The organism is Cognatiyoonia sp. IB215182 (genome assembly GCF_033963905.1).
Lineage (GTDB): Bacteria > Pseudomonadota > Alphaproteobacteria > Rhodobacterales > Rhodobacteraceae > Yoonia.
The window spans coordinates 286,103-399,626 of record NZ_JAXBMB010000005.1 but is presented as its reverse complement, the minus strand read 5'-3'; the positions used below and the strand labels follow the sequence as shown (position 1 = coordinate 399,626).

Here is a 113,524-nt window from a genome sequence, read left to right as displayed (position 1 = left end):
GTTCTTTCGCTTCTGGCAGGACCGGTTGTTTGAAGGCCGTGCAGGGCGGGTGACGCGGGATGGTTTTGTCTATGTGCCCCTGCAGGGGCGGCTGACGACGCAGCGGTCTTTTCAAACCTGCAGCCCAATTGAGATGCTCCGCGCGGTGTTGCAACATGATCGCCAGAGGGAAGTGGTGGCCACCTTGCATCCTTCAGAGGCATATTCCGGCGCCGAGCGACAGGCGTTGGATCGCCTGATGACTGAGCATCCTCGTTTGCGGATCGGGACGGAACAATCAGAGGTCTATCTGCAAGGCTGCGACTACGTGGTGACCCAGAATTCCAGCGTGGGCTTCATGGGGTACTTCTTTGAGAAGCCATTGATCCTATTTGCAAAAATCGACTTTCACCATATCGCGTTGAATGTGGAGCAGATCGGCGAAGAAGCCGCCTTTGCGCGGGTTGACTTACATGCGCCAGACTATGCGGCTTACATGCATTGGTTCCTGCAGCTACGGTCCATCAACGCAGGCCGCCCGGAAGTTCGGATGCGTATCCGCGAAGTCTTGCGTGGACATGACTGGCCGGTCTGAGCCAGCACCAATCCTGTTTTTACCGTGAGAGCGGCTCATCATTCGAACGCAAAAGGGCGCCCTAGAGGACGCCCCTAAAACGCGGATGTTCGTGAGTTTAGATCGACTCTTCAATCCAGCCCTGTATCGCAGCTTTTGGCGCAGCACCGGCCTTGTTCGACACGACCTCGCCGTCCTTGAAAACGAAAAGCGCGGGGATGCCGCGCACGCCCATTTGCGCGGGCGAGTTCGGGTTTTCGTCCACGTTCACTTTGACGATCTTCACTTTGCCTTCCATCTCGGATGACAGTTCTTCCAACGCGGGGCCGATCTGTTTGCAGGGGCCGCACCATTCTGCCCAGAAGTCCACGACAACGGGGATGTCGGATTGGCGCACTTCGGCGTCAAAGGTTGCGTCGGTTACGGCTACGGTGGCCATCAGGTTACTCCTTGGCGAAAATCAATGGACTGCGAAACTAGGTACCCCCGCCCCTTTGGTCAAGGCAGCGTAAGATTGTTCAGCGCTTCGTGAAGCTGATTCTCGGGGATGACCATAAGTTCGGCAGTTTCGGTCCAAAGGATCGCCGTTTCGATGGGCTGATCTGGGTAGATCTGGGCAAGTGCCGCGGCATAAACCGCAAGCTGGTTCACGATGCCCAACGGCACCCGCTGCGGCGCGTCCGGCACATGGCGGTTCGATTTGTAGTCTATTGCTGTCACTTTGTCCGGTGTGATCAGAAGCCGGTCTATGGTGCCGTGTATCCGGCCCAGATTTTCGATTTCTGCAGTGATGCTGACTTCGGTCAGGGTATCCCCGCCCCAAAGCTGTGCGAAGTCCGGGTTGTCCAACAGCCCAAGAACCTGCGTAACCAGCGCATCGTCATCGGTGATCTGCCGACCCAACGCATGCCGGTCAGCGGGGCCGACATTGGGCAGATGCTCCAGAAGGCTGTGAATAATGGTTCCTCGGCTGAGCGCATCGTCAGTCTCATCAATATCTTGCGCACCCGGCAGCGCCTTTGGCCCCGGCAGGTCAGACGGGGCGATGGTGCTTTGTCGCGCGACCTCTGGCAGCGGGGCGAAATCTGGCGGGCTGACCAGTTTGGGCGCTGGTTTCTCAGGCGTGATCTGCGCCAGCCCGTCCCAATCCAGATCAGCCACGCGCTTGACCGGCAGATCACCCGACATCGCGTCGAAGGGGCCGCGCTGCTCCATGCCGTTTGCGATGATGTTGTACCAGCTTTCGTTGCTCTGCCCTACATCGCCCGCCGCCCCCACGATCAGCCACTTCTCGGCACGGGTCATTGCGACATAAAGCAGACGCGCACGTTCGCGGGCCTGCGCTGCCACAACCTCATCGCGTAAGGTCGTTACGGCGGCGGCTGACGCCTTGGCCGGCGTTTTCCAGATCAGATGCTCGCCCGACTCCAAGAGCTCTGCATTCACCTTGATCTCGCGCTTGGCGGTGTCAGGAAGGATCACAATCGGCGCTTCCAGTCCCTTGGCCCCATGCACCGTCATCACCCGGATCCTGTCGCCCTGATTGTCCATCTGGCGCTTGATCTCCAGATCATCGGTTTCCATCCAGGTCAGGAACCCGGTCAGGCTCGGCACACCGGCGCTTTCATAGGCCAGCGCCTGCGAGAGAAGCGCATCAATCCCATCCTCCGCCTCTGGCCCCAGCCGCGCGAGCAGCCTGCGCCGCCCATCATGGCGGATCAGGATACGTTCGATCAGATCATAGGGCCGCAGGAAATCAGCCTGACGGCGTAGATCGTTGAGAATGGCGAGTGTCTGTGGATGATCCGCATCACGCAACGCCGCCCAAAGATAGCTTTTGGCGGGCCGGTGATGGGCCAGTGTGAACAGGTCCTGCTCTGACCAGCCGAAGAGGGGCGAGCGTAGGGTGGCGGCGAGTGACAGGTCATCTTCGGGCAGAGCCAGAAAATTCAGAAGTGCGGTGATGTCTTTGACCGCGAGCTCTGCCCCAACGCGCAACCGGTCGGCCCCGGCGATTTCGAGGCCAGCGTTCTTGCAGGCGCGGATGATTTCGGCGAAAAGCTCCGACCGGCGCTGCACGAGGATCAGAAAGTCGCCTTCGGTAATCGGTCGCGATTGGTAGTGATCAGTATTTCCCAATTCAACAGGAAGTCGCTCATGATCAATCATGTGCTTAATTTGCGATGCGACCCGCTTTGCCATCAAAATAGTGTGGTCTGTTGCGCCAGGCTGATCCACAGACTGGTACCAAGGGCGATTATCCTCCTGTCCCGATTTCTCGATGACTGGCCACAGATCGACACGACCGGGCATGTTTTGCTTGAACGCAATGTGGCTTAGCTGATCATCCATCCCCTCCGTCAGTTCGCCGCTGTAGGTGGCGTCAACGACGGACAGGATGGTTTGCGCCGAGCGGAAGGAATGATCAAGCGACGTGGCTTCAAAGGGCTGCCCAATCGCCCGGTAGGCGCTTTGAAAATGATCCTTCATCTGATCAAACGCTGCCGGGTCGGCGCCTTGGAATGAATAGATCGATTGCTTCTTGTCGCCGACCACAAAGATCGTTCGCTCCTGATCAGTGCGCGCACCCTGCCCGGCGGCAAATTCCTGCGCCAGATGACGGATGACGGCCCATTGGGTGGGGCTGGTATCCTGCGCCTCATCCACGAGGATATGGTCAATCCCGCCATCCAGCCGGAACAGTACCCATTGCGCGACATTGGGATCGGTCAGCAAAGCTTTGGCCTTACGGATCAGATCGTCGAAATCGAGCGCGCCCAGCCCCAGCTTTCGCGCCTCATAGGACGGGATGAAGGCATTCGCGAAATCATACATCGCCTTTGATCGGTCAAACGCATCCATGGCCCAAAGGAACTGCCGCGCCTCGGCGACCCGGTCCATCCAGTCATGAACCTCCTCTGCGATGGGGGCCATCGCAGAGACGGCCTTGCCATGATTGCTTTGCGGAAAGTTAACGGATTTCGAAGCGCCAGTTCCCTTGTAAAGGAAGAGGTCAAACAGCGTATCGAGCACCTCCCAATCGGGGTCCGCCAAATTGAGTTGCGCCAGCCTGGCCGCGAATTTCCGATAGGTCGCGGATTGATCGGCGAAAGCTGCAGTCAGATCCGCAACGATGCCAGGTTCATGTCCCACAATCGCGATTTTGAGCGCATCCTCGCGCTGCGCACCCGTGGGTAGGTCCAAAGCGGCTTTCAGCCCGTCGTCGGTCACGCCCCGCCCAAAATGATCACGCTTTGTCGCAATCTCCACAGTGAGTTTTGACAGATCATCACCCGAAAAATGCGCGAGCATGGCATGCACAACAGAGGCGTCCGGCCCCAAAAGCATCTGATCCACCACATCGGCGCGCAGCAACTCTGCATCGCGATCCTCCATCTCGCGGAATTGCGGGCTGACCTGCGCCTCAAGCGGGAAGCGCCGCAGAATCCCAGCACAGAACGAATGAATGGTCTGGATCTTCAGCCCACCCGGCGTTTCGATGGCCCGCGCGAAAAGCGTGCGCGCCTCACGCAGTTGGGCGGCATCAATCTGGTGATCAATGCCAAGCACCGCGAGATCCTGACGCAGATCCTTATCCGGCATCATCGCCCAGGCACCCAACCGTTTGAACAAGCGGTTCTGCATTTCGGCCGCCGCCGCCTTGGTATAGGTCAGACACAGAATGTTCTGCGGTGAGACATTGTTCAGCAGCAGGCGTGCCACCCGGTCGGTCAGCACCCGTGTCTTGCCTGAACCAGCATTGGCCGATAGCCAAGTTGACACTTGCGGGTCGGCAGCATCGATCTGCCGTTGAGAAGCGGCATCGCGGATCACGTCAATTGTTCCGCTTTTGCTCTGTCGCTCGTATCCCATTCGCCAAAACGCGACAGGTGATCATAGGGGCTGCTGTCTGTTTTTGAGAACAGAGCCATCCGCGCGGTATAGCCGCGGTCGGCGCGCAGCCAGTTCTGAAACAGCGTCTCCAAATCCGCCCAGACCTGATCAACAGGGTTTTTGTCCAGCGGCGCTTGCACAACCTTCATCGCGGCATTCACACCGATAAACGCCGCCGAATGTACGGGCCGCACACCCAGATCACGAAAGGCCCCTTTTTCAACCATCGCCGCCTCAAGCAGCAATTGCTTGTCGAATTGCTCTTGCTGCGGCCCGGTCGGCACCGCCCCGGTTTTATAATCGTAGATGATGACCCCGTCATCCGGCATCACATCAATCCGGTCGGCCTTGCAGGTCAGGGTCATATCCGGCCCCGGCAGCACAGCGCGGCCCTGTTGTTCGACAAGATGTCGGGCAACATCCACTTGCCGCTGCGCCTCATCTTCCAGAAACGTGTCAATCGTGCGATCCAGACGCGCCAGCCATTGCGCACGGATCGTGGGCCAAGGGCAATCTTGCAAGAATTGCGCCCGCGCCATCTGCATGAAGCCTTCGCGATCCGTAGGGTCACTTTTCGCGGCGATGAACCGTTCCAGAATAGCGTGAATAATCGTGCCGCGCAGCGGTGCATCGGGGTTGGCAACAAGCGGGTTGAGAGGTTGAAGCTGCAGCACCTTGCGCGCATAGATCGCGAACGGATCGCGGATCAACGTCTTAATCTGTGTCACCGACAATTGCCGTGGACGCGCCGCAATCGGGGGACAGGGTGATGGGCGTGGTGCGGGATCAACACGATGCATGGGCGCAGATAGCACCGCCGCCTGATGAAGCCATGTTTGTCCGTGCGCCCGCATCTGCGCCAGCGCCTCTGGCCCGTTCTGCGCGAGCAAGCCGCTCAACAGGTTCGTCAGGCGGTTCACCCATCGCGCGGGCACCGTCTCGGCATCCGCAGACCGTTTTGCGCGCGTGATCCACACCTCCTTACCGCAAACCGCCTGTTGATAATCGTGCGCTGAAAGCCCGATCTTGCGTTCCGGCAGCAAAAGCCCCGCCTGCATGCGCATCGCGCGGTTCAGCCAAGGGTCAGGCGGCGGCGCCTCGGGCCATGACCCTTCGTTGAGCCCCCCCAGAATGGTCAGATCCGCGCTTTGCACGCGCGCCTCAAGCGTGCCCCAGATCAGGATCTGCGGGTGCCCTTTGTCACGATCGCGGACTGTCCCGGTCGAAAGGACACCGCCGAAAAGCGTCACATAATCGAATGCGGTGATAGGCCCCGCCGCATCCGCCGCATCACGCAACGTGGTACAAATGCGCTGCGCCTCGCGCCCCGCCGCCTCTTTCCAGAGCCCGCCGGAGCCGGTGGCGCCAGGTCCCGCGCAAACCCGCTCTGCCAGATTGAGATGATGCTCCAGATGGTCGGTCAGGGGAGTTTCACCTTCAAAGGGCGTCGCAAGCGCAATTTCCTGCACCCAGCGCACCCAATTCATCTGCCGCTCTGTTTGCGCCCAATCCTGCAGGTCCTTCGCACTTGGAAATCGGGGGCCGATCTTACGCAGATGCAACTCCAACTCTCGTGTGTTGCGCAGGTGATCACCACGATCCTCACGCTCCGAATGGCAGAGCGGATGTTTGAGCAATGTCAGCAAAGTGGCCACATCTGGCGGTTTTGCCATCATCTCCCCCACATGGCGCAACAGCCTGCCGGGTGGCGAAAGCGGCAGCGGTGTACCCGCACTGTCATCCGGTTGAATGTCCCAACGGTCCAGCGCTGCCGTCACCTGCCGGGTCAGCATCCGATCAGGTGAGATCAACGCGGCGGTCTTCCCGTCCTGTGCCGCCTTGCGTAGCACCAGCGCGATCGCATCCGCCTCCTCTCGCGGTGACGGCGCCTCGACCAACGTCAGCCCTTCGGTGGCTTCGCGCAGATCGCCCAAATCTGGACCATCCTCTAACCATTGGTCCGTCACGGGCGCAGGTCGCAATGAAAGCGAAATCATCGCGTTACGCGCAGGCGATGAAGGCCGATGCGCTGACCAGCGGTTCACATCACCGGCGCTGATTTCCAGCCTATCCATCAGACGCCGAAACCGGAACTGCGGGTGATCTTCGCCTTGCATTGCGTCACCCATACTGCCCCAAACAGCATCCGGTAGATCAAAGTCAAAACCGGGGAGAATGATCGCCCCCTGCGGCAATCGCGCCACCGCATCCATGAACAGCGCCGTGGCACCGCGAGAACCGGTCGAACCAGCGACAATGACCGGATGCTGAACGGGCTGCTGCGCCCACTTTTCGGCCAGCGCAGTGATGGCCCGCCTTTGCCGTGCCCCTTGATCGGGCGGTGCGGCGCCATCTTCAAAAAACGGGGCGATGATGTTGAGAAATTTCAGTGACCGCTCCCAATGGCCAGACTGATCGGCAACATCGAGCGCGCGGATTGCGGCAGGGCTGACCCCCTCGCCCTGCATTTCGTCCATGAGGTTCGCCAGGCTGTCGGACAAATCATAAAGCGCGGCAGGCGGGGCCAGATCGGGTTCGCGCGCTAGAAGCAGGCTGACAAAGCGCGACAGCTCCAACCTGCGTCGTAGCGGTGATATGGCAGCCGGCTGCGGGATGGCTGTGGGATCGTTGGCAAGGTCGGTGATCAACCGGATGCGCGGCAAAAGCCGTGGCGGTCCATGGTCAAAAACCTCCCGAACCCGGCGCTGCATCCGTGTCGTGTTGACGTAGATTTCCATGCACGCCCAGTCTGTCGGCGACAGATGTGCGGCGCGATCCTCTAAACCGGCAACCAGTGCATCTGCAAAATCGACGCCCGGTGGCGTAGCAAAGACGCGCGGTTTGCTGGTGCTCTCAAACATGAAGCATGCTTTCGGCAATCGGGATGCTGGAGGGCTGGCCGACATCACACCATTGGCCGGTGTAGTTGACGCCGTAAAGACCACCGCGCCGCGCGATCTGATCCCAAAGCACATTCATTGAAAATGCCTTGTTCTGTATCGCGTCCAGCCCATTGGTGCGAAGCATCTGAAGGCCGGGATAAACCGCATCGGGCGCACGGACCAACCGGCCATTATCGTCCATCGTGAAGTCCCCGGCACCGCGATGGCCATGAACCTGCGGCTTTGGAACAAGGAGCAAGAGCGCCTCCATCTCAGGCCGCCAAGCGCTCAGGATGGTCTCAATCGGGTTCGGGCCATGCCATACGGCATCCGTGTTCAAGGTCAAAACCGGACCTTCGCCCAAGAGTGGCAACGCCTTCTTCAGACCGCCGCCTGTTTCCAGAAGCTCTTCGGTCTCGTCTGAAATCAGGACCGGGCGCCGCGCCAGATGGCTACGCAGCATGTCGGCCTTGTAATGCACATTGACAACCCGCTGTCCAACCTCGGGGATCATCGTCAGGTCTAGCGCATGATCGATCAGCGCCTTGCCAGCAACCGATATCATCGGTTTTGGCCTGTCTTTCACCAAATCGCCCATCCGGGTGCCGAGGCCCGCGGCGAATAACAGGATCGGCGTGGTCATTGCTTCAGGCTTTCCAAGACGGCGTCGGTAGGAGTGGGAAGCATGTTATCAACCGCGCGGCGCAGATCGGCAAGCGCCGGGTGAGCAAGGTCGATCTGTAGATTGGCCCAGACCCGGGGGATCAGCGCCAGATATCTCGTCTTGCGCATCTGCTTGGCCAAACGCGCAAAAACGCCAAGAATGCGTAGATTGCGCTGTACGCCAAGGCAGGCCAGCTGCGCATGAAAATCCTTATCAAGGCCGGCCTTACGCATATAGTAATCAATCATTTCAGCACTAAAATCTGCAGGCACGTCGCGCCGCGCATCGCGCAAGAGCGAGATGAGGTCATATCCTTCGGGCGCTATGAATGCGTCTTGGAAATCAAGAAGACCGACACGCGCAAGCCCGCATAAGCCGGATCGCCAGATCAGGTTTTCGGCGTGGAAATCACGCAAGGCCAGCGTGTCAGGCACCGGGGCAAGGCGGTCAAGGGCACGCCCCATCTCTGTAATGACATCGTCTGCCGGTCGGCCAGCATAATACTCGCCAGCAAGGCTCACCATCTCTGCTCCCATCGCGGGTGTCATAACCGGCAAGTTCTTGGGGATTGGTTGGCTTCGCAGATGGAGCAGCACGTCAACTGAAGCCGTGTAAAGCCTTCGGGCATCGCCGGGCTGTTTTGCCAGCCACCGCGCAAAGTCGTCGGGGCCCAGATCGCTGATCACCATGATGCCTTGCGCAGGTGCGTGCGCCAGGATCGCTGGCGGGCAAAGACCCCGCTCTCGCAGCCACAAGGCCAGATCGGCGAATTTTGAGGTCGTGCCTCCCTTTTCGGGTGGATCATCCATCAGGATGACAGATTGCGCGCCAGACGTCAGTCGCGCGTAGCGGCGCGCGGATGCGTCACCGGCCAACGCTGTCCGTTCCCAGCCGCGCCACTCAGAATCCTGCAAGAAAGCGTCAATCTGTTCCTCACGCTCGGACATCAAGCGCCTTTATCCGTTCCGCCCAGACATCCGGCATGGTCAGTGTCACCGCATGATCTGTCGCGCGCGCTTCAAATGCCAGGTTCAGCGCATCGCTGGGACTATCGGCGCCCAGACGGTCGGGCCATTCGATCAGGCAGATTGCTTCGGCCAGTGCTTGATCGAGACCAAGTTCAAGAACCTCGTCAGGATGTGTGAGCCGATAAAGGTCAAAATGCCAGACCGGCCCTTGAGGCGTATCATAGGTCTGAACAAGCGTGAATGTGGGCGAGGGCACATCCTCTGCCCGGCCAAGCATGGCGCGGATTGCGGCGCGTGCAAAGGCGGTCTTCCCCGCACCAATCTCGCCTTCCAGCAGCAATGTATCGCCAGGTCGCAGTATCGCTGCGATGCGCGCGGCGAGTGCAGCAGTGGCTGCTTCGTCAGTAAGTGTAATTTGCAGCTCGGTTTGCGCCATGCCCGCAGATTATGGCGTGTCACTTCTCCTGCAACCCAAATCAGCGTCCCGTACTGCGGATCGCCGCATCGGGCATTGTCAGCTTTTGGATAATCGCCGGCTTTGTCGCGTCAAAGGTAAAGCGGATCATTGTCATTCCACCTGAGATCGGGTTCGCATGGCAGGTGATGTTGCGCCCATCGTCAAGGATCGCGCTATCTGTCCACGGTTTTCGCTCGGACGTCATATGGGTAAAGGCCTGCAGCTCAGACCACATCCGCGTCGGCGTTGTGCGATTGCGCCAAGTTTGCATTTCCATCTGCAAATCACGCTGGTCAAATCCGAACGAAGGATCGCGGTCCCATAATTGTGCATAGGCCGCATTTGACATCACAAGCGTGCCAGCGCTTGAGAAGACCGCAATCGCATCCGGCAATGTGTCAAGGACGGCCTGCCCGGTTTCGATGTCAGACCGGAAACGGCGCGTCAACGACACTTCTGCCGTGATATCCTCGATCAGGAAGGCGAATGCGCCGTCCGGATGCGGGCGGCCGGTCACGCGATAGGCTTGTCCATCGGGCAGGTTCCAGACCTCGCAATAGGTACCGTCCTTGGCGCCCGCTTCGACGGCGCTGAATTGCTCACGCCAGGACTTGTAGTTCTTGGGCTCCGGCAGGACCCGTGTTTCGCGCAAACGGTCAAGTACCGTATCCACGCTCGGCCTGCCGCTCAGAAACGACGCCGATAGACCCGTCAGGTCAAGCAGCGCAGGATTGAACATCGCCAATTCGCGACGCTTGTTGAAGATCGCCAGCCCAATATTGAGATGCGCGAACGTCTTACCAAGTGTTTGAACAAAATTCCGACGTTCCTGATCCGCGCGAACCGCCGCATTCGCATCCGTCGCAAAATGCAGGAATCCATCCGCGCGCGGGATACTGTCAACGTCGAACCAGTGCTCGGGACCAGACTTTTCCGTTGGCACCGAGAGGCGTCGCCGCGATGACCCAGCATTGCCAAGACACTGGTGCAGATCGGGGAAGATAGACGTATTGGGCCATCTTGCCTTTTGGGCGCTGTCCTCGTGATCGGCCAACCGGTCTGCGAATGACAGGTAGGTAGAATTGGCCCAGATCAGCCGACCGTCCCTGTCTTCCTGCCAGATAAGTTGCGGCGTCTGATCGGTCATGTCGCGCAACAGGGCAAGCTCCGACATCAGGACATCGTTTTCGATGACGCGACCTATGGAGGAGCTGTCATCTTCACGTGCGGATTGAAGCGTCAGCCTGATTTTCCCTGCATCTCGCGTGATGCAAAGATGCAGGGGCTGGCCCCTCCCATGCGGGATGATCGTTTGTGCCTGATCGCCATCCTCAATCGTCTGACGCAAGTCCGGAAAATGTGGTCCCAGCGCGTGAAGCATAGCCTCGAATTCCGACACGTGTTTTCCCCGGTTGGTAAGTAAGTCCATCGCATCGGGTGTGGCGTCGACAAGCGACTTGTCGCGAAAAAGAAACGTCGGCCCCGCGCCAAGCTGCGTACCTTCCCAAGGGTCTGATCGTCTTTGCAGCCGGTAGAACGTAAGCGCCCTGAACAGGATGATCGCGCCGACAAGACCCGCAATAGTCACCAATGCCAAATCTGTCAGCCCGATTGCCATATACGTTGCCCTAACCGCGTTCCCGGGCAGACTATTGTGCAGGAAGGTTAATCTCTGGTTAAATCAAGGGGTTGGTCATGGCCAAGCGACGTTGGGCTGGTTCTCACCAATACCTGTATTGGTGTTCGAAAGACCTTCAGCCAAGATCTCACGCGGCCACGTGACATCAATTGTGGCTCCGCCCGTCGCCTGCCCTGTCCAGCTTGCATGGCCATGGCGGCGACTGTTTGAAAATGTGAGCTTTGCCCCCGACCGCTCTAGCAGAGTTTTTGCAATGAACAGGCCCAGTCCCATGCCTTCATATCCTGGCCTCTTGTTGCCATCTTCGGACAAACGGCGGCGCTTAACGTAGGGGTCGCCAATGCGCCCGATGACCGATTGCGGAAAGCCGCGCCCATCATCTGCAATTCGTATCGTGACCGCATCATCAGACCAGTTGATATCGACGTTGACCGTCGTTCGGGAAAAGTCGACCGCATTCTGGATCAGGTTGCGGAGACCATGAATGATCTCTGGCCGACGCGGCACTGTCGGTTGGGTCAATGCACCATCTTTGACCGGAGCAACGTCGAACTTCACTTTCTTACCGCGGTTAAGATGCGGTTCTGCCGCTTCGCGAACGACCGTTTCAAGCGGTGCTTTCTTCAAGTGCAGGTCGTCTTTGCCCGCCCGCCCCATCGAATGCAGGATATCGCGGCAACGATCCGCCTGACTGCGGATCAGCTCCGCATCCTCGAAAAGCGCAGGCTGATCGGACAACTCTTCCATCAATTCGCTACTCACCAGCTTGATCGTTGCAAGCGGCGTGCCAAGTTCGTGCGCCGCAGCGGCGACAACTCCGCCCATATCGGTCAACTTTTGTTCGCGGGCGAGCGCAAGTTGGGTCGCGACGAGCGCCTCGCCCATCGTATGCATCTCGGTTGTCACCTGCCTTGCATAGATCGCCAGAAACACAACGCCGATCATAAGCGCGACCCAAAACCCGAACTGGAACAGAACCGGCAGGTCCAGCACCACGCCTTCGGCTGTCGCAATCGGCAGATGATACCTGCTGATGATGCTCATCATCGCGATGGCAAGAAGACCCAGAAATATTGTGCTGTTCAGCCGCAAAACGGTGGCGGCAATCGTCACGGGCGCCATGACCAGCATCGCAAAGGGGTTGTTCAGACCACCCGTCAGGAACAGGAGTAGGCTGAGCTGCAGGATGTCAAAGACAAGCCACAAGAACGCCTCTCTCTCTGACAGGCGCTTGTTTGTCGGGTACAGGAAACCGGACAGGAAGTTTGCAATGATCGAGACAAAGATGACCACCGCGGCGAGGCCAGCCTCGATCTGCAGGTCGTAGAAACGGACAGCGACAAAAATCGCCGTCGCCTGCCCGGCAATTGCAAACCAGCGCAAAGTGACAAGCGTGCGCAACCGCACCCAATTGCTACGCTGCTGCTCTTGAAAAAGCTGAAACTCAGAAGCCGCCATATCTATCGCGAGGTCCTGTCCTGGCCCGTTTCTCTTGATAAGCGCACCTGAAATGCGGATCAATGCGACTGTTTATCGATTGGCTATGTAGCCTTCACATGCTCACATGCCAGTGATGTTGACGATGCGCGCTCCGGGCCTACCTCTCGGTTGGAGGATCCTGAAGGACACAACAATGAATATGGAAGCATTGGACCTTGGCGAGGACAGAAGTCTTCTTCTGGTCGATGATGATGAGGCATTTCTGCGCCGTCTGGCCAAGGCGATGGAGAAGCGCGGCTTTGACGTTGAGATGGCAGGGTCCGTTGCCGCAGGTCAAGCAATTGCGACTGCGCGACCCCCTGCCTATGCCGTGGTGGATCTGCGGCTGGAAGATGGCAACGGGCTGGATGTTGTCGAGTCGTTGCGCTCCCGCCGCCCCGAAAGCCGGATCGTGGTGCTGACAGGTTATGGCGCCATCGCGACGGCGGTTGCAGCCGTCAAGATCGGGGCCACCGACTATCTTGCCAAACCCGCCGACGCGACGGACGTCACGAATGCGCTGCTGGCCCAGCCGAACACTCTGCCACCACCACCCGAAAACCCGATGAGCGCGGACCGGGTGCGCTGGGAACACATTCAACGTGTTTATGAGCTCTGCGACCGCAATGTCTCTGAAACGGCACGGCGCCTGTCGATGCACCGCAGGACATTGCAGCGTATCCTGGCAAAACGCAGTCCCCGCTAGGGGCTGGTTGGTGAAAGGCCGATAATCTGCTCTTCGCCGTTTGGTGCGACAACGGTGATCGAGGTTTTCGTGATGTCGGTAATACGCCAGTCACCGACATTTTCGCCAACGCGCCGCCGCAACGGTTCGGGGTTGTTCGATAGACGCAAGAGCGCGATCTGCACGTCGCCGCTTTCGATGACACCTGTCAGGGACAATGTGACTTCCACCGGAGCGGGCTCGGGGGCGGATTCAGGTGCTGCAGGTGGACGGCGGCTGATGTGAAACAGCGGGCGCGCAACAAGCTCCTCAGCCCCCGTTTCAAGCTGATCGGGCCCTGCTTCTGCTTGCGACGTTATCGTTGTAGGTTGGATCTGTTGGCGCGATGCGCCGTCATCGTTGTAGGGCAGCCAGATCCAGCCTGCCAGACCGAGGCAGGTGAGTGTCGTGAGCGTGGGCAACACGCCAAGAGTCGCTTTGGTCAGTCCGCTCATCGTGTCGCGAACCCGCTCAGCTTGAGTTGGATGGCAAGCGGCCGTTCGCCCAAGGCGCGGTTCGTCGTGCGCGCCCGGCGCAGGTCGATACTATCAACAACAATCATCGGCTCATGCCGTGCAATACTGACAAGATAGGCACCCAGTTGTTCTTCGGGCACAACACCATTCAGCGTCAGCGCAAGACGGACATTGCCGGGCAAGGGTTCAATCTGGTCAGCGCGGATCACTTCAAGGCTGACGGTATGGGCCTGCGCAAGTTCCTGCATATCGCTCTGCATTTCTGCCTGCGACAATTGCGGTGTCTCACTTTGATAAAGGCTGAACACGGTATTCTCTTGCGCCTCGGACATCGCCAAACGCTCGGCCCGCGCAACAGTTTCGTTCAATTCGGCGATGCGCGCATACCGTTGCGTGACCAAGTTGGCGAGTGTAGCTGCCGCAACAATACACAAGATGCAGGTGAAAATGATCAGTCCAACACCAAACCTGCGCACCGCGTTCGGTTTTTGAAAGACAAACGCACTCATCCCAGCGTTCCCGTCACCGTCGCATCAATACGAAATCGCTCGAGATTCTGGGTGTTATCCCGTGTCACGGGAGAGCCGAACTGGATATCGGAAAGTACATCCAACTCACTCAGAAGACGCGTGACTTCGGCAGCTGACGGTCCAAATCCGGTGATCGTCAAACGATCATCATCAATGGAAATCTGCTCAAGCCACACACCATCCGGCAAGAGTGCCGCAAGCTGACCGACAAGGGCGACCCGCGTATTGCTAACGTTTTGGCTTTCACGCAAGGCCTGGGTCTGCGCAACGGCCGCGGCCCGCTGCGCGAGTTGCTGATTGGCCGCTTCAGCCTCCGTGGCCGCGGCGCTCTGCTTTACTGAAAGCGCTACTGCGAGGGCGATGGCTGACATCACAAAGAATCCGAAAGCCGATGCTGGAAGACGCAAGGACGGCGGGATCAAACGCAGACTTTTGCCCAGAGTGATGGGGCCACGGCTATTCCGCCGCGGTTTCAGCCAACTGGGGTAAACGGCAATCCGTTCGTGGCCGTCAGGCCCAGGTCGCCTTGCTGTATTGATGATTTTTCCATGAGCATCCAAAGCCTCAAGCACCCAATTGACGCTGGAATTCAACACAATCGCCGCCTCGACCTGCCAATCGAGATCGGCAGTCTCTTTTGCGGTCCAAAACCAGATGCATTGCTCACGCTGAAAGGGTGATTTGAATGCGATTTCAGAGTCGATCATTGCTTCAAGGTCGTTAAATGGCCCATTCGGCACCACAAAACTCAGATCAAGCGCTGAACGTCCTTCGAAAACAAGATCGATCCGTTTCTCGGGGATCTCGTTCAACTCCTCCATTAAGCGCGACGGATCATCGAATTCCGCGACATCATCATCAATGCGAATCGCGAAACCGCACTCACGGACGATGATGACCGGTGGAGGCGCCTTGGTCAGAGTCGGCTTTTGCGCATGAAGTTCCGCCAGACCAGCCGAAGCCAGATTTACGTATTTTGTCAAAGTGTTGACTGATTTGCGCGTAGATGACGCGCTTGTCTGCGGCTCTAATGCTTGCGTCATACCCGTGCGGGCCTCAAAAAAATTTGCGCTGAGGAGCATGTAACCCCTCAGCGCAATGGATTTCAACTATTCGGCTGTGTCAGCTTGTGCGGCTGAACAGGTTGTGGTTCGTGAAAGAGTGACCCGGAAAGACCGTGGAGACCAGGTTGGGGTCCATGTTCATGTGCCGGATCATGATTTCACCCACGATGTCCTGATACTCTGTGCGTGTCGGCGTAAAGCGCGAGCTTCGCAGCTGATCACGATCCAGCGTTGTAATATCGTCGGCAACGCCCGGAGACGTTGGACCGCCAAATGCAAACCAGGATGATGAGTGGCCGTGGTCAGTGCCGCGGCTACCATTTTCGAGCACTGTCCGTCCGAATTCCGTGCCGACAATCACGACAACATCATCAAGGATGTTCGCAATGTCACGGTAGAATGTCAGGAAGTCCGTCGCACCTTCGCGCATGCGGCGATGGTAGTTGAAGTTCTGATCGGTAAAGCGGTTCGCGCTGCCGGGGATCTGGTTGGCATGTGTATCCCAACCGATGTTCCAGTCGATCGCTGCAACTTCCAACGGCACGCCTGCTTTCAGCAACTGCGCCGCGAGCCGCAGGCCACGTCCCAAGCGCGAGTTTGAATACTCCAAACCGCCCGCGTTTGTCGTGTAGTTCATGCCCGATGCCTGAACCTGCGCGATTGAATCGAGCATGATCACCTGATTTTCCCGCACCGTCGCTTCGATACTATTGTCCACAACCGGATGAGATGAGATTTCTCGCATCATCTCGGTGAGCTGGTTATCAGCGCATCCACTGCCAGAGCAGAAATTGCTGTTCTCAAGCTCAAAGTTGCTTTGAGTCTGAATTGCAGGTACCGGAATGTTTCCGGAAGCCTCTGCGCTCATGTTGGTTTTGCCAAGAACAGCGCCCCTTAGCGGGTCATTGACCCCGGGAACTTCCTGCATGTAGCGGTTCAGGTAGCCATCAATCAGGTTATTGCGCGCCCCGTTGCCAATCCAGCGCTGGTTATCAAAGTGCGACCGGTTCCCGCTTTCAAGCGCAGTTGATGGTGCAACCATCATGCGACCGGCGTCCCAAATCTCCATTAGCGGTTCGAGATTGGGGTTCATGCCGCGATAATTGTCACCAATGTCGATTGCGGTGTTCACGTCACTGTCCGAGGGTGGCTCGATCGCGATATTGGGCCGGTGCTGGTAGTAAAAGGGATCACCAACCGCCGGGAAGAGGTGCAGACCATCTGCACCGCCCCGCATGAAAACTTTGATCAGTGTCTTACCACCCGCAGATTGGCCAAAGGCGAATTGCGGGGCCCCGGCAACACCCGCCATACTTGCGGCGGTCATGATAGCGGAGGACTTCAGGAATTCTCTACGCGTCGTCAATTTAGATACCTTTCTAAATTCGGTTGAAGCCGAAGTTATTGCAACATGAAGCTGGGCAGCACGATCAGCAGGCCAATCGCCCGCTCGAATGCGTCCCGTTCGTTGCGTGTCATTGGTTCAAAGATGCCATCATTCCCTTTCAAAACATCTACCATCGCTTCGTACTCTTCCAGGGTGTAACGATCAGCGGTGCCGATTGTCAGAATGAACGCGGCAACCTCTTCCGCAGTTCTCAAACCGGCATCTTCGATCAGGTTCTGCATATCGATGCCATATTCACCAGGCCGCACCGTGATTTCGGTCGCCTTGCGGTAAGCGGCAATCATCGTCGCAGAGTTCACCCAAGCCTCGCCTTCTTCCGCCAAACCGGTGGGCAGGGCGAAACGGAAGGGATCAAATCCGGCATCGCGGCTGATCTGACGAACACGACCAAAGAAGTTGTCGTTCACTGGGCTCGCATCAAGCGCACGCAGCATCGAGACTGTATACTCGTAGGGCGTTTTGGCTTTGTTGTTCTGGAACTCAACCGTGTTGATGAATTCAGGTGCCAGCAGGATAGCCCGGAGAATATCACCCGAGTTGCCATCACTCGCAACCCAAGCATCCGTACAGATCTGCACAAAGTTCGCCGGGGGTACATCGGCCACAAAGCGTTGAACGATCTTGCCACAGACATATTCATGCGTCCGTGGATCATCCGCGAGGATGCCGATCAGCTCTTCACCTTCGCGAACACCATCAGCGCCAGAGCGACCTGTGATTGTGGTCGACAAGAACGGAATGACCTTGTCATCCGTATCATGCCGGTTCGCACGAAACTCGAAGTCGAACTCCTGTGCAACATCGGTCGCATTCGGATTGGTGCGGAAATGGTCCCAACCGGTAAAGACACGCGACACTGCGATCACGTCTTCATCGCCATATCCTGCATTCACACCAACAGTGTGCAATTCGAGGATTTCGCGACCATAGTTTTCGTTCAAGTTACCGACACGGTTCTCGTCATTGTCGAGGAACTGCGACATCAGCGGACTACGCGCCGAATAAAGCAGCAGGTCTTCGAAATTGCCAAAGGCGTTTTCGCGGAAGAAATCCCGGTCAATGATGGTCTGCAGGTAAACACGGCTGCTCTTGTTCGAGGCAAAGAAGTGGTTTGCCCAGAACTCGCTCATGACTTCCTGCAGCTGCTTTTCCGAGAACGCAGCATGCGCGATCCGGTGATCCATATCGGCATTTGCAATCCGGAAATCGCTGTCCTGCAAATTTCGAATAAGCTGGTCAAAGTTGCGGCTGTTGAACGCGGCATCACCAATGCCGTCGGGGTTGAGCTGTTCGTTGACGTAAGCCTCGAACCCGATTGTCTGAACCCGCGAATAAAGGTCCGGAGTGGCTCCGTAGGTGATGCGTGAAAGCGCTTGGCTCACACCGTCAGTCACCAGACCTGACTCGAATTGATAAGTCACAGGCGCGGTTGCAACGTTACTGTCAGCGCTCGACATCCCGGTCAGCACGACAGTGGCTTCGCCGGTCGCCAGATCCTCCGGGAAGAGGCGCATGGCAAACTGACCGGTTCCCGGCGCAACATCAACGTTTGTCGTCCGACCCGAAGGCATGATGCTGACTTCGACCATGTCAAAAGTCATTGGATCCATCACACCGCCAAACAGAGTTTGACCGGTCGATGCAACAACGCCCTCGTCAGTGGCACCACCCGTAATTTGAACGGCTTGCGTTACAGCAACGCCAGTGGGCGGACTGATCAAGCTTGCCTGCGCTTCGCCAGAGCCTGTTACCGGCGGTGGAGGCGGCGGCGGCGGTGGAGGCGGCGGCGGCGGCGGTGGAGGCGGCGGTGGAGGCGGCGGCGGTGGAGGAGGCGGCGGCGGTGGTGGAGGCGGTGGTGGAGGCGGCGGTGGTGGAGGCGGCGGCGTCGGATCACCGGACTGTTGCTCGGCAACAGCAACTCTCACCGCTTCACGGATAGCGTCCCGAATAGAACCACGCGTTCTGCTTGTCGACACGTTGTCAGATCCAGCACTTGGTGCAGCCAATGGGACCGAACGCACGGCAGTACGCGCATTTTCAACAATTGACGCAGAAGAAGAAGCGGGCTCAGCCGACTCGGTCTGAACCGGATCAGCAGATGCAGTACGCGCGCTGGCGGTTGAGAAACCGCCCGTATTGGCGGAGGAGCTAAAGGCCGAAAGACTGCCCGAAGGCATCCCGACGACGCCAACAGTAATCGACGCAACTTGTTCGGCGTTCAGATTTTCCCCAGTAACTTCAAGCGTATGTGTCCCAGCGTCAAGCGTCGTGAATGCACGTTGCGGACCTGATGCACTGCCATCAGTGTTCAGGATCTCAGTGTCATCAATGCGGAGCGAAACGGCGATCCCCGCTGGCACCGTGAATGCGTAGGTCGCATTGCTTGGCACAGCCAGATCAACGGTCACACCGGCCTTTTCGGCCGCGATGAGCGTAACGTTTTCACCAGCCTCAATCAGAGAATCTGGCACGGAAGGGCTTTGGATACTTTGGGCAGAAACACTAACCGCCGCTGCTGTCAGGATCAGCGGCGTCACAACCAATAGGCTCGATCGACTAAAGTTCATATTCACGCTCTCATTGATGAGTGTCTGGGTCCCGCCAGACTATTGAGTGGATTTGGACGAAAATGTGTCCACCGAACAACCTGCATCCAGCTTTTGCCTACAATCGGCGGCAAAACGCCCACGTTCGTTATCAAATGGTGAACATTGAACGTGATTATGCCGATTGTGTTTCCTCTTAGACGGGTGTCTGAGGCAGAGGGCGTGGTTTTGTGCCTCAATTGCGATAAAGTCTAAATGCCCGGCCTGTTATTGAGGTGCGGACGAATCACACCGACGGCGGCAGAAAGAGACGGTCCTGGATGTTAGTGGATATGAATGCGCCCGAACGGCTGCCCGGTTTGCTAGTTGAAAATGGCCGACTGTCCAAAGCGGACCTTGCCAAGGTCACCGAAGCCGCGTCGGCGACCGGTCAACCTCTGCGCGCAGTACTCGACCGGCTTGGGTTGATCCCGCAAAAGGAATGGGCCCGCACCTGCGCCGACCACCTTGGGCTGCCCCTCGTCAGTATCGATGATATTCCCGAACGGCTGCCGGAAGACCCGCGCCTTTCGTCAGACTACCTGACCCGCAACGCCATCGCCCCGATCGAGATTGATGCAGATCGGGCGTATTTCGCGGTCGCCGATCCATTTGATGGTGATGCTATCGCAGCGCTGGAGATGATCTTTGGATCCTCTCTTGCCCTTGCGGTTGCGACCGATCGCGATATCGAATTGGCGATGACCCGCAGCCAGGAGGCTGCAGCGGCTGCTGGCAGGGACACCATAGATATAGTGACAGCCCGGCACGGCGGCATCGACCTTGATACCGACAAGCTGACCGAACTTGCCAACAACGCCCCGACAGTCCGCTATCTTGACACCTTGTTTGATCAGGCGGTTGAGATGCGCGCGACGGACATTCACCTTGAGCCCACGGCCAACCTCGCCCGCGTGCGTTTGCGGGTCGATGGCGAACTGGTCGAGGTGCAGGCGCCCGACAAGTCTATATATGAAGGTGTGATCTCACGCCTGAAAATCCTCGCGGGCATGGATATCAGCGAACGCAGACGGCCGCAGGACGGCCGCATCCGCCAGCGTCTTGCCGGTCGCGACATTGATATGCGTGTCGCCAGCGCACCGATGATACATGGTGAGACGATTGTGCTGCGTCTTCTGGATAATCATGAAGGGCTGTCTCAACTTGCCGATCTGGCGCTGCCCGCACATGTCAGCAAACGGATCAAGGCCGCAATCAGTCAACCCAACGGCCTGATCCTCGTCACCGGCCCCACCGGCAGCGGCAAGACGACGACTCTGCACGCCGCGATGAACGCGCTCAACGAAACGCGCCGCAAGATCGTGACCATCGAAAACCCGGTTGAGATCCAGACACCGGGCCTGCAACAGATCGAGGTGAACGCGGAACTCGGCTGGACCTTTGCCGCAGCCTTGCGCACCGTGCTGCGTCACGACCCCGATGTGATCATGGTGGGTGAGATCCGCGATAGCGAAACAGCCGAACTGGCCGTGCGCGCGGCCATGACGGGGCACCTGGTGTTTTCGACCCTGCACACCAACACCGCGCGTGATGCGGCGACACGCCTTGTCGACTTGGGTGTCCCGGAATACCTGATCCGCTCGGTCGTGCGGTTGGTGGCAGCGCAACGATTGGTGCGTCGGGTCTGCCCCGTTTGTGCGCAGCCTGTTGATCTGTCCAAGCGCCCCAAGGTCAAGGACCTGTTCGCAAAGCTGGACAAACGGACCGGCAGCCAGACCGACCCCGCGACTTGGGCACTGAAAAAGTCGGTAGGCTGCGACGCCTGCAACCAGACCGGTTTTCAGGGGCGGATCGCGCTTTTTGAAGCCATGGAGCCGGATGAGGTTTTCGCCACCAAAGAGGCTGCGCAAGCACGCAAGCTGCAGACCATGGGGTCAGAGGCCGTGCGCCTTGTCGCCGAAGGGCAGACCACGATGGAAGAGGTCATGCGCATCCTCGGGGTCAAATATTTCTAGGTAACGCGGGATGGAGCAAGCACAAAAGTCATTTGCCTACGTGGCCCGCGATGCGTCGGGCGCACGGCAATCAGGCGTTGTATCCGCGCTTGATACAAAAGACGCAACGCGCGCGCTGCGGGCGCAGGGGCTGTTTCCGATCAGTCTGGATGCTGATGATGGCAGCGCCTCGCCACGCACGGCAAAGCGCCGGGCACGGGGTAAAGGGCAACTTACGGCAAGGCAAACGGGGGATTTTCTCGTCCGCTTGGCAAAACTGTCCAGCAGACAAATCCAGGCAGAGCGGGCGCTGGCCATCATCGGCGATGGCGGAGAGGATCCGATCTCGCAAGCCGCTATACGCATGCGCGATAATCTTCGCGAAGGCGCCCCGTTGTCACGTGCACTGGAAGAAAAGGCAGGCATTGACGATCCCGTCACATTGTCCCTGATCAAAGGCGCCGAAGTCTCAGGCGACATGGGTAGCGCACTGACAACATCGGCAGACATCATGCGGAACCGTCTGGAAATCCGGCGCCGCATCGTCACAGGCCTGACCTACCCCACTATACTACTTGTCGTGGCACTTCTGTCGCTTGGCCTGATCATGATCGCGATCATTCCACAATTCCGGCCCCTGATCGCAGATCGGATTGATCTGGTCCCCCTGATGGGTCGCGCCGTCTTTGCCGTCTCGGGCGTGCTGGCCGGTCTTTGGCCGATCATCGTCTCAGCACTTCTTGTCCTCATCGGCGGCACGATCATCGCGGCCCGACGTGGTGTGCTCGGCCCGATCATGACAAGCATCGGCAATCGTATCCCCGTGATCCGCCGCATGTTGTTGCGCAATCAGATGATGCTCTTGCTGCATGTGCTGGGCGCGCTCCTCAGCCGCGAAATCACGCTCAGCGGGGCGTTGCGCGTCGTATCCAAATCCACACCGCCCGGTCCCGTGCGGCAAGGCATCACCAAGGTGACGCAAGAGGTGGAAAACGGGGTTGCGCTCTCCACCGCGATGCGCAACGAAAAGCTGCTGCCGCGCGACGCGATTGAGATGATCCGCATCGGGGAAGAGGCGGGCGATCTGGGAACGATGATCAGCCGCACTTCTCTTGATATGCGTGAAGCGGCAGATCGTGATCTTGAACGGTTCCTGCTATTGTTCCAGCCCGCCCTGATTGTCATCGTCGGCCTTTTGATCGGAGTAAGCCTTTATGCCCTATTTTCAGCAATCGTGTCGGTCAATGCCATCACGTTTTAGGCGCAGATCGTCGCGCAGGCGTCCTGCCGCCGCTGGCTTTTCGCTGATCGAAATGCTGGTGGCCGTCGCAATTGTGGGCCTCTTGATCGGCGTGGTCGGTCCTGCGGCGATGCGCCAGCTCCAGTCATCGCGTGTCACAACAGCCGAGGCGCAGATCACGCAATTGCGCAGCGCGCTCGACATCTTCCTGATCGAAGTTGGCCGCTACCCGACCGAGCAAGAAGGGCTGAACGCGCTGATCAATGGTGCCGGCACGATCCCCGGCTGGAACGGACCCTATCTGCGCGATGGCAACCTGCCTGCTGACCCGTGGGGCGGCACCTTCCTCTACAGTCTCGATCAGGGTCAGGTGCGGATCACATCGCTGGGTGCAGATGGGCAACCGGGCGGCACGGGCGTGGATGCAGATGTGGAAGGCTAGGCGAAGGCCCACCCTCCAGACACGCGGCTTTGCCACGGTCGAGGTGTTGGTGGCCGTTGCCATCGTCGTGCTGATCGGCACGATTTCGGTCCTCGCGCTTGGCCGATCTGACCGCGCCAGCCTGCAGAATGATGTGGCCGAGATTGCACTGCTGCTCCAGCAGGCGCGGTTGCGTGCCGCCGAAACCGGGCAGCCCGTATTCGTTGAGTATTCTGAAACTGATCGGGTCGTACGGACCGAATTCACCGCACACGAATTGGACCGCGCCGTCGCCAGCCCCACCGAAAGCACACGGATCTCGATCCGCCCCTCGGGCGAGAATGAGGGGCTGAACCTCGTCCTTGTCGCGGGCGCACATGAACGGTCGGTCGAGCTTGACTGGCTGACCGGCCAGATCCGGCTGTCGCAATGATCCGGCGGCACGGGCAGCGCGGGTTCACGCTGGTAGAATCTCTGGTGGCGCTGGCGATCGCAACTCTCGCGATCAGCGGGTTCTATCAGGCGCTCTCCACCGGCCTGTTTATGGAGCGTCGCTCTGGCGTCCAGGCTGAACAGATGCTCGTCGCCACACAAGTCATGGACCGCATCGGCGCAGATGTGCCACTGCGCGCGGGCGCGCAAGATCGTGGGATCATCCGTGGTCTGGAATGGGAACTGACCATCACCGAGACCGGCACAGCGGATATGCGCATTGGAACGACGCGCCCGAACGAGATGTTCTTTGTCTATGTCACCGTGAACTCCGGGCTGGCTGACGGCACGCCGCTCGTCTTGCGCAGCCTGCGCTATCGCGAGACGCCGCTATGAAGACGCGCTGGGCCCGCAGACGACGTCACGGCCACGGCATCGCCCTGGCCGAGGCGCTGGTATCGCTGACGATTGCGGCCATGACCCTCGCGCTGCTGACAAGTGCGACATGGGGATTGCGCCAGACGGCAGCGGAGCCCCAGGTATTGCAGGAGGATGCCACAGATTGGCTAACCGCCCGCCGCGCCCTGCAATCCTGGGCGGCATCGGCGACGGTGACTTCTCAAGATCAGATCGAAGGTCGGTTTTTCGGCGATCCGCTACGCATGCGGCTCATCCTCGATGATGGCACCAGCCGCGACAGCCGTCCGATGATGGTTGGCCTTGATATAGTTGAGGAAGATGGCCTTTTCCGACTTATGGCGTCGCGGCATTTCGACATTCGCGATATCCGCATGGCCACCCAAGGCGCACGTGAAAGCACCGTGATCGTGAGCGATGATCCCCTGCGCCTTGTCTATCTGGTCCGTCCCGTCAATATCGGCGGTGCACCTGTCTGGACCTATGAGCCCCGCCCTGAACACGGTCTGCCATTGGCGATATCTGTGGAGCAATCAGCAGAGAGGATGATTGTCGCCCGGATGCCTGTGACCCTTAGCGGCTTCTGCGTCTCACGCAGGGGCCAGTTGGGATTGGGAGAGGTCGCATGCGACGTGCGCTAAGTTCTTTCCGTCGCCGCGCCCAGCGCGGCTTTGTCCTGATCACCGTGCTTTGGGTGGCCCTTGGCCTGTTGCTGGCTGCATCGAGTTACCTCGTGACGCAACGCCAGACAGCGCTCGCCACGCGAGCCGAGGTCGAAACGACCCGCGCTGTCGAACTGGCGCGTAGTGCGATCAACGTGGCTATGGCCGATCTGGGCCGCATCGGAGAAGAACAGACCCGCAGTCGTCGCGACGGGACACCAGTGACCATCACGATGGCGGAAGGGCAAGCCACCTATCGGATTTGGGACGAAGGCGGCAAGCTCGACATCAACGCCGCCCCGGTCGAACTATTGGGTCCCGTTCTGCAGCGATTGGGTGAAAGCAGCGGCATTGACGCGTTTGACGCGGTCACAATTGCGCAGGCGCTGGTGACCCAGCGGGCCGATGCCGGATCCCGCAACTTCAGCCGCCCGATCCCGCAGCTTTTGACCGATCTGGGCCTGCCGCAAAATGTCAGTCTGCGCGCGCGCCAGGTTCTGACGACATATAATGGTACACCGCAAGTGAACCCGGTCACCGCCTCACCGGCCTTGCTGGCGGCGATCCCGGGCCTCGGACCCAGCGATGTGGAGTGGATTGTGCAGCGCCGCAATGCGGGCCAATCCCTGCCGAGGCTGGGCACGGCATCCGTTTGGCTCGGCGGAACAGAAGGCCCTGTTTACACGATTGAGGCGCGCAGCACGCTGCAAAGCGGCGTCTCGGTCGACATGATCGCAACCGTCGCCGCGCAGGGGATCAGCTTTCGTGGGGGCATCATGCGGTACGACATTCTGGGCGTGGAAATCCTGCGTTGATCCCGGCTGACAGCATTGTTTTCCTGGCTCTGCTGCCGATCTGCATCCTGATAGGCGCCCTCATTCTTGGACCGCTTCCCATCGTGGCGCGCGGTTTGATCCGCAAGACATTGGGGCCGCAGAGAACGCACCGCTGGTTTCGGCCCGTATCCCTTGGCCTGGGCGCTGGCATGGTGCTGGCAGCCTTTTTGATGATGGCGATTGATCCAGCCCAAACCCGTCATCTCGTGCTGATCAGCCTTCTCGCCTTGCTGGCGGTGATCGATTGGCAATGGCGCTGGCTTCCAATCGAATGGACATTCGCCGTTATTGCGCTCGGCGTTCTGGATGGGCTGATCACCGCGTCGTTCGCCCAAACTGCGTTCCAGATGCTGGTGCCGAGCCTCACGATCCTCATGATCCGGCAGGTCCTCCAACTTCTATTGGGGCGCCCACCGCTGGGCTTGGGCGATATCTGGTTGATTGCCGGTCTCGGCGCGTTCTTGCCCGTCACGCTCAGCTTTCTGATGATCGGGCTTGCAGCGCTTTCGGGGTTGGCCGAACTTGCGGTCAGGCGGCTTCTGTCGGGAAATCGACAAAAATCCGCCGCCGTGTCCTATGGGACACACCTTTGCGTCGTTTTTGTGGTTTTGCGAAGTTTCCCGCAAATCAATTGAACTTAGACTGCTAAGGTGCGGTCAAAGATATAAAAAATGCGTACCCGGACACAAGATTTGGGGCGTGGGTAATGAGGCAGAGCATGAAGAAACTGATTGCAATTGCGGCCAGCGCCGCAGTTCTTAGCGCCTGTGACAACCTCCCACAGGTTGATCGGACCGATGACGGAACAGAACTGAACCGCTGGCAATTGGCCAATATTTTCGGCACCGGTGGGGACGGACAAGGCTTTCAGCGCCAGCAGGGCCGCGTGACTGGCGGCCAGCGTGTCGAAGCCGGACAAGGTACCATCTTCCCAGGACGCCAGCCCCTTTTGATCGACAGCGACTTTGTCGATGAAAATGGTGAGCGGACAGTGTCGCTCAACCTCGTGAATGTGGACATTGAATCCGCCGCTGCAGCGATCCTGGGTGAGCTTTTGCAGATCAATTACGTGATTGATCCCGGCGTGCAGGGCACGGTCAATATCCGCTCTTCCCAACCTGTGACCCGCACAACGGCGATTGAGGTATTCGAGCTTGCGCTGGAACAGAACAACGCCGTTCTTGTGCGCCGTGGCGATATCTTTGCCATCTCGCCGCTCTCGGCAGATCTGTCGATTGCGCCCTCGACTGCCCGTGACGTACTGCCCGGCTATACGCTCCGCGTGATCCCACTGCGCAATATCGGTGCGCAGGAAATGGCGGCAATCCTGCAGCCCTTTGCCGGGGACGGCATCGTAGGCATCGATGCACAGCGCAATATCCTTGTGCTGGCGGGCACATCGGTTGACCAGCAATCCTGGCAGGAGACAATTGATAGCTTCGATGTCGACTGGCTCGCCAACCGCTCAGTTGGGATTTTCCCAATCAACGGACGTTCGGCCCAATCCATCGTGAACGGGTTGGAGCGTGTGGTTGAGACCGATGAAGGGTTCCAGCCACTGGTCGTGTTCGAGGTGATCCCCGAAAACAACTCTATCCTTGCCGTCGCCAAAACGCCGCGCGCGCTTGAAAACGTGGCCGTCTGGATCAATCGCCTGACCCGCGATGGCGCCAATGATGCGCAGGTCTATTCCTATGACATGAAATATGCGCGAGCGACCACCATTGCCCCAACCCTGGCGCAAATCCTTGGCGTTTCGGTTGAGACTTCAACCGAAGAACCTGAGGTCATCGAAGCCAGTGCAGAGATGGCAAGCGGCGGTATTTTCAACAATCAGGGCACGCTCAACGCGACCCGTATCGTGGCGAGCGAGGCGACCAATACCCTGCTGATCCACGCCACACCGGAAGAATACGAACGTGTGCTGGGGATCCTGCACCGCCTGGACGTGCCGCAGCGACAGGTCCTGGTCGAGGCAACGATTGTCGAGGTCTCACTGACCGAGGACCTGCGCTACGGCGTCCAGTACTTCCTCGAAGAAGGCGGAGGAACATTGGGACTGACCAGTGGCGAGAACTTCGATATTTCGCCATCCGCACCCGGCTTTGCGGTGACGCTGGGCGGCAACCCGGCGAATGCCGTGATCGATGCGCTGGACGCGGTGACATCAATCAACGTGATCTCTTCGCCCAACCTGATGATCCTGAACAATGAATCTGCACGCCTTGTCGTGGGTGATCAGGTGCCGACGGCGGTGCGCACCGCTCAAGACGCCTCCAGCGCTGATGATCAGGTCTTTGTTTCCACCGTCGAATATCGCGACACGGGCGTGATCTTTGAAGTCACACCGCGCATCAACTCCTCAGGCTCGGTTCTCCTGAATATCGGGCAAGAGGTCAGCCTTGTGGGCGAAACCGATCCGGCGACGGGTAACCCGGTGATCTCGCAACGTCTGATCAACAGTTCCATCGCCGTAGATAGTGGTGAGACGGTGGTTCTGGGCGGTCTCTTCTCTGACCGGCGGACGCGCGGCAATGGTGGCATCCCGATCCTGAAGGATTTGCCGGTTGCCGGGAACCTCTTTGGCAATTCGTCGCGGAACCGTGCGCAGACCGAGCTTTTGGTTCTGATCACGCCGCGCATCGTCAACAACCGCATGGATGCGCGCCGCGTGACTGCCCAACTGCGTGACCGCTTACAATCCATCCAAACCAGCAGCCCGTCGATGAGCACGCAAGTGAATGTACCTTCGACCCGGACTCGCAATTCCGAGTTGATCAACAACAACGCGATTGTGGAACGCGCCGTTGCCGGTGCCACCCAGCTTGAAACGACAGCACCGCAAGCCAGCGGACGGCATCTGGCCGTGCTTGGGTCCTTCCGGTCTGCCGAGGGGGCGCAAAGCCATTGGAACACGCTTGTGAGCGAAAATGGCGCAGCCCTTGGTCGCTTCACACCCAGCTTCCGGCAATCAGGTGGGCTAACAATGGTCACGGTTGGTCCGATGTCCCGCGATGCGGCCAATCAGATTTGTATCGACGTGAAAACGGACTGCTTTACAGCAACGCAGTAACAAAACTACACCTCAAGGATCACTGTCGCGGCGATACCGCGCAGTGATCTTTGTGCGCGCGGCCGTCATGCTTGCCCGCGCGCGTCCAGGCATGAGGTGATCAATGCGCAAAATCCTGTCGATGCTTTTGATGCTGCAGCCTGCAGCGCTTTTCGCCCATGGCTATGGTTTCGGTGATCTGGTGGTCGCCCATCCAATCGTTTTTGAGACGCCGCAGACAGCACAAACCGGTGCTGGCTATCTGACGATTTTCAACAACGGTGCGACCGATGACGTCCTGATCGCGGTCAAGGCCGACTTTCCCCGCGTGACGCTGCACCAGACAATCATGCAGGGCGATATTGCCTCAATGGCCGATATTGACGGCATTCCCGTCCCGGCTCTGAAGGTGACCACGCTGGAACCCGGCGGTGCGCATGTGATGTTCATGGGACTTGCGGGCGATCCATTCGAAGTGGGTGAGGAGATCAAGGCGACACTGGTCTTTGCCGAGGCAGGCGAAATTGATGTGGTCTTTCGGGTCGAAGCCCGGTCAGATGATAAACCCGTCGATCACAGCAATCACTGATTGTCGTCTTCGCCATCCCGGCTGAGCAGATCGAACTTGCGCAGCTTGACGTAAAGCGACTGCCGCGACAGGCCGAGCATTTCCGCCGCCGCCACTCGGTTGTTCATCGTCAGTTCGACAGCCGTCTGGATGCACATCTTTTCGACGACATTTGTGGTTTCGGCCACAATGTCTTTCAATGTGGCACTTCCGACCAGTTCCACCACGGAACGCATGCTGTCATCACCGGTTGGATGTGCGGTCGAACGGCTCGCGTCGGCATGGTTGACGTCACGCAACACAAAAGCAAAGACCGAATGCGCGCCCGCCTCAACCTTTGTGATTGACACTTCGACCGCGCGCGGGCTGCCATATTCACCCGCGATCTTGGTTGAATAGATCCGCATGCGGCCCGACCGCGATGCGTTTTCGACCATCACTTTCAGATCAATGCTGCCGCGCTGCAGGTAATCTGACAGATTGCGCCCGCGCATATTGATATCATGGGCCACGTCGATCAGATCGAGGAAAGCGTCATTTGCCGCCAAGACCTCGCCACCTGCCGTTGCGAACACCATCGCCTCGGGCCCAACGTTGTAAAACGACTGCAGGTTATGCGCCAGATCATCCGCCGTCGCATGTGCGCTGTCGACCGGCAGAATGCGGCACAACAAGACGCGTTCGCCAGCGGCGCGGAAAAGCGTTGCTGCAATCTCAACCGATTGGCCAGAGGATTGAATCTGCGCCTCAGATTTTGAATTCTGGTCAGAGATCGCTTGCGTGGCCAGCTGATCAACCAGATCGCCGCGCCTGCGACCTTCGAAAAACTGCGAAAACGACGCGCCGATCAACCCCTCACGGCTTTCATCAAGCATCGCGGCAGCCACAGCATTCGCCTCGTTGATCTCACCTGTCTGGGTCGAGACAAAAACCACCGCCTCAGCCGTGTTTTCCATCAATACGCGAAACCGTGTGTCATATTCGCGTTGTGTTTCGTAATCACGCTCAAGCGCCAGTTGCGCTTTGACAAGCTGCTGCTGCATTTCGGCAACCGGTCGCAGATCACGCCCCAAGAGCAAGACAACGCCATCCGGACCAATCCGATGAAAGCTGTAGCGGACCGGAAATTCCCACCGCCCCGTTTCGTCCGTGTGGTTCAGTTCGATCGATGGCGGCGTCCCCGCCCCATCAAGGAATTCGCCCAGCCGTGCATCAAACTTCGACACGCTTTCAATGGTCAGCGCGCTGCGAATATCCTTTTGCTCAAGCTGTTTGAGAACCGCAAAGGCCTTGTTTTCCGGGCTGACAAGCACCGACAGCACGGTGCCATTTTCGGAAATCACAATACCCAGATCAGCGACTTCCGTAATGATGTCGCCCAGCATTTCCGGTGCGATAAGTGGAATGGCTCCGCTATCCCAGTATTTGGTTCCTCGCGATGTCATGTTGGGCGCACCAGATGTGGGCTCGTCACCATCACCTAGCTCCCGCGTATTCTTTGCGGTTCGCTTTGAATTGTCTTTGATAATCCGCAAAGCTCTAGTGCCTCGCTCGGTATTCTGGTGGCATAATCTGCGCCCGTTAGTGCCGTCACATTCTCTTTTGTTTCGACATCTAACAGGGAACCACCAATGACAATAGGCGGGGGTGTTACCGTCGAGTTCTTCACAACATTGACGATCCGTGAGAGCGTTTCAAGCTTTTCACTGGACGAAGCTGATATGAATACTCCCTGGAACTTAGACCGTTGCAAACGGGCGGCAAGTTCTTCGTTTCGCAAGCCCAGCGCGATGCGCACAGATATGCCTAAACGTCTGAGCTGACTGCCCAAAATCATTGCGCCAAGGGTGTGATAGACCTCTTGCGGAACAATCAAAAGGACCATTGGCGCATCAGGTTCACCGGCAATGTCACCCGACCAATCAAGACCAAGTTCACGCAGCAGTGATTGCAACCGCGACACGGCAATTGTGACATTCGCAAAGCCCAGATTATCCGCGCACCACAATTCACCAATGCGGCGCGCAACCTCGGGTATATAATGATCAACAATGTCTTCTGCTGAGAACCCGAGGTTCAGCGCATCTTGAACAACAATCCGGCAAGCCTCTCGTGCCTCGCTGACCGCGGCCTCTTCCAAACTCTCAAGCAAATCGTAATCAAGTGCGCCCGCATCGCTGTCTGCAACAACATGCTCACGACGCGGCGCACGCACCGCATCTTTACGCGTCGATGCCGCGTCAGGCGCCGGGGCGTCTATGCTTGGCTGGTCGGGCATCAGCATGTCCTTTGGCTGTTCTGGCGCAGCGATACGCCCTTCAGCATCGGTGATATTGTCCTTTGCGGGGCATGGAATGTCAAAGCAAATTGACAACTGGCTCTCACGTGTTTCACGACATCTCCTTAAATACCTATAATATCTGCATTTTATCTGTGATCGGGCGATGACGTTCTTAACAATACATGTACAGTGTTAAGTGTAAGTTAAAGTTGACACCTCTGCAGTTTGGGCCATAGTCTTGACACATATGGCCGTCAGGGAAACTTTACATGTCTGCGACAACGACCGACACAGAAGGTGCCGCTGCGCTTCCTGAACCGGGTGGCAGACGCCTGTATTCCGATGCCGAACGGGCCCGGCGGGACGCCACGAAATGGACCCTCGTGCAGGGAATTCTGGCTCCGCTCCAATTCGTCGTTTTCCTGATCTCGCTCGCGCTGGTCCTGCGCTATCTCTGGACCGGTGCGGGGTATGAGGCAGCGACGCTCTCGATCATCATCAAAACGGCCCTCTTGTTCACCATCATGATCACCGGCGCGATCTGGGAAAAAGTGGTCTTTGGCCAGTACCTTTTCGCGCCCGCCTTCTTCTGGGAAGACGCGTTCAGCTTCGGCGTTATCGCCTTGCATTCATTGTATATTTACGCGCTGCTCGCTGACGGGTTCACAGCCACGACACAGATGTATATCGCGCTCGCCGCCTATGCTGCCTACGTCGTGAATGCGGGCCAGTTCCTCTGGAAATTGCGGATGGCGCGCCTGGATGCGGAGAGCCGGGCATGAACGCGCCGCATCCCCCTGCTCAGGGCGGCTGCCGCGACGCCCCGATCCTCAAGGAACGTGGCCAGCGCGAGGTGTTCTGCGGCCTCACCGGCATCATCTGGCTCCACCGCAAAATGCAGGATGCGTTTTTCCTTGTCGTAGGATCACGCACCTGCGCGCATCTTCTGCAATCCGCCGCCGGCGTCATGATCTTCGCCGAACCACGATTCGGCACAGCGATCCTCGAAGAATCAGATCTGGCGGGCATGGCCGACGCCCATGAAGAGCTTGACCGCGAAGTCGCGCGCCTCCTGGAGCGTCGCCCTGACATCCGGCAGCTCTTCCTGGTTGGCTCCTGCCCGTCCGAGGTGATCAAGATCGATCTCGCCCGCGCCGCCGAACGGCTCAGCCAGGTGCATGCGCCCCATGTCCGGGTGCTGAACTATTCCGGTTCGGGGATCGAGACAACGTTCACCGAAGGTGAGGATGCCTGCCTCGCCTCCATGGTCCCCGTCCTGAAAGAGACAACCGCGCGCGAATTGCTGGTCGTCGGCGCCTTGCCGGACGTCGTCGAGGATCAGATGCTCAGCCTTCTGTCCGAGATGGGGATCGGCCCGATCCGCCTGCTGCCCGCCCGCCGGATTGATGAGACGACGGCGATTGGCCCCAACACCGTCTTCGCGCTCACTCAACCATTCCTCGGCGAAACCCATGCCGCCCTCACACGGCGCGGCGCGCGGCATCTGCCCGCCCCATTCCCCTTTGGCGACGAAGGTACAACTGCCTGGCTGCACGCCATCGCCACTGAATTCGGCGTCAGCGAAGAACAGTTTGAGGCCGTGACCGCCGCGCCGCGCGCCCGCGCCCGCAAGGCCATCACCCAAGCTGCCGAGACGCTTAGCGGCAAGTCCGTCTTCTTCTTCCCCGACAGCCAGCTTGAAATCCCGCTTGCCCGTTTCTTGACCCGCGAATGCGGCATGACCGCGATTGAGGTGGGCAGCCCATACGTGCACGACGCGCTGCACGGCCCCGACCTCGACCTGCTGCCCGCAGGCCCACAGATCGCCGAAGGACAGGACGTCGACAAACAACTCGACCGGGCCCGCGCCGCCAGGCCCGACCTTACAATCTGCGGTCTCGGCCTCGCCAATCCGCTAGAGGCTGAGGGTCTGACAACCAAATGGGCCATCGAACTCGTCTTCACGCCCGTGCATTTCTACGAACAGGCGGGCGACCTCGCCGGTCTCTTCTCGCGGCCCCTCCGCCGCAAATCGCTCCTTCAGCTGGAGGCCGCCGAATGATCCTATTTTGGCCAGAAATATCCTGCGGGGGTCTGGGGGTGCAAAACCCCCAGTCCGGCGCGGATCATCGGGTGTGCCCATGAAATTGACGGTGTGGACATATGAAGGCCCACCCCATGTCGGCGCGATGCGCGTCGCAACGGCGATGAAGGGCCTGCACTACGTCCTGCACGCCCCGCAGGGCGACACCTATGCCGACCTCCTTTTCACGATGATCGAACGCCGCGACCATCGCCCGCCGGTCAGCTACACCACCTTTCAAGCCCGCGACCTTGGTGCAGATACCGCGACGCTTTTCAAGGATGCCTGCCGCGATGCGGTCGCACGCTTCAACCCCGAAGCCATCATCGTCGGCGCTTCCTGCACGGCAGAGCTGATCCAGGACGACCCCGCCGGTCTGGCCGAGACGATGGGGATCGACATCCCCGTCATCCCACTGGAACTGCCCAGCTACAGCCGCAAGGAAAACTTCGGCGCGGATGAGACCTTCTACCAGATCGTCAAACATCTGGCGCGTCCCCAGGAGCGCACCGCGCGGGTGAGCTGCAACATCCTTGGGCCAACGGCCTTGGGTTTCCGCGCCCGCGATGACGTTGAAGAACTGACCGGCCTCTTGTCAGACGTGCGGATCAACGTAAATGTCGTCGCCCCGCTCAACGCAACACCCGGCGATATCGCGCGCCTGCCCGCTGCCCATTTCAATGTGCTGCTCTGCCCCGAGACGGGCGAGGCCGCAGCACGATGGCTCGAACGCAACCACGACCAGCCCTTCACCAAAACCGTCCCCATCGGTGTGGGTGCCACGCGCGATTTCATTACGGAAGTCATCGCCCTCTCCGGCACCCCCGGCAAACCCGACGAAAGCCGTCTGCGCCTGCCATGGTGGTCGCGCTCGGTCGACAGCACCTATCTGACCGGCAAACGCGTCTTCATCTTCGGCGATGGCACCCATGTCGCCGCCCATGCCCGCATTGCGCGGGACGAGATGGGGTTCGAGGTGGTAGGCCTCGGCTGCTACAACCGCGAAATGGCGCGCGGCATCCGGAGGCTAGCCAAGGACTACGGCGTCGAGGCCCTGATCACCGACGATTATCTTGAGGTCGAGGCCACCATTGAGCGCCTCAGCCCCGAAATGATCCTCGGCACCCAGATGGAGCGCCATATCGGCAAGCGGCTTGGCATTCCCTGCGCGGTCATCTCGGCACCAGTGCATGTGCAGGATTACCCCGCGCGCTACTCCCCGCAAGTCGGGTTCGAAGGCGCAAATGTCATCTTCGACACGCTGATCCACCCGCTCGTTATGGGGCTAGAGGAACACCTGCTCACCATGTTCCGCGACGATTTCGAATTCCACGACGAGGCGGGCCCCAGCCATCACGGTGGCAAAGCCAAAGCGAAGACGGCGGACACGCCGGATGAGCTTCCGCAGCCCAGCGATGACAATGTCATCTGGCTGTCTGACGCCGAAAAAGAGCTGAAGAAAATCCCCTTCTTCGTGCGCGGCAAAGCGCGCCGAAACACCGAGACCTTCGCGCTGGAAAAGGGGCTGCACGAAATCAGCCTGGACACGCTTTACGAGGCAAAGGCCCATTATGCGCGATGAGGTGATGCATAAACCTTACCGCGTGGTCATCGTCACGCTGGATGCCCATGCGGCCGGGCCGGCCCTGCGCGTCTCCGAACGCCTCGCACCGGACTTTCCGGGGCTTGAGGTGCAGGTGCTATCCTCCGCCGAATGGGGCGAATGCCCAGATGCGCTCGCGGCAGCCAAAACGGCCATTGCAGAGGGCGATATCATCATCACCAACCTCCTGTTCCTTGAGGAGCATATCCGCGCGATCCTGCCCGCCCTTCAGGCAAGGCGCGACGGCTGCGATGCCATGATTGGCATGATCGCCGATGGTGAGATCGTCAAACTCACGCGCATGGGCGACCTCGACATGGCCAAACCGGCCAGCGGCGCGATGGCGCTTTTGAAAAAGCTGCGCGGCTCATCCAAACCATCCGGCGATAGCGGTGCCAAGCAAATGAAAACCCTGCGCCGCCTGCCCAAGATCCTCAAACTGATCCCCGGCAAGGCGCAGGATCTGCGGGCATGGTTCCTGTCGATGCAATACTGGCTGGGCGGATCGGACGACAATGTCGAACAGATGATCCGCTTCCTCATTGGCCGCTACGCCACCCGCCCAGACTGGCAGGGAGCCAAGGCTAATCTGCCCATCGAATACCCTGATGTCGGCCTCTATCACCCCGACCTGCCGGGCCATCACATCGTCACCGAGCTGACCGATCTTCCAGCCCCGGCCAAGCCTGTCGCGACCGTCGGCCTCCTGATGCTGCGCTCCTATATCCTCGCCTCGGATTGCGCCCATTACGACGCGGTGATCCGGGCGTTCGAGGCGCGTGGCATGCGCGTCATCCCCGCCTTTGCCGGCGGCCTCGACGGGCGTCCGGCGATTGAGACCTATTTCCAGGGCCGCGTCGATGCGATGGTCTCGCTCACCGGCTTCTCACTGATCGGTGGCCCGGCCTATAACGACAGCGATGCGGCCGTTGATGTGCTGCAAAACCTCGACGTGCCTTACATCGCGGCCCAACCGCTGGAATTCCAGACGCTCGGCCAATGGGCAAATAGCGGCCAAGGCCTCGGCCCCATCGAAACGACCATGCTTGTGGCCCTGCCCGAGATTGACGGGGCCACAAACCCCACCGTTTTTGCTGGTCGCCACGGGCCAGATGGCTGCAACGGCTGCAACAATGGCTGCGGCGCGCAATCCGATTGCAAGGCTATGGCGCCCTGCCACGAACGCATCACAAGCCTTGCCGAAAAGACACTGCGCCTCGCCAAATTGCGTCGGAAGCAAAACGCCGAGAAGAAGGTCGGTGTGGTTCTCTTCGGTTTCCCGCCCAATGCAGGGGCCGTGGGCACTGCCGCCTACCTGAGCGTGTTCGAAAGCCTGCATAACACGCTGAAACAGATGCAGGCCGACGGATACACCGTCGATATCCCCGAAACAGTAGACGAATTGCGCGCCGCCATCCTGCAAGGCAATGCCGCGCAATACGGCCAGCAGGCCAATGTCGTGGCCCATGTGGATGCAGACACAATCGTGCGGAACACACCGCCACTTGCCGCTATCGAATCCGTCTGGGGTCCGGCCCCCGGCAAGCACCAGTCGGATGGGAGGGGCGTCTATGTGCTGGGCCAGCATTTCGGCAATGTCTTCGTCGGCGTCCAGCCCGCCTTCGGCTATGAAGGCGACCCGATGCGTCTGCTTTTTGAGAAAGGCTTCGCGCCGACCCACGCCTTCGTCACTTTCTATCTCTGGCTGCGGAACACCTTCTCTGCCGATGTGATCCTGCATTTCGGCATGCACGGTGCGCTGGAATTCATGCCCGGCAAACAGGCGGGTCTTGGCGCGCGCGATTGGCCGGACCGGCTGATCGGCGAGATGCCGAATGTATATCTTTACGCGGCTAACAACCCGTCCGAGGCGACGCTGGCCAAGCGCCGGTCGAACGCTGTGACGGTCACGCACCTCACACCGCCGCTCACGACGGCGGGTCTCTACAAGGGGCTGGCGGAGCTAAAAGACAGCCTGACCCGCTGGCGCGAAATGGGTGCGGATGACGATCAGCGGGCGGATCTGGAGCAACTGATCCGCGATCAGGCGAATGCGGTCGACATGAATGCCCGCGATATCGACGCGCTCTGGCTGAAGCTCGCCGAGACCGAAGGGGCGCTGATCACCGAAGGGCTGCATGTGGTGGGTGAGCCGCTGTCGCGCGCCGCCCAAGCCGACATGATGCGGCTGATGCCGGAAGGTGAGGCGCGTGATCAGGCTCAGGAACTCCTGCGCGAGGATCATGAACTGCCTGCGCTGATGCGCGCCTTGTCCGGGCACTATATCCCGCCGGTGCCGGGTGGCGATCTGATCCGCTCGCCGGAAATCGTGCCGACAGGCCGCAACATCCATGCGTTTGACCCGTTCCGCATGCCGACGGCCTTTGCTATTGCAGAAGGCGCCAAGCAGGCCGATCTGCTGCTGAAAACCCATGCCAAGCTGCCGCGCACCGTGGCGCTGGTGCTGTGGGGGTCGGACAATATCAAATCCGACGGTGGCCCGATTGGGCAAGCGCTGGCGCTGATGGGTGCCAAACCGCGGTTTGACAATTTCGGGCGTCTGTCTGGCGCTGACCTGATCCCGTTGAAAAAGCTTGGCCGTCCCCGGATCGATGTGGTGATGACCCTCTCCGGCATCTTCCGCGATCTCCTGCCCTTGCAGACCCGCATGCTAGCGGAGGCTGCCTTGAAATGTGCCGAGGCCGATGAGCCGCTGGACCAGAATTACATCCGCGCCCATGCGCTCGCCTATGCAGACGAGATGGGCTGCGATCTTGAGACTGCGGCCTTGCGCGTCTTCTCAAATGCCGAGGGCGCTTATGGCTCCAATGTGAACCAGTTGGTCGACAGTTCGGCCTTCGGCGATGAGGATGAGTTGGCCGATGCCTATGAGGCGCGCAAAAGCTTTGCCTACGGGGTGAACGGCCATGCCGCGCAGAACCCAGCGCTGCTGCAGAAGGCTTTGAAAGACGTCGATCTGGCCTATCAAAACCTTGAATCAGTCGAACTTGGCGTCACCACCGTTGACCATTACTTCGACACGTTGGGTGGCATTTCCCGCGCGGTAAAGCGGGCCAAGGGGTCCGCCGCGCCGGTCTATATCGGTGACCAGACGCGCGGGTCTGCGAAGGTGCGGACCCTGCAGGATCAAGTAGCGCTCGAGACGCGCAGCCGGTCGCTCAACCCGAAATTCTACGAAGCATTGCTGAACCACGGCCATGAAGGCGTGCGCCAGATCGAGGCGCAAGTGACCAATACGCTGGGTTGGTCCGCGACGACAGGCGAGGTGGAGCCCTGGGTCTATCAGCGCCTGTCCGAGACCTTCGTGCTGGATGACGCGATGCGCGAACGGCTGGCGGCTTTGAACCCGCAAGCCTCGATGCGGATGGCGAACCGACTCTTGGAGGCGTCGGATCGTGAGTATTGGTCGCCGGATGAGGCGACTTTGGAGGCGCTGCAGGATGCGGCGGATGCGTTGGAGGACGCGATGGAGGGAGTGGCTGCGGAATGAGGATGTCGTGCGCCGCTCGCGCCTTTCGCGCGTCGCCCCACCCACCATCCCGTGTGCTTGGAATTGATAGGAGGACCTTATGAGTCCGAAGGATAATGTGCCTGATCTCAAGGGGTTGGATGGTGAGGGATCGGTCCAGGTTCACCAGCCGGAGGATGCGCGGATTGAGGGCGCGAAGGTGTTTTCTGTCTATGGCAAGGGCGGGATCGGAAAATCGACCACCTCCTCTAACCTATCAGCGGCGTTTTCAATGCTGGGCAAACGGGTGCTACAGATCGGGTGTGATCCGAAGCATGACTCGACTTTTACCCTGACTGGCAGCCTTGTTCCGACGGTGATCGACATCCTGAAGGAGGTCGATTTCCATGCAGAGGAGTTGCGGCCCGAGGACTTCATCTTTGAAGGCTTTAACGGGGTCAAATGTGTGGAGGCTGGCGGGCCACCTGCGGGCACCGGTTGTGGGGGGTATGTCGTTGGCCAGACGGTGAAATTGCTGAAGCAGCATCACCTGCTGGAAGACACGGATGTCGTGATTTTCGACGTACTTGGGGATGTGGTTTGCGGTGGTTTTGCCGCGCCTTTGCAGCATGCTGATCGGGCGCTGATTGTCACGGCGAATGACTTTGACAGCATCTATGCAATGAACCGGATCATAGCGGCGGTTCAGGCAAAATCGAACAACTACAAGGTGCGGCTTGCGGGCTGTGTGGCGAACAGAAGCCGCGAGACGGATGAGGTGGATCGATATTGCGAGACTGTGGGGTTCAACCGCATCGCGCATATGCCGGATCTAGATGCGATCAGGCGTAGTCGTTTGAAAAAGAAGACACTTTTCGAGATGCCGGATGATGAGGAGATCGTCGCGGTCCGCAAGGAGTATATCCGGCTGGCCGAGACGCTTTGGAATGGGACGGAGCCATTGGCACCGGCCCCGCTGCCGGATCGTGAGATCTTTGAACTGCTTGGGTTTGATTAATGACGGATTACGCCTCCACACGTGACCGGGTTGAACACTATTTCGACCGCACCGCGACCAAGGTTTGGGAGCGGTTGACGTCCGACGCGCCTGTTTCGGGCGTGCGGGCGACGGTGCGTGCAGGGCGGGACCGGATGCGTGAGCTGATGCTGGCGCAATTGCCGGATGATCTGCAGGGTGCGCGCATTCTGGATGCCGGTTGCGGCACTGGTGCGATGGCCGTGGAACTGGCCCAGCGCGGGGCGGATGTGGTGGCCGTTGATATCTCGCCTGCCTTGGTGGAGATCGCGGAAGAGCGGATGCCTGAGAACCTGGCCGGCAGCATCTCGTGGGTGGCGGGCGATATGTTGGAGGCGACGGACGGTGCGTTTGACCACGCGCTCGCCATGGATTCGCTGATCTATTACAGCGCGCCGGATATCGCGACGCTTTTGGCCGGCGCGGCAAAGCGGGTGAGCGGCAAGTTTGTCTTTACCCTGCCACCGCGGACGCCCGCGCTGATGGCGATGTGGCGCGTGGGCAAGCTCTTCCCCCGTGCGGATCGCAGCCCGGTGATGGTGCCGCACACGACGGCGGGGATCGCGAAGGCGCTGCGCGATGTAGGCCATGGCGGTAGCTTGACAGAAATCGAGCGGATCAAGTCAGGCTTCTACATCTCAACCGCGCATGTGTTTGAGGGAGGCTTGGCATGATCTTCCGCGCCTCCGCCCTTAAGAAAGTCTCGACCACGCTGTTGCCGTTCAGCGACGCGGTCAGTGATGATCTGCCGCTGGGCCAACTGCTGCGCCTGTCGCTGTTCCAGGTGTCGGTGGGGATGGCGGCGGTGATGCTGCTGGGCACGCTGAACCGGGTGATGATTGTGGAGCTTGGTATCGGCGCGATGCTGGTGGCGGCGATGATCGCGATTCCGGTTCTGGTGGCCCCTTTCCGGGCACTGGTGGGGTTCAAGTCTGACAATTACAAGTCGGCGATTGGCTGGAAGCGCATTCCGTATCTGTGGTTCGGCACGATGTGGCAGTTTGGCGGTCTGGCGATCATGCCGATGGCGCTGCTGGTTCTGTCGGGCGATCGCACGATTGACTGGCCATGGGCGGGGTATGTGGGTGCGGCGCTGGCGTTTCTGATGACCGGGATCGGCATGCATATGACCCAGACGGCGGGCCTCGCGCTCGCCGCGGATCGGGCGACCGAAGAGACGCGGCCAAAGGTCGTCGCGCTCCTTTATGTGATGCACCTGATTGGGATGGCCGTTGCGGCGATCATTATCGGGGCGCTCTTGCGTGATTATTCGGCGCTGCGTCTGGTGCAGGTCATCCAAGGGACCGCCGTTGTAACATTGCTTTTGAACCTTGTCGCGCTCTGGCGGCAGGAAAAGGTCCGGCCGATGTCAAAGGCCGAGCGTGCGGCGGCCAGCCCCACTTTCCGCGATGCCTGGCGCGATCTGGCGGATGGCGGCGATGCAGGTCGGCTGCTCGCCGTCGTGTTCCTCGGCACAATGGCGTTCAACATGCAGGATGTGCTGCTGGAGCCTTATGGGGGTGAAATCCTTGGCCTGTCGGTCTCGGCCACAACGCTGCTTACGGCCATGTGGGCTGGTGGCGCGCTTGTCGGCTTTGGCATCGCCGCGCGCTGGCTCGCCCAGGGGGTCGACCCCTACCGGATGTGCGCGCGCGGTATCCTGACCGGTGTTGCGGCCTTCTGCGCCGTCATCTTTTCGGCCCCCATGGGCTCACCGCTCCTGTTCTACATCGGGGCAGCCCTCATTGGCTTCGGCGGCGGGCTCTTCGGGGTCTCCACCCTCACAGCCGCCATGACCATGCCGACGCTGGGTGCCGCCGGACGTGGCCTCGCGCTGGGCGCATGGGGTGCCGCGCAAGCGACAGGCGCGGGCCTGTCCATCTTTATCGGGGGCACGATCCGTGACCTTGTGAACCACGCCGCTGGGAACGGCATCTTGGGAGAGGCGCTCGCCACGCCTGCCACCGGCTATTCGGTCGTCTACCACACCGAAATTGGCCTTCTTTTCATCACATTGGTCGTCCTTGGCCCGCTTGTGCGGGTCATGGCCGTGCCAAACAGGGCCTCCGGCAAGCTGGGATTGCCGGATTTCCCGACCTAACCACCGAAAGGAAAAAGACATGGTTGGTGTAGAATTCTTTGGAAACTTCGATCTGGCGAGCGCGGCGATCTGGCTGTTCTGGATCTTTTTTGCAGGGCTGGTTTACTACCTGCAGACCGAGAATATGCGCGAAGGTTATCCCTTGCGCGACAATGACGACAAGCCGATTGGCACCGAGACCTGGCCACTGTCCAAGCCCAAGACCTTCAAGCTGCGCGATGGGCGCGGTGAACTGACCGTGCCCTCCATTGAGTATGAAGACAGCAAGATGCGCACAGATCTCGCACTTGCCCCGTCCAGCGGGTCGGGCGCGCCATGGATCCCCACCGGCGATCCGATGGTGGATGGTGTTGGTCCCGCATCCTGGACACCGCGTGCGGATCATCCTGAGCTTGACGCGCATGGCCATGTAAAAATCCGCCCCATGTCGACATTGGCGGACTTCAAGATTTCCGCCGGGCGCGACCCGCGCGGTAAGGCTGTTGTGGGTGGTGATGGCGAGGTTGTGGGCCGCTGCATCGACATGTGGGTGGACGTACCCGAACAGATGGTCCGTTTCCTGACCGTCGATCTGAACCCCGAAGGGACCGGCAATACACGCCTGATCCCGATGAACCTCGCCAAGATCGGGACCGACCGTGTGACCGTGCGCTCGCTATACGCGCATAACTGGGCCGACGTGCCGCGCATCAAAAAGGCGGATGAGGTCACCCTGCTCGAGGAAGAAAAGATCATGGCCTACTACGCGGGCGGCACGATGTACGCCACGCCCGAACGGTCCGAGACGGTCCTGCCGTAAAAACGTGTCCCGCCCCGGCCAGCCACCGGGGCGGTTAACCACAGTAGAGGGAACCTGCCGATGAGCCACGATGATTTCAACTTTGAACCCGTCAGGGGATTGCCCGAGGCGCTGCCCGAGGGTGAGCATATCCTGTGGCAGGGCGCACCCGATCCACGCCGTCTTGCGCGCGAGGCTTTGGCGCTGCGGTGGGTGGCGGGTTATTTTGCATTGCTGGCTGTCTGGCGGGTGGGCGTCTCGGCGGCGGATGTGCCGTTTGGCATCGCTCTGATGCATGGGCTTCCGTTTGTGGTGTCAGGGATCATCGCCTGCGGCATCCTTTACGGCATCGCGTACGTGCAGGCGCGGTCCACCGTCTACACGCTCACAAACAAGCGTGTGGCGATGCGGATTGGGGCGGCGCTGACGATGACTTTGAACCTGCCTTATGTCTGCATCGGGACCGCGAAACTCGACCTGAAATCATCCGGCCACGGCACGCTGGCCTTTGAGCTGATCGGCGACACACGCATCTCTTACCTGATGTCCTGGCCCCATGTGCGCCCTTGGTACATGGCGCGGACCCAGCCCGCGCTGCGCTGCATCCCCGATGCCGAGAGTGTCGCCCGGATTTTCGCTGACGCTGCCGAAACACGGATTTCCCAGCCCCGTGTCGAGCGTGTCGAAACCCATGACGGCGACGCCGTCGCAGCGGAGTAGAGCCCATGCCACAGCTTGAACAACAAATGCGCCACCGGGACAAGGAAATGGTCCCCCGGATCCTCGTCCAGGCGATGTTTGCGCTGATGCTCGCCAGCCTTGGCATCGTCGCTTACGCCCAGTGGTTTGACGTGCCCAACCGTGGCGTGCTGGTCGAGGCGCCCATCGTCCAATCGCTCGACATCACGTTCACCGCCGGCGAGCGGGAGCATGTTTACACCGTCACAAATGCGACGGGCGATGTTCTGGTCACCTCGGCTGATGAAAAGGCCGGGTTCATTGGCGTGATGGGCCGCGTCATCGCGCGGGAGCGGCTGATGAACAATGTGGCAGGCAATCCACCGGTTCAGGTGGTCCGCCGCGACAACGGCAATATCGCGATTATCGATGACAGCACCGACCTGGCGGTCGAGCTGATTGGGTACGGCAAAGACAACGTAGCGGCCTTCGCGCAGCTACTGGATTGAAACCGCGCGGGGCCAGCCACCCCGCGCCTGAAATGTGAAAGGGAACACACATGGGTTTACTGTTTCGAGAAAAGGAAACCGCGCCATGCACGGTGACGATTTCCCATCGCTTTGAAGAGCTATCCGCACATGTCCGTCTGGACAATGGGGCCGTGATCCACCCCGGCGACACCGTGCAGGTGCAGGGGCCCGAGATCATGGCCGCCTTTGGCGAGTTGATCGAGGAGAAGCGCACCGCTGTGATTACGCGGGCGTCCAAGCTCGAACAGCTTTGGACCCGCGCGACGGGTGATTTCGAATTCATGGAGCTGTGCGAGTTTTCGTTCAGTGAGGAGGTGATGTCATGAATGTCCAACGCCCCACCCACTCTGCCGACGCGAGCACCGTCGAAGACGCGCTAGCCGCCGGTAACTACGATCCCGTCATCGACAGCAAGACCGCGACAGATGTGGCGCTGCAGAACACACTGCTCACACCGCGGTTCTACACAACCGACTTTGACGAGATGGACGCGATTGACGTGACGCCCGTTCGCGAGGAATGGGACAAGCTGATCGCGGCGATGAAGGCCGACCCCAACAAGGGACATTTCAAGAAGAATGAGGATTGGGACCACATCGATTGGGACGGGATGGAGCCGCGCCTGAAGGCCGAGTTCATTGACTTCCTGATCTCGTCCTGCACGGCCGAGTTTTCGGGCTGCGTGCTTTACAAGGAAATGAAGCGGCGCGGGTCAAACTCTGACATCACAACGCTCTTCCAGCTGATGGCGCGCGATGAGGCGCGGCATGCCGGTTTCATCAACGACGCTTTGCGCGAGGCCGGGATCGCGGTGAACCTTGGTTTCCTGACACAGGCCAAGAAATACACTTATTTCCGACCAAAGTTCATCTATTACGCGACATATTTGTCAGAGAAGATCGGCTATGCGCGGTATATCACGATCTACCGCCATCTTGAGAGTAACCCTGAAAAGCGGTTCCATCCGATTTTCAAGTGGTTTTGTGAGTGGTGTAATGACGAGTTCAGCCATGGCGAGGCCTTTGCCTTGCTGATGAAAACAGATCCCAAACTGACCGAAACCTGGGTCAACCGGATGTGGATCAAGTTCTTCCTGACAGCCGTCTTCTCAACCATGTGGGTGCGCGACCATCAGCGGCCCGCCTTCCACGAGGCTTTGGGCGTTGATCCAGCATGGTACGGGCAGGAAGTGTTCCGCAAAACCTCCGAGATTTCGCGGCAGGTCTTTCCACTGGTGCTCGACATCGATCACCCGCGCTGGGTGCCGACGTTGAACCGAATGGGCGACGCCAATGCGCAGATTGCCGAGGGCAAAAAGCAGGGTGGCGTGGGTGGTTTCCTCAAGCGGATGACGGGGTCTGCGAAAGCTGCCGTCGCTTTCATCTCGCTCATGACCATTCCGGTCAAAGGCAACAAGGTGCCTGACAGCCCCAGACTGGAGCCTGCCTACTGATGGAGAGGACGGTTTTCATACCGAAAACCGGTGGAGGCTCTGCCTCCACACCTCCGGGATATTTCTGGCCAAAAGAGGAAGCATGACAAGCACCTGGATCGTATCGCTCTTTGCCATTTTCGTCTGGTGGTTCGCCACCGGGGCGATCTTGGTGGCGGTACGTCGGGCTGATCGGATCGGCAACCATCTGAGTGTCGTGATCAGGGCCTTGCCGATCCTTCTGTTCGGGATTTGGGCGGCAGAGGCTTCCCTCACCGATGTCACCGTGGCGGGGGCTTATTTGGGCTTTGCGGGGGCGCTCGCCATCTGGGCTTGGATCGAACTGGCCTTCCTGACGGGTATCATCACTGGCCCGGTCAGCGAAGACTGCCCGCCAGGGCTGGATGAGCGCACCCGCTTCTTCCGTGCCTTTGCGACCATTGCCTATCACGAACTGGCCCTTGTAATCGGCCTTCTGGGGCTCGTCCTGGTCTCAAAAGGTGCGCCGAACCAGATGGCGCTTGTCACCTATCTGATCCTGTTCCTCGCGCGCATCTCGGCCAAGCTGAACCTCTTTTACGGGGTCCCCCGCATCAACACCGAATTTGTGCCAAGCCGTTTGATGCACCTGAAATCGTATTTCCGCAAAGGCTCCATCACCTGGGCCTTTCCCGCATCGATCACCGTGCTGACTGCCATCACCGTGGTCTGCGCCGAACGGCTCTGGCACGCGCAGTCGGATGTGACCATCGTGGGCTTTGCATTACTCACCGCGCTTTCTGCGCTCGCCCTACTCGAACACTGGCTGATGGTGGTCCCGCTGCCTGACGCAAAACTCTGGCGCTGGATGCTCCCTGCGCCCAATACACTGCCCAATAAGGACGGAAGACATGGACTTTGATGCCCTATTCACCCAACAGCTGGACACGCTGAAAGCGGAAGGCAATTACCGCTACTTCGCCGAGCTTGAGCGTCAATGCGGGAAATTCCCGCGCGCGGCCAATCACGACGAAGATGGCGTCCGCGACGTGACCGTCTGGTGTTCGAACGACTATCTGGGCATGGGCCAGCATCCCAAGGTCATCGACGCGATGTGCGAGGCGGTGAAGCGCACCGGCACCGGGGCAGGTGGCACGCGCAACATCTCTGGCACCAACCATGACCACCTTCTGCTAGAGCGCGAATTGGCCGATCTGCATGGCAAGGAAGCCGCACTTTTGTTCACCTCCGGCTATGTGTCGAACTGGGCGGCACTTTCCACGCTCGGATCGCGCCTGAAGGATTGCGTGATCCTGTCCGATGCAGGCAACCACGCTTCCATGATCGAAGGCATCCGCCATTCGAAATGTCAAAAAGTCATCTGGAAGCACAATGATGTCCACGATCTTGAGATGAAGCTGCGCGCCCTTCCCAAGGACGTCCCCAAGATCGTCGCGTTTGAAAGCGTCTATTCCATGGATGGCGACATCTGCCCGATGCGCGAGATTGTGGAAGTGGCCGAGAAATACGGTGCCATGACCTATCTGGATGAGGTGCACGCCGTGGGCATGTATGGCCCGCGCGGCGGTGGTATCAGCGAGCGCGAAGGGCTGGCCGACCGCATCACGTTGATCGAAGGGACGCTCGGCAAAGCGTTCGGCGTCGTCGGCGGCTATATCACCGGCTCGGCGGCCTTGTGTGATTTCATCCGCAGCTTCGCCTCTGGCTTCATCTTCACCACTGCCCTGCCACCGGCCGTTGCGGCCGCGGCCCGCACATCCATCGCGCACCTCAAGGGGTCGCAGATGGAGCGTGCCCGCCAACATCGCCAAGTCGCCCGCCTGCGTGCCGCGCTCGACCGTGAAGGTATTCCGCATATGCGCAACGAAAGCCACATCGTGCCGGTGCTGATCAAGGACCCGGTCAAAACCCGGATGCTGGCCGATTATCTGATGCGCGAATGGGATATCTATGTGCAGCCGATCAACTATCCCACCGTGCCGAAAGGGACGGAGCGGCTGCGCTTTACACCGTCACCCCTGCATTCCGATGCGGATATTGATCATCTTGTCAAAGCGTTAAGCGTTTTGTGGAAGCAATGCGCACTGGCCCACGCGGTGGCTTGATGCCAATCGCACAAACTTTTGGCATCGGGGGTGGACCCGTTTGCCGGATGTATTACATTGCGCTCCGACTGGGGCAACGGTCACAGAACTAGATCGAAGAGGAATACGATCATGAAACGTTTTACAATTGCAGCAGCTCTGGCTGTTCTTTCGGCGCCCGCCTTTGCAGATGGTCACGCGTCCACGCAAGGTGATGTCGCTGCCGGGGAAGAGCAGTTCAACCGCCAATGTGTGGCCTGCCACGTCGTGGCTGACGCGTCGGGCGAGGTGCTGGCAGGGCGCAACGCGCGCACGGGCCCCAACCTTTACGGCATCGCCGGGCGCACGCTGGGTGCGGTCGAAGACTTCCGCTATAGTGACGCGATCATCGAACTCGGCGAAGGCGGCACAGCCTGGACCGAGGCGGCGTTTGTTGGCTACGTGCAGGACCCAACCGGCTGGCTGCGCGAAACGCTTGATGACCGTCGCGCACGCGGCAAGATGGCCTATCAGGTCCGCCAGGAAGAGCAGGCCTATGACCTCTTCGCCTATCTGGCCACCTTCGCGGACGAAGGCTCCTGAGCCCTTACGGCAGAAACCAAACATGGCCGCGCGCAGCAATGCCCGCGGCCTTTTTTATTGATACGTCTGGATTGCGGCGATCACGGCCGCCCCGATTTCGGCAATGGCATCCAAACGCCCAACCCAATTGGTCGGGCTTTCGGCGATGTAGATCGCGACAAAGTACGGATCATCCTCTGGCGGCGTAATCATCGCCACAATGCTGCGCGAGCCATGGCGCGCCGCCCCGGATTTATCCGAAATCTCCCAACCGTCAGGAAGGCTTGGCCGGATCATGCCACTCGTGGCCGAGCCATCCGCCATCCATGACGCAAGCATCTGTCGTGATGCGGGGCTCAGGACCTCACCACGAAAAAGCACCTCCCATGTGGCGATCATCGCCGCTGGCGTCGTCGTGTCGCGCGGATCACCGGGGGTGACGCTGTTCATCTCCGGCTCAAGCCGATCCAAGCGCGACACGGTATCGCCAATCCCGCGCAAATAATCGGTCACGGCCTCAGTTCCGCCAAGACGCTCGATCAACAGGTTCGCCGCCGTGTTGTCGCTCTTGTCCAGCGTGGCATAACAAAGCTCTGCCATGGTCATGTCCTGACCAACCTTCTCGCGGGTGACCGGTGCATGGGACAGGATTTCGCCTGCATCGATCCGAACCGTCTCATCAAGAGCAAGTGTCCGTCGGTCAACGCGGTCCAGAATTGCGGCACACAGTAACGATTTGAACGTGCTGTTCATGGGAAAGCGTTCATCAGCGCGATAGCGCCAGCCCCAATCCGACCCGCTGTGGCTGATGGCGACACCAATCCGTCCGCCAATGCGGCTTTCGACCTGCGTTACCGTTTCCAGAAGTGCTGTGGGCCTGCTGTCCGCCAGCGTGCCTGTGCCCACGGCCATGCTGCACAGCACCCACAGCGCCATGGATTTCAGCCCTATCATGATATGCCTCGATGTGTTTTGGCACGCAGCGGCAACTAACGCATCAACTGGTTCACCAACATGCTGCAACGCATGTTTCTTGTTTTTGGTCGTGGGCAAGACTTGTCAGGATAATGCGAGGGCCGCAATGGATTCCGCATCTTCCTCATGCGCCAGATGACCCAGATCGGGCAGCTTGCTCAGCCGCCCCTTGGGAAGTTGCGCCACCGCATCCTCACTCACTTCCGGCGGCACGGCCATATCGCGCGCGCCTGTGATCAGGTGCACCGGGGTGTCGATACGGCTCAACCGCGCCAGAAGCCCGTCCAGCGACCATTGCGCCATCATCGACAAGGTGGCGTCCACATGCCCGCGATCCGTCGCGAGACGGTAGTAAAGCTCCAACCCTTCCTGATCGAGCGTCGAACCCGTCCCGCTGATCAGGCTACGCACACTGCTGCGCGTCGTCGTGCTCGCGAAAAAGCTGGCGCTGAAAGGTGAAATCGCCAACGCCTTGGCCATCATCGGGAAGAGCCAACCAGCGACCCCCTTGAAATTGCCGAGGGCGGCGTTGATCCCGACGATCCCTTCCACCGGGCGCAGACCCAGCTCCCACAGGCGCAATGCGATGGCCACACCGGCGGAATGGCCGATGATCAGGGTTGGTCGCCAGCCTTCATGGCGAATGAGGCTCAGTAGGTCCTGCGCCATATGATCCAGCCCGCAACGCTGTTGAGCGCCAAGCTGCGTGAAACCCTGACCCGGCAGATCGACGGCGACCACATGATATTGCTTTGTCAGTTGTGGAAATAGGTTGCGGAAACTCTGTGTCGCGCCGCCCGCGCCGTGGATGAGCAGAATGGTATCGCCGGCCCCGTGTTCCTGCACATGCCATTTGTGGGGGCGATGCAGGATCTGGCGCGAATACTCCGCCAGCGGCCAGTCTTCGGCATCATCGGGCCAGCGCACGGTTCAATCGCCCAGCGCAGTCGCAACAGATTGCGACAGCCGCGCGGCGTCAGCGCGGGGCAGGGGCAGATAAGCGGCATCGAGCGTTTGTGCGAGGTTGCGCAGCGCGGGTTCGGGTCGGTTGCCGGTGTCGATCACAATGGCGTCGATGCCTTGCGCCCGCACGACCCGCGCCATCTGTTGGGCGTCCGTGGCGGCCTGTCTGCGATTGGCGCTGCCGTCGAGCGCGATATTCGCGCGCCCATCGGTCAGAATGGCAATTGTTGGCGTCAGGCCCTTGCGCCCGGCCTGCATTGCTTGATCCAATGCGGTGCGCAGCCCGGCTGCTAGTGGAGTGCCGCCGCCGCCGGGTAACCCCGCAAGCCGACGCTTGGTCTGCACCAGCGAGCGGGTGGGCGGCAACATAAGTTCCGCCTCCATCCCCCGAAATGACACCAGCGCCACATGATCGCGGCGGGCGTAAGCCTGCGCGAGCAGGAGTTCGACAGCGCCCTTCGCCTCGGCCAGACGCGCCAGCGCGGCCGAGCCGGAGGCGTCGACGGTGAAGATCAGCAGCCGGTCGGATTTCTCTTCATATCGCTTGATCCGGAAATCGCCGGGTCGGATATGGAGGCCACCGCGCCCGGTCGCATTGCGCCTGATGGTCTGCCAGGGTGCGGCGGCGCGCAGGGTGCTAATCAGGTCAATCCGCGCGCCGTCGCTGAGGCGTCCGGGGCGCGACGGCAGCGGCCTGCCGCGCCGGTTGCCTTTGCGCGCGGCACCTGAGCCACTGCCACGCCCGGCCCGCGCTTTTTGGGCTGCGAGCCGGGCTAGGAGGTTGTCGGGAAGCAGCGCGCGGACTGCGTCAAGCAGCAGTTCGTCGGGGATGTTGAGCGGGTTTTCCGCGCTTGGTTCCTTGGATTGTTCTGGTGGCGGCGCCTCCGGTTTCTCCGGCGCAGGGATGCGTGTGGCGCGGTGCGCCAGTGTAAGGGCACAGGCGATTTCGATATCGTCTGTGCTGATGTCCGTGCGGTTGTTGAGCAATGCGTGCGCCTTGGCCGCACGCAGGGCGAAAAGTGGGGCACGGAGGCTGTCGATGCCGAGTTGGGCGGCGATTTGCGTGATCTGCTCGACTGTCGCTGGCGAAACACAGGGCAGCTCCCGACCGCGGGTGGCGGTGAAGCCCCCGCCCGGGGGGGCGGTCGGGGGCTGCCCGGCGATGCCGGGCGAAAGAGGGCTTAAATCGCGCAACGACGCATCGGACAGATCGACATGAAACGCCAAACGCTCGGACAGTTTCGGGTCAGTCGCCTCGTCCGGCTCCGCGCCTTCATCCAGCGCAATCAGCGTATGTCCCACATGCCGGTCCAGCGTGATCGCCAGATGCGCGGCCAGCCGAACGGGCGCGCGCTCTGCCATAGTCAGGATCAGCGGCCCCGGTTCGGCGAGCAGCCCGGCATTCTGCACCAAATGCCCAGCGCTCAGCGTCGCCGACAGGTCAAGCCCGCCCAACAGCGCCTCATCCCCCATCGCCGGGTGGATCTTGCGTGCCGCTGGATCGAGGCGCTCCAACAGCCGGTCCCGCACCGGTCCTGATCGGGCGCGGATCGTGATGCCGCCCAATCCCGGATCAATGGCCAGCAATTGCAGTGCCAGCGTGGCCCGGTGCCAGCTATCCAAGGACTTCGTCCAAGGTCCGCTCGACACGCGTCCCACTACCCGCCTCATCCAGCGGATCGCGCCGCAGCCGGTGGCGCAAGGCCATGGGGGCAACGGTGCGGATATGCTTGCGGGTCAGCGCGGTATCGTCGCGCCAGGCCGCGTAGGCGCGCGCGGCTTTCAGCAGAGTGAGTTCACCGCGCAAGCCGTCAGAGCCGAGGGCCAGGCAAAGCGCCGCCACATCCTGTAGTACCTTGTCGGAGGTCTTCAAAGCGCCCAGCGCCTTGCGTGCGGTCAGGATACGCTCCCGAATGGCCGCATCTTCGGCCTGCCAGCGCAGCATGAAGGCAGCATTGTCATTCTCGAACGCATCGCGGCGTTTGATCACCTCGACCCGCTCGGTAATGTCGGTGGGGGAGGCGACCTCAACCGACAACCCGAACCGATCAAGCAGCTGCGGGCGCAGCTCGCCCTCTTCGGGGTTGCCGGAACCCACTAGCACAAACCGCGCCGCATGGCGGATCGAGAGGCCTTCACGTTCCACCACGTTCTCGCCGGATTGGGCGACGTCGAGCAGGAGGTCGACGATGTGATCCTCCAGCAGGTTCACCTCATCGATATAAAGGTAGCCACGATTGGCCTTGGCGAGCAGCCCCGGCTGAAATGCCTTTTCGCCCTTGGTCAGCGCCTTTTCGATGTCGAGCGCGCCGGTCACCCGGTCCTCGGTTGCGCCAAGCGGCAGGTCGACCACGGGGGTCGGGACCTCATGCGAGCGTTTGGTTTTCAGCTCGGCCCATGACGGCACCTCTGCCGCCTTCGCGCTGTTCACGGGGCAGCCCTTGATCGCCTTGATTGGGGGCAAAAGCGCCGCGAGCGCCCGCACGGCGGTCGATTTGCCGGTGCCACGGTCGCCGAAGACCAGCACGCCGCCGACGCTCGCATCAATCGCCGTCAGGATCATCGCGCGCTTCATTTCTTCCTGCCCGACGATGGCGGAGAAGGGGAAGGGGGTCATGCGGCCTCCAGTTTTTTCAGGGGGGAGCTGCCGTTCCACGTGCCCCGGTCGGAATGGACGGCGAAGCGGGCATAAAGCTCTTCACGAAACCAGCCTTCGTCGCGGACGGCGCGGATGGCCTCGGCATGGGGGCCAGTGCGAGCAAAGGCGGCCATCGCCCGCTCGGACGGCCAGATGGAAAAGGTGACCTGATGCAGCATCGGCACCTCGCCGATGCCGATCTTAAAGGCGACATTGGGGTCAGTGCCGATCATGGCCGAGATGTTGGGCACACGCCCCCAGAACCGGGTCAGGATGCGCGGCTTGATCGTGGCCCGCGTGAGTGCGGCAAGAGGGCCGGTCGTCTCTGGCGTTGAGACTTCAAATGGGGCTTGTCCCGACCATTGCCCGCGCGCGGTTTGCGTGGTGAGGAACACGGTCCAATTCTCATCCGCCCGGCGGGTGTAGCGCGCAAAGATACCCTCTTGCGTACGTGCCCGCGCGGTCTCCGCATCCGGCCATGTGGCAAGGATCGCATAGACGCCGGTATTCGGCACCGGCGTAAACCCTTCTCCCGTTCCGGACCCGCAGAGCTTCCAGAACCCGATATCCGGCATCCGCGCCAGTGGACGCCGCGCCGCGCCCATCATCATCAGCGCCCAGACCCGTCCGGCAAACCCGGAAAAGCGGTAGAACGAAAGGCTGACGGTCTGGGTCAAAAGAGCACCTTGGCGAAGAGTGTCAATTAATCCTGACATATCAGACCCGTTTTGGGAAGATGTTGACGTTAGGAATTGTCAACTTGAGTTTACATGTTACTGTGAAGCTATGCTGACACATCCGGATACCGACTCAAACGCAGCAATTGTTATCGGTGCGGGGCTTGGTGGCCTCGCTGCCGCAATGCGTCTTGGGGCCAAGGGCTATGCCGTGACGGTGCTGGATCGGTTGGATCGGCCCGGCGGGCGCGGCTCATCTGTCACGCAGGATGGACACCGATTCGACCTTGGGCCGACGATCATCACCGTCCCGCAGGTTTACGAAAGCCTCTGGGCCGCCTGCGGGCGCGATTTCTACCAAGACGTTAAACTGCACCCGATGGATCCGTTTTATAAGGTCCGCTGGCCTGACGGCTCAACCTTCACCGCGCGGCAGGATACCGGCGCGATGATGGCCGAGGTCGCCCGGCTCAGCCCCGGTGATGTCAAAGGCTACCAGCAGTTCCTGAAAGACAGCGAGCGGCGTTATGTCGTGGGGTTCGAAGGCATGGTCGCCAAACCCATGCATCGGCTTTGGGAGACACTGAAGGTGCTGCCGACCTTCGCGATGCTGCGCGCCGATCAGTCGATCCTCGGCCTCGCCAAGCGCCGGGTGAAGGACCCCCGCCTGCGCATGGCGCTTTCTTTCCATCCGCTCTTTATCGGCGGTGACCCGATGCATGTCACCTCCATGTACGCGCTGGTCGCGTATCTGGAGAAAGAGTTCGGCGTGCACTACGCGATGGGCGGCGTGCAGGCGATTGCCGATGCGATGGTGCGCGTGATCCGCAGCCAGGGCGGACAGGTTCGGTTCGGCGCTGAGGTTGACGAGATTCTGGTCGAGAGCGAGGCCGCCCGCGGCGTGCGTCTTACAGATGGTCAGGTCCTGCAGGCCCCGCTGGTCGTCAGCAATGCGGATGCGGGACACACCTACCAACACCTCTTGCGCCGTAAACAGCGCAAACGCTGGACGGACCGCAAGCTGGGGTCGCGCCGTTGGTCCATGGGCCTTTTCGTCTGGTATTTCGGCACCAAGGGCACTGCTGATCGCTGGCCAGATATCGGGCACCACACGATCACCAACGCCCCGCGTTATGAGGGGCTGCTGCGGGACATCTTCATCAAAGGCACGCTCGCCAACGACATGAGCCTTTATATCCACCGCCCCAGCAAGACCGACCCGAGCGTCGCACCGGAGGGCGATGACACCTTCTATGTCCTCTCCCCCGTCCCGCATCTGGGCTTCGACAATCCCGTCGATTGGGCGGCGGATACCGCTCGCTACAAGGCCAAAGTGCAGGCCGAAGTCAACAAATACCTGCCCGGCTTTGCCGATCATATCACCACCGAAATGACCCTGACGCCAGAGGATTTTCGCGACCGGTATCTCTCGCCCTATGGCTGCGGCTTTTCGATTGAGCCACGCATACTGCAATCCGCTTGGTTCCGCCCGCATAACGTCAGCGAAGAGGCGAAGGGCCTCTACCTCGTCGGCGCTGGCACCCATCCGGGCGCGGGCGTGCCGGGTGTGATTTCGAGTGCCGAGGTGCTGAGCAAACTGGTGCCGGACGCGCCCGCCCAACCTGAATTGAAGATGGCCGCTGAATGATTGACCCCAAAGATCTGGACCATTGTCGCGAGGCGATCCGCCACGGGTCACTGTCGTTTCACGCGGCCTCGAAGTTGTTGCCAGCCTCGGTGCGTGATCCGGCACTGGCGCTTTATGCGTTCTGCCGATTGGCCGATGACGAGGTGGACGAGGGCGATTATGAGGCTGGTGCAGTGTTTCGCCTGCAAGAACGGTTGGAATTGGCCTATGCGGGTAAGCCAAAGAACGCCGCCGAAGATCGGGCCTTTGCCGCGATTGTCGAGGCGTTCGAGATGCCGCGCGCCTTGCCGGAGGCGTTGCTGGAAGGTCTCGCCTGGGATGCAGCCGAAAAACGCTATGACACGCTGAGCGGCGTGCGGGATTATTCCGCGCGTGTCGCGGCGGCCGTGGGCGCGATGATGTGCGTCCTGATGCGGGCCCGCGACCCGGATGCGCTGGCCCGTGCCTGCGATCTGGGCGTGGCGATGCAACTCACCAACATCGCCCGCGATGTGGGCGAGGATGCGCGGATGGGCCGGATCTATCTGCCGCTCGATTGGCTGCGCGACGCTGGCATCGACCCGGTGAACTTCCTGCGTGAGCCGCTGCCAACCAACGACGTGCGCAAGCTGGTCAAGCGGCTCCTGCACGAAGCCGACAGGCTCTACCGCCGTTCTGAGGCGGGGATCGACGTGCTGCCCCTGCAGGCGCGCACGGGCATCTGGGCGGCACGGCTGATCTATGCGGGCATCGGTAAACAGCTCAAACGGCAGGGCTATGACAGCATCTCGATGCGGGCCCATACCTCGACCACACAAAAGCTGGGCTGGCTTGCACAATCGGCGGCGCGCACCGGCCTATCGCTGATTATGCCCAGATCGGCGGTGATTTACGCACAGCCTTTGGACGAGGTGGCGTTTCTCGTTGATGCGGCCAGTCAGGGCCGGGTCGATGCAGGCCGCTCGGCCTCTGTCCTTGATATCCTGGCCGAGTTGAAGGCCCGCGAAAACGGAATTGGAACTGACCGCCCGATGGCTTAGGTCTTGGGGCATGGACATTTGGCTCTTCCTGATCTTCTTGACCGCCTGCTTCGGGGCAGGGGCAACCGGCGCCGTCTTTCCGCCTGGGGAGTGGTATGAGAAGCTGAACAAGCCCTCATGGGTCCCACCCAACTGGCTGTTTCCGGTGGCGTGGACGACGATCTACCTCCTGATGTCCTTCGCCGCCGCCCGCGTGGCGGTTTTGGACGGCAACGCCTATGCGATGGCGTTCTGGGCCACGCAGATCGCGTTTAATGCTTTGTGGACGCCGGTGTTTTTCGGGTTGCGGCGGATGAAAGGGGCGCTGCCGGTCATGGCAATGCTCTGGCTATCCGTGCTCGGCTGCACGGTGACGCATTGGCAATTGGATCTGTGGGCCGGGCTGGCCTTTGTGCCTTATCTGGCGTGGGTCACGGTGGCGGGAGTGCTGAACCTTGCGATGGTGCGGTTGAACCCGGATGTGCCGCCGTTGGAGGTGGGGAAGGTTTGATTCGCATCTCTAGTGCGTTGCCGTCCGCGCCACTTCCTCCTCTATTAATTCGTTTACCTTATCAACGGTCCAGTTAAAGAGATCGAATATGTCGACATCTACGTCATCCTCGATGCGTTTCGAGATCATTGTTTGCGGGAAAACAATGACAGATGTTCCGCGATAACGCACCGCCGGGTCTCTGCCATAATCGTCTTCGACGACAGCCCATTCCATTCCGAGCTGGATACATAGTGCATCACCAAGCACAACACCCATCGATTGCAGCTCGTAAGTCTGCTCCTTGGAAAACGTGTTGGCGTCAAGGAGCGCTCTTAAAGTGCCAAGTTTCCCGGCAGCAGTCTCGAACCTTTCCAAGCTAGAATCTGCAACGTACTTTGATACGATTGCTCTTTGCGCATCCAAATGGTCTTTGTCTTGTTGCGATAGTTGAGATACTCTTTGGTCCATCCTGAAGTATCTTAGAGTTTATCTTTGCTCATTCACAAGACACGAAAGAAAACCGTATTTGAGAAGCAGTATTGCATCCAACCTAGCCTCGCCTCAGCCAGTTCCAACAGACTCAAATTCAGCACCGCAGGCACCGACATGACGGAGGTCTTGCACCTCCCCCGAAACGGTGAAACCATTGGGGATGGAACCTCATTTCAAATCTTGGGCTGAGTCGGCCCCCCGTTTGGTCGCCGTGGCTGCGGGGCGGGACGCGGCTGATCTGGTTGTTCGCGGCTGCAAGCTCGTGAATGTCCAATCCCGCGAAATCCTCGATTGGCAGGTGGCTGTGGCCGATGGGCGCTTTGCCTATGTTGGCCCGGACGCCTCCCACTGCATTGGCCCGGACACGCGGGTGATTGAGGCCGAGGGCCGCTATCTGATCCCCGGTCTCTGCGATGGCCACATGCATATCGAAAGCGGCATGCTGACCCCGGCAGAGTTCGCTGCTGCCGTCGTCCCCCATGGCACCACGACCATGTTCACCGACCCGCATGAGATCGCGAATGTGCTGGGCCTCAAAGGCGTGCGGATGATGCATGATGAGGCGCTGATGCAGCCCATCAACATCTACACGCAGATGCCCTCCTGTGCGCCCTCGGCCCCCGGTTTGGAGACGACAGGCTTCGAAATCAGCGCCGAGGATGTGGCCGAGGCGATGGCCTGGCCGGGGATCATCGGCCTCGGCGAGATGATGAACTTTCCCGGTGTGATCAACGGCGATCCGCAGATGCTCGCCGAGATGGCCGCCACGATGAAAGCGGGCAAGACCGTGGGTGGCCATTATGCCTCTCCCGACAAAGGCATCGCGTTTTCGGCTTACGTTGCTGGGGGTGCCGCCGATGATCATGAAGGCACCGCAGAGGCTGACGCCATTGCCCGTGTGCGCAATGGGATGCGGTCGATGATGCGGCTGGGCTCGGCCTGGTATGACGTGGAAAGCCAGATCACGGCGGTCACGGAAATGGGCCTCGATCCGCGGAATTTCATCCTCTGTACGGATGATTGCCATTCCGGGACGCTCGTGAATGACGGGCATATGAACCGGGTGGTGCGGCACGCGATTGAGTGTGGCTGCGACCCGCTGATCGCCCTGCAGATGGCGACGATCAACACGGCGACGCATTTCGGGCTGGAGCGCGAACTCGGCTCTATCGCGCCGGGGCGGCGGGCGGATATGATCCTGACCTCTGACCTGAAGACCCTGCCGATTGAGGAAGTCATCGCACGCGGCCAGATCGTTGCGCGGGACGGAAAGATCACGGTGGAGTGCCCGCACTACGACTGGCCCATCGCGGCGCGGCAAACGGTGCATATGAAGCCGCTTACCGCCACAAACTTCGAGATCCCCGCCCCTGACGGGGCCAACAAGGTCAAGGCCAAGGTCATCGGCGTCGTCGAAAACCAGGCCCCGACCGAGGCGTTGACCGCCGAATTACCGGTCGTGGACGGGCTGGTGGAGGGGGAGGGCGACACCTATCAGATCGCCCTTGTCGAACGGCACAAGGCAACCGGGCAGGTCACAAACGGCTTTGTCTCGGGCTTCGGTTATCAGGGCCGGATGGCCATGGCCTCGACCGTCGCCCATGACAGCCACCATATGATCGTCGTCGGAACGGATCGGGAGATGATGGCAAAGGCTGCCAACCGGCTGGGTGAGGTTGGCGGCGGCGTGACCGTCTGGAAGGATGGCGCGGAGCTGGCGCTGGTCGAACTGCCCATCGCGGGCCTCATGTCCGACAGCCCGGCGGCGGAGGTCGCGGCCAAGGCCGACCGAATGGTCGCGGCGATGGCCGAATGCGGCTGCACGCTCAACAACGCCTATATGCAGCATTCGCTGCTGGCGCTGGTTGTCATCCCGTCGTTGCGCATCTCTGATTTAGGCTTGGTGGACGTGGACAAATTCGAAATCACGGACCTGTTTGAGGAAAACGCATGAGCTTTGCCGACAATGTCCGGGCGAAAATGCCAGAGGCGCTGGTTTTGCCAGATGCCTTTGCGGCGGTTTTCGACTGGGCGGAGGCGAACGGGCAAAAGGGGCGGTTCACGCACAGCGATGCGGGAGAATACCTGTCGATCTACCCGCTTGAGGTCATGAACGAGCCTGGGGCCAGCTATGTGATCTTCCATGCCGAGGGGCCGCCGCTGGCTGAACCGATCCCGGCAGAGATCACGGCCCGTTACGTCAGTATCGCCACTGCAGCCGGTGATGGTGGTAAAATGGGGTTCTGGCTGGATGATGCGGGGGTTCAGCAGGTTGTCATCTTTGATCATGGCTGGCCCTATGTGCTGACACCCGATCCTTTGGTCGCGCTGCAGTTTCTGGCGATGGGATATAGCGAGCCCGCAGCGCTGAAAGATCCAACACTGACCGCGGCTGCAGCCGCCGCACATGATGGCTGGGATGAGCCGATTTTGCCCGATGGTTTCCACGCATTCCTGAATAAGCGTTTCGGAGTGACACCACCGGCAACCGCAGCCGCGCTGGGCATCACGATCCCGGACTATGATGACATGTCCGATCCCATGCGCCAGTGGCTCGACAAACACATGCCGCAGTGACGGCCCATAAGAAAGACACGCTGATGAATGTCGTCTCGAAAGTGAACCTGAAAACCCCCGATGTCCCCAAGGCCGAGGCCTTTACGGACGCGGCCAAGGCCGTGGCGCGCTTGCAGGAGCTTTATCAGATCGCCGTGCGGTTTCTGTCCGACAATTTCTCTGACGCGCTCAAGAACGGTCAGCCAAAGGCGCGGGTGCGGGCATATTATCCCGAGATTCGGTTGACCACGACCACCTATGCCAAGACCGATACGCGCTTGTCCTTTGGTCATGTGGCCGAGCCTGGGATTTACGCAACCACGATCACGCGGCCCGATCTCTTTGCCGCGTATTTGGAGCAACAGATCGCCCTTTTGATCAAAAGCCACGGCGTGCCGGTGATTATCGGTGTGTCAGACACCGAAATGCCCGTGCATTTTGCAGCCGCGAACGATCCGGGTCTGACCGTGCCGCAGGACGGATCGATGGATTTCAACCTGCGCGACAATTTCGATGTGCCCGACCTGACGACCACGCACGATAACATCGTAAATGGCGAAAGCTTTACCTATCCCGATGGTGCGCGGCCTCTTGCACCGTTCACTGCACAGCGTGTCGACTACTCATTGGCCCGTCTGGCGCATTACACAGCCACGGCAGCAGAGCATTTCCAGAACCATGTTCTCTTCACCAACTACCAGTTCTATGTGGAAGAGTTCGAGGCTTATGCGCGCCATATGCTGGCCGATCCGGATAGCGGGTACACCGCCTTTGTCGGTCCTGGAAATGTCGAGATCACGGATGCCGATGCGCCATTGCCGGTGCCCGCGAAGCTGCCGCAGATGCCGACCTACCATCTCAAGCGGGCCAATGGGTCGGGAATTACCCTCGTCAATATCGGCGTCGGGCCGTCGAACGCCAAGACCGCGACCGACCATATCGCGGTGCTGCGCCCCCATGCCTGGCTAATGGTGGGTCACTGCGCGGGCCTGCGCAATTCGCAGCGGCTGGGGGATTTCGTGCTCGCCCATGCTTACTTACGCGAAGATCACGTCCTTGATGATGACTTGCCCGTCTGGGTACCGATCCCGGCATTGGCGGAAATCCAGATCGCACTTGAAACGGCAGTGGCGGATGTGACCGAACTGGAAGGGTATGAACTAAAGCGCATCATGCGCACCGGCACTGTCGCCACGATTGACAACCGCAATTGGGAACTGCGCGAACAGGCAGGACCCGTGCAACGCCTCTCACAATCCCGCGCCATCGCGCTGGATATGGAGAGCGCCACGATTGCCGCCAACGGCTTTCGGTTCCGGGTGCCTTACGGGACGCTGCTTTGCGTCAGCGACAAGCCGCTGCATGGCGAATTGAAGCTGCCCGGTATGGCCTCTGAATTCTATAAAACACAAGTAGCCGCACATCTGATGATCGGGATCAGAGCCATGGAACGGTTGCGCGAAATGCCGCTGGAACGCATACATAGCCGCAAATTGCGTAGTTTTGAGGAAACAGCTTTCCTTTAACGTCGCGAAAACTGCCCAAAAGGCGCGTTTTTCCCTTGTAAACTTACACTAAACGTTGTGGTGTCCCACAACATCCCGTTATATGGGCGGATAAGAGGCCCTACAGATTGGGCGAATGAGGGAGACCAGTAAGATGGCGACAAAACCAATGACAAAAGCGCAGCTGGTTGCTGCATTGGCCGAAGAAACAGGCATGGACAAGAAGGCTGCAGGGTCCGCTCTGGACGCTGTGACGGGCATCATCACTAAGGAAGTGTCCGGCGGCGGTGCCGTGACCCTGCCGGGCGTCGGCAAGATCTACTGCCGTGAACGCCCAGAGCGGATGGTCCGCAACCCTGCGACTGGTGAGCAGATCAAGAAAGACGCTGACAAGGTCGTCAAGATGACGATCGCCAAGGCGCTGAAGGACAGCGTGAACGGCTAAAGCCGCGACACGCGTGTTTATGTGAAGGGTCGCCCATCCGGCGGCCCTTTTGCTTTATGTGACGGTCAGCATCTGTTCGGCCACGATCAGGCCGTCCTTGCCAATCAGCGCCCGATGATCCTGCCCGCGCAAGGTGACCGCGATATGGTGCCGCCCTGCAGGCAACAGGCCCAGATCAAAGATCGGACTGTAGGCAGACCCGACCTTCTGCCCGTTCACGATGACATGGGCATGGCCGACAGGCACGGCCTCGGCCACCGAGGTGCAGATTTCGGTAAACTGAAACGCCGTCGCGTCGATCTGCAGGATCCAGTTGCCCCTGTAATCCTGCGCGATACTGAATGACAGGTCCGGCTGCGGGAGTGTCTCGGGCAGGGTCAGAAACACGGCGCGTGGCGCCTCATGCGCAGCATTATAAGCGGGCGCGGCGATCGCCAGGCTGCCCAGCAGCCCCGCCACCAGGGCCACCGGCCCGATTTGCGAAAAAGCATTCCGTCTCATGCCAGTACCTTTCCTGTTGCGATGGTGGTTTGTGGTGTTCTCCAGCGCGTGCCGATGATGACGAACATGGCCAACATCCCGTACAGATTGGCGTGAAAGAGTGGTGTTTCCCCCAGCGTGACCGCCAGGAACGTGATCGCCAGGATGATCACGACCGAAACTGGCCGCACCAGCCGACCTGCGATCAAGAGCGCGCCGCAGATGATCTCCACCCCTGTCATGATCAGCGCAATCACTGCATAGTGCAGGCCGAATGTCGGCAGATTGCCATGCTGCAGGATTGCGATCAGCAGCGTCGGTTGCGTCAGCTTGTAGGCGACAGCGAGATAGACGAACCCGAAGCCGACGAGGATCTGCGCCGCACGCCAAAAGACCGGCATCACCTCAGCCGGTGGCGCGCACCAATCAGTTGCCTGCAACAACCGGTCCACGGACCAGACACCTCCACCAACCAGCGTCAGCACAATGGCGGGCGCTACGAAATGCGGCGCGTAGTCGATGAACTTGATGCCAAAGACACTCCACCCCAGCACGACAAGCGCCATCAAAACCAGCCCCGCAATCCGGGTGAAGAGGCCCGCAATCAGGCACAGCCCAAGCGTGATCTGAAACGGCGCCAGCCAGTCCCATCCGGGCACAAGCGCCAATTGCATGTCCGGCACCAACAGCGTCGGTTCCACCCAATGCGCGGTGCCATGACGGGGCAGACCACCGGTGCCAGCCAGCACCAGCATCACGCCCAGCGGGATGCGCAATAACGCCGGCCCCCAGTTCGCGGCGACCGATTGCAGCAACGGCTCAAGCGGTTGAAAATGCGGGCGCAGCCTTTCTTCGACCAGAAGCGCGACCAGTGTCGCAACGCATCCCACCACAGCGGCAAGTCCCAGAATAGCATAGCTCGTAAAGATCGCGGGGATCGGTTCCTGGGCGAGCGCCGCAATCTCGGCAGGGGTCAAAAGCCATGCTTCATGTGCATGCGCAAGCGAGGTCATGGCGATGGTTAACGTACTGAAAGCAAATATAAATCTGTTGTGGTTCGGCAAAATCATTTTGGTCTCCAAAAACTGGAAATCTGAAAAGAATGAACTTTGTTGTTTTGTGCCAAGGGCACATGTCATGGCCGGAAAATTGGCCAATGTCTTGGGTCTTCGTGCGGCCCGTCACGGCGGACCAAAGTCAATGAATATTGATTTGAAATACTGTATCGAATGCAGCAACAATACCTTCGCACGCGCAGCATTCGAAGTCAGGAAGTCCTTACCTATCGCCCGATACCCACATCGCGGTGTCGATTTGTGATGCGGTCACCCGCAAAAAGCCTTTAGGTCGCGGCCATGGATATCAAAGCGATCTTGATGGGCCTCGCCTTCGCGTTCATGTGGTCATCGGCCTTCACCTCGGCCCGGGTGATCGTCGAATATGCCCCGCCGCTCAGCGCTTTGGCGCTGCGGTTCCTGATATCCGGGCTGATCGGGGTGGCGATTGCCTGGGCGCTGGGCCAATCAGCGCGCTTGACCCGACAGCAATGGATCGGCGTGGTCGTCTTCGGCATCTGCCAGAACGCGCTTTATCTCGGCCTGAATTTCGTGGCGATGCAGACCATTCCGGCCTCATTGGCTGCGATTATCGCCTCAACCATGCCGTTGCTGGTGGCGGTGGCCGGATGGCTGGTTTTTGGCACGCAAGTCAGGCCACTGGGGATTGCCGGGCTGGTCGCCGGGTTCATCGGTGTTGCCTTGATTATGGGCGCGCGGATCGAGGGTGGCGTTGACCTTTATGGTCTGATCCTCTGCGTGATCGGGGTCTTCTCGCTGACCGCAGCGACGCTTGCCGTCTTGGGTGCCTCGTCCGGCGGCAATGTCCTGATGATCGTCGGCCTTCAAATGCTGGTGGGCAGCGCCGTTTTGTGGGTTCCTGCGCTTGCCTTTGAGACCTTTGTCGTCACCTGGAACTGGCAGCTGATTGTGGCCTTCATCTACACCACCCTCGTGCCCGGCCTGGCCGCAACGCTGGTCTGGTTCCTGCTGGTGGGCCGCATCGGGGCGGTCAAGGCGTCCACTTTCCATTTCCTCAACCCCTTCCTCGGCGTTGCGATTGCCGCTGTGCTGTTGGGCGAACGGGTCAGCGCTCTCGACGTGCTTGGCGTCGCCATCATCGCGGGCGGCATTCTGGCCGTGCAAATCACCAAACAGCCCACGCCAAAGTGACCGACTGTCACACAAAAGGGGGCTGACAGAAGGCGCACCATGCGCGCAGATAGCGCCATGGATTTGCTCTTTGGATATCTTGCGGGGGTCTTGACCCTGATCAACCCCTGCGTGCTGCCGGTCTTGCCCATTGTGCTGGCAACCGCGTTGCAGGCAGGCCGCGCCGGGCCATTGGTGCTGGCTGCGGGGATGAGCCTGTCTTTCGTCATTGTGGGGATGACAGTCGCAGTCTTTGGCCAGGCGTTGGGCATTGATGACCTGATGATCGCCCGCGCGGGCGCTTTCATGATGGTCCTTTTCGGGATCGTGCTGGTCGTCCCACAGTTCTCGGCCCGGTTTGCGACCGCCACCGCAGGCATGTCCGCCCGGGCCGATGCCGGGATGGACGGCGTGAACCGCGACGGGCTGGGCGGGCAGTTTGTGGGCGGCGCACTTTTGGGTGCGGTCTGGGTGCCTTGTGTCGGGCCAACACTGGGTGGCGCCATCGCGCTGGCCTCTGCCGGTGAAAACCTCGGCTGGGCGGCGGCAACGATGTTCAGCTTCGCACTCGGTATCTCGACCATCATCGTGGTGCTGGCCTATGGCGCGCAAAACGCGATCCGGGCACGCAAGGCGTGGCTACAGGCCATCTCGGGCCGGGTCCGCATGATCACCGGCGTGATCTTTATCGCCCTGGGCACCGCCCTATTCTTTGGTCTGCACCAGATGGCCGAAATCTGGCTGCTGGACCGCTTGCCATTCTGGCTACAGGACCTGTCGGTCCGCTTTTGACAAAGGAGAGATTGATGAAACGTCGTGAGTTTATGGCGCTATCCGCCGCTGTGGCAGTCGCACCGATGGCCGCAAGAGCCAGCGAAACGCTCGATTACACCCCCGGCCTGGTCCGCGAACGGCTGGCGGCGGGTGAGACCGTCTTTGTCGATTTCAAAGCCTCCTGGTGCACGACCTGCCGGGCGCAGGAACGTGTGATCGGCCAGTTGCGCGCCGACAATCCGGCCTATGACGCAGCCATCACATTCATCAACGTCGATTGGGACGAGTATGGCCGTGGCGAACTGGCCACAGAACTGAACATCCCGCGCCGGTCGACACTTGTTGTGATGAAAGGCGACGCAGAGCTTGGCCGCATCGTCGCCCGCACATCGCAGCGCGACATTCAGGCGCTGATGGATACGGCGCTGGAGGCGAGCACCGCCAGCTAGGGGGCGTCCCTAACCAATCTGGCCGCGCACGCCACCCGTTTGGCCACGATCCAAGAGCAGGTGATCGAGGATCACACAGGCCATCATCGCCTCACCCACCGGGACGGCGCGGATACCGACGCACGGGTCGTGACGCCCCTTGGTGATCACCTCGGTCTCGGTCCCATCCATGCGGATCGACTTGCGCGGGGAAAGGATCGATGACGTCGGCTTCACCGCAAACCGCACGACGATATCCTGCCCCGTGCTGATCCCGCCAAGGATGCCGCCCGCGTGGTTGGAGCTGTATTCCGGCCCGCCTTGTCCCATGAAAATCTCATCCGCATTGTCCCGCCCCGTCAGCGCGGCGGCGGCCATCCCCTCACCAATCTCCACGCCTTTCACCGCGTTGATCGACATCATCGCGGCGGCAAGATCGGTATCGAGCTTCGCATAGACCGGCGCCCCGATCCCGGCAGGCACGCCACGCGCCACCACCTCAATGATCGCACCGACCGAGTTATGGTCGTCCTTGCGCAGCCATTGCAGGTACTCTTCCCACTCTTTCGCGGCCTCCGCATCGGGGCAAAAGAAGTCATTCTGATCAATCTGCGCCCAATCCATCCGCGACCGGTCGATCTGCTTCGCACCCATCTGGGTCATGTAACCCTTGATCTGCACATTCGGCGCAATCGCCCTAATCGCCTCACGCGCCACACCACCCGCCGCCACGCGCGACGCCGTCTCACGCGCTGAAGACCGGCCCCCACCGCGATAATCCCGCACCCCGTATTTCTGGTGATAGGTGATGTCGGCGTGACCCGGGCGAAACGTATTCGCGATATCGCCGTAATCCTTCGACCGCTGATCGGTGTTGCGGATCATCAGCTGGATCGGCGTCCCCGTCGTCTGCCCCTCAAACACGCCCGACAGGATTTCAACCGCATCCGGCTCATTCCGCTGGGTCGTATTCTTGTTCAGCCCTGGCCGCCGCTTGTCGAGCCATTGCTGGATCATCGCCGGTTCCAGCGGCACCTGCGGCGGGCAGCCATCCACGGTCGCGCCCAGCGCGGGCCCATGGCTTTCGCCCCATGTTGTGAACCGAAAAAGATGGCCAAAACTGTTGATCGACATAGGCGGGCTCCTGACTGACGGTCAGATAACCAGCACCTTGCGGAAAGCCAAGCTATTCTCGCAATCGGTCGCGTCGGCGCTTGGCAGATGATGTGATGAAGGTCACGATGCGGTCCACGATGATTACCAGCAATGCGGTGGCCCAGATTGGGATGTCATATGTCGTGGCCAGACCAAAGGCGTAATAGACGAGCCAAAGAAATGTTAGCTCAAGGCACAAAATAATTAGTCGCGTTCCCCCATGGGCGCCTCCTTTCTCCTGAATTTTGGATGTGAATACATGTTACTTTATGGGGCGCCAAAAAGCCAGTTCCATCTTGTGATTACTGCATTTTTCCCATAGCAAGAATGTCACCTCGGGGGGCCAATCCGGCTGAGATGCGTACCACGCGGACCCGTTGAACCTGAACCGGTTAAGACCGGCGGAGGGAAGGTATGGCAATCCCGCTTACCCCCAATCCGCCCGTCGCATTTGGAGGATAAGATGCCAAGACCGATCTATCTGCCAGCTGTCGCGGGACTTGCCCTTGCTGCTTCGGCTGCATGGGCCGAGACCCCGGTGCTGCAAGTGATGACCTATGACAGTTTCGTCAGCGAATGGGGGCCCGGCCCCGCGGTTGAGGCCGCGTTTGAGGAAACCTGCACCTGCGATCTGCAATTCATCGGCGCGGGTGACGGGGCCGCCTTGCTGGCACGCCTGCAACTCGAAGGGCCACGCACCGACGCCGATATCGTGCTGGGGCTTGATACGAACCTGACGGCCGCCGCGCGCGACACCGGCCTTTTTGCACCGCATGGGGTCACCGCCGATCTTAGCCTGCCGATTGACTGGACCGACCCTGACTTCCTGCCATTCGACTGGGGCTATTTCGCCTTTGTCGGCAATGCAGGCGACGACGCGCCCACCTCCCTGCAGGCACTCGCCGACAGCGATGTCCAAGTCGTGATCCAGGACCCCCGTTCATCCACACCGGGCCTCGGCCTTCTGATGTGGGTCAAGACCGCCTATGGCGATGAGGCCGACACCCTCTGGGCCGACCTCGCCGACAACGTCGTCACCGTCACCCCCGGCTGGTCCGAGGCCTATGGCATGTTCCTCGATGGTGAGGCGGATGCGGTTCTGTCCTACACAACCTCCCCCGCCTACCACCTGATCGCCGAGGATGATGCGAGCAAGGTCGCCTGGGGCTTTGACGAAGGGCATTACATGCAGGTCGAAGTGGCCGGAAAGGTCGCAGGCACCGATCAACCCGAACTCGCTGATCAGTTCCTGGCCTTCATGGTCTCGGACGCGTTCCAGAGCATCATCCCCACCACCAACTGGATGTACCCCGCCGTCACCCCGGCGGATGGGTTGCCGGACGGCTTTGACACCCTGCTGACACCCGCGAAATCCCTGCTTTTGTCGCCGGAAGACGCAGCAGCCAAGCGTGATGCGGCACTGGACGAATGGCGCGCAGCCTTGTCGCGATAACACCCGCCTGGCCCGGCGCCGTTGCGGCGGCGCTGGTCCTGTTGCTGACGCTGGGCACGCTGGCTGCCGTGGCGTGGCGGGCCGAATGGCAAGGCGGGTTGGCTGCCGCTGACTGGGCGGCGATCCGGTTTACGGTAAGCCAAGCGCTTGTCTCAGCGGCTTTGAGCGTGCTTCTGGCCATCCCCGTCGCCCGTGCGCTGGCGCGGCGGCGGTTTGTTGGGCGCAAGCTCCTGATCACGCTCCTCGGCGCGCCGTTCCTGTTGCCGGTTATCGTCGCCGTCCTGGGTCTCTTGGCCGTGTTCGGGCGTGGCGGCATCCTCAACAGCGCGCTCACCGGCTTGGGTTTTGAGCCTATCTCGATCTTCGGGTTTCACGGTGTCGTCCTCGCTCATGTCTTCTTCAACCTCCCGCTCGCCATTCGGCTAATTTTGCAAGGCTGGCTCGCCATCCCGGCAGAGCGGTTTCGTCTGGCGGCCACACTCAACGCCTCGGTTTGGCGCATGCTGGAATGGCCGATGCTGCGGGCCGTCGCGCCCAGCGCATTTCTCGTGATTTTCCTGATCTGTCTGACCAGCTTCGCCGTGGCCTTGACACTGGGCGGCGGGCCGCGCGCAACGACGGTGGAGCTCGCAATCTACCAGGCGCTGCGGTTTGATTTCGATCTGGGCCGCGCGGCGTTGCTGGCCTGCATCCAATTCGGCCTATGCGTGCTGGCTGCCTTTGTCGCATGGCGCATCAGCATCATCGACGCGATGGGGGCAGGGCTGGATCGCGTTGTCCAACGCTGGGATTTGCGCTGGCCTGCGCTGGATTACGCGATGATCGCCGCGGCGGCCCTGTTCCTGCTGGTTCCCTTGGCCATGGTCGTTCTGCGCGGTCTGCCCGGCCTCATGGACTTGCCGCCGAGCATCTGGGATGCCGCGCTGCGCTCTGTCCTGGTCGCAACCGGTTCTGCCATCCTATGCGTGGCCATGGCGCTCGCCCTCTCACTGCACGGCGGCGCTTTGGTCGCCATCATTGGCGTCCTGCCCTTGGCGGCATCGGGCCTCGTGGTCGGAACCGGCGCGTTCCTGATCGTGTTTCCGTTCATCCGGCCCGCCGATGTGGCGCTGATCGTGACAATGCTGGTCAATGCAGTACTGGCCTTGCCCTTTGCCTTGCGCGCAATCGCACCGGCGGTCGCGGCGGTGAGCGAGGATTTCGGCAGGCTCGCCCTGTCGCTGCGCCTCACAGGATGGTCCTGGCTACGCATCGTTGTGATCCCACGCATCCGTCGTCCGCTTGGTTTTGCGGCAGGGCTCGCGGCGGCCCTTTCCATGGGCGATCTCGGCGTCATCACGCTGTTCGCGGGCGAGGCACAAGAAACACTGCCCTTTGCGATGTATCGCCTCATGGGCGCCTACCGGATGGAAGCAGCGGCGAGTGCCGCGCTGGTGCTTCTGGCACTCAGTCTATCGCTCTTCTGGATATGTGATCGCGGAGGTCGGACAGATGCTGACCTGTAAAGCGCTCGAATTGCGGCAGGGTGATTTCACGTTACAGGCCGATCTAGCCTTCACACCGGGTCAGGTCACGGCCCTTATCGGCCCTTCGGGTGCAGGCAAATCGACATTGCTGGCCGCACTCGCCGGGTTTCTGGCGCCGGAGTCGGGGCAAGTCCTTTGGGAGCGGCAGGACCTGACCCGGACGGCACCAGGCGCCAGGCCCACCAGTGTGCTGTTTCAGGACAACAACCTTTTTCCGCATCTGACCATCGGACAGAATGTCGGCCTGGCATTGCGACCTCATCTGCGGCTGACCACAGACGAGAAAGCAAAAGTGTCGGACGTTCTAGCGCAAGTCGGCTTGGACGGTTTCGAAGCCCGAAAACCGGCCGCCCTATCCGGCGGGCAGCAAAGCCGCGCGGCCCTTGCCCGTGTGTTGTTGGCGGATAGGCCTGTTGTGCTGCTCGACGAACCTTTCGCCGCACTCGGACCCGGCCTGAAGGACGAGATGCTTGATCTTGTGCAGGGGCATCTGCGGGCGGCCGGGCGAACGCTGATCATGGTGACTCACGATCCGGCGGATGCAAAGCGGATCGCCGATCAGGTGGTGCTGGTCGCTGGCGGCATCGCCGCGCCGCCCGTGCAGACAGAAACGCTTTTCGCCAATCCGCCGCAGGCCCTCACCGATTATCTTGGGGCAGGTTGAAACCGAGCTCGCCAAAAAGAAAGGCCCGCTAGAGATAGCGGGCCTTCGTGCATTCTATTCGGGCGACATTAGTCTTTGCCCTTATGCGGCGCCCAGAGACGCTTGTTTGTCAGATACAGCAGAACCGACAACACCGTCAGGAACAGCACACCTGTCAGCCCAGCCTGCTTTCGCGCCATCAGCTTTGGCTCTGCCGTCCACATCAGGAATGCAGCGACGTCCTGAGCGGCCTGTTCAAGGCTGGCTTCGGTGCCGTCAGCATAGTCGACATCATCACCCCAAAGCGGCTGTGACATGGAGATCCAGCTGCCTGGCACCTTGTGCTTGCCGTGTTCGTCCTTGCAGCTATCGGGGAAGCCGCCAGCCGCGAAAGCGACATTGTAAAAGCCGTCCATCGGCTCGCCTTCCAGCGCGCATTCAGGCTCTTCATGATAACCGGTCATGAGCGAAGCGATGTATTCCGCACCGCCCATCCCGTTCACGAACTGGCTGATACCAGTGCCATAAGGACCATGAAAACCTGCACGTGCCTTGGCCATCAGGCTCAGGTCAGGCGCAGTGGACAGGCTAGAGGCGGGGAACCGGTCGGCTGGCGTGGCCAGACGAAAATCACCTTCGCCATCAAACAGGCTCTGATCGAACACTTCGTAAAACTCAGCGTAGGCCCGCATCTGGTCTTCCGGCAGGCCGGGGCCGCCATCATCCGAGAGATTGCGGAACGCCACATATTCCAGACCATGACAGGCCGCACAAATCTCGGTGTAAACCTGTAGGCCGCGCTGCAACTGCATCTGGTCAAAGCTGCCGAACGGCCCTTCGAACGAAAACGCATAATCGGTGATCTCTGTTTCCAGCTCGGCGGCAGTGGCCTGCCCTGCGGTGAGGGCAAGCGCCATGGCAGCGGTGAGTGATAGTTTGCGGAACATTACTCTTGGTCCTTTCTCACTCGGCCGGGCTTGCGACGGGTTTTGCACCGTCACCTTTCGGCGCGTAGTGCGCGTTGAAGTCTTCTTCGATGGTGGCCGGTGGCGTATCGGGCTTTTCGATCACACCCAGGATCGGCAGGATCACCAGGAAGTAGGCGAACCAGTAGGTCGACCCGATCAGCGCGATGTAGGGATAGATCCCCTCTGCCGGGCGTGCACCGACCCACATCAGCAGCACGAAGTTCACCACAAACAGCCAGAACCACCATTTGAACATGGGGCGATACCGGCCGGAACGCACGGTGGATGTGTCCAGCCACGGTGCCAGCGCCATCACGACGATCGCACCGAACATGGCCAACACGCCGAAAAATTTCGCGTCGATGATCCCAAAGGTGATCCAGTTCACCGCAATCACGAGCCAGACGTCTTGGTCAAAGGCGCGCAAGATCGCGTAGAACGGCAGGAAGTACCATTCGGGCACGATATGCGATGGTGTCGCCAGCGGGTTGGCCGGGATGTAGTTATCCGGGTGGCCCAGATAGTTCGGCATGAAGCCCACAACAGCCACAAACAGCGCCAGAATGATCGCCAGCGCAAATAGGTCCTTGATCACGAAATAGGGCCAGAAGGGCAACGTATCCTTTGCCGCGTCTTCTTTTGAGGTTCGCCGCACCTCAACACCGGTCGGGTTGTTGTTGCCGGTCGTGTGGAACGCCCAGACATGCACAATCGTCAAACCCAGCAGGATAAACGGCAGCAGGTAGTGCAGCGAGAAGAAGCGGTTCAGCGCAGGCTGGTCAATCGCACCGTTGGGTGTACCCAAGAGCCACACTTGCACCGATTCACCAATGAACGGGATCGCACCGAAGAGGCCGGTGATCACCGCCGTGCCATGGAACGACATCTGACCCCATGGCAGCACGTAGCCCATAAAGGCGGTGCCCATCATCAGCACATACATCAGCATGCCGACGACCCATGTCACCTCACGCGGGGACTTGTATGAGCCGTAGTAGAGTGAGCGGAAGATATGCGCGTAGACCGCGATAAAGAACAGCGACGCGCCGTTCTGGTGGAAATAGCGGATCATATGGCCGCCATTCACGTCGCGCATGATATGCTCGACCGAGGCAAAGGCCATATCCACATGCGGTACGTAATGCATCACCAGCACGATGCCTGTGACGATCTGCAGAACCAGTGTGAAAACCAGCACGATCCCCCAAATCCACATCCAGTTCAGGTTCTTGGGTGTGGGGATCATCAATGTGTCATACATCAACCCGACGATGGGCAGCCGCGAATGCAGCCACTTTTCACCATTCGACTTGGGTTCATAATGGTCGTGGGGAATTCCGCCCATGGTATTCTCTCCTTAACCGAGTTGAATAGTTGTTTCGTCCACGAAGGACGCGACAGGCACTTGCAGGTTGCGCGGCGCAGGCCCGCGCCGGATCCGGCCCGATGTATCGTAGTGAGAGCCGTGGCAGGGGCAGAACCAGCCGCCGAAATCACCCGCACCGTCACCAAGCGGCACGCAGCCCAGATGCGTGCAGACGCCCATCTGAACAAGCCACACGCCATCCTCGGACAAGGCGCGGTTTTCATCAGTTGCAGGCGCATCACCCAGATTATCGTTGTAAGCGTCTTGATCGGGAAGGTCGCTGACATCAACCGCACGCGCTTCGGCAATCTCATCCTCGGTCCGCGCCCGGATAAAGACCGGCTTACCCTGCCACAGCACGGTGATTTGTGTGCCTGGGTCAACCGCGCTGACATCCACGCGGATCGAGGCAAGCGCCAAAACATCCGCTGAGGGGTTCATCTGGTTGACCAAGGGCCAAACCGCAGCGCCTGTCACCACAACGCCGGCACCGGCGGTGGCATAATAAAGAAAGTCGCGGCGTGTGCCCTGGTGATCTTCTGCATGTGACACTGGGTGCATCTCCGATATTACTTGGGCCTCATGCCCGCACAACAAGTAGACCGGTGCTGCCACCGGTCCATTCGGGCGCTGTTTAGCTATCAAACCGTGCAACGTCCAGCGGACAATCGGGCGCAGCCCTACTTCAGAAGCGCTGATGCCGGAAAAGTCCGAACAGAGCGTAAAGACGATAGAGAATCAGTTTTGCCTTTCTGACCGCGCGGCGAACGCGCAAAGCCACAAAAAACACCCACAAAGTCACGTATCGGCGGAAATCCCCGGTTTTTCCCTGTAAAACCGGTAGGTTGTGACGAAGGCGACACATTATTTCGCTGGCGATCATACCTCACCGAATGTTTTGTTGTCAGCCTTTGGTTGTGGGATTAGCTGTTAGACACTGCCAGCCCACTTGGACGACCTTGAATGACATCGCTACGTTTGCTCTGCCTGTGCGCCCTGATTGCGCCTGCCGCCGCGGCCGCGGAGGTGGAGCTGAGCTTTTATGGCGGTGTGCAATCGGCGCCCCCGTCAGATATCTCGATTCGTGGCGATGACGTGATCGCGGATGACGATTTCGAACAGGAATGGGAGGGCCGTTCGGGCGAGGCGCCAATCTACTACGGCATCCGCGCAACCCATTGGCGCTCTCCCAATTTCGGCTACGGCTTGGATTTCGCCCATAACAAGGTCTATCCCAAGGATGATGAACTGCCAGCGGGCTACGACGTCTTGGAGTTCACGGATGGCATCAACACGCTGACGGTCAACGCCTATCGCCGCTGGAGCGGCCTTTTTGGCGAAGTCACACCCTATGTTGGCGGCGGCGTGGGTGTCGCACTGCCGCATGTTGAGGTGACCAATAGCGGGTCAGAGACATTCGGCTACCAGATCACCGGGCCAGCCGCGACATGGATCGCCGGTGCCTCTTACGCGATCAACGATCAATGGGCCGTTTTCGGCGAATACAAGGGTACGTTTTCGTCCAACACCGCCGATCTTGAAGATGGCGGCACGCTGGAAACCGATATCGTGACCAACGCCGTCAATTTCGGCGTCAGCTTCAACTTCTAAGCTTCAACCTGCGTCGCCTGCATGCTCTCGCGCTCCGCGAATCTGGCATGCCAGTCTGCCAGGGCCGCATTGCCGTTCCGCCAGCCGCGTTCATCATGCCGCAGATCGATGTATGACAGCGCGCAAGCCACAGCGATTTGCCCGATATGAAGCGGGCCCACCAGATGGCTCATCCAGCGATTGTTGATCGCCGCGACGGCCCGGCTTGCCTTGCCCCATTGCGCCTCAATCCATTCAGGCGATTGTTGAGCCTCCGCGCGAAAACGCTTTTCGTATGAAATCGCGACGGTCGCATCCATGATCGCATCCGCCGTCGCCTCAAGCGTCAGGATGTCCCAGGTGCTGTGATCGGGATAAAGCCGCGCATCCGCGTAATCGTTCAAAAACCGCGTGATCACCCGGCTGTCATAAAGCGCAGGCCCATCACCACGCACCAGCGCCGGGATCTTGCCCGCAGGGTTCGCCGCAAGAACCTTGGGGTCCGAGGCAAGCGGCGTTGTGGACACATCGACCTCTTCCACCCGATCCAACAGATCCGTTTCGCGCAAAAGGACACGTACCTTGCGCACATATGGCGACGCGGGAGAGATAAGAAGCTGCATGATCAGGTCCGGTTCAGTGGTTCACTTCCGCCGACCTTTGCATCAAGAACGCGCAAGCGCCAGATGTCAGATGCCAAACATCTTCTGCCAATTGTCCATCGTCATATTGGCCCGGTAGTCGCGCCGCATCTCCGGGTCCAAAACCTCGATCAGCAACCGACCTTCCAACCAGACCTCAACGCAGTCAAAAGGCCCGCGATTGCAAATGCGCGCAAGCCAGCCTTCGGCATCGGCAAGGCTTAAGATCGCATCGCGCGACATGGGCGATCCAATGGCGGCATGCACAAAGGTGTCGCCTTCGTCAGCCTCACCAACCTCGCAGGCAATCGTCTCGCCGCCATCGACCAAACGATGGGTCAACGGATAGACCTCAATCGCGGTCCCATCGTCCTGTTCAGCAAAGGCGATCCAGCTATCGGGAAAGGGTGGAAACGGCAGCTGCCGACCACCCAGAACACTGGCAAGAAACGCCGCGACACGTTCCGGCGCACGCGCTGAAATCGACAGATGAAGCAAGGCCATGCCCAACCTTTCCATGGTCGCATCAGGACCACAAGAAGCAGCAACCCAACTTCGCCCTTTCACCCGTTTGCCGCGCTGATAAATTGCGCCAACAACTTCGGGGGGATACATGACCAAAACAACGCCCATGATGGCGCAATATCTTGAGATCAAGGCGCAGTACCCCGACGCGCTTTTGTTCTACCGGATGGGCGATTTTTACGAGATGTTCTTTGACGACGCTGTCGCCGCGTCCGAGGCACTTGATATCGCGCTCACCAAACGCGGCAAACATGGCGACGAAGACATCCCGATGTGTGGCGTCCCACATCATGCCGCCGAAGGGTATTTTCTAACCCTCATCCGCAAAGGCTTCCGCGTCGCCGTCTGTGAACAGATGGAAAGCCCGGCAGAGGCGAAAAAGCGTGGCTACAAAGCGGTCGTGAAACGCGAGGTCGTCCGCCTTGTCACCCCCGGCACGCTGACCGAGGATTCCCTGCTTGATGCCCGCCGTCACAACTTCCTCGCCGCCTATCACGTCGTCCGCGATGAAGGCGCGCTCGCCTGGGTCGATATCTCCACCGGTGCGTTCCACGTGATGCCCTGTGCTGGGGCCGCTTTGGGCCCGGAACTTGCGCGGCTCACGCCCAAGGAAGTGATCGTCGTCGATGGGTCCGAGGGCAATTGGTCCGCAACCGTCTCCGAGACAGGCGCCACACTAACCACTTTGGGTGCAGCGGCCTTCGACAGCACTGCAGGTGAAAAGCGGCTCTGCGCGCTTTATAAGGTCGGCTCGCTCGACGCATTCGGCACCTTCACGCGCGCCGAAATCGCCGCGATGGCAGCCGTTGCCGAATATCTCGACATCACGCAACGCGGGAACCTGCCGCTGCTCCGTCTGCCTTTGCGCGAGGGGCAATCGGCAGCAATGCAGATCGACGCGGCAACGCGCAAGTCGCTGGAACTCACCCAAGCGATGGGCGGCGGGCGGCAAGGGTCGCTGTTGCACTGCATAGACCGGACCGTCACCGCCGGTGGCGCGCGCCTCTTGGAACGGCGGCTTGCCTCGCCTTCCCGCACGCTCACCGTGATTGCCGACCGGCTGGATGCTGTTGAGTTTCTAAACGACAACAACCGTCTCGCCAGTGATATCCGCGACCACCTGAAAAGCGTGCATGATCTTGACCGGGCACTCTCGCGCCTGGCGCTCGACCGGGGCGGGCCGCGGGATATGGCGGCGATCCGCAATACGCTCGGGCAGGCGGCACTGCTGGCGCAGGCTCTGCCGGACGACCTGCCCGCCCTGCTCGTTACGGCATCCGCAGATCTGACCGGTCACGATGAGCTGCTCGACCTCCTCGATCAGGCGCTGATCGCCGAACCGCCGCTTCTGTCACGCGACGGTGGTTTCATCGCGCCGGGCTATGATTCCGAACTCGACGAAGTCCGCAAGCTGCGCGACGAGGGCCGATCCGTCATCGCCGGTATGCAGGCGCAATATGTGGACCAGACCGGCGTGCAGTCGCTGAAGATCAGGCACAACAACGTGCTGGGCTATTTCATCGAAACCACCGCCACCCATGCCGAAAAGATGCTGGCCGATGATCGCTTCATCCACCGCCAGACCACCGCCAATCAGGTGCGTTTCACGACCGTCGACCTCTCCGAGATCGAAACCCGCATCCTGAACGCAGGCGGTCGCGCGCTGGAGATCGAGAAACAGCAATACCAGTCGCTGCGACAGGCGATCATTGCCCAAGCCGGGCCACTTGGCGCGCTTGCCCGCGCCTTGGCCGAGACTGACCTGAGTACCGCCCTCGCTCATCTCGCCACCACTGAAAACTGGACCCGGCCCCGTGTCGATGACAGCCGCGCCTTTGCGATCACTGGCGGGCGGCACCCGGTGGTCGAGGCTGCATTGCAAAAGGACGGCGCGCCCTTCATCGCCAATGATTGCACGCTTTCAGACGCCCATATCTGGCTCCTGACCGGCCCCAACATGGCAGGTAAGTCCACATTCCTGCGCCAGAACGCCCTGCTTGCGATCCTTGCGCAAATGGGCAGCTTCGTCCCCGCAGAAGCCGCCCATATCGGCCTCGTCAGCCAGATTTTCAGCCGTGTCGGTGCCTCCGATGATCTCGCGCGGGGGCGGTCGACCTTCATGGTCGAAATGGTGGAAACCGCCGCAATCTTGAACCAAGCGGACGACCGGGCGCTGGTGATCCTTGACGAAATCGGGCGTGGCACGGCGACCTATGACGGCCTCTCCATCGCCTGGGCGACGCTTGAACACTTGCATGACGTAAACCGCTGCAGGGCGCTCTTTGCCACGCATTATCACGAGATGGCCGCCCTTTCGAACAAGCTCGACGGCGTGGAAAACGCGACTGTCGCGGTCAAGGAATGGGAAGGAGACGTGATCTTCCTCCACGAGGTGCGGCGCGGCACCGCTGACCGCTCTTACGGCGTGCAGGTCGCACGGCTCGCAGGGCTGCCGCCCGTTGTCGTGGAACGTGCCAAAGTCGTGCTGGACGCACTGGAAAAGGGCGAGCGCGAAGGCGGCGGCAGCAAGGCCGTCATCGACGACCTGCCTCTCTTCGCCGCCACACCGGCACCGCCACCCATTGTCACCAAGGATTCAGAAGTAGAGGCGAAACTCAAAGCCGTCCTACCCGACGAACTGACCCCAAAAGCGGCATTAGAGCTTGTCTACGAACTCCGCGATCTGATCGAAGACCCCTGACGCCACAATCCTACCAGCTCCCGCTTGCACCACCGCCGCTGGATCGTCCTCCACCGCGACTGCCACTACGCGAGCTGGAAGAGCTTTTTCGCTTCTTCGGGATCGTGCTTTGTACCGTGTAATGCGCGTTGCAATGATGGCAATTATAATCGGCTTCACGCAGACCAGTGGATGAATAGGTCGCCGCGCGGATCGTGCGGCTTTCCCCTTCGACAGTGCGAAAACCGCATTCCCGGCAGGCACCATATCTGGAAAACCACGCCCGGTAGCCTTCGATCGTCACGTGGTCGCAGCGATCACAGTACCAGACATCATAATCCACGCTTTCAAGCCGTTCTTCGACCAATTGCCCGGGCGAAAGACTGTCATCCTCCGTTTCCTCAAGATAACGGCGCATTCTGCTGCCATCGTTGGGACAGATACGCGGCCGGTTTCGCTGCATCCGGCGGATCAGTCGGACAACAAACGGCGAAACGAGTGCAAATGGCGCAATCAGCCACCAGCCCAGATTAACAAGTAACCGTTTGAACCCGTTCCATGCGCGCTCAATCCACGGGCTATCATATTCGCCGGGGTAGCGGTCTGTGACCTGAAAGATGATCTCATCCACACCAGCGCGAATGCCCGCCGGGTAATCATCCAACCGGAAATAGGGAACGATCTTGTTATTGATGACCCGCTGCATCGGGCCATTCAAAGTATCACCGTAACCGGCCCCCACTTCGATCCGCAGCTCACGATCAAACCGGGAAACGAGCAGAAGCAGACCGTCATTGCGGTCGGCATCACCGATCCCCCAGTAGTTAAACAACGCGGTCGCAAAGCTTTCGATACTGCCAGTGTGGCCATAATCCAGCATGCGCGGAATGGTCAGGACGGTGAATTCGATATCGCGCGCCTGAAACAACTCATCCAGGGTTGCGCGCAATTCGTCCTCTTCTGCATCGGTCAGAAGGTCCGCGTAGTCATTGACGTAGAAATCGTTGTCCGGCGGGAAGCTTTGCGCAAAGGCCGCACCGAAAGACAAAAGCAGGAGCAATGCCCCTGCCTTCAAACTGCGGATCATGATGCAGGCGTCGAAGACACCCCAACCTGCGCCGGCCGCAGCAGACGATCATGCAACATGAAACCGGTGGCCGAAACCTGGATGATCTCGCCCGCCTTCGTGCCGGGCAAAGGTGCTTCGAACATCGCCTCGTGCTGTTGCGGGTCGAAACGGTCACCAACTTCAGGTTGGATCGGCTCAATCCCGTGCTTTTTGAAGACGTTCAGAAGCTCGCGCATGGTCAGTTCCACACCTTCAAGCAGCGCCTCCGGCACCTTTTCTTCACCCTCTTTGGCGGCATCCAGCGCGCGGCTCATATTGTCGTAAACCGGCAGCAGATCACGAGCCAGACGCGACCCACCGTAGTTCTCAGCCTCGCGCCGGTCGCGATCAGCGCGCTTTCGCGTATTCTCAGCATCCGCCAAAGCACGCATGAACTTGTCCCGAAATTCATCGCGCTCAGCCCGCAGCGCCTCGATCTCGTCATAGCTGGCTTCGGCCTGATCGAAATCAGGGTCGTCCGCTTCGGCGGCGAGTTCATCAAGGCTTTGCAGCTCTTCTTCTTTTTCGGACATGCTTGTTCCTTTTAAGAACGGTCGGCAATCATCTTGCCCACCAGCTTGGCAGTATAATTCACGATGGGCACAATCCGCCCGTAGTTGAGGCGGGTGGGCCCGATGACCCCGACCGCCCCGATAATTTTCCGGTCCGCGTTCATATAAGGAGAAACAACCAGAGAGGAACCCGAAAGTGAGAACAATTTGTTCTCTGAGCCAATAAAGATACGCACTCCCTCACCCTCTTCGGTCAGGTCGAGGAACTGGGCAATATCACGTTTGCGTTCCAGATCGTCAAAAAGGGTGCGGATCCGTTCCAGATCAGCTTCGTTTTCGCTGTCGGATAGCAGGTTGCCGCGCCCGCGGACAATCAGTCGCTCGGTCGGTTCCCCTTCGTTTTCCCAAATCGCGGCACCGCTTTCGACAAGTTCAGCGGCGAGTTTGTCGACCTCTTGCCTGCGCGCAGTGATTTCGCGGCGGATCACCTCGCCCAGTTGTGACAGCGTATGACCCTCTGCCACCGCATTCAGAAAATTCGCCGCCTCGCGCATGGAGGATGGGGTCTGGCCGGGAGGTGGTGTGAAGATACGGTTTTCAACATGGCCATCGGCAAAGACCAGCACAACCAGGGCGCGTTCGCGTGAGAGCGACACGAATTCAATATGCTTGATCGGTGCTTCATGCTTGGGGGTCAGCACAAGGCTGGCCCCTTGGGTCACGCCCGATAAGGCCTCGCCCACGTGATCGAGCACGGACGCCACATCCTGATCATTGCTGCCAAAGGTCCGTTCGATCTTCTGGCGATCCTCGCTTTCCAGATCACCGACCTCAAGCAGCCCATCCACGAACATCCGAAGACCAAGCTGCGTGGGAACCCGGCCCGCGCTGACATGGGGACTGTCGAGCAAGCCGAGGAATTCGAGGTCCTGCATCACATTGCGGATCGTCGCCGCACTGACATTTTCCGACAGGCTGCGCGTCAATGTGCGCGACCCCACAGGCGCTCCGCTTTCGAGATACCCTTCGACCACGCGGCGAAACACTTCGCGCGAGCGGTCGTTCATCTCTTCGATGTTGGGCGTCTGGTCGTTCATCGCATCCTCTGGACAGGGCGAGGCAATTAAATCGAAAGTGTTGCCTGCGTCAATCGGGGTTGGATTTCAGATATGGGCAGCGTATCGGAGGGCTGCAATCAACAGGAGGAAGCCGATGCGCCCATCCGGCCGTCAGACCAACGAAATGCGCCCTGTCTCGATCGAAACAGGCGTGACGATGCACGCCGAAGGCTCTTGCCTGATCAAATGCGGGAACACCCATGTGCTCTGCACCGCGACGATTGACGAAAAGGTGCCGCCGTTCTTGAAGAATGCGGGGCTCGGCTGGGTCACGGCGGAATACGGCATGCTGCCGCGCGCGACGAATACGCGCATGCGGCGTGAGGCGAAGAATGGCCAATCGGGGCGCACGCAAGAGATTCAGCGGCTGATCGGGCGGTCTTTGCGGGCCGGTGTTGATCGCGTGGCACTGGGCGAGCGGCAGATTGTCGTTGATTGCGATGTGATCCAGGCCGATGGCGGCACACGCTGCGCCTCGATCACCGGCGGCTGGGTCGCGCTGAAAATGGCCGTGCAAAAGCTGATGAAGACGGGCGACGTGATCAGCGACCCACTGGTTGACCCCGTCGCAGCGATTTCCTGCGGGATTTATGCGGGGCAAGAGGTGCTGGATCTCGACTACCCCGAAGACAGCGAAGCAGGCGTCGACGGGAATTTTGTGATGACCGGCGGTAAACTGATCGAGGTGCAGATGTCAGCCGAAGGTGCCACGTTCACGCGGGCGCAAATGGATGGGCTTCTGAACCTCGCGGAGAAGGGCGTGGCAGAACTCACCGCTGCCCAATTGGCCGCCGTCGGCTGATGCGCAAGTTCACCGACAGAGAACTGGTCATCGCCACGCACAACAAAGGCAAGCTGGAAGAGATGATCGATCTCTTGGGCCCGTATGGTGTGACGCTGACCTCTAACGCCGATCATGGCCTGCCGGAGCCGGAAGAGACCGAAACCACCTTCGTCGGCAATGCCCGGATCAAGGCGCATGCGGCGATGAAGGCAACAGGCCTGCCCGCCTTGGCTGATGACAGTGGCATCACAATTGACGGTTTGGGCGGCGCGCCGGGTGTCTACACCGCCGACTGGGCGGAAACGCCACAGGGGCGCGACTTCAATATCGCGATGGAACGGGCGTGGCGCGAACTTGAAGCAGCAAACGCTCCCGTCCCCCGCCGCGCACAGTTTCGCGCGACGATGGTACTCGCCTGGCCCGATGGACATGATGAGGTGTTCGAAGGCATCATGCCCGGCCAGATCATCTGGCCCATGCGTGGCGATCAGGGCCATGGCTATGACCCGATTTTTCAACCGGACGGCTATGACATCACATTCGGGGAAATGGACCGGTGGGAAAAGAACAAGATCAGCCACCGGGGCCGCGCGGTGGCTAAACTGATCGCGGGCTGCTTTGCCTGAAGACTGGGAACACGGGGGCTTTGGCCTTTATATTCACTGGCCGTTTTGCCAGGCGAAATGCCCCTATTGCGATTTCAACAGCCATGTCGTCGCACAGATCGACCAGAAAGCCTGGGAAAAGGCCTATCTGAGCGAGATTGAGCGCGTTGGGGCAGAGACCCAAGGCCGCATCCTGCGCTCTGTCTTCTTCGGCGGCGGCACGCCAAGCCTCATGGACCCGGATGTTATTGACGCTGTGCTGCGGAAAGTGCGGGCCACGTGGAGCTGCGCCAACGACATCGAAATCACGTTGGAAGCGAACCCGACCTCGGTCGAGGCGGGGCGCTTTGCCGGTTACCGCGATGCCGGGGTCAACCGAGTCTCGATGGGCATTCAGGCGCTGAATGATATCGACCTAAAGGCGCTGGGCCGCCTGCATTCCGCAAAGGAGGCGATGGCGGCCTTCGATGTCGCCCGAGACATCTTTGACCGGGTCAGCTTTGATCTGATCTACGCGCGGCAAAACCAAAGTGTAGCTGAGTGGGAGAACGAACTCATGCAGGCTCTGAATATGGCCGTGGACCACCTGTCGCTTTATCAACTGACAATCGAGGACCGCACAGCCTTTGGCGACCGATACGCCGTCGGTAAGCTGCGTGGGCTGCCGGATGAAGATATGGCGGCGGATATGTATGCCGCCACGCAAGAGATCTGCGCCGATGCAGGCTTCGCAGCCTATGAGGTGTCAAACCACGCCCGACCCGGCAGCGAAAGCGTCCATAACCTGATCTATTGGCGCTATGGCGATTATGTCGGCATAGGCCCCGGTGCCCACGGGCGATTGACTTTGAATGGCCAGCGCTACGCCACCGAAACACCGCTGGCGCCGGGTGCATGGATGGCACAGGTGCAAAAGACCGGAGCTGGGGAAAGCCTGCGCAGCCCGCTATCCGAGGAAGATCAGTTTGCCGAGATGATGTTGATGGGCTTCAGGCTGCATGATGGGGTAAACTTGGAGCGGTTTGGTAGCTCTTTGGATGAATTACGTATTAGTATCAATAATTTAACTGATATGGGTATGGTCCACATGGACGGCTCACAGCTGAGTCTCACACCAAAAGGACGCCCCCTTTTGAACGCCGTTTTGCGGCAGCTTCTGGCAAATTAGGGCAGCCTTAGCCGTTCGACAAAGCACGCAGCAGATCATCCAGTTGGTCGAGCGATTTATAACTGATCGACAACGTACCACCCTCGGCATCCGGCTTGTGATTGATGCTGACCTTCATCCGCAGGGTCGCCGAAAGCTCATTCTCGATCTGGACCGTATCGGCATCCTTTTGCGGCGCCTTTGGTGCCGCTTTCGGCTTGCTGGGAAGGCCGGTCTTCGCCAGCGCCTCTGCCTGACGAACCGAGAGCTTTTTATGCACAATCTCACGGGCCATTCGTGCAGCCTCGGCATGACCGACGAGCGCGCGGGCATGACCTGCAGAAAGAACACCGTAGATGAGGTACTCTTGTACCTCTTCAGGCAGACTGAGAAGGCGCAATAGATTGGCGATGTGACTGCGGCTTTTGCCCAATGCAGTGGCGAGTTGCTCTTGCGTGTGACCAAACCGATCCATCAACTGACGATAACCCGCAGCCTCGTCTACCGGGTTCAGATCGGCGCGCTGGATGTTTTCGATAATCGCGATTTCCAGCATTTCGGTGTCGTCATACTCGCGCACCACAACCGGCACATCATGCAACTGGGCAATCTGTGCCGCACGCCAGCGACGTTCTCCGGCCACGATTTCATAAGAACCGGCCTTCGACGGCGACGGGCGGACGATCAGCGGTTGGATGATGCCACGTTCCGCGATGGATTGCGCGAGTTCTGCCATCGCATCCTCGGCAAATGTCCGGCGCGGCTGATCGGGGTTGGGCTGGACCGTTTCAATTGGCACAACCATATCTGGCCGCTTTGGCGCGGCCTCTGTCGCGTCATCCTGTGCGACATCCGACATCAATGCAGACAGACCGCGCCCCAATCCGCGTGATTTCTTTGGACTGCGCCCCATGCTACACCCTTACCTTTGTTGATTTCCTGATAACCTCATCGGCCAACGCACGATATGCAGCACTCCCCTTCGAATGCGTGTCATAGGCCAAGACCGGCATCGCAAATGATGGCGCCTCGCTCACACGGACATTTCGCGGGATGACAGTCTGAAAGACCATGTCCCCCATATTCTCGCGTGCATCGTCTTCGACCTGCAACGAGAGGTTGTTTCGGCTGTCATACATAGTTAGCGCGATCCCCTCGATCCGCAGGTCTGGATTCGCCGTCTGACGTACGTCCCTTACAGTCAGGATCAATTGCGACAGACCTTCGAGGGCGAAGAACTCACTTTGCAAGGGAACGATGATAGAATGGGCGGCAACCATCGCGTTGACAGTCAATATATTGAGTGATGGGGGGCAGTCGATCAATATGTAGTCATATTTTGCGACATCATCAGGTTTCTTCCGCAACACGTTCCGCAGCAAAAAGCTGCGTTCTTCGTTATCAATCAGCTCAATGTCAGCTGAACTGAGATCGGTCGTTGCCGGAATGATGCTGAGGTTTTCATCACTGGTTGTCTGGGTTGCCTCGCCCAAGGTGACATCACCAGCGAGTAAATCATAGGTTGTTGCCTCGCGTTGGTCCTGATCGATACCCAGGCCAGTTGACGCATTTCCTTGTGGGTCAAGGTCGATCAACAGGATCTTTTTCTTCTTTTCGGCCAAAGCAGCGCCAAGATTGATGGTGGTGGTGGTCTTCCCAACCCCGCCTTTCTGGTTCGCGATCGCAATGATTTTGGGGCCAGGGGAAGCGTTAGTCGCCGACACGAGAGATCCTTTGGATGATGAGGAGCCGCGCTGCAGGATCGGTGAAACTGTCATGTTGTTCAAGCGCAAAGGACCAGTTTCGACGGGCATCGGCAATTTCTGCGGCAGCACCCTTGCCCTTGTGAAAAAGGGCGCGGCCGTCTGATTTCAGATGGCGCGAGGTCATCTCGATAAGAGCAGATAGTGGGGCTAGTGCGCGGGCTGATACTATATCTGCCTCCTGCGGCGCGACTTGATCGATGCGTTCGCTCAGGACTGTTGCGTTCAGGGCCAGATCACGTGCCGCGGTGCGTAGGAAAGTCGCCTTACGCTGATCGCTTTCAATCAGTGTAAATTTCGCGTCAGGTGCGTAGCGCTTTCCAAAAATGGCCATGACGATACCGGGAAACCCACCACCACTGCCCAGATCCAGCCAATGAGCGAAAGGTTCAGATGCGAGCGGGTAGAGTTGTGCCGAATCAACAATATGCCGCTCCCACAGATCGGGGACCGTGCTTGGCGCAATCAGGTTGATCTTCGGCGTCCACTTGATGACGAGATCGCGAAAGACCAAGAGATCATCATATGTTTCACGTGAAACATTTATTCCCGCGATAGTCTGATCCGCCAATGTCACGTACCGGTCTGCATCTGCTGCGATCGTTTGATCGCACTGATCAAGAGCATCAAGGCGGCAGGCGTCATGCCTTCAATGCGACTTGCATGTGCGATGCTGCGGGGGCGCACGACATTCAACTTGCTCACCAATTCGTTCGACAAGCCGCTGATTTGAGCGAATTCAAGATCTTCAGGGATGATCTGCTTTTCGTCACGTTCCATAGCAGCAATGTCCCGCGCCTGACGTTCGATATAATGCGCATAGAGCGCATCCTTTTTGATCTGATCACGGATGGGTACAGGAATATTTGCAACATCCGGGGCAAGTCTCGAAAGCTCCTCGAACCCAAAATCGGCAAGCGCCAATGCCTCAACGGCGTTACGTTTCGCACCATCCGCATTCAACTTGACACCCTGGGCCGCAATATCTCGGGCTGAAAACGTCAGTGAGGCCAAATCATTCTTGGCCTTCGTGATCGCTTCCATCTTCTGGAAAAATACCGACCACCTTTCTTCTTTGACACACCCGACATCGCGCCCCATTTCTGTAAGGCGCTGGTCGGCGTTATCAGCGCGCAGCGACAGACGAAATTCAGCGCGCGACGTGAACATACGGTACGGTTCCGACACACCGCGGGTGATCAAGTCATCAATCATCACGCCGATGTAGGACGTACGCCGACTGAACGTGATAGCTGCCTTCTCCTGCGCGGCAGCAGCTGCATTCAGCCCAGCCACAAGCCCTTGCGCCGCAGCCTCTTCATACCCTGTTGTTCCGTTAATCTGGCCAGCGAGATAAAGGCCAGGAACGTCACGCAATTCCAGCGTTTCCTTCAATGACCTCGGATCAACATAGTCATACTCGATTGCATAGCCAGGCTGCAAAATCTTTGCGTTTTCAAGGCCATAGATGGATCTGACATAGCGCTCTTGTACATCTACCGGCAATGACGTCGAGATGCCATTTGGATAGACCGTATGGTCATTCACACCTTCTGGCTCCAGAAAAATCTGGTGCGAGGATTTGTCGGCGAAGCGGACAATCTTGTCTTCAATCGATGGGCAGTAACGCGGTCCAACACCGTCAATTTGCCCACCATACATGGCAGACCGAGACAAATTTTCCCGGATAATGTCATGCGTGTCTTCGTTTGTATGCGTAATGCCGCAATCAACCTGCTGCGCCGAGACCTGCGTTGAGAGGAACGAAAAGAAGACGGGATCACTATCCGTTGGCTGCCTCTCCAGATCATCCCAGCGGATGGTCCGCCCATCCAGGCGCGGCGGCGTTCCCGTTTTCAGGCGACCAAGCGGCAGATCAAAGCTGTCCAACCGCTCTGCCATGCGGAGCGATGGTTTGTCGCCCATGCGGCCGCCGGGGCGCGACACGTCGCCAATGTGGATGACACCGCGCAGAAAAGTTCCCGTCGTGAGGATCACACCATGCGCCGAAAGCGCCGCGCCATTCGCAAGCTGAACTCCGGTGACGCGGTCCTTATCCATGACAAGATCAGTTGCCTCACCTTCAATAATCGTAAGATCAGGTAATTCCGAGAGTTCAGCCTGCATCGACTGACGATAGATCGCACGATCTGACTGTGCCCGCGGGCCCTGCACAGCCGGTCCTTTCTTCCGATTCAGCAGACGAAACTGAATACCGGCCTTATCAGCCACCCGACCCATAACACCGTCGAGCGCATCGATTTCCCGGACAAGGTGCCCTTTACCCAGCCCGCCAATCGCTGGATTGCAGGACATCACCCCAATCGACGCACGCGTCAACGTCACAAGCGCCGTCCGCGCACCCGTACGCGCGGCCGCGTGGGCCGCCTCTGCCCCAGCATGGCCACCGCCGATGACAATGACGTCGTAATCAAGATGTTTCACGTGAAACACTCCTACTTCCCGATACAGAAACTGGAGAAGATCTCATCCAGGACATGTTCTACATCAACTCGCCCCACAAGACTATCCACCGCACGGATTCCTGACCGAAGCTCTTCCGCGGTCAAGTCCGTCATTCCGTGCTGGCTTTGCAAACTCACCATTGCAGCCTTCAGATCCTCAACCCCACGCACCAAAGCAAGACGATGCCGTTCACGCATCGCCGTACCAATAGCAGCAACACGCCCCTGCAAAATCTCTCCGATCCGCATGACCAACATGTCTACACCGGCACCTGTTTTGCCCGAAATACCCCATTCATCAGCATCTTTCAGATCCGACTTCGCACGAAAATACAGGTTCCCACCTACCATATCTTGCGACGGTAGCCTTCCTTCATCCAAGATATGCACACGAATGTCAGCCTGTTCCGCACGTTCCTTCGCCCGCGCAACACCAATCCCCTCGACCACATCATCGGTTTCCCGCAGACCCGCTGTGTCGAGCAGCGTCACTGGCAACCCGTCCAAGTCCATCTGAACCTCAATCACATCACGTGTCGTTCCAGCAATCTGGGACGTAATCGCCACTTCCCGACCGGCCAGACGATTAAGCAATGTCGACTTTCCAACGTTTGGCGCACCAATAATCGCGACCTCAAAACCATCCCGCAACCGCTCCGCAACACCTACGCCCACCGCCTCGGCTTCCATCTCGGACACGACGCCTGAGATAAGCGACATCACTTCGGGCGTCACATCAACCGGCACCTCCTCGTCCACAAAGTCGATTGTGGCTTCAAGCAACGCCGTCGCTCGGATCAGCCGCGACCGCCAGCTCTCTGCCAGAACCCCCAATCCACCGGAGAAGACGCGCACAGCCTGCTTTCTCTGGCTTTCCGTCTCAGCATCAATCAAATCTGCCAAGCCTTCCACCTGCGCCAGATCAAGCCGCCCGTTTTCCAGCGCGCGCCGCGTAAACTCGCCAGGTGCAGCAGGCGAAAGATCATTGTCTTCACCCAAGACGCGTAGCACCGCCGCGACAACCGCTGGACTGCCATGCAAATGGAGCTCCACAACGTCCTCGCCCGTAAAGCTCTTCCCTTTCGGAAAATTCAAAATCAGCGCTTCATCCAACAGATCACCAGCACGATCCTTCAGCACCCGAACCCCACGGACCTTAGGCACATCACCCATCAGACGCGCGGCGGACGCCCGCGCGTGATCGCCCGAAACCCGGATGACAGCGACGCCCGCGCGCCCGCGCGCCGTCGCAAGCGCAAAGACTGTATCCATGTGCTTAACCCATTGTTTATGAACAATAAGTTAGGTGTTCATCGAATCAAAGAAGTCTGAGTTTGTCTTTGTCTGCTTGAGCTTACCAAGCAAGAACTCAATCGCATCGGTCGTTCCCATCGGGTTCAAGATGCGACGCAGAACATAGGTCTTCGCAAGATCGGCCTTGTCCACCAACAGCTCTTCTTTCCGTGTCCCTGATTTGAGGATATCCATCGCTGGGAAGACGCGTTTGTCGGCCACTTTCCGGTCCAACACGATCTCGCTGTTACCGGTCCCCTTGAACTCTTCAAAGATCACCTCATCCATCCGGCTGCCCGTATCAATCAGCGCCGTCGCGATGATCGTCAGCGATCCACCTTCTTCGATATTCCTCGCAGCACCAAAGAACCGTTTGGGTCGCTGCAAGGCGTTGGCATCCACACCACCGGTCAGAACTTTACCAGATGATGGTACCGTCGTGTTGAAGGCCCGGCCCAGCCGCGTGATGGAATCGAGCAGGATGACAACATCCCGCTTGTGCTCAACCAACCGCTTCGCCTTTTCGATCACCATCTCGGACACAGCCACGTGCCGCGAGGCCGGTTCGTCAAAGGTTGAGGATACGACCTCCCCTTTGACCGAGCGCTGCATGTCGGTCACCTCTTCGGGCCGTTCATCGATCAGCAGAACAATCAGATAGCATTCCGGGTGGTTCTTCTCGATCGAGTTCGCGATGTTCTGCAAAAGCACCGTTTTCCCCGTCCGCGGCGGGGCCACGATCAACGACCGCTGCCCTTTCCCGATCGGTGCGACCAGATCGATAATCCGTGCCGAGCGATCCTTGATCGTTATATCCTCAATCTCCATATTCAGCCGCTCTTCGGGATAAAGCGGCGTCAGGTTGTCGAATGCAACCTTGTGCTTGGCCCGCTCCGGTTCTTCAAAGTTGATGCGCTCAACGGATGTCAGCGCGAAGTACCGTTCGTTGTCGTTGGGCTCTTTCATCACGCCTTCGACAGTGTCCCCCGTTCGCAGCGAATGCTGGCGGATCATGTCGGGCGAGACATAGATATCATCCGGACCGGGCAGATAGTTCGCCTCGGGCGAGCGCAGGAAACCAAACCCGTCCTGCAGCACCTCTAGAACGCCGTCGCCCCCGATCACCCATTCTTCGTCTGCCCGCTCTTTGAGGATGGCGAACATCATATCGCCCTTCCGCATGGTCGAGGCGTTTTCGATCTCAAGCTCTTCGGCAAGAGACAACAGATCCTTGGGGCTTTGTGCCTTGAGATCGGCGAGGTTCAGGCGATGTGTTGACATGATAGCATCCAGCAGCACCGCATCAGGCACTGTCATTCTAAGTAGCAAAGGAAAATCGCGTTCCCGGACGGGAGCGATACCCACCTAAGGATTCTGTGAAGCGGAGTCAACGTTCAGGATCAGAACGGCCTGACGACAACCGCAATCACGATGAACAGCATCAGCACGGTGGGTACTTCGTTAAACAGCCGATAGGTGCGCCCGCTGCGGGTATTCTGACCAGCCGCAAACTCCTTGCGCCGCGCGCTCATCCAATGATGCGCACCCGTCATCAGGATCACGCAGACGATCTTGACCCAGGACCAGACAGCACCCCAGTCAAACGCCCCAAGTCCGATCAGGGTCAGCCCGGCCACCCAGGCCACGATCATCGCGGGGTTCATGATCACACGCAGGAGTTTTTCTTCCATCACTTGGAAGGTCTGGTCGAGCTCTGACCCGACGCTTGCCCGCTCAGCATGATAGACAAATAGACGTGGTAGATAGAACAGCCCCGCCATCCAAGCGATCACAGCCATGATATGAATGGCCTTGATCCAGTCATAGTAGGCGGCAAGCATGCCCATCTTGTCTTATCCTCTCCCTGCTCCTTGCGTTCTTAATAAATATAGAAAGAAAGAAAAGATGATGATGATCTTTGGCCCATGGATTCCTGTGGGTGAGTTTTCCATCCTCAGACTTATCCCGTGTTTGATCAAATAGGGTCTGACTCAAGCTAGATGATTATGACGAAGAAAATAATATTTTTATCAATTACTTAATAAGAAGTCGGTTCAGTCATCGTTGTACTTTCCGTTAGCGTTGACGCCAGGTCCACCAGAACTTTCCACACCGCCCTGTTATCCTTACCCACGGTGGATAATATGGCGCAAAGGCTGAATAATCCCGGATCTTATGTTCATGCACGTCGCACTGCCAAACTGTCCCCGATATGATCTGCGGCGGATACACGATTTCTCCGCCAGGTTATCCACATGACTGATCGCATCATTCTCGCCTCGGGGTCCGAGATCCGCAGCCAATTGCTCCAGAATGCCGCTGTACCTCATGATGTCATCCCTGCACGGATCGATGAAGAGAGCGTCAAATCGTCCCTGCAGGCCGATAATGCATCCCCCCGCGATGTTGCCGATCTTCTAGCCGAGCTCAAGGCGCAACGGGTAGCGGCGAAGCATCCCGATGCGCTTGTGATCGGCTGCGACCAGGTTTTGGCTTTTGACCGGGTGATCCTCTCCAAACCGTCAAGCGAAGAAGATGCAATATCGCAATTGCAGAATTTGCGCGGTCAGACGCATCAGCTCCTCTCCGCTGCCGTGATCTACGGTGAGGGCCGCCCGCTTTGGCGCCATGTGGGTGTTGTGCGCCTGCATATGCGTGATCTCTCTGACACATATATCGCTGATTATGCTGCGCGAAACTGGGACAGTATCCAACACAGCGTTGGCGCCTATAAGCTGGAAGAAGAAGGTGTGCGCTTTTTCACACGCATTGAAGGGGATTATTTCAATGTCCTGGGTCTGCCGCTGCTTGAACTCTTGTCATATCTCACGCTTCGCGGAACACTGACCTCATGAAGGATGTCCCCCGCGCGGCTGTGATTGGCAACCCGGTTTCGCACTCGCTTTCGCCGAAATTACATAATTACTGGCTCTCCCGCTATGGTTTGGCTGGCCGGTACGAGGCGTTGCAGGTGGCCGAAGATGCGCTGGCTCACACGTTGCGGGCCTTGCCAGAGCAGGGTTTTATCGGCGCGAATGTCACGATACCCCACAAGGTCGCAGTGCTCCAATTGGCGGACAACGTGACGGACCGCGCGACCCTGATCGGCGCCGCCAATACCCTGATCTTTACCGATGATGGCCGTATTTTTGCCGATAATACAGATGGTTATGGGTTTACCGCCAATATCCGGCAAGAGGTCCCCGATTGGGATCCGAAGGCCGGTCCAGCTGCCATCTTCGGCGCGGGCGGTGCAGCGCGAGCGATTATCGTTGCTTTGGCCGATGCGGGCGTCCCCGAGATCCGTCTGGCCAACCGCACCCGCCTGAAGGCCGAAGCGCTCAAGGCCGAGTTTGGCGCGCGCATCCAGGTCTATGACTGGGTGCAGGCGGGGCCGATGCTGGATGAAGTGGCTTTCGCAGTGAATACAACCTCTCTTGGCATGAAGGGCGCGCAACCGTTCAAGGTACCGCTTGATGAGCTGAGCCCCGATGCGATTGTGACCGACATCGTTTACACACCCTTACGAACCGCGTTTCTTGACGCGGCGGCGGAACGCGGCTGCCGCACGGTGGATGGGCTGGGCATGTTGCTGCATCAGGGCGTGCCCGGATTTGAACGCTGGTTTGGCACCCGACCCGAAGTGGATGAGGCGACACGCCGCGCGGTTTTGTCGTGAGCCATCTGCTGGGCCTGACCGGGTCGATTGGTATGGGAAAGTCGACAACGGCGCAGATGTTCCGCGATGAAGATGTGCCGGTCTGGGACGCGGATGCCTGTGTTCATGCACTTTATGACCAAGGCGGTGCGGCCGTTGACCCAATCGGTGCGAAGTTTCCCGATGCGATTGTCGATGGCGCGGTTTCCCGAAATGTCCTGAAAGACCTGATCGCGGAGGATTCGGCGGTGCTGGCCGAGATTGAGGCGATTGTGCATCCGCTTGTCGCCACAGATCGCCAGGAATTCTTGAAAAACAACAAAGCCCCCTTGCTCGTTTTCGACATTCCCCTTCTCTTCGAAACCAAAGCTGATGCATGGTTGACCTCCGTGCTCGTCGTCTCTGTCCCTGCGGATGTGCAAAAGCAACGCGTCATGGCCCGGCCGGGCATGACAGAGGCGCAGTTTGAGGCGATGCTGGCAAAACAGATGCCGGATGCCGAGAAACGCGCGCGGGCTGATCATATCATTGAGACGCTGGATATGGACGACACCCGCGCTGCTGTGCGACATCTGATTTGCGAACTGACAGGTGCAGCCGATGCGTGAAATCGTTCTTGATACTGAGACCACAGGTTTTGAACCCGGCGAAGGCGACCGGATCGTCGAAATCGGGGCGGTCGAGTTGCGCGGCCACGTGCCCACGGGCCGCACCTATCATCAATATATCAACCCGCAACGTTCCATGCCCGAAGAGGCGTTTGGCGTGCATGGCATTGGCCCGGACTTGCTCGAGCCGCCCCGAGAACCCCAACCGGGGCAAGAGACGTTGCGGGACAAACCGGTTTTTGCGGATATTGCGCAGGACTTTGTGGATTTCGTTGGCGATGCGAAACTTGTCATCCACAATGCTGCCTTTGACATGAAGTTCCTGAATGCTGAGCTCGGTTGGGTCAATCGCCCGCTTTTGCCGATGGATCAGGCCATCGACACACTGGCGATTGCGCGACGGAGATTCCCCGGCTCGCCTGCTTCACTTGATGCGCTTTGCCGTCGCTTTGACATCGATAACTCATCGCGCACCCTGCACGGCGCGCTGCTCGACAGTGAAATCCTGGCTGAAGTCTACCTGGAATTGATCGGCGGCCGGCAGCCTGACTTCGCGTTATCAAGCGCGGCGCAGGTCACGTCTGGCGGAGTTGCCGAAGACGCATGGCGGCCAACCAAGCGGCCCACGCCTTTGCCATCGCGATTGACCGATGAGGAAACCGCCGCCCATGCCGCCTTTGTGGCGGAACTGGGCGACGATGCTGTGTGGAAAAAGCTGGCTTAGTTTGCCTTGGCCTTTTCAGCTTCTGCACGGCGGGCGAGTTCGGCCCGGTAAAGTGCAAGGAAATCAATGGTTTCAAGGTTCAGCGGTGGGAAGCCACCGTCGCGGGTCACGTCACTGACGATCCGGCGCACGAAGGGGAATGTCATCCGCGGGCATTCGATCAGAAGGTAGGGATGCATCTGTTCGTCAGGCACGCCGCTGATCTCAAAGACACCACCATATTCCAGCTCCAGCACGAAAAGCGGCTCGCCCTTCTCTTTGGTCTTGCTGGTGATGTTGAGCTTCGTGATCACCTCAAAATGGTTGTCGGCATTGCGCTTGCGGGCATCCAGGTTCACCTGGACCTGAATCTCGGGCTGAGCGTCACCGGTCACGCCTTTCTGGGCCAGGATGTTTTCGAAAGACATGTCGCGGATATACTGCGCCATGATCTTGTTGCTGGCTTGCTGTTGGGGTTGTGCGGGCTGGGCGCCGTTTTCGGGGGCGTCGGACATGGGAACGTGCTCCAATAATTTCAGGTTCGCGCGTTCCTAGCAGGCCCTTTGAAAAGGCTCAATGCTGGGTCCAGCCGGATGGCCGATGCGTGGGCTTTTTGTCGTGGGGGACTTCCTGAAAGTCACCATCAATCACCTGATCATCGGGCTGATGCGACTGCGGATGCTGTTGCCCCATGGTAAAGGTCTGCACCCTGATACGAGACCGCGCCCACAGGAATGCGGCCCGGCGGATGCCAGGCACCAAAAGCGAAAGGCCAACCGCGTCGGTGAAAAAACCGGGCGTGAGCAGCAGTGCCCCGGCAAAGAGGATCATTGCGCCATTGGCCAAAGGCTCGGTCGGGTCTTTGAGTTCCGAGAATGACCGCTGCAGGTTACCCAGTTCCCGGATACCTTGATTGCGCACCAGATAAGACCCGGCAATCGCCGTCATCAATACGATCAATAGGGTCCAACCCAGCCCGATATAGCCGCCAACCTGAATGAACAGGGCGATTTCGATCATCGGAACAGCAATAAAAGCAAGTAACAGCCACATGGTCGGCGCCTTTCGTAACTTGTTCGGGGGTAAGGTGGACTTGCCCCGGTCCACGACCTACATAGGGACCGACCGGGCATGTTTCCATGCCTCACCCTGAAACGAGGCGCGAATGAACTCTCCGATTATCCAGCTTTTGGTGCTTGCTGGCATTGCTGTTTTCCTGATCCTGCGGTTGCGCGGTGTGCTTGGTACGCGTGAAGGATATGAAAAACCTGCGGTGACACGTCCTGACCCATCACGCAGGTCAGCGCCGGAATTTGACGTGATCGAGGGCGGTCCTGATCTTGATATCACGGATCATGTCCCAGAGGATTCCGATCAGGCCAAGGCCCTGGCCGCGATGAAGCGTGTGGACCCGTCATTCAACGTGGGTGAGTTTCTGGGCGGTGCGCGTGGCGCATATGAAATGATCCTGATGGCGTTTGAAAAAGGTGACCTGGACCAGATTGTGCCGTTCATCTCGGAAGATGTGTATGAGGCGTTTGCGAGCGTCGTGGATGATCGCCAGCGACAGGGGCTGACAGTAGAGGCGAACTTTATCGGGATCAGCGATATGAGCCTTGTTGATGCAGAATTTGACGAAGTCACCAAAGAGGGTGAAGTGTCGGTGCGGTTCAAGAGCGAGATGACGTCCGTTGTCCGTGACAATGCCGGCGATATCGTTGAAGGCAGCGATAAAGAGATCAAGCGCCAGAAAGACACCTGGACCTTCTCGCGCAGGATGGATTCGGGCGACCCGAATTGGAAGCTTGTCGCCACTGGCGAATGATCCGTGAGGGCCTTGGTGCCATTGCGCTGTCACTGATATCAGCGGGGCATGCGATGGCGGACCCGACCTATACGCAGCTGACATATGACGACCTGAATGGCTGGGCGGCGGATGATCATTACGCCGCCTTATCCGTTTTTCAGAACACTTGTCGTGATCTGCGCGGGATCGAGTGGGAGGTCGTGTGCGATTTCCTGCAAACCGATCCTGATCCGCGCCATTTCTTTGAACGGTTCTTTACCCCTGTCCTGATTGAAGACGGCGATCCGATGTTGTTCACGGGCTATTTTGAGCCGGAACTACCGGGGTCACGCGAACGTGGCGATGGCTATCAGTTTCCGATCTATGCGGTGCCGGATGATCTGGTGCCGGGAGAGCCCTATTATACAAGGCGTGAGATTGATGAGGATCAGCCGCTTGCGGGCCGCGGTTTGGAACTCGCCTGGCTCACCGATCCGGTTGATCTGTTCTTTCTGCAGATCCAGGGTTCGGGTCGCATCCGCCTGCCGGATGGGACGGTCATGCGCGTAGGTTATGGTGGCAAGAACAGCCGTGATTACTCGTCCGTTGGCATGGCGCTTGTTGCGCGGGGGATTTTTGAGCCGCATCAGGTCTCGGCCGCTGTGATCCGCAACTGGGTGCGCAAGAACCGACCGGAGGGCCGGGAATTGCTGTGGGAGAACGAAAGCTATGTGTTCTTCCGCGAGGTGAGCGAGGTGCCAGCAGAGCTGGGACCATTGGGCGCGATGAACCGGTCGATTACGCCGTTTCGGTCGATTGCTGTTGATCCGGCCTTTGTAACGCTCGGCGCGCCGGTCTGGATTGAGAAAGCTGGGGCGGAGCCCATGAACCGCTTGATGATCGCGCAAGATACCGGATCGGCGATCAAGGGGGCGCAGCGGGCCGATATCTTTTTCGGTACGGGTGAGGAGGCAGGTCGCGCTGCCGGGCGGATCAAGGATGATGGTCGCATGGTTGTGCTGATGCCCAGCGCTATGGCGCAGCGCCTGATGGCGGAAGACTGATGCGCCGCCCCCGCAATCTGTCGGCGGAGGAACGGGCCTTGTGGGACCGGGTGGCGGAACGCACGACGCCGATGAATGGCCGCCGCGCCGATCCTCTGCCGGAGCCGCCAAAGAAGGACATGCCCGCACCACGAACGGAACCGATCCCTTCTTTTCGTGTGGGAGAAACCGTCAACGGTCGGGAGCGGCGTGATGTCTTGCCCGGCATCGCTGATCGGATGGCAGAGGCACCGGTCAATATGGACCGCAAGTCATTCGGCAAGCTCAAGCGCGGCAAGCTGAAACCGGAGGCGCGGCTTGATTTGCATGGGATGACGCTGGCCGAGGCGCATCCCGCGCTGATCTCATTCATTATGGGATCGCAGCAGATGGGCCGCCGTTTGGTGCTGGTGATTACAGGTAAGGGCAAGGACCGCGACGATGGCGGCCCGATCCCAACGCGTTTGGGTGTGTTGCGCCATCAGGTGCCGCAATGGTTGGCGCTGCCGCCGCTTGTCGGGGCCGTTTTGCAGGTCACGCCCGCGCATTTGAAACATGGCGGGCATGGTGCCTATTACATCTATCTGCGGCGCCAGCGCTAAGCTGTGGTGCTTTTTGTCAGGCCGCGCGCCGCGTACCGGTAAAGAAGTTTGCGAGGCGTTCGAATGATGCGGTCCACCCGGCTGCGACAGTATCCTTCAGGAAGTCGGGCACGGGGGATTGGACCAGTGTCACCTTGGTCTGGTCGCCGACGGCGGTGAAGGTGACGTGGACTGCCATATCAGCGCCGCCGTCCACGCCCGGCATGGTGTAGGACAGAAGCTCTGGCGGTTTGTATTCCATCAACCGCCCGTCGATCAGATGCTCGCCATGCCCTTCGATGGTCATCAGATGTTGGTAGCATCCGCCCTTTTCCTGTTCGATTGTCGAAACCACCTTGGTCGTTTGCCCGCAGCCCCACCAATGGGTGGTCTTTGCGGCATCAATCCAGGCGTCGAACACGCTGGCCTGCGATGCGTCATAAAGGCGTTCGACGATGAGGGTGTTGCCCTCAACCTTGGTCTTTGTCGTCATCTTGATCCCCTTTCCTTTGGGTGAGAATACGGTCGACCTCGTCAAAGTGTTCTTTCCAGAAGGTGCTGTAATGCCTGATCCAGCGGGCCGCTTCATCGGCGCGTTCGGCGCGGGCGCGGACAAATTGTTCACGTCCGCGCTTTTCCTTTTCGATCAGCCCGGCATCGTGAAGCGTGCGCAGATGGCGCGAGATGGCGGGCTGCGACACGTCGAAAGCATCGGTCAGTTGCGAGACATTCTTTTCGCCCGTTGACAGATTGACGAGGATGCCCCGCCGGATCGGGTCGGCGAGCGCGCCGAAGATAAGGTCGAGTTCTTGCGAATCCATAACAATATGGTTATATATTTGCGTGCGGAATGCAAGTGCCTTGGCACATGGGGAACGGTCATGTCAGAGAGAACAAAAAACCTGGCCATCTATCGCGACCTCGTTGCGCGGTTCTTTGACGACAAGGTCAAGGGTAAGGCCAACCCTTACACATCCATGAATGGCAATATGTACAGCCTGCTGGACCCTGCGGGCCGTATTTGCCTGCGAATGGCCGAGGAAGAGCGCGCGCGGTTTGCCGAAAACTTCGGCACAGAACCGGTCGAACAATACGGGGCGATTATGCGGGGATATGTGGCGATCCCGAATGAACGGCTTGTCGAACCGGATGTGCTGGAAGAGGCCTTTGCCGCATGCCTGCATCATGCGCGATCTTTGAAGAAAAAGTAGGCGCGGGTCATCTCAGCGTCTTGCCTCGGACAGCTGCCGTCAAACTCTTTCTTGTGCCTTCAATTCATTCCCCGCTATGTCTTGTGGGCAGATCGGGGGGACAGCATGTCAAAAGCCAAACACACGCGCGAAGACGCGCTGCAATTCCACATGCAGCCCACCCCCGGCAAGTGGGAGATTAACGCGACAGTCCCCATGACCACCCAGCGGGATCTGTCGCTGGCCTATTCTCCCGGCGTGGCGATCCCCTGCGAGGAAATCGCGGCGGATCCTTCGACCGCTTACGACTATACGAACAAGGGCAACCTCGTTGCTGTGATCTCAAACGGGACGGCCGTGCTGGGTCTGGGCAATCTTGGCGCGCTGGGCAGCAAGCCGGTGATGGAAGGCAAATCGGTCCTCTTCAAACGTTTCGCCGATGTGAACTCCATCGATATCGAGCTGGATACCGAGGACACCGACGCCTTCATTCAGGCCTGCAAGCTGATGGGGCCCACCTTTGGCGGGATCAACCTTGAAGACATCAAGGCCCCCGAATGCTTCATCATCGAACAGACGCTGAAAGAGCAGATGGATATCCCCGTCTTCCACGACGACCAGCACGGGACGGCGGTGATCTGCGCGGCTGGGCTGATCAACGCGCTGCATTTGTCGGGCAAGAAGATCGAAGATGTGAAGATCGTGCTGAACGGCGCGGGGGCGGCGGGGATTGCCTGTATCGAGCTTCTGAAATTCATGGGCGCGCGGCATGAAAACTGCATCGTCTGTGACACGAAGGGCGTGATCTATCAGGGCCGGACCGAAGGGATGAACCAGTGGAAGTCGGCCCATGCGGTCAAGACCGACCTGCGCAACCTCGAAGAAGCGATGAAAGGCTGCGACGTGTTTCTGGGGGTTTCGGTGAAGGGTGCTGTGACGCCTGCGATGGTCGAAAGCATGGCCGAGAACCCGGTGATCTTTGCCATGGCCAATCCGGATCCGGAGATCACCCCAGAAGATGCGCATGCAGTGCGCGAGGATGCGATTGTGGCGACGGGGCGCAGCGATTATCCGAACCAGGTCAACAACGTCTTGGGCTTCCCCTATCTTTTCCGTGGCGCTTTGGACATTCACGCCCGCGCGATCAATGAGGAAATGAAGATCGCCTGTGCCGAGGCATTGGCCGCCCTCGCCCGCGAGGACGTCCCGGACGAGGTCGCGATGGCCTACGGCAAAAAGCTGACCTTTGGCCGCGACTACATCATTCCCACGCCCTTCGATCCGCGCCTGATCCACCGCATTCCGACCGCCGTCGCACAGGCCGGCATGAAAACCGGCGTCGCGCGGCGACCGATTGTGGATATGGATGCATATGAGCTGTCACTGAAATCCCGGATGGACCCGACGCAATCCATACTGCGCAGCCTGAACGCCCGCGCCCGGTCCAATCAGTCCACCGTAGTTTTCGCCGAAGGGGACGACCCCCGTGTCTTGCGCGCCGCCGTCCTCTATCAACGGTCCGGTATGGGCAAAGCGCTCGTCGTCGGGCGTGACGATGATGTGAAGGAAAAACTGACAGCGGAAGGTCTGCCAGAGGCTGTTGCCGAGCTTGAAATCGTCAACGCCGCCAATACCGACCACCTCGAAACCTACAAGGATTTCCTCTATCAACGGCTGCAACGCAAAGGCTTTGACATGGCGGATGTGCACCGCCTCGCCGCCCGCGACCGGCATGTGTTTGCAGCTCTTATGCTGGCGCATGGCCATGCCGATGGCATGGTTACCGGGGCCACGCGGAAATCGGCGCATATCCTGGAACTGATCAACCATGTCTTCGACGCGGAACCGCATGATGGCGCTGTCGGCGTGACGGCGGTTCTGCACAAGGGGCGTATCGTCTTGATCACGGATACATTGGTTCATGAATGGCCCGACGAAAACGACCTCGCCGATATCGCAGAGCGCGGCGCTTTTGTGGCCCGCGAATTGGGGTTAGAGCCTCGGGTCGCATTTCTGTCCTTCTCGACCTTTGGCTATCCGGTATCGGAACGGGCCGAGAAGATGCATAAGGCGCCCCTTGTGCTGGACGCGCGCAAGGCGGATTTTGAGTATGAGGGTGAGATGACGGTGGACGTGGCGCTGAATACGCAAGCGCAGGAAAACTATCCCTTCCAGCGGCTCACTGGTCCCGCAAATGTCCTTGTCGTGCCTGCCCGGCACTCCGCGTCCATCTCTGTCAAGCTGATGCAGGAAATGGCGGGGGCGACGGTGATTGGGCCGATCCTGTCAGGCATTGGAAAGCCGATCCAGGTCTGTTCGACTGTCTCAACCGTCAACGACATCCTGAACATGGCGGTGATCGCCGCCTGCAAAGTGGATTGAACGCTGACGCCCTGAAAAAAGGATCCTTGGTCGGGGAATAAGACCGCAGCCTCACCCGTAGTCGGTTTGATAGCGCCCGGACATGCGGCGCATACATATCAATGCCAAGCGGGGTGAGACATGCAGTTTTTTAAGAAAATAGGGACCATTGCGGTCATAGGTTTGTCATTTGCGGCCTGCAGCAGCGGTGACGGCGGCGATGATCTGCCAGAGCGGGACCTGGGGCTATTTTTCGGCAGCACCGACCCGCAACAAGCCCGCAATGGTGTTGACTATGCGGATGCCACAACAGAGCTTTCGGATCTTGAAGGGCAAACATTCACCGTCCGCGTTGTCCGTGTCACCGAAGATGAAGAGACCGGCGAGGTACGCCAGGAAACCACGGATGAGATTGTCAATTTTCAGGATGAGGAAAACCTGACAATCACACTTGATGTTGCGACGCTGAACATCGTGGATGGTGAAGCGCCCGCTGATGATGGCGATGTCTTTACCCTTCGGAGACGGGAAGGAAGCAGTGTTCAGGGCTTCGTGCTGGAAAAGAGAGATCCAGATGCGATTACGATTAACATCGGTACCTCAAGTTTTCTGATTGGGGCCGAGACTAATCCCGATCAAATCGACGCCCTGACGGGGTCCGTCACATACACTGCCCCATTGCAGATCAATCCCGTTGTCGGGAACCGGAACTCTTTGCGTGGTGACGTCACGCTTGAAGCCAACTTTGCGTCATCGACGGTGTCCGGCGATGTCACGCTCGCCCAGGTTGGGACAGGCGTTGAAGTTGGGCTGGACCTTGCCCCCGCTGCTATCACTGGCAATGGATTTGCAGGGGATTTGACGATCGGCACTTGTAGTGAGGCTAGCTGCACATCCGACAGCGAAATCGGTGGCGTGTTCTTTGGCAATAACGGTGCAGAAATTGGTGGTCTGATCAATCTTGATGTCACGATCAGTGATGCAGATGGCACAACCACAGATCTGATCGGAACCGATGCATTCGTTGCGACCGAAGAGGTTCTGTGTTGCGAATGAATGACGCCTTGCTGACTTGTTGGGTTTGAGCCATCACAGATTGACGGCTAAGAAGGTCGAGCAAGAAATGGCGGGCAAAACATGGCAATCTGGAACCTCGGCTCAATCAACGCGGATTTCGTCTATGCCGTGCCGCATGTGCCTGCGCCGGGGGAGACTCTCGCCTCGACCGGGCGCGAGCTCTTTCTGGGCGGCAAGGGTGCGAATATGTCGGTGGCGGCGGCCCGTGCGGCGGCGCATGTTCATCATATTGGCGCGGTTGGCGCCGACGGGCACTGGGCGGTTGAGCGGCTGCTGGAATACGGCGTTGATACACGGAATATAGCCGAGATCGGGACCGAGACCGCGCAAGCGATCATCATGGTGACCCCCGATGGAGAAAACGCCATCGTTTTGCATCCCGGCGCCAACGCCGAAATCCCTCAGGCCACTTTGCAGACCGCAATGGCTGAGGCTTCGACAGGTGATTGGCTGGTCATCCAGAACGAAACGAACCTGCAACGCACTGCTGCTGCTTTGGGTAAGAAGATGGGATTGCGTGTCGCCTATGCGGCGGCCCCATTTGATGCCGAACGCGTTGAGGCGGTGCTGCCCCATCTCGACTTTCTGATCCTGAACGCGGTGGAAGCTGCTCAGCTCGAAACCGCGACCGGTCTGGCGCCTGCTGATCTACCTGTCTCCGACGTAATCGTCACGCTTGGCGCCGATGGGGCGGAGTGGTTTGGCAAGGACGGGCGCCAGCACTTCCCGGCCATTGAAGTCGATCCGGTTGATACCACGGGGGCAGGTGACACATTCACCGGCTATGTGCTTGCCGGGCTGGATCGTGAGATGCCGATGGCGCAGGCGATTGGACAGGCGATGAAGGCGGCCGCACTGATGGTGACACGCCATGGCACGGCGGATGTGATCCCGGATCTCTCCGAGGTGCAGGCGTTTCAGTCCTGAACAAAAGGTGCGGCGTCACCCCATAGTGCCGCGACCCGCGCATCCCGCCCACAAGCCTCGCGATAAAACTTGTAGGCCTCGGCCTGGGTCTTCACACCCCGACGCGTGACGATCAAACGCTCCCCGCGATAGTAGTCCTGATGAATGTCCTCGGCCACGTAAAAGGGTGCGGCATCGAGGATCGGGGTCACAATGCGCTGGCCGAGATCACGTTCAGCCCGGGCTTTCGCCTGTTCGGCCGCCGCCCGCTCTGCTGGGGTAGCCACGAAAACGGCGGTGCGGTAGCTCTCGCCCCGGTCGCAGAATTGCCCACCCGCGTCGGTCGGATCGATGGAGCGGAAGAACGCATACAGCAGCTGGTCGTAACTCACGATATCGGCGTCATAAGTGATCTCAACCGCTTCGTAATGACCCGACCCCTTGATCGTGCGATAGGTTGGGTTCTCGGTCGCCCCACCGGTATAGCCAGAGACCACCTCAACCACACCGCCCAGCGATTCAAAATCGCTCTCAACGCACCAGAAACAGCCACCCGCGACATAGGCTGTTTGCAGGGTTTCCGCCTTGTTCATCCCCGGCCAAAGGGCAAGGCAGAGTGTTAGCGTTAGGATGACGTGTCGCATACTGGCCTCATTGCCCGCCCGCTGATGTTTGGGCAAGGCGGTGCGTCACGCCTTCACGCATCCGTGAAAGAGGGGTGGTGCAGAAAACTTGGATGATTTTTGCCAAGACTATTCGAATAGTCTTGGACAGAGTTGGCGGACTGAAGGATCATGTTTGGACGTTACCTTTACGCAAGTCTATCACATGACCAAAATCACAACCCATCAAGCCGAAGAGGATGCCCGGAATGAGGCGATCCTGACTTATGTCGATGGCCGGATTGTACCAAAGGCGGAGGCGATGGTCAGCGTCTATGACAGTGGCTTCATGCTGGGGGACGGGGTTTGGGAGGGGTTGCGCCTCTACGACGGCAAATGGGCGTTTCTGGATGAACATCTCGACCGGCTCTTCGAGGCCGCGAAAGCGATTGATCTGGAGATCCCGATGGATCGGGATGGCGTGGCCAAGGCCCTGATCCAGACGCAAGAGGCCAACGGGATGACTACGGACGCCCATGCCCGCCTGATGGTCACGCGCGGGGTGAAAGTGCGGCCCTTTCAGCATCCTTCGCTATCCCGCTCTGGCCCAACATTTGTGATTATCGTGGAGCATTCGCGGCCCAGCATTCCGCGCCCAATTGCTCTGGCCACCGTACCACATCAGCGCGGCCTGCCGATGACGCAGGACCCGAAACTCAACAGCCATTCGAAGCTCAATTGCATCCTCGCCTGCATCGCCGCCGAAAAGGCGGGCGCGGATGAGGCGCTGATGCTGGATGTGCATGGCTTTGTGAACACGACCAATGCTTGCAACTTCTTCATCGTGAAGAATGGTGCGGTTTGGACGAGCACGGGCGATTACTGCATGAATGGGATCACGCGGCAGAAGGTCATCGATCTTTGTCGCGCCAATGACATCCCGGTTTTTGAACGCAATTTCAGTCTCGTCGATACCTATTCGGCAGATGAAGCGTTTCTGACCGGGACTTTCGGGGCGCAGACGCCCGTGGGTAGCATCGATGGCCGGGCGATTGGGACAGGGCAGCTTGGGCCGATGACGGCGCGCCTGCGTGATCTTTACAAAGATCTGGTGGCCCGTTCATGAAGATCGCGATGTGGTCGGGGCCGCGGAATCTCTCAACCGCAATGATGTATGCGTTCGGAAACCGCGCCGATTTTGCCGTTTGGGATGAGCCGTTTTACGCGCCCTATCTGGCCGCGACTGGTGTTGATCATCCGATGCGCGAAGAGGTTCTGGCGACGCATGAGACCCACCCGCAGGTTGTCGCGGCCCGCTGTGCTGGGCCGATCCCGGACGGCAGACCGCATTTCTACATGAAGCATATGCCGCATCACATGGTGGATGGCTTCCCGCTGGATTGGGCCAAGGGTTGCGTGAACATCCACCTGATCCGTCATCCGGCGCGGGTCATCGCGAGCTATGGTGCCAAGCGGGATGCGATGGAGATGGCCGATATCGGCTTTGTCGCGCAGACGCGGATTTACGACGCGCTGGGCGGCAAAGTGATCGACAGCGCGGATATCCGGGCCGATCCGGCGGGCGTGCTACGGATGCTTTGCGATCACATTGGGCTACCGTTTGATAACGCGATGCTATCCTGGCCTGCAGGCCCCCGTGCGGAGGACGGTGTCTGGGCCAAACACTGGTACAACGCCGTGCACAAAAGCACTGGTTTTGCTGGCGCTGAGGCGGATTTGCCAGTGGTGGCGCCACAATACCAAGACCTCCTCACCGAAGCCTTGCCGCACTACGAAGCGATGGCGAGCCTGCGGCTCAGGCCTTGAGCAATTCACCCAGTTTCATCGCGACACGGGCATCGCCAGAGACTTTCAACTTGCCCATCATCACGCCGGTCATCGGGTTCAGTTTGCCAGTGATCAGTTTCGCCAGATTGGCCGTAGTGATGCCGATGGTGCAGGCCGTGTCCTGATCATCGCGGCTGACGGCGTTGTCGGCCAGAACGATCACACCGTCCTGCCCACAATCAAACTTCAGGCTGCCAGTAAACTCCCGGCTGGAAAGCCCCTTTTGCATCTTCGCGGCGATCTCTGAAATGTCCAAAACCGTCTCCTCTTTACTGCGCAATCGGTACGAAGATGAGCCCGCGCGCGCAACAGTGACGCTGGGTGAGGAATCTCCCACTTCGCGGTGTTGGTACAGGATGCTAGAAAAACCCCGTTTTTAGCCGGAGCGTGCCATGTCCGATCATCCCGATACACAGCCAGCTGACCAAACGCTTGATGTGACGCTGCAAGAGCTGATGCCGACACTGGAACAGAAAAGACGCACCGGCCTCATTTTCGCGGCTGGTGTGAGTGTGGTCGCCATCGCGTTGAGCGTATCGATTTGGGCAAGAGCGGATGCCGACAATCAAGTTGTCTCATTCGCGCCTGTCTTCGTTGGCGTTGTTATCCTGTTTTTCATCAACGGTTGGGTGACGAAAGGGCAGCAGCGCATGGTGCTGCCGCATTTGGCCAAGGCCATCAATCTGCAGTATGAGCAAAATGGCCGTGCCTTTCTTGACGCGCTTCCCTCGCGGCTTTTGCCAAAGGCCGGCGTGCGCCGGGCCGAAGACTGCATCTCTGGCACTATCGGCGACCGGCGTTTTGCGCTTGCCGAGGTGAAGTTTGAAACCGGTGGTAAGAATTCTCGCACACTCTTTCGCGGCATTGTTGTCCGGTTTCAGAATGCTGCGCCCATTCCAGCTTTCTTCATAGCACCAGAGCGCAAGACCGGGGGCTGGTTCAGCCGGATGAATGTCGACGATCTTGTTCAAGTCGACAGCGTTACCGGGCAGAAGGGTGAAGTTTATGGCGTCTGGCTTTCACAGCACGGAGTTGAACAAAACAACCCGGCACTGCGGGGTGTGATCGATCTGCTGACGGATCTTGAGACGCAGGTTGGCGATTTTGCCCAACTGTTCTCTGCCACAAGCACCGGTGAGGAAATGCATATCGCCCTGTCCCACTTCCGGGACATGTTCAAGGTAGGTGGCCTGCTCGCCAACCGCGAAAAGATCATGGCGGGTATCACGGATGCGTTTGAAGATCTGAACGTCCCGTTGCGGATCGTGTCGGCGTTGCTGGAGGTCGAGAAGGCCTCTGGGCAGGCCGAATAGCTGGCCGTTCGTCAGAGCACCTTCTCTAGCTGCACCTCTTTACCGGACTTGTGGCCAGTGAGGGTGTAGCCCAGCGCCTGGTACATCGCGATGGCTGCCACGTTGTCTTCGACTGCCTGGATTTGCACGCAGCGGCGGCTGCGTTTGCGGGCCCAGTCTTCGGCGAAATCCATGGCGGCTTTGCCGTGGCCTCGCCGTTGAAAGTCTTTGCCGATCAGGAGGCGCCAGACATAGACCGCCTCGGGGTCATCGATCTCTTCGCGATCGTCATGTTCCGCCATGTCGATCAGGGCGATAAGGCCGACGCGGGTGTCTCCGTCCCATAGGCAGAAATCATAAGCGCCGGTTTCAAACCGGGCCTGGGCGATTGTCACGATGTTGGGCGCGATGAAGCGGTCTTGCTCCGGGTGGACGGTGATGTTTTCCAAAGGGACAACATCGGCACCCGTCACAGGACGCGCTGCGAACGCCACGCCTAGCCTTTTGCGCGCCGGTTGCGGGCGGCCAACAGTTTGAGCCGCAGTGCGTTGAGCTGAATGAAGCCTTGCGCGTCGGACTGGTCATAAGCGCCCATGTCATCCTCGAACGTCACATGCTCTTCAGAATAGAGCGTCTTGTCCGACCAGCGCGCGACCGTGTTGCAGGCGCCCTTGTAGAGCTTCACGCGGACGGTGCCCGAGACATGTTCCTGGCTTTTGTCAATCAGCGCCTGCAGCATCTCGCGTTCGGGGCTGAACCAGAAGCCGTTATAGATCAGCTCTGCATAGCGCGGCATGATGCTGTCTTTCAGGTGTCCAGCGCCTGCGTCCAAAGTGATCTGCTCGATGCCGCGATGCGCCTCTAGCAGAACCGTGCCACCCGGCGTTTCATAGATACCGCGGGACTTCATGCCGATGAAGCGGTTTTCGACCAGATCGAGACGGCCAACGCCGTGTTTACCGCCAAGTTCGTTCAGCTTGGTCAGCACTGTAGCGGGCGACATCCGTTCGCCATTGATCGCAACGGCGTCACCACGTTCAAACGTGATTTCAACCATTTCGGGCGTATCGGGCGCATCTTCAGGCGCAACGGTGCGCTGGTAGACATGTTCGGGCGCTTCCTCGGCGGGGTCTTCGAGGATTTTGCCCTCGGACGAGGTGTGCAACAGGTTCGCATCCACGCTGAACGGCGCTTCGCCGCGTTTGTCCTTGGCAATGGGAATCTGATGCTTTTCGGCAAAATCGATCAGCTTGGTCCGGCTGCCCAGATCCCATTCGCGCCAGGGTGCGACGACTTTGATTTCCGGGTTCAGCGCATAGGCGGCGAGTTCAAACCGGATCTGGTCATTGCCCTTGCCGGTCGCCCCGTGCGAGACCGCGTCGGCCCCCTCGGCGGCTGCAATCTCAACCAACCGCTTGGAAATCAGCGGGCGGGCGATAGAGGTGCCCAGAAGGTATAGCCCCTCGTAAAGCGCATTGGCGCGGAACATCGGGAAGACGAAATCGCGGACGAATTCCTCGCGCAGATCCTCGATGTAGATGCCCGTCGCACCCATCATCTCGGCCTTTTTGCGGGCAGGTTCGAGCTCTTCCCCCTGTCCCAGATCGGCGGTGAAGGTCACGACTTCACAGCCATATTCCGTCTGCAACCACTTGAGAATGATCGAGGTATCCAGCCCGCCGGAATAGGCGAGCACCACTTTCTTCGGAGCCGTCATGCGCGGTGCCTTTACATCAGATGTGTCCTTCAGGGCGCGATAGCTGTTTTCAAGGAGAGGGGCAAGGCGCGGGCGGTTGACGGGCGCGGATGGGGCATGCGAACTGCGATGGGAGAGATGGTGAGAGGCGACGATGGCATTGCAGATTCTGCGGCATGCATTTTTCATGATCTATCGCAATTTTGGACAGGCCTTGCGGGTCTCGGTTGGTCCATATCTGGTGCTTTTGGCTGGCTTCGCTTTATTCGTCGCCCTTTTTCAGGAGCGGCTGAATCTGCTGGGCAGCCCTGGCACCTTATCAGGGGCAGACGCGGGCATCATTTTCCTGGCCTTGATTGGCATGGCCATTTTCGGGCTTTTGATCTTTAGCTGGGTTGCGGTGTCCTGGCACCGGTTTGTTCTTTTGGAGGAGTATACCGGCGCGCTACCGGCCCTTTCTGACAGGCCAATCGGGGCCTATGCCGGGCGAAGCATTCTTTATGCTTTATTGCTTGTGATCTTCGCGATCCCGCTTGTGCTTGTGCTGGGGCCGTTGGCGACAATCGGGCCTTTGGTGATGCAATGGGTGGTCGGGCTTGCGCTGGTATCGGTGCTGACCTTTGTCTGGCTGCGGATCGCGCTCGCTTTGCCCTCGGTCGCAGTTGGCCAGCCTATCCGGATGGGCGAGGCTTGGGCGGCCTCTGCCCCGCTGTCAGGGGCGATCTTCGGTGTTTCAGTTTTGCTGGTCGGGCTAAGCGGTTTTGCCGACAGCCTGAGCACGGCGGTGATGGTTGCCATTCCCGTTGTGGGTGTTGTGCTGAACATCGCCATTCAATGGCTGATCATTATGTTGGGGGTCAGTATTCTTACCACGCTTTACGGTCACCTGATCGAGAAGCGCCCTTTGATCAATTAGGATTGGGTGCGAATTGGACTTGAAGAACATGGTTGAAAACGATGGGCATGTCGCTTGGGTTCCCCGCGACAAAGGGCCCAATGTGATCGTGAATATGCCGTCGTTGGATGCGCTTTTGTCCGATATGCGCGCTCACTTTGCCGGGCGAAGAGGCTTTAGCCTGGCGACGCTGAACCTCGATCATGTGGTGAAGCTGCGGGATGATCCGGCCTTTCGGAGTGCCTATCAGGCCCAAAGCCATGTGACGGCGGATGGCAATCCGATTGTGTGGCTCTCGCGCTTGGCGCGGCAACCGGTTTCGCTTTTGGCGGGGGCCGATTTGATCGCGCCATTGGCACAGCTTGCGGGTGAAATGGACGTGCCGATCGGATTGCTGGGCAGTACCGAGGAGACGTTGCAGGCAGCAGCGGATGCGTTGCAGATGGAGCATGCAGGTCTGCGTGTTGTGACCTGTATTGCGCCGCCGATGGGCTTTGATCCGACGGGCGAGTTGGCGGATCGGTATATCGCTCAGCTTGAAGATGCGGGCGTTGCGATGTGCTTTCTGGCTCTGGGCGCCCCAAAACAAGAGATGTTCGCGGCCCATGCGATGTCAAAGACGGATCGTGTCGGGTTTGTCTCAATCGGTGCCGGTCTGGATTTCATTGCCGGCACACAGATACGCGCCCCGAAATTCGTGCGTGCTATCGCGGCGGAATGGGTTTGGCGGTTGATGACCAATCCCAGACGGCTGGCCGCCCGCTATGCCGCCTGCATCATGGTGATGCCGGGATTGCTGCGATCGGCGTTACGCGCGCGGCGGGCGAACGGTGGCTGAAGCCTCGGCTACCAGTGTCCTGCCCCTGTCCCGCGCGCCATTTTGAACTGCGCGATCACGTAAACCACCAGATCAAAGCCGAACCCAACAAGCACGATTGCCTTGCGTTTGAGGCTTTGCGCGCGCAGGTTTCCCAGCCGCTTCGTCAGGAAGTGAACCGGAACATAGCCATATCGCCGCGGCAGTGCTTTTTTGCATGTGCGGGCCAGCCAATCGTCATCTTCTGCTGCCTCTCGCAGCACTTGATCGGGCTTGTCAGATTGCCGAACCACGTCGAAGATGATCGCGTTGATGGCGCTGCCGATCACGATCCGCACCTGGTGGCGGATCAGGGCGCGGATGCCGCGTTCTGACGCGTAGACGTGAAAGATCGTCTCGTCCCCATCGATCAGATCAAGGTCTTCGGGGTGGCGGAAAAGGTCGGTCAGGGTCATCGCGCGGACAAATCCATCTTCAACCGGCAGGCCGATGGGAAGATGAAAGCTGCGTGCGGTTGCCGCGCGCATGATGTAAAGCTGACCACAGACGGCCTTGCGCCAATTGTCGAGCGTGCCGCCTGCGGCGGCGATCATCTTGTCGCGGTAGTTCAGGTTTTCTGGCGCATAGACGATGTCTTTGACGGGTTTGCTTGATGCGATCACCCGCTTGGGGTCGGCCTGCACAAAGGCGAGGAGCCTTTCCAGCGTGTCGGGTTCGGGGATGTCGATGTCGGCATCGCAGAAGAACAGATAATCGGCATCAGCACGCGCGGTTTCGTGCACGAACGCGTTCCAGGCCCGGGATTTTCCGCCGATGGCAAGGTCGCAAATCTCAAAATGCCGACCATGCGGCAACTCGCGTATGGTTGTTTGTGCCACGCCCACCGTCTGGTCGGTACAGCCATTAGCCAACACGATGATCCGCACGGAGATGTTGGAATTGTCGAAGATGCTCTGCTTTGCCAGCATGGTGAGGAGCGTGCGCATGTTGGCTTCTTCGTTATGCGCGAAAATAGCCAGATCGACCTTCTGGATCGCTGTCAAAACATGCCCTCGTGTAAATACATTGCGTCAATCTGCGGATCACGCGAGGACGCTATCATGTGTTGCGGGGCAGGCAACAGACGCTAATCGACGGGATTCCTGCGTCTGCTGATGAGGACGAGCGCGTTTATCGCAATCAGCGCGATCCCACCAAGTTCCAGAAGCCAGTTCATGCGGACGCCGCCAATTTCAAAGCCTATCAGACGATCCATGTGATGAAAGCCTGCGGCGCGAATGGCCACGAATCCCAGAAGGAGGCAAAGACCCAGCAGAGCGAGCCAGATCTGCGGCAATTGCCGCCGCATTGTCCATGCAAGTGTCAGACCAAGAACCAAGGCTGCGGCTGCTACAAAGAAGATGAATGCGACCTGGACCGACCGCCGGTCTTCATACCAGCCCTGCGCTTGCGCGAGGCAACGCGCCGCTGCAGTGAGCGCCGACTGAAGATCGAGCTGTTTGTTGATCGCAAGCAAACAAAGCAGTCCCGTGACGACCACCCAGAAGAAGCGCCCGCGGCGAGAGTTGGTGGCAACGACGCTGAGTGCCAGAACGGTTGCGAGAGCATAGGCGACAACTGTTGCCCAGCCAATCAGTGTCGGATCACCGATCTGTGGTGACCATGCCGAAAAGACGCAATCAAAAAGATCCTGCGTGTTCAAATCAAACCCGTACCACTAAAATGTTCGCTCCAGGCGCGCAAATGATTGGTATGAGTTGGCCATGCTTCCGTCAACGGCGTGAAGGGTTGTGCCGTCCACGGGCGCATCAAGGTAAAATGGTCATTTTCTGGAAGAAGTTGTCGGGTCGAAACGGAATTCAAAGCTTCCGGTAATACTTACCCAAAAAGTTGTGGATGTGACGCAACCGTCACGAAGGCAGTTAGCTGCGTTGTGTAACGCCAGCTTTGGTTGTGTGGCTCTGCTTTGGGATCAAGCTGTATACGGCCGTCAGAACCGTACCGACGATACCTGCCACGACGTAGACGACAAACGCTGTAAGTAACCCGTAACCCGCAAAAAGTGCCGCTGCCGCGGCAATGACGCCGGACAAGATCCCGAAGGCGATAGCAACGATAAACATCATCAACTCCTTCCTTTGGGGACTAAAGCACCGGTTTCACCCGAAGCACGCATGAACTTGATCAACAACCATGTCCAAACTTTGTCCATATATTGGCGAGGTTACGCTCCTTGTATTAATATAACCTTAACGTTGCGCCAACTTTCCCAAAACAATCACTAGTGTGATGTCGATATTAGGGCAGTAATGATATCTGCCAACTCATTTTTGGGGTAAGTCGGCGGGAATTAGCCCAAATTTGGGAACAAATGCTCGATTCGGGATGAATTGTCGCAGTATTTGGTAAGCAATCATCAGTTGATACGGCATCGATTCCGCCGACTCTTGGAAAGACCCGTCAGGGTCGCCAAGAGATTGGGCGTTCCAACCCAAGGAAGAGTGAGTTCGACCGGCGCTCAGTCCCATCTTCGTCCCGCAAATTGATTCCTGCACCGAGGCTGAATGACCAAACGGGCGTGAGTTCGACGGCATATCGTCCGGTCACACTGCCTGTCGCCAAACGGTCGGATCCATCAGGATCGCGCGCCTCGCCAAACGTGACTTCAAAAACCATGTTGCTAATCGGCGTCAGCTCTTGCGCATAAGTGCCGCGCAAGGTCGTTGTCGTCCGGTCCCCGCCAGGAGGGAGAGACCGGTTCGCGCTCAGATCTATCTGAGCGGCGGGCCGGGGCAGGCTATAGCCCAGACTGCCCGTGACGCGTGCATCGCCAAATTCGTCTTCGACAACCCCCAGCGAACCGGAAATGGCGCTACGCGGCAGTGCCAATCGGCGCGACACCGAACCTGCCCAAAAGATGTCATCCGCTTCATCTCGGGAGGAACTGAGTTGAAAAGTCAGATCACCCAGAGGACGGTCAACTGTGACTGACCCGCTGAGCGTCAAGCGATCTTCCAGTGGTTCGCCGACCTCATCGGTTTGGGTGTAGCTGAGGTCAAGATTGCCGGTTGTCACCTCGTTGAAATTCAGTCGCAGGCCAGCGCTGACGGATCCGGTATCGCTGTCTGCCAATGCGGCACTTGCATCTTCGTAACGGAGGAACTGCTGACTGAAGCTGACCCGATAACCCAACGGGGCCGTTTCACCCCAGCGCAATCCGGCGGCGATTGTTGATGAGGTTCGCGTTCCGGTGCCGGTCAGGTCTTCAAAATCGTCGGGCAATTCGATCTCGCCCTCATCGTTGATGAAATCGGAAGCGTCCCGCAGGAATTCGATGTCAGATCGGATGGCGCTCACCGACGCGTTGATTACGGCATCAGCGCTGTTGCGGTCATAAGACAACCGGATGCTGGCATCGTCATTTGAAACATCGCCCTCCAGGGCGCGGAAATCTGTGCCCAGACCGAAAGCGAGCCGATCCGTCCGGGTTTCTGTGACGGCGCCGAAACGCAGACCAAGGGTCGCCTCAACCTCGTCTTCCTCTTCCGGTGTGGAAAGGTCGCGATCTGTGCTCGCCTCAAGGGATTGGTTGATGTCGAAGGTGAAAAAGACACCACCCGGCTCTGCCTCTTGTGCTGTCAGAACAACCGGGCATAGGCCACCCGCCAAAATGAGGCCAATTCGCTTTCTCATGTCAGACCACTCCCCTGCGGTAGTCCGGGGTGGTGGACGCTACTCAAACAACTTCCGCTGAGGAATGATGATGACGTCACCTTCGTGCATGCGCACGGAGCCATTTCGGCTGCTACCATCCAGGATCTTGTTATAGTCGATGGTGTAAATCTCGGAGCCGCGGCGCAGTTGAATGCGTTTGGTCGCCGCAAAGTTCGTGAAGCCGCCAAATTCCGCGAAGGCCTGCAGCAGGGTTGTTCCCGGCTCAAGCTCGATCCGGCCGACGGTGTTTGCCTCGCCCACCACAAAGATGGTTGTGACGGGGTCTTCGTCCTCGGGTGCAAGCGACAGAATGTCGACGAAGACGTTTGGCGGATTGACAAATCCGGGCGCCAGACGTTCTGCCAGTGCGCGCTGGATCTGCTCAATCGTCAAGCCGTTGACGCGCAGCGCACCTGCGCCAGGCAGTGAGATACGGCCATCAGGCGACACAAGCAAAGTGCGGTTCAGGCTTTGATCTTCGACAACTTCAACACGCAAAGTGTCGCCTGGCTGAACGCGGTATTCCTGCGCAACACCTTGCGTCGCAACAAGCCAAAGGGCGGCAAGAGCGCCCAGAAACGTGG

The 113,524-nt window shown here is 59.3% G+C and carries 114 protein-coding genes and 1 riboswitch (2 of these 115 cut by a window edge); of the genes, 62 read left to right on the top strand and 52 right to left on the bottom strand.

The genetic code is table 11. The features are described 5' to 3' along the window. Positions 1–574, top strand: partial view of a hypothetical protein gene (locus SLH47_RS12715; RefSeq protein ID WP_320239923.1) — the 3' portion only. 344 nt of this gene lie to the left of the window's left edge; 574 of the gene's 918 nt are visible here — the last part of the coding sequence; its start codon lies beyond the left edge, outside the window; it ends in the stop codon at positions 572–574. 97 nt (positions 575–671) lie between these two features. On the opposite strand, the gene trxA is transcribed toward SLH47_RS12715, so the two are convergent. The 8 genes from trxA to regB all read right to left on the bottom strand — a co-directional run bounded on the left by trxA (position 672) and on the right by regB (position 12,515). After that, positions 672–992 (bottom strand): thioredoxin, encoded by a 321-nt coding sequence (gene trxA, locus SLH47_RS12710; RefSeq protein WP_320239922.1) that lies wholly within the window; start codon positions 990–992, stop codon positions 672–674. 59 nt (positions 993–1,051) lie between these two features. After that, positions 1,052–4,387: a double-strand break repair helicase AddA gene (gene addA, locus SLH47_RS12705; protein ID WP_320239921.1), complete on the bottom strand. Its 3,336-nt coding sequence runs from the start codon at positions 4,385–4,387 to the stop codon at positions 1,052–1,054. Then, positions 4,384–7,308, bottom strand: coding sequence for a double-strand break repair protein AddB (gene addB, locus SLH47_RS12700; protein ID WP_320239920.1), 2,925 nt, complete (start codon positions 7,306–7,308; stop codon positions 4,384–4,386). The genes addA and addB overlap by 4 nt, the downstream gene beginning before the upstream one ends. Beyond that, positions 7,301–7,972 carry a nucleotidyltransferase family protein gene (locus SLH47_RS12695; protein ID WP_320239919.1) on the bottom strand — a complete coding sequence of 224 codons (672 nt, stop codon included), beginning with the start codon at positions 7,970–7,972 and terminating at the stop codon, positions 7,301–7,303. The genes addB and SLH47_RS12695 overlap by 8 nt, the downstream gene beginning before the upstream one ends. Next, positions 7,969–8,940 (bottom strand): aminoglycoside phosphotransferase family protein, encoded by a 972-nt coding sequence (locus tag SLH47_RS12690; RefSeq protein ID WP_320239918.1) that lies wholly within the window; start codon positions 8,938–8,940, stop codon positions 7,969–7,971. Before SLH47_RS12690 ends, SLH47_RS12695 begins: the two co-directional genes overlap by 4 nt. Next, positions 8,927–9,397, bottom strand: a complete 471-nt coding sequence (gene tsaE, locus SLH47_RS12685; RefSeq protein WP_320239917.1) for a tRNA (adenosine(37)-N6)-threonylcarbamoyltransferase complex ATPase subunit type 1 TsaE — start codon at positions 9,395–9,397, stop codon at positions 8,927–8,929. The genes SLH47_RS12690 and tsaE overlap by 14 nt, the downstream gene beginning before the upstream one ends. Before the next feature lie 40 nt (positions 9,398–9,437). Then, entirely contained in the window at positions 9,438–11,036 is a 1,599-nt protein-coding gene (locus SLH47_RS12680; protein ID WP_320239916.1) for a PAS-domain containing protein, read from the bottom strand. Between the two features lie 75 nt (positions 11,037–11,111). Further along, on the bottom strand, positions 11,112–12,515 hold the full coding sequence (gene regB, locus SLH47_RS12675) for a sensor histidine kinase RegB (RefSeq protein WP_320239915.1): 1,404 nt from the start codon (positions 12,513–12,515) through the stop codon (positions 11,112–11,114). 175 nt (positions 12,516–12,690) lie between these two features. On the opposite strand from regB, the gene SLH47_RS12670 reads away from it, so the two are divergent. Further along, positions 12,691–13,242 carry an ActR/PrrA/RegA family redox response regulator transcription factor gene (locus SLH47_RS12670; protein ID WP_320239914.1) on the top strand — a complete coding sequence of 184 codons (552 nt, stop codon included), beginning with the start codon at positions 12,691–12,693 and terminating at the stop codon, positions 13,240–13,242. Here SLH47_RS12670 and SLH47_RS12665 read toward each other — a convergent pair. The 5 genes from SLH47_RS12665 to SLH47_RS12645 form a co-directional block, all read right to left on the bottom strand. Continuing rightward, on the bottom strand, positions 13,239–13,715 hold the full coding sequence (locus tag SLH47_RS12665; RefSeq protein ID WP_320239913.1) for a hypothetical protein: 477 nt from the start codon (positions 13,713–13,715) through the stop codon (positions 13,239–13,241). The genes SLH47_RS12670 and SLH47_RS12665 overlap by 4 nt on opposite strands. Next, on the bottom strand, positions 13,712–14,245 hold the full coding sequence (locus SLH47_RS12660; RefSeq protein ID WP_320239912.1) for a GspMb/PilO family protein: 534 nt from the start codon (positions 14,243–14,245) through the stop codon (positions 13,712–13,714). Before SLH47_RS12660 ends, SLH47_RS12665 begins: the two co-directional genes overlap by 4 nt. Next, positions 14,242–15,249 carry a PilN domain-containing protein gene (locus tag SLH47_RS12655; protein WP_320239911.1) on the bottom strand — a complete coding sequence of 336 codons (1,008 nt, stop codon included), beginning with the start codon at positions 15,247–15,249 and terminating at the stop codon, positions 14,242–14,244. Before SLH47_RS12655 ends, SLH47_RS12660 begins: the two co-directional genes overlap by 4 nt. Positions 15,250–15,388: 139 nt before the next feature. Beyond that, on the bottom strand, positions 15,389–16,696 hold the full coding sequence (locus SLH47_RS12650; RefSeq protein WP_320239910.1) for a DUF1501 domain-containing protein: 1,308 nt from the start codon (positions 16,694–16,696) through the stop codon (positions 15,389–15,391). 35 nt (positions 16,697–16,731) lie between these two features. Further along, positions 16,732–19,209 (bottom strand): DUF1800 domain-containing protein, encoded by a 2,478-nt coding sequence (locus SLH47_RS12645; RefSeq protein WP_320239909.1) that lies wholly within the window; start codon positions 19,207–19,209, stop codon positions 16,732–16,734. 395 nt (positions 19,210–19,604) lie between these two features. Here SLH47_RS12645 and SLH47_RS12640 point away from each other — a divergent pair, with 395 nt between their 5' ends. From SLH47_RS12640 to SLH47_RS12595, 10 genes are all read left to right on the top strand, one after another. Beyond that, a complete protein-coding gene (locus SLH47_RS12640; RefSeq protein WP_320239908.1) occupies positions 19,605–21,299 on the top strand; it encodes a GspE/PulE family protein in 1,695 nt (564 codons plus the stop codon). Between the two features lie 10 nt (positions 21,300–21,309). Then, a complete protein-coding gene (locus tag SLH47_RS12635; RefSeq protein ID WP_320239907.1) occupies positions 21,310–22,539 on the top strand; it encodes a type II secretion system F family protein in 1,230 nt (409 codons plus the stop codon). Further along, positions 22,523–22,960 (top strand): type II secretion system major pseudopilin GspG, encoded by a 438-nt coding sequence (gene gspG, locus SLH47_RS12630; protein WP_320239906.1) that lies wholly within the window; start codon positions 22,523–22,525, stop codon positions 22,958–22,960. The genes SLH47_RS12635 and gspG overlap by 17 nt, the downstream gene beginning before the upstream one ends. Further along, complete coding sequence (locus tag SLH47_RS12625; RefSeq protein WP_320239905.1) at positions 22,947–23,372, top strand: GspH/FimT family pseudopilin; 426 nt, start codon at positions 22,947–22,949, stop codon at positions 23,370–23,372. Before gspG ends, SLH47_RS12625 begins: the two co-directional genes overlap by 14 nt. Next, a complete protein-coding gene (locus SLH47_RS12620; protein ID WP_320239904.1) occupies positions 23,369–23,767 on the top strand; it encodes a type II secretion system protein in 399 nt (132 codons plus the stop codon). The genes SLH47_RS12625 and SLH47_RS12620 overlap by 4 nt, the downstream gene beginning before the upstream one ends. After that, a complete protein-coding gene (locus tag SLH47_RS12615; RefSeq protein ID WP_320239903.1) occupies positions 23,764–24,429 on the top strand; it encodes a hypothetical protein in 666 nt (221 codons plus the stop codon). Before SLH47_RS12620 ends, SLH47_RS12615 begins: the two co-directional genes overlap by 4 nt. Beyond that, entirely contained in the window at positions 24,414–25,265 is an 852-nt protein-coding gene (locus SLH47_RS12610) for a type II secretion system protein GspK (RefSeq protein ID WP_320239902.1), read from the top strand. Before SLH47_RS12615 ends, SLH47_RS12610 begins: the two co-directional genes overlap by 16 nt. Further along, on the top strand, positions 25,262–25,921 hold the full coding sequence (locus SLH47_RS12605) for a prepilin peptidase (protein WP_320239901.1): 660 nt from the start codon (positions 25,262–25,264) through the stop codon (positions 25,919–25,921). Before SLH47_RS12610 ends, SLH47_RS12605 begins: the two co-directional genes overlap by 4 nt. A gap of 83 nt (positions 25,922–26,004) precedes the next feature. After that, entirely contained in the window at positions 26,005–28,359 is a 2,355-nt protein-coding gene (gene gspD, locus SLH47_RS12600) for a type II secretion system secretin GspD (RefSeq protein ID WP_320239900.1), read from the top strand. A 103-nt stretch (positions 28,360–28,462) separates the two neighbouring features. Beyond that, a complete protein-coding gene (locus SLH47_RS12595) occupies positions 28,463–28,927 on the top strand; it encodes a copper chaperone PCu(A)C (protein ID WP_320239899.1) in 465 nt (154 codons plus the stop codon). On the opposite strand, the gene ppsR is transcribed toward SLH47_RS12595, so the two are convergent. After that, positions 28,921–30,351: a transcriptional regulator PpsR gene (gene ppsR, locus SLH47_RS12590; protein WP_320239898.1), complete on the bottom strand. Its 1,431-nt coding sequence runs from the start codon at positions 30,349–30,351 to the stop codon at positions 28,921–28,923. The genes SLH47_RS12595 and ppsR overlap by 7 nt on opposite strands. A gap of 35 nt (positions 30,352–30,386) precedes the next feature. Continuing rightward, on the bottom strand, positions 30,387–31,190 hold the full coding sequence (locus SLH47_RS12585; protein ID WP_320239897.1) for a cobalamin B12-binding domain-containing protein: 804 nt from the start codon (positions 31,188–31,190) through the stop codon (positions 30,387–30,389). Positions 31,191–31,456: 266 nt separating this feature from the next. Between SLH47_RS12585 and bchF the strand changes: the two genes are divergently transcribed. The 15 genes from bchF (at position 31,457) to SLH47_RS12510 (ending at position 47,563) form a co-directional block, all read left to right on the top strand. Next, on the top strand, positions 31,457–31,969 hold the full coding sequence (gene bchF / locus SLH47_RS12580; RefSeq protein ID WP_320239896.1) for a 2-vinyl bacteriochlorophyllide hydratase: 513 nt from the start codon (positions 31,457–31,459) through the stop codon (positions 31,967–31,969). Further along, positions 31,966–33,249, top strand: coding sequence for a ferredoxin:protochlorophyllide reductase (ATP-dependent) subunit N (locus SLH47_RS12575; protein ID WP_320239894.1), 1,284 nt, complete (start codon positions 31,966–31,968; stop codon positions 33,247–33,249). The genes bchF and SLH47_RS12575 overlap by 4 nt, the downstream gene beginning before the upstream one ends. A 79-nt stretch (positions 33,250–33,328) precedes the next feature. Continuing rightward, entirely contained in the window at positions 33,329–34,852 is a 1,524-nt protein-coding gene (gene bchB, locus SLH47_RS12570; protein ID WP_320239893.1) for a ferredoxin:protochlorophyllide reductase (ATP-dependent) subunit B, read from the top strand. After that, positions 34,842–38,384, top strand: coding sequence for a magnesium chelatase subunit H (locus tag SLH47_RS12565; protein ID WP_320239892.1), 3,543 nt, complete (start codon positions 34,842–34,844; stop codon positions 38,382–38,384). The genes bchB and SLH47_RS12565 overlap by 11 nt, the downstream gene beginning before the upstream one ends. 79 nt (positions 38,385–38,463) lie before the next feature. After that, positions 38,464–39,360, top strand: coding sequence for a ferredoxin:protochlorophyllide reductase (ATP-dependent) iron-sulfur ATP-binding protein (gene bchL / locus SLH47_RS12560; RefSeq protein ID WP_320239890.1), 897 nt, complete (start codon positions 38,464–38,466; stop codon positions 39,358–39,360). Next, positions 39,360–40,052, top strand: coding sequence for a magnesium protoporphyrin IX methyltransferase (gene bchM / locus SLH47_RS12555; protein WP_320239889.1), 693 nt, complete (start codon positions 39,360–39,362; stop codon positions 40,050–40,052). The genes bchL and bchM overlap by 1 nt, the downstream gene beginning before the upstream one ends. Next, a complete protein-coding gene (locus tag SLH47_RS12550) occupies positions 40,049–41,479 on the top strand; it encodes a PucC family protein (RefSeq protein WP_320239888.1) in 1,431 nt (476 codons plus the stop codon). The genes bchM and SLH47_RS12550 overlap by 4 nt, the downstream gene beginning before the upstream one ends. A 19-nt stretch (positions 41,480–41,498) precedes the next feature. Then, positions 41,499–42,278 carry a photosynthetic reaction center subunit H gene (gene puhA, locus SLH47_RS12545; protein ID WP_320239887.1) on the top strand — a complete coding sequence of 260 codons (780 nt, stop codon included), beginning with the start codon at positions 41,499–41,501 and terminating at the stop codon, positions 42,276–42,278. A 60-nt stretch (positions 42,279–42,338) separates the two neighbouring features. After that, a complete protein-coding gene (gene puhB / locus SLH47_RS12540; RefSeq protein WP_320239886.1) occupies positions 42,339–42,977 on the top strand; it encodes a photosynthetic complex putative assembly protein PuhB in 639 nt (212 codons plus the stop codon). Positions 42,978–42,982: 5 nt separating this feature from the next. Continuing rightward, the gene (gene puhC, locus SLH47_RS12535; RefSeq protein WP_320239885.1) at positions 42,983–43,444 is read left to right on the top strand and encodes a photosynthetic complex assembly protein PuhC; all 462 of its coding nucleotides are present in this window, start codon (positions 42,983–42,985) and stop codon (positions 43,442–43,444) included. A gap of 50 nt (positions 43,445–43,494) precedes the next feature. Next, a complete protein-coding gene (locus tag SLH47_RS12530) occupies positions 43,495–43,791 on the top strand; it encodes a hypothetical protein (protein WP_320239884.1) in 297 nt (98 codons plus the stop codon). Then, entirely contained in the window at positions 43,788–44,918 is a 1,131-nt protein-coding gene (gene acsF, locus SLH47_RS12525) for a magnesium-protoporphyrin IX monomethyl ester (oxidative) cyclase (protein WP_320239882.1), read from the top strand. Before SLH47_RS12530 ends, acsF begins: the two co-directional genes overlap by 4 nt. Before the next feature lie 82 nt (positions 44,919–45,000). After that, positions 45,001–45,798 carry a putative photosynthetic complex assembly protein PuhE gene (puhE, locus tag SLH47_RS12520; protein ID WP_320239881.1) on the top strand — a complete coding sequence of 266 codons (798 nt, stop codon included), beginning with the start codon at positions 45,001–45,003 and terminating at the stop codon, positions 45,796–45,798. Next, positions 45,788–47,002 carry a 5-aminolevulinate synthase gene (gene hemA, locus SLH47_RS12515; RefSeq protein WP_320239879.1) on the top strand — a complete coding sequence of 405 codons (1,215 nt, stop codon included), beginning with the start codon at positions 45,788–45,790 and terminating at the stop codon, positions 47,000–47,002. Before puhE ends, hemA begins: the two co-directional genes overlap by 11 nt. Before the next feature lie 111 nt (positions 47,003–47,113). Beyond that, positions 47,114–47,563, top strand: a complete 450-nt coding sequence (locus SLH47_RS12510) for a c-type cytochrome (RefSeq protein ID WP_320239878.1) — start codon at positions 47,114–47,116, stop codon at positions 47,561–47,563. Positions 47,564–47,617: 54 nt separating this feature from the next. On the opposite strand, the gene bla is transcribed toward SLH47_RS12510, so the two are convergent. The 5 genes from bla to crtA form a co-directional block, all read right to left on the bottom strand. Continuing rightward, positions 47,618–48,496, bottom strand: coding sequence for a class A beta-lactamase (gene bla / locus SLH47_RS12505; protein WP_320239876.1), 879 nt, complete (start codon positions 48,494–48,496; stop codon positions 47,618–47,620). Positions 48,497–48,601: 105 nt separating this feature from the next. Beyond that, positions 48,602–49,444 carry an alpha/beta fold hydrolase BchO gene (bchO, locus tag SLH47_RS12500; protein ID WP_320239875.1) on the bottom strand — a complete coding sequence of 281 codons (843 nt, stop codon included), beginning with the start codon at positions 49,442–49,444 and terminating at the stop codon, positions 48,602–48,604. Between the two features lie 3 nt (positions 49,445–49,447). Then, the gene (locus tag SLH47_RS12495) at positions 49,448–51,151 is read right to left on the bottom strand and encodes a magnesium chelatase subunit D (protein WP_413785641.1); all 1,704 of its coding nucleotides are present in this window, start codon (positions 51,149–51,151) and stop codon (positions 49,448–49,450) included. Further along, on the bottom strand, positions 51,096–52,097 hold the full coding sequence (gene bchI, locus SLH47_RS12490; RefSeq protein ID WP_320239872.1) for a magnesium chelatase ATPase subunit I: 1,002 nt from the start codon (positions 52,095–52,097) through the stop codon (positions 51,096–51,098). Before bchI ends, SLH47_RS12495 begins: the two co-directional genes overlap by 56 nt. Further along, positions 52,094–52,795 (bottom strand): spheroidene monooxygenase, encoded by a 702-nt coding sequence (crtA, locus tag SLH47_RS12485; protein WP_320239871.1) that lies wholly within the window; start codon positions 52,793–52,795, stop codon positions 52,094–52,096. Before crtA ends, bchI begins: the two co-directional genes overlap by 4 nt. 109 nt (positions 52,796–52,904) lie before the next feature. Here crtA and SLH47_RS12480 point away from each other — a divergent pair, with 109 nt between their 5' ends. Genes SLH47_RS12480 through tspO form a run of 3 tightly spaced genes read left to right on the top strand, consistent with a single transcriptional unit; the run spans position 52,905 to position 55,952 of the window. Continuing rightward, positions 52,905–54,443 (top strand): phytoene desaturase, encoded by a 1,539-nt coding sequence (locus SLH47_RS12480; protein ID WP_320239869.1) that lies wholly within the window; start codon positions 52,905–52,907, stop codon positions 54,441–54,443. Continuing rightward, positions 54,440–55,462 carry a 15-cis-phytoene synthase gene (crtB, locus tag SLH47_RS12475; RefSeq protein WP_320239868.1) on the top strand — a complete coding sequence of 341 codons (1,023 nt, stop codon included), beginning with the start codon at positions 54,440–54,442 and terminating at the stop codon, positions 55,460–55,462. Before SLH47_RS12480 ends, crtB begins: the two co-directional genes overlap by 4 nt. Before the next feature lie 10 nt (positions 55,463–55,472). Beyond that, positions 55,473–55,952, top strand: a complete 480-nt coding sequence (gene tspO / locus SLH47_RS12470) for a tryptophan-rich sensory protein TspO (RefSeq protein WP_320239867.1) — start codon at positions 55,473–55,475, stop codon at positions 55,950–55,952. Positions 55,953–55,961: 9 nt separating this feature from the next. Here tspO and SLH47_RS12465 read toward each other — a convergent pair whose 3' ends face one another. Then, entirely contained in the window at positions 55,962–56,402 is a 441-nt protein-coding gene (locus SLH47_RS12465) for a DUF3806 domain-containing protein (protein WP_320239865.1), read from the bottom strand. Positions 56,403–56,586: 184 nt separating this feature from the next. On the opposite strand from SLH47_RS12465, the gene ade reads away from it, so the two are divergent. The 4 genes from ade to SLH47_RS12445 all read left to right on the top strand — a co-directional run bounded on the left by ade (position 56,587) and on the right by SLH47_RS12445 (position 60,932). Next, the gene (ade, locus tag SLH47_RS12460; protein ID WP_320239863.1) at positions 56,587–58,380 is read left to right on the top strand and encodes an adenine deaminase; all 1,794 of its coding nucleotides are present in this window, start codon (positions 56,587–56,589) and stop codon (positions 58,378–58,380) included. Continuing rightward, positions 58,377–59,003: a hypothetical protein gene (locus SLH47_RS12455; RefSeq protein WP_320239861.1), complete on the top strand. Its 627-nt coding sequence runs from the start codon at positions 58,377–58,379 to the stop codon at positions 59,001–59,003. The genes ade and SLH47_RS12455 overlap by 4 nt, the downstream gene beginning before the upstream one ends. Before the next feature lie 23 nt (positions 59,004–59,026). Next, positions 59,027–60,508, top strand: a complete 1,482-nt coding sequence (locus tag SLH47_RS12450; RefSeq protein ID WP_320239859.1) for an AMP nucleosidase — start codon at positions 59,027–59,029, stop codon at positions 60,506–60,508. A gap of 133 nt (positions 60,509–60,641) precedes the next feature. After that, positions 60,642–60,932 carry an HU family DNA-binding protein gene (locus tag SLH47_RS12445; RefSeq protein WP_320239857.1) on the top strand — a complete coding sequence of 97 codons (291 nt, stop codon included), beginning with the start codon at positions 60,642–60,644 and terminating at the stop codon, positions 60,930–60,932. A gap of 54 nt (positions 60,933–60,986) precedes the next feature. Here SLH47_RS12445 and SLH47_RS12440 read toward each other — a convergent pair whose 3' ends face one another. Beyond that, the gene (locus tag SLH47_RS12440) at positions 60,987–61,433 is read right to left on the bottom strand and encodes a hypothetical protein (RefSeq protein WP_320239855.1); all 447 of its coding nucleotides are present in this window, start codon (positions 61,431–61,433) and stop codon (positions 60,987–60,989) included. Then, positions 61,430–62,425: a DoxX family protein gene (locus tag SLH47_RS12435; RefSeq protein WP_320239853.1), complete on the bottom strand. Its 996-nt coding sequence runs from the start codon at positions 62,423–62,425 to the stop codon at positions 61,430–61,432. Before SLH47_RS12435 ends, SLH47_RS12440 begins: the two co-directional genes overlap by 4 nt. A 4-nt stretch (positions 62,426–62,429) precedes the next feature. On the opposite strand from SLH47_RS12435, the gene SLH47_RS12430 reads away from it, so the two are divergent. The 4 genes from SLH47_RS12430 to SLH47_RS12415 are packed head-to-tail and all read left to right on the top strand — an operon-like array spanning position 62,430 to position 64,842. After that, positions 62,430–62,732 (top strand): hypothetical protein, encoded by a 303-nt coding sequence (locus tag SLH47_RS12430; protein WP_320239851.1) that lies wholly within the window; start codon positions 62,430–62,432, stop codon positions 62,730–62,732. A 35-nt stretch (positions 62,733–62,767) separates the two neighbouring features. Next, the gene (locus SLH47_RS12425) at positions 62,768–63,640 is read left to right on the top strand and encodes a DMT family transporter (RefSeq protein WP_320239850.1); all 873 of its coding nucleotides are present in this window, start codon (positions 62,768–62,770) and stop codon (positions 63,638–63,640) included. Positions 63,641–63,679: 39 nt separating this feature from the next. Next, entirely contained in the window at positions 63,680–64,411 is a 732-nt protein-coding gene (locus SLH47_RS12420) for a cytochrome c biogenesis CcdA family protein (protein ID WP_320239848.1), read from the top strand. Between the two features lie 14 nt (positions 64,412–64,425). Then, entirely contained in the window at positions 64,426–64,842 is a 417-nt protein-coding gene (locus SLH47_RS12415) for a thioredoxin family protein (protein ID WP_320239846.1), read from the top strand. 9 nt (positions 64,843–64,851) lie between these two features. Here SLH47_RS12415 and aroC read toward each other — a convergent pair whose 3' ends face one another. Beyond that, positions 64,852–65,955: a chorismate synthase gene (gene aroC / locus SLH47_RS12410; protein WP_320239844.1), complete on the bottom strand. Its 1,104-nt coding sequence runs from the start codon at positions 65,953–65,955 to the stop codon at positions 64,852–64,854. Positions 65,956–66,302: 347 nt separating this feature from the next. After that, positions 66,303–66,403, top strand: a riboswitch (TPP riboswitch). A gap of 36 nt (positions 66,404–66,439) precedes the next feature. On the opposite strand from aroC, the gene thiB reads away from it, so the two are divergent. From thiB to SLH47_RS12395, 3 genes are read left to right on the top strand one after another with little or no spacing between them, the layout of a single operon-like run. Beyond that, a complete protein-coding gene (gene thiB / locus SLH47_RS12405) occupies positions 66,440–67,429 on the top strand; it encodes a thiamine ABC transporter substrate binding subunit (RefSeq protein WP_320239842.1) in 990 nt (329 codons plus the stop codon). Then, entirely contained in the window at positions 67,405–68,934 is a 1,530-nt protein-coding gene (locus SLH47_RS12400; RefSeq protein WP_320239840.1) for a thiamine/thiamine pyrophosphate ABC transporter permease ThiP, read from the top strand. Before thiB ends, SLH47_RS12400 begins: the two co-directional genes overlap by 25 nt. Further along, positions 68,921–69,619, top strand: a complete 699-nt coding sequence (locus SLH47_RS12395; RefSeq protein WP_320239839.1) for an ATP-binding cassette domain-containing protein — start codon at positions 68,921–68,923, stop codon at positions 69,617–69,619. Before SLH47_RS12400 ends, SLH47_RS12395 begins: the two co-directional genes overlap by 14 nt. A gap of 68 nt (positions 69,620–69,687) precedes the next feature. Here SLH47_RS12395 and SLH47_RS12390 read toward each other — a convergent pair whose 3' ends face one another. Genes SLH47_RS12390 through petA form a run of 3 tightly spaced genes read right to left on the bottom strand, consistent with a single transcriptional unit; the run spans position 69,688 to position 72,484 of the window. Further along, entirely contained in the window at positions 69,688–70,545 is an 858-nt protein-coding gene (locus SLH47_RS12390) for a cytochrome c1 (protein WP_320239836.1), read from the bottom strand. A gap of 16 nt (positions 70,546–70,561) precedes the next feature. Further along, entirely contained in the window at positions 70,562–71,911 is a 1,350-nt protein-coding gene (locus SLH47_RS12385) for a cytochrome b (RefSeq protein ID WP_320239835.1), read from the bottom strand. Between the two features lie 12 nt (positions 71,912–71,923). Next, on the bottom strand, positions 71,924–72,484 hold the full coding sequence (petA, locus tag SLH47_RS12380; protein WP_320239834.1) for a ubiquinol-cytochrome c reductase iron-sulfur subunit: 561 nt from the start codon (positions 72,482–72,484) through the stop codon (positions 71,924–71,926). Between the two features lie 411 nt (positions 72,485–72,895). Here petA and SLH47_RS12375 point away from each other — a divergent pair, with 411 nt between their 5' ends. Next, a complete protein-coding gene (locus SLH47_RS12375; protein ID WP_320239832.1) occupies positions 72,896–73,543 on the top strand; it encodes an outer membrane protein in 648 nt (215 codons plus the stop codon). Here SLH47_RS12375 and SLH47_RS12370 read toward each other — a convergent pair. After that, the gene (locus SLH47_RS12370) at positions 73,540–74,145 is read right to left on the bottom strand and encodes a glutathione S-transferase (protein WP_320239831.1); all 606 of its coding nucleotides are present in this window, start codon (positions 74,143–74,145) and stop codon (positions 73,540–73,542) included. The genes SLH47_RS12375 and SLH47_RS12370 overlap by 4 nt on opposite strands. Positions 74,146–74,211: 66 nt before the next feature. Beyond that, positions 74,212–74,796 (bottom strand): hypothetical protein, encoded by a 585-nt coding sequence (locus SLH47_RS12365; protein ID WP_320239830.1) that lies wholly within the window; start codon positions 74,794–74,796, stop codon positions 74,212–74,214. On the opposite strand from SLH47_RS12365, the gene mutS reads away from it, so the two are divergent. Then, positions 74,777–77,389 (top strand): DNA mismatch repair protein MutS, encoded by a 2,613-nt coding sequence (gene mutS, locus SLH47_RS12360; RefSeq protein ID WP_320239829.1) that lies wholly within the window; start codon positions 74,777–74,779, stop codon positions 77,387–77,389. The genes SLH47_RS12365 and mutS overlap by 20 nt on opposite strands. Before the next feature lie 10 nt (positions 77,390–77,399). Here mutS and SLH47_RS12355 read toward each other — a convergent pair whose 3' ends face one another. From SLH47_RS12355 to hrcA, 3 genes are read right to left on the bottom strand one after another with little or no spacing between them, the layout of a single operon-like run. Further along, positions 77,400–78,455 carry a TPM domain-containing protein gene (locus tag SLH47_RS12355; protein ID WP_320239828.1) on the bottom strand — a complete coding sequence of 352 codons (1,056 nt, stop codon included), beginning with the start codon at positions 78,453–78,455 and terminating at the stop codon, positions 77,400–77,402. Next, positions 78,452–79,009, bottom strand: coding sequence for a nucleotide exchange factor GrpE (locus SLH47_RS12350; RefSeq protein WP_320239827.1), 558 nt, complete (start codon positions 79,007–79,009; stop codon positions 78,452–78,454). Before SLH47_RS12350 ends, SLH47_RS12355 begins: the two co-directional genes overlap by 4 nt. 11 nt (positions 79,010–79,020) lie before the next feature. After that, positions 79,021–80,085 (bottom strand): heat-inducible transcriptional repressor HrcA, encoded by a 1,065-nt coding sequence (hrcA, locus tag SLH47_RS12345; protein WP_320239826.1) that lies wholly within the window; start codon positions 80,083–80,085, stop codon positions 79,021–79,023. 115 nt (positions 80,086–80,200) lie between these two features. Here hrcA and rph point away from each other — a divergent pair, with 115 nt between their 5' ends. The 3 genes from rph to hemW are packed head-to-tail and all read left to right on the top strand — an operon-like array spanning position 80,201 to position 82,663. Further along, complete coding sequence (gene rph, locus SLH47_RS12340) at positions 80,201–80,908, top strand: ribonuclease PH (RefSeq protein ID WP_320239825.1); 708 nt, start codon at positions 80,201–80,203, stop codon at positions 80,906–80,908. Then, positions 80,908–81,516, top strand: coding sequence for an RdgB/HAM1 family non-canonical purine NTP pyrophosphatase (gene rdgB / locus SLH47_RS12335; RefSeq protein ID WP_320239824.1), 609 nt, complete (start codon positions 80,908–80,910; stop codon positions 81,514–81,516). The genes rph and rdgB overlap by 1 nt, the downstream gene beginning before the upstream one ends. After that, complete coding sequence (hemW, locus tag SLH47_RS12330; RefSeq protein WP_320239823.1) at positions 81,509–82,663, top strand: radical SAM family heme chaperone HemW; 1,155 nt, start codon at positions 81,509–81,511, stop codon at positions 82,661–82,663. The genes rdgB and hemW overlap by 8 nt, the downstream gene beginning before the upstream one ends. 7 nt (positions 82,664–82,670) lie before the next feature. Here hemW and SLH47_RS12325 read toward each other — a convergent pair whose 3' ends face one another. The 7 genes from SLH47_RS12325 to hemJ form a co-directional block, all read right to left on the bottom strand. Beyond that, on the bottom strand, positions 82,671–83,555 hold the full coding sequence (locus SLH47_RS12325; RefSeq protein WP_320239822.1) for a ParB/RepB/Spo0J family partition protein: 885 nt from the start codon (positions 83,553–83,555) through the stop codon (positions 82,671–82,673). A gap of 1 nt (position 83,556) precedes the next feature. Beyond that, entirely contained in the window at positions 83,557–84,366 is an 810-nt protein-coding gene (locus SLH47_RS12320) for an AAA family ATPase (protein WP_320239820.1), read from the bottom strand. Then, positions 84,353–84,982, bottom strand: a complete 630-nt coding sequence (gene rsmG, locus SLH47_RS12315) for a 16S rRNA (guanine(527)-N(7))-methyltransferase RsmG (protein ID WP_413785640.1) — start codon at positions 84,980–84,982, stop codon at positions 84,353–84,355. The genes SLH47_RS12320 and rsmG overlap by 14 nt, the downstream gene beginning before the upstream one ends. Next, entirely contained in the window at positions 84,979–86,850 is a 1,872-nt protein-coding gene (gene mnmG, locus SLH47_RS12310; RefSeq protein WP_320239817.1) for a tRNA uridine-5-carboxymethylaminomethyl(34) synthesis enzyme MnmG, read from the bottom strand. The genes rsmG and mnmG overlap by 4 nt, the downstream gene beginning before the upstream one ends. Positions 86,851–86,861: 11 nt before the next feature. Further along, positions 86,862–88,142 carry a tRNA uridine-5-carboxymethylaminomethyl(34) synthesis GTPase MnmE gene (mnmE, locus tag SLH47_RS12305; RefSeq protein ID WP_320239815.1) on the bottom strand — a complete coding sequence of 427 codons (1,281 nt, stop codon included), beginning with the start codon at positions 88,140–88,142 and terminating at the stop codon, positions 86,862–86,864. Positions 88,143–88,172: 30 nt separating this feature from the next. Then, on the bottom strand, positions 88,173–89,444 hold the full coding sequence (gene rho / locus SLH47_RS12300) for a transcription termination factor Rho (RefSeq protein ID WP_320239946.1): 1,272 nt from the start codon (positions 89,442–89,444) through the stop codon (positions 88,173–88,175). Between the two features lie 119 nt (positions 89,445–89,563). After that, positions 89,564–90,004: a protoporphyrinogen oxidase HemJ gene (hemJ, locus tag SLH47_RS12295; protein ID WP_413785645.1), complete on the bottom strand. Its 441-nt coding sequence runs from the start codon at positions 90,002–90,004 to the stop codon at positions 89,564–89,566. Positions 90,005–90,418: 414 nt separating this feature from the next. Between hemJ and SLH47_RS12290 the strand changes: the two genes are divergently transcribed. The 4 genes from SLH47_RS12290 to dnaQ are packed head-to-tail and all read left to right on the top strand — an operon-like array spanning position 90,419 to position 93,153. Continuing rightward, positions 90,419–91,018: a nucleoside triphosphate pyrophosphatase gene (locus SLH47_RS12290; protein WP_320239813.1), complete on the top strand. Its 600-nt coding sequence runs from the start codon at positions 90,419–90,421 to the stop codon at positions 91,016–91,018. Then, positions 91,015–91,842, top strand: a complete 828-nt coding sequence (locus SLH47_RS12285) for a shikimate dehydrogenase (protein ID WP_320239812.1) — start codon at positions 91,015–91,017, stop codon at positions 91,840–91,842. The genes SLH47_RS12290 and SLH47_RS12285 overlap by 4 nt, the downstream gene beginning before the upstream one ends. Then, positions 91,839–92,429: a dephospho-CoA kinase gene (gene coaE, locus SLH47_RS12280; RefSeq protein WP_320239811.1), complete on the top strand. Its 591-nt coding sequence runs from the start codon at positions 91,839–91,841 to the stop codon at positions 92,427–92,429. Before SLH47_RS12285 ends, coaE begins: the two co-directional genes overlap by 4 nt. Next, entirely contained in the window at positions 92,422–93,153 is a 732-nt protein-coding gene (dnaQ, locus tag SLH47_RS12275) for a DNA polymerase III subunit epsilon (RefSeq protein ID WP_320239810.1), read from the top strand. Before coaE ends, dnaQ begins: the two co-directional genes overlap by 8 nt. Here dnaQ and secB read toward each other — a convergent pair. Both secB and SLH47_RS12265 read right to left on the bottom strand, forming a co-directional pair. Then, entirely contained in the window at positions 93,150–93,647 is a 498-nt protein-coding gene (gene secB, locus SLH47_RS12270; RefSeq protein WP_320239809.1) for a protein-export chaperone SecB, read from the bottom strand. The two genes, dnaQ and secB, sit on opposite strands and share 4 nt — an antisense overlap. A 58-nt stretch (positions 93,648–93,705) precedes the next feature. Next, positions 93,706–94,185, bottom strand: a complete 480-nt coding sequence (locus tag SLH47_RS12265; RefSeq protein WP_320239808.1) for an FxsA family protein — start codon at positions 94,183–94,185, stop codon at positions 93,706–93,708. 112 nt (positions 94,186–94,297) lie between these two features. On the opposite strand from SLH47_RS12265, the gene SLH47_RS12260 reads away from it, so the two are divergent. From SLH47_RS12260 to SLH47_RS12250, 3 genes are read left to right on the top strand one after another with little or no spacing between them, the layout of a single operon-like run. After that, positions 94,298–94,957 (top strand): Tim44/TimA family putative adaptor protein, encoded by a 660-nt coding sequence (locus SLH47_RS12260; RefSeq protein ID WP_320239807.1) that lies wholly within the window; start codon positions 94,298–94,300, stop codon positions 94,955–94,957. Further along, positions 94,954–95,982, top strand: coding sequence for a murein transglycosylase A (locus tag SLH47_RS12255; RefSeq protein ID WP_320239806.1), 1,029 nt, complete (start codon positions 94,954–94,956; stop codon positions 95,980–95,982). Before SLH47_RS12260 ends, SLH47_RS12255 begins: the two co-directional genes overlap by 4 nt. Beyond that, on the top strand, positions 95,982–96,563 hold the full coding sequence (locus tag SLH47_RS12250) for a Smr/MutS family protein (protein ID WP_320239805.1): 582 nt from the start codon (positions 95,982–95,984) through the stop codon (positions 96,561–96,563). Before SLH47_RS12255 ends, SLH47_RS12250 begins: the two co-directional genes overlap by 1 nt. A gap of 16 nt (positions 96,564–96,579) precedes the next feature. On the opposite strand, the gene SLH47_RS12245 is transcribed toward SLH47_RS12250, so the two are convergent. After that, a complete protein-coding gene (locus SLH47_RS12245; RefSeq protein WP_320239804.1) occupies positions 96,580–97,035 on the bottom strand; it encodes an SRPBCC domain-containing protein in 456 nt (151 codons plus the stop codon). Next, positions 97,013–97,363, bottom strand: a complete 351-nt coding sequence (locus SLH47_RS12240; RefSeq protein ID WP_320239802.1) for a metalloregulator ArsR/SmtB family transcription factor — start codon at positions 97,361–97,363, stop codon at positions 97,013–97,015. Before SLH47_RS12240 ends, SLH47_RS12245 begins: the two co-directional genes overlap by 23 nt. 60 nt (positions 97,364–97,423) lie before the next feature. On the opposite strand from SLH47_RS12240, the gene SLH47_RS12235 reads away from it, so the two are divergent. From SLH47_RS12235 to SLH47_RS12220, 4 genes are all read left to right on the top strand, one after another. Then, positions 97,424–97,753, top strand: coding sequence for a hypothetical protein (locus SLH47_RS12235; protein WP_320239801.1), 330 nt, complete (start codon positions 97,424–97,426; stop codon positions 97,751–97,753). A 105-nt stretch (positions 97,754–97,858) separates the two neighbouring features. Then, a complete protein-coding gene (locus SLH47_RS12230; RefSeq protein ID WP_320239799.1) occupies positions 97,859–100,114 on the top strand; it encodes an NADP-dependent malic enzyme in 2,256 nt (751 codons plus the stop codon). Between the two features lie 120 nt (positions 100,115–100,234). After that, on the top strand, positions 100,235–101,149 hold the full coding sequence (locus tag SLH47_RS12225) for a transferrin-binding protein-like solute binding protein (RefSeq protein ID WP_320239797.1): 915 nt from the start codon (positions 100,235–100,237) through the stop codon (positions 101,147–101,149). Between the two features lie 81 nt (positions 101,150–101,230). Then, positions 101,231–102,097 carry a ribokinase gene (locus tag SLH47_RS12220; RefSeq protein WP_320239796.1) on the top strand — a complete coding sequence of 289 codons (867 nt, stop codon included), beginning with the start codon at positions 101,231–101,233 and terminating at the stop codon, positions 102,095–102,097. On the opposite strand, the gene msrA is transcribed toward SLH47_RS12220, so the two are convergent. Then, complete coding sequence (gene msrA, locus SLH47_RS12215; RefSeq protein WP_413785639.1) at positions 102,088–102,720, bottom strand: peptide-methionine (S)-S-oxide reductase MsrA; 633 nt, start codon at positions 102,718–102,720, stop codon at positions 102,088–102,090. The two genes, SLH47_RS12220 and msrA, sit on opposite strands and share 10 nt — an antisense overlap. A 184-nt stretch (positions 102,721–102,904) precedes the next feature. Between msrA and SLH47_RS12210 the strand changes: the two genes are divergently transcribed. Further along, positions 102,905–103,804, top strand: a complete 900-nt coding sequence (locus tag SLH47_RS12210; protein ID WP_320239795.1) for a D-amino acid aminotransferase — start codon at positions 102,905–102,907, stop codon at positions 103,802–103,804. Beyond that, positions 103,801–104,505 (top strand): HAD family hydrolase, encoded by a 705-nt coding sequence (locus SLH47_RS12205; RefSeq protein ID WP_320239794.1) that lies wholly within the window; start codon positions 103,801–103,803, stop codon positions 104,503–104,505. The genes SLH47_RS12210 and SLH47_RS12205 overlap by 4 nt, the downstream gene beginning before the upstream one ends. Here the strand turns inward: SLH47_RS12205 and SLH47_RS12200 are convergent. After that, on the bottom strand, positions 104,495–104,755 hold the full coding sequence (locus tag SLH47_RS12200; protein WP_413785644.1) for an SCP2 sterol-binding domain-containing protein: 261 nt from the start codon (positions 104,753–104,755) through the stop codon (positions 104,495–104,497). The genes SLH47_RS12205 and SLH47_RS12200 overlap by 11 nt on opposite strands. 163 nt (positions 104,756–104,918) lie before the next feature. Here SLH47_RS12200 and SLH47_RS12195 point away from each other — a divergent pair, with 163 nt between their 5' ends. Further along, positions 104,919–105,839 (top strand): hypothetical protein, encoded by a 921-nt coding sequence (locus SLH47_RS12195; RefSeq protein ID WP_320239792.1) that lies wholly within the window; start codon positions 104,919–104,921, stop codon positions 105,837–105,839. A gap of 11 nt (positions 105,840–105,850) precedes the next feature. Here SLH47_RS12195 and SLH47_RS12190 read toward each other — a convergent pair whose 3' ends face one another. Together SLH47_RS12190 and SLH47_RS12185 are read right to left on the bottom strand one after the other, a co-directional pair. Then, positions 105,851–106,312 (bottom strand): GNAT family N-acetyltransferase, encoded by a 462-nt coding sequence (locus SLH47_RS12190; RefSeq protein WP_320239791.1) that lies wholly within the window; start codon positions 106,310–106,312, stop codon positions 105,851–105,853. A 2-nt stretch (positions 106,313–106,314) separates the two neighbouring features. Then, on the bottom strand, positions 106,315–107,535 hold the full coding sequence (locus tag SLH47_RS12185; protein WP_320239790.1) for an argininosuccinate synthase: 1,221 nt from the start codon (positions 107,533–107,535) through the stop codon (positions 106,315–106,317). A gap of 166 nt (positions 107,536–107,701) precedes the next feature. On the opposite strand from SLH47_RS12185, the gene SLH47_RS12180 reads away from it, so the two are divergent. Both SLH47_RS12180 and SLH47_RS12175 read left to right on the top strand, forming a co-directional pair. After that, on the top strand, positions 107,702–108,430 hold the full coding sequence (locus SLH47_RS12180) for a hypothetical protein (RefSeq protein WP_320239789.1): 729 nt from the start codon (positions 107,702–107,704) through the stop codon (positions 108,428–108,430). Positions 108,431–108,458: 28 nt separating this feature from the next. Next, positions 108,459–109,247, top strand: coding sequence for a WecB/TagA/CpsF family glycosyltransferase (locus SLH47_RS12175; RefSeq protein ID WP_320239788.1), 789 nt, complete (start codon positions 108,459–108,461; stop codon positions 109,245–109,247). Between the two features lie 8 nt (positions 109,248–109,255). Here the strand turns inward: SLH47_RS12175 and SLH47_RS12170 are convergent, their stop codons facing one another. The 5 genes from SLH47_RS12170 to SLH47_RS12150 all read right to left on the bottom strand — a co-directional run. Next, on the bottom strand, positions 109,256–110,269 hold the full coding sequence (locus SLH47_RS12170; protein WP_320239787.1) for a glycosyltransferase family 2 protein: 1,014 nt from the start codon (positions 110,267–110,269) through the stop codon (positions 109,256–109,258). 83 nt (positions 110,270–110,352) lie between these two features. Continuing rightward, positions 110,353–110,928 (bottom strand): isopropylmalate isomerase, encoded by a 576-nt coding sequence (locus tag SLH47_RS12165; RefSeq protein ID WP_320239786.1) that lies wholly within the window; start codon positions 110,926–110,928, stop codon positions 110,353–110,355. A 220-nt stretch (positions 110,929–111,148) separates the two neighbouring features. Further along, positions 111,149–111,349, bottom strand: a complete 201-nt coding sequence (locus SLH47_RS12160; RefSeq protein ID WP_320239785.1) for a hypothetical protein — start codon at positions 111,347–111,349, stop codon at positions 111,149–111,151. A 337-nt stretch (positions 111,350–111,686) separates the two neighbouring features. Then, the gene (locus tag SLH47_RS12155; RefSeq protein ID WP_320239784.1) at positions 111,687–112,919 is read right to left on the bottom strand and encodes a hypothetical protein; all 1,233 of its coding nucleotides are present in this window, start codon (positions 112,917–112,919) and stop codon (positions 111,687–111,689) included. Between the two features lie 39 nt (positions 112,920–112,958). Next, positions 112,959–113,524, bottom strand: partial view of a polysaccharide biosynthesis/export family protein gene (locus SLH47_RS12150; protein WP_320239783.1) — the 3' portion only. 13 nt of this gene lie beyond the right edge of the window; only the last 566 of its 579 coding nucleotides appear in the window; its start codon lies beyond the right edge, outside the window; it ends in the stop codon at positions 112,959–112,961.

Bases quoted from the DNA above. Each gene is read 5' to 3' on its own strand.
- trxA (WP_320239922.1), bottom strand. From the start codon at position 992: ATGGCCACCGTAGCCGTAACCGACGCAACCTTTGACGCCGAAGTGCGC.
- addB (WP_320239920.1), bottom strand. From the start codon at position 7,308: ATGTTTGAGAGCACCAGCAAACCGCGCGTCTTTGCTACGCCACCGGGC.
- SLH47_RS12695 (WP_320239919.1), bottom strand. From the start codon at position 7,972: ATGACCACGCCGATCCTGTTATTCGCCGCGGGCCTCGGCACCCGGATG.
- SLH47_RS12690 (WP_320239918.1), bottom strand. From the start codon at position 8,940: ATGTCCGAGCGTGAGGAACAGATTGACGCTTTCTTGCAGGATTCTGAG.
- tsaE (WP_320239917.1), bottom strand. From the start codon at position 9,397: ATGGCGCAAACCGAGCTGCAAATTACACTTACTGACGAAGCAGCCACT.
- SLH47_RS12680 (WP_320239916.1), bottom strand. From the start codon at position 11,036: ATGGCAATCGGGCTGACAGATTTGGCATTGGTGACTATTGCGGGTCTT.
- regB (WP_320239915.1), bottom strand. From the start codon at position 12,515: ATGGCGGCTTCTGAGTTTCAGCTTTTTCAAGAGCAGCAGCGTAGCAAT.
- SLH47_RS12670 (WP_320239914.1), top strand. From the start codon at position 12,691: ATGAATATGGAAGCATTGGACCTTGGCGAGGACAGAAGTCTTCTTCTG.
- SLH47_RS12665 (WP_320239913.1), bottom strand. From the start codon at position 13,715: ATGAGCGGACTGACCAAAGCGACTCTTGGCGTGTTGCCCACGCTCACG.
- SLH47_RS12660 (WP_320239912.1), bottom strand. From the start codon at position 14,245: ATGAGTGCGTTTGTCTTTCAAAAACCGAACGCGGTGCGCAGGTTTGGT.
- SLH47_RS12640 (WP_320239908.1), top strand. From the start codon at position 19,605: ATGTTAGTGGATATGAATGCGCCCGAACGGCTGCCCGGTTTGCTAGTT.
- SLH47_RS12635 (WP_320239907.1), top strand. From the start codon at position 21,310: ATGGAGCAAGCACAAAAGTCATTTGCCTACGTGGCCCGCGATGCGTCG.
- gspG (WP_320239906.1), top strand. From the start codon at position 22,523: ATGCCATCACGTTTTAGGCGCAGATCGTCGCGCAGGCGTCCTGCCGCC.
- SLH47_RS12625 (WP_320239905.1), top strand. From the start codon at position 22,947: ATGTGGAAGGCTAGGCGAAGGCCCACCCTCCAGACACGCGGCTTTGCC.
- SLH47_RS12620 (WP_320239904.1), top strand. From the start codon at position 23,369: ATGATCCGGCGGCACGGGCAGCGCGGGTTCACGCTGGTAGAATCTCTG.
- SLH47_RS12615 (WP_320239903.1), top strand. From the start codon at position 23,764: ATGAAGACGCGCTGGGCCCGCAGACGACGTCACGGCCACGGCATCGCC.
- SLH47_RS12610 (WP_320239902.1), top strand. From the start codon at position 24,414: ATGCGACGTGCGCTAAGTTCTTTCCGTCGCCGCGCCCAGCGCGGCTTT.
- gspD (WP_320239900.1), top strand. From the start codon at position 26,005: ATGAAGAAACTGATTGCAATTGCGGCCAGCGCCGCAGTTCTTAGCGCC.
- SLH47_RS12595 (WP_320239899.1), top strand. From the start codon at position 28,463: ATGCGCAAAATCCTGTCGATGCTTTTGATGCTGCAGCCTGCAGCGCTT.
- ppsR (WP_320239898.1), bottom strand. From the start codon at position 30,351: ATGACATCGCGAGGAACCAAATACTGGGATAGCGGAGCCATTCCACTT.
- SLH47_RS12585 (WP_320239897.1), bottom strand. From the start codon at position 31,190: ATGCTGATGCCCGACCAGCCAAGCATAGACGCCCCGGCGCCTGACGCG.
- bchF (WP_320239896.1), top strand. From the start codon at position 31,457: ATGTCTGCGACAACGACCGACACAGAAGGTGCCGCTGCGCTTCCTGAA.
- SLH47_RS12575 (WP_320239894.1), top strand. From the start codon at position 31,966: ATGAACGCGCCGCATCCCCCTGCTCAGGGCGGCTGCCGCGACGCCCCG.
- bchB (WP_320239893.1), top strand. From the start codon at position 33,329: ATGAAATTGACGGTGTGGACATATGAAGGCCCACCCCATGTCGGCGCG.
- SLH47_RS12565 (WP_320239892.1), top strand. From the start codon at position 34,842: ATGCGCGATGAGGTGATGCATAAACCTTACCGCGTGGTCATCGTCACG.
- bchL (WP_320239890.1), top strand. From the start codon at position 38,464: ATGAGTCCGAAGGATAATGTGCCTGATCTCAAGGGGTTGGATGGTGAG.
- bchM (WP_320239889.1), top strand. From the start codon at position 39,360: ATGACGGATTACGCCTCCACACGTGACCGGGTTGAACACTATTTCGAC.
- SLH47_RS12550 (WP_320239888.1), top strand. From the start codon at position 40,049: ATGATCTTCCGCGCCTCCGCCCTTAAGAAAGTCTCGACCACGCTGTTG.
- puhA (WP_320239887.1), top strand. From the start codon at position 41,499: ATGGTTGGTGTAGAATTCTTTGGAAACTTCGATCTGGCGAGCGCGGCG.
- puhB (WP_320239886.1), top strand. From the start codon at position 42,339: ATGAGCCACGATGATTTCAACTTTGAACCCGTCAGGGGATTGCCCGAG.
- puhC (WP_320239885.1), top strand. From the start codon at position 42,983: ATGCCACAGCTTGAACAACAAATGCGCCACCGGGACAAGGAAATGGTC.
- SLH47_RS12530 (WP_320239884.1), top strand. From the start codon at position 43,495: ATGGGTTTACTGTTTCGAGAAAAGGAAACCGCGCCATGCACGGTGACG.
- acsF (WP_320239882.1), top strand. From the start codon at position 43,788: ATGAATGTCCAACGCCCCACCCACTCTGCCGACGCGAGCACCGTCGAA.
- puhE (WP_320239881.1), top strand. From the start codon at position 45,001: ATGACAAGCACCTGGATCGTATCGCTCTTTGCCATTTTCGTCTGGTGG.
- hemA (WP_320239879.1), top strand. From the start codon at position 45,788: ATGGACTTTGATGCCCTATTCACCCAACAGCTGGACACGCTGAAAGCG.
- SLH47_RS12510 (WP_320239878.1), top strand. From the start codon at position 47,114: ATGAAACGTTTTACAATTGCAGCAGCTCTGGCTGTTCTTTCGGCGCCC.
- bla (WP_320239876.1), bottom strand. From the start codon at position 48,496: ATGATAGGGCTGAAATCCATGGCGCTGTGGGTGCTGTGCAGCATGGCC.
- SLH47_RS12495 (WP_413785641.1), bottom strand. From the start codon at position 51,151: ATGAGGCGGGTAGTGGGACGCGTGTCGAGCGGACCTTGGACGAAGTCC.
- bchI (WP_320239872.1), bottom strand. From the start codon at position 52,097: ATGACCCCCTTCCCCTTCTCCGCCATCGTCGGGCAGGAAGAAATGAAG.
- SLH47_RS12480 (WP_320239869.1), top strand. From the start codon at position 52,905: ATGCTGACACATCCGGATACCGACTCAAACGCAGCAATTGTTATCGGT.
- crtB (WP_320239868.1), top strand. From the start codon at position 54,440: ATGATTGACCCCAAAGATCTGGACCATTGTCGCGAGGCGATCCGCCAC.
- tspO (WP_320239867.1), top strand. From the start codon at position 55,473: ATGGACATTTGGCTCTTCCTGATCTTCTTGACCGCCTGCTTCGGGGCA.
- SLH47_RS12465 (WP_320239865.1), bottom strand. From the start codon at position 56,402: ATGGACCAAAGAGTATCTCAACTATCGCAACAAGACAAAGACCATTTG.
- ade (WP_320239863.1), top strand. From the start codon at position 56,587: ATGGAACCTCATTTCAAATCTTGGGCTGAGTCGGCCCCCCGTTTGGTC.
- SLH47_RS12455 (WP_320239861.1), top strand. From the start codon at position 58,377: ATGAGCTTTGCCGACAATGTCCGGGCGAAAATGCCAGAGGCGCTGGTT.
- SLH47_RS12450 (WP_320239859.1), top strand. From the start codon at position 59,027: ATGAATGTCGTCTCGAAAGTGAACCTGAAAACCCCCGATGTCCCCAAG.
- SLH47_RS12445 (WP_320239857.1), top strand. From the start codon at position 60,642: ATGGCGACAAAACCAATGACAAAAGCGCAGCTGGTTGCTGCATTGGCC.
- SLH47_RS12440 (WP_320239855.1), bottom strand. From the start codon at position 61,433: ATGAGACGGAATGCTTTTTCGCAAATCGGGCCGGTGGCCCTGGTGGCG.
- SLH47_RS12435 (WP_320239853.1), bottom strand. From the start codon at position 62,425: ATGACCTCGCTTGCGCATGCACATGAAGCATGGCTTTTGACCCCTGCC.
- SLH47_RS12430 (WP_320239851.1), top strand. From the start codon at position 62,430: ATGGTTAACGTACTGAAAGCAAATATAAATCTGTTGTGGTTCGGCAAA.
- SLH47_RS12425 (WP_320239850.1), top strand. From the start codon at position 62,768: ATGGATATCAAAGCGATCTTGATGGGCCTCGCCTTCGCGTTCATGTGG.
- SLH47_RS12420 (WP_320239848.1), top strand. From the start codon at position 63,680: ATGCGCGCAGATAGCGCCATGGATTTGCTCTTTGGATATCTTGCGGGG.
- SLH47_RS12415 (WP_320239846.1), top strand. From the start codon at position 64,426: ATGAAACGTCGTGAGTTTATGGCGCTATCCGCCGCTGTGGCAGTCGCA.
- aroC (WP_320239844.1), bottom strand. From the start codon at position 65,955: ATGTCGATCAACAGTTTTGGCCATCTTTTTCGGTTCACAACATGGGGC.
- thiB (WP_320239842.1), top strand. From the start codon at position 66,440: ATGCCAAGACCGATCTATCTGCCAGCTGTCGCGGGACTTGCCCTTGCT.
- SLH47_RS12400 (WP_320239840.1), top strand. From the start codon at position 67,405: ATGGCGCGCAGCCTTGTCGCGATAACACCCGCCTGGCCCGGCGCCGTT.
- SLH47_RS12395 (WP_320239839.1), top strand. From the start codon at position 68,921: ATGCTGACCTGTAAAGCGCTCGAATTGCGGCAGGGTGATTTCACGTTA.
- SLH47_RS12390 (WP_320239836.1), bottom strand. From the start codon at position 70,545: ATGTTCCGCAAACTATCACTCACCGCTGCCATGGCGCTTGCCCTCACC.
- SLH47_RS12385 (WP_320239835.1), bottom strand. From the start codon at position 71,911: ATGGGCGGAATTCCCCACGACCATTATGAACCCAAGTCGAATGGTGAA.
- SLH47_RS12375 (WP_320239832.1), top strand. From the start codon at position 72,896: ATGACATCGCTACGTTTGCTCTGCCTGTGCGCCCTGATTGCGCCTGCC.
- SLH47_RS12370 (WP_320239831.1), bottom strand. From the start codon at position 74,145: ATGCAGCTTCTTATCTCTCCCGCGTCGCCATATGTGCGCAAGGTACGT.
- mutS (WP_320239829.1), top strand. From the start codon at position 74,777: ATGACCAAAACAACGCCCATGATGGCGCAATATCTTGAGATCAAGGCG.
- SLH47_RS12365 (WP_320239830.1), bottom strand. From the start codon at position 74,796: ATGGGCGTTGTTTTGGTCATGTATCCCCCCGAAGTTGTTGGCGCAATT.
- SLH47_RS12355 (WP_320239828.1), bottom strand. From the start codon at position 78,455: ATGATCCGCAGTTTGAAGGCAGGGGCATTGCTCCTGCTTTTGTCTTTC.
- SLH47_RS12350 (WP_320239827.1), bottom strand. From the start codon at position 79,009: ATGTCCGAAAAAGAAGAAGAGCTGCAAAGCCTTGATGAACTCGCCGCC.
- hrcA (WP_320239826.1), bottom strand. From the start codon at position 80,085: ATGAACGACCAGACGCCCAACATCGAAGAGATGAACGACCGCTCGCGC.
- rph (WP_320239825.1), top strand. From the start codon at position 80,201: ATGCGCCCATCCGGCCGTCAGACCAACGAAATGCGCCCTGTCTCGATC.
- rdgB (WP_320239824.1), top strand. From the start codon at position 80,908: ATGCGCAAGTTCACCGACAGAGAACTGGTCATCGCCACGCACAACAAA.
- SLH47_RS12325 (WP_320239822.1), bottom strand. From the start codon at position 83,555: ATGGGGCGCAGTCCAAAGAAATCACGCGGATTGGGGCGCGGTCTGTCT.
- mnmE (WP_320239815.1), bottom strand. From the start codon at position 88,142: ATGGATACAGTCTTTGCGCTTGCGACGGCGCGCGGGCGCGCGGGCGTC.
- rho (WP_320239946.1), bottom strand. From the start codon at position 89,444: ATGTCAACACATCGCCTGAACCTCGCCGATCTCAAGGCACAAAGCCCC.
- hemJ (WP_413785645.1), bottom strand. From the start codon at position 90,004: ATGCTTGCCGCCTACTATGACTGGATCAAGGCCATTCATATCATGGCT.
- SLH47_RS12290 (WP_320239813.1), top strand. From the start codon at position 90,419: ATGACTGATCGCATCATTCTCGCCTCGGGGTCCGAGATCCGCAGCCAA.
- SLH47_RS12285 (WP_320239812.1), top strand. From the start codon at position 91,015: ATGAAGGATGTCCCCCGCGCGGCTGTGATTGGCAACCCGGTTTCGCAC.
- dnaQ (WP_320239810.1), top strand. From the start codon at position 92,422: ATGCGTGAAATCGTTCTTGATACTGAGACCACAGGTTTTGAACCCGGC.
- secB (WP_320239809.1), bottom strand. From the start codon at position 93,647: ATGTCCGACGCCCCCGAAAACGGCGCCCAGCCCGCACAACCCCAACAG.
- SLH47_RS12265 (WP_320239808.1), bottom strand. From the start codon at position 94,185: ATGTGGCTGTTACTTGCTTTTATTGCTGTTCCGATGATCGAAATCGCC.
- SLH47_RS12260 (WP_320239807.1), top strand. From the start codon at position 94,298: ATGAACTCTCCGATTATCCAGCTTTTGGTGCTTGCTGGCATTGCTGTT.
- SLH47_RS12255 (WP_320239806.1), top strand. From the start codon at position 94,954: ATGATCCGTGAGGGCCTTGGTGCCATTGCGCTGTCACTGATATCAGCG.
- SLH47_RS12250 (WP_320239805.1), top strand. From the start codon at position 95,982: ATGCGCCGCCCCCGCAATCTGTCGGCGGAGGAACGGGCCTTGTGGGAC.
- SLH47_RS12245 (WP_320239804.1), bottom strand. From the start codon at position 97,035: ATGACGACAAAGACCAAGGTTGAGGGCAACACCCTCATCGTCGAACGC.
- SLH47_RS12240 (WP_320239802.1), bottom strand. From the start codon at position 97,363: ATGGATTCGCAAGAACTCGACCTTATCTTCGGCGCGCTCGCCGACCCG.
- SLH47_RS12235 (WP_320239801.1), top strand. From the start codon at position 97,424: ATGTCAGAGAGAACAAAAAACCTGGCCATCTATCGCGACCTCGTTGCG.
- SLH47_RS12230 (WP_320239799.1), top strand. From the start codon at position 97,859: ATGTCAAAAGCCAAACACACGCGCGAAGACGCGCTGCAATTCCACATG.
- SLH47_RS12225 (WP_320239797.1), top strand. From the start codon at position 100,235: ATGCAGTTTTTTAAGAAAATAGGGACCATTGCGGTCATAGGTTTGTCA.
- SLH47_RS12220 (WP_320239796.1), top strand. From the start codon at position 101,231: ATGGCAATCTGGAACCTCGGCTCAATCAACGCGGATTTCGTCTATGCC.
- msrA (WP_413785639.1), bottom strand. From the start codon at position 102,720: ATGCGACACGTCATCCTAACGCTAACACTCTGCCTTGCCCTTTGGCCG.
- SLH47_RS12210 (WP_320239795.1), top strand. From the start codon at position 102,905: ATGACCAAAATCACAACCCATCAAGCCGAAGAGGATGCCCGGAATGAG.
- SLH47_RS12205 (WP_320239794.1), top strand. From the start codon at position 103,801: ATGAAGATCGCGATGTGGTCGGGGCCGCGGAATCTCTCAACCGCAATG.
- SLH47_RS12200 (WP_413785644.1), bottom strand. From the start codon at position 104,755: ATGCAAAAGGGGCTTTCCAGCCGGGAGTTTACTGGCAGCCTGAAGTTT.
- SLH47_RS12195 (WP_320239792.1), top strand. From the start codon at position 104,919: ATGTCCGATCATCCCGATACACAGCCAGCTGACCAAACGCTTGATGTG.
- SLH47_RS12185 (WP_320239790.1), bottom strand. From the start codon at position 107,535: ATGACGGCTCCGAAGAAAGTGGTGCTCGCCTATTCCGGCGGGCTGGAT.
- SLH47_RS12180 (WP_320239789.1), top strand. From the start codon at position 107,702: ATGATCTATCGCAATTTTGGACAGGCCTTGCGGGTCTCGGTTGGTCCA.
- SLH47_RS12175 (WP_320239788.1), top strand. From the start codon at position 108,459: ATGGTTGAAAACGATGGGCATGTCGCTTGGGTTCCCCGCGACAAAGGG.
- SLH47_RS12160 (WP_320239785.1), bottom strand. From the start codon at position 111,349: ATGTTTATCGTTGCTATCGCCTTCGGGATCTTGTCCGGCGTCATTGCC.
- SLH47_RS12155 (WP_320239784.1), bottom strand. From the start codon at position 112,919: ATGAGAAAGCGAATTGGCCTCATTTTGGCGGGTGGCCTATGCCCGGTT.